Annotated in this window: 87 protein-coding genes and 3 pseudogenes (1 of these 90 running past the window's edge); 65 read left to right on the plus strand and 25 right to left on the minus strand. The window is 39.1% G+C overall.

Annotated features, from left to right (window positions below; genetic code table 11):
- The first annotated feature begins 79 nt into the window (after positions 1 to 79).
- From AAHB12_RS04810 to AAHB12_RS04820, 3 genes are read left to right on the plus strand one after another with little or no spacing between them, the layout of a single operon-like run.
- A complete protein-coding gene (locus AAHB12_RS04810) occupies positions 80 to 979 on the plus strand; it encodes an NAD(P)-dependent oxidoreductase (protein WP_342044487.1) in 900 nt (299 codons plus the stop codon).
- 48 nt (positions 980 to 1027) lie between these two features.
- Positions 1028 to 2044, plus strand: coding sequence for an aldo/keto reductase (locus AAHB12_RS04815; protein ID WP_342044488.1), 1017 nt, complete (start codon positions 1028 to 1030; stop codon positions 2042 to 2044).
- A gap of 58 nt (positions 2045 to 2102) precedes the next feature.
- A complete protein-coding gene (locus tag AAHB12_RS04820; RefSeq protein WP_342044489.1) occupies positions 2103 to 2276 on the plus strand; it encodes a hypothetical protein in 174 nt (57 codons plus the stop codon).
- Positions 2277 to 2782: 506 nt separating this feature from the next.
- Here AAHB12_RS04820 and AAHB12_RS04825 read toward each other — a convergent pair.
- Complete coding sequence (locus tag AAHB12_RS04825) at positions 2783 to 2914, minus strand: hypothetical protein (protein ID WP_342044490.1); 132 nt, start codon at positions 2912 to 2914, stop codon at positions 2783 to 2785.
- A 152-nt stretch (positions 2915 to 3066) separates the two neighbouring features.
- Between AAHB12_RS04825 and AAHB12_RS04830 the strand changes: the two genes are divergently transcribed.
- Positions 3067 to 3357 (plus strand): IS3 family transposase, encoded by a 291-nt coding sequence (locus AAHB12_RS04830; RefSeq protein ID WP_342044491.1) that lies wholly within the window; start codon positions 3067 to 3069, stop codon positions 3355 to 3357.
- Positions 3358 to 3421: 64 nt separating this feature from the next.
- Here the strand turns inward: AAHB12_RS04830 and AAHB12_RS04835 are convergent, their stop codons facing one another.
- Together AAHB12_RS04835 and AAHB12_RS04840 are read right to left on the minus strand one after the other, a co-directional pair.
- Positions 3422 to 3595, minus strand: a complete 174-nt coding sequence (locus tag AAHB12_RS04835; RefSeq protein WP_342044492.1) for a helix-turn-helix domain-containing protein — start codon at positions 3593 to 3595, stop codon at positions 3422 to 3424.
- Entirely contained in the window at positions 3564 to 3836 is a 273-nt protein-coding gene (locus AAHB12_RS04840; RefSeq protein WP_342044493.1) for a PAS domain S-box protein, read from the minus strand. Before AAHB12_RS04840 ends, AAHB12_RS04835 begins: the two co-directional genes overlap by 32 nt.
- Positions 3837 to 4223: 387 nt before the next feature.
- Here AAHB12_RS04840 and pruA (AAHB12_RS04845) point away from each other — a divergent pair, with 387 nt between their 5' ends.
- The 6 genes from pruA (AAHB12_RS04845) (at position 4224) to AAHB12_RS04870 (ending at position 12667) form a co-directional block, all read left to right on the plus strand.
- The gene (gene pruA, locus AAHB12_RS04845) at positions 4224 to 5792 is read left to right on the plus strand and encodes an L-glutamate gamma-semialdehyde dehydrogenase (RefSeq protein ID WP_342044494.1); all 1569 of its coding nucleotides are present in this window, start codon (positions 4224 to 4226) and stop codon (positions 5790 to 5792) included.
- 278 nt (positions 5793 to 6070) lie between these two features.
- Positions 6071 to 7351, plus strand: a complete 1281-nt coding sequence (locus AAHB12_RS04850) for a Glu/Leu/Phe/Val family dehydrogenase (RefSeq protein WP_342044619.1) — start codon at positions 6071 to 6073, stop codon at positions 7349 to 7351.
- Between the two features lie 507 nt (positions 7352 to 7858).
- A complete protein-coding gene (locus AAHB12_RS04855) occupies positions 7859 to 9268 on the plus strand; it encodes an amino acid permease (protein ID WP_342044495.1) in 1410 nt (469 codons plus the stop codon).
- A 36-nt stretch (positions 9269 to 9304) separates the two neighbouring features.
- Complete coding sequence (locus AAHB12_RS04860; RefSeq protein WP_165350636.1) at positions 9305 to 9466, plus strand: hypothetical protein; 162 nt, start codon at positions 9305 to 9307, stop codon at positions 9464 to 9466.
- Between the two features lie 632 nt (positions 9467 to 10098).
- Positions 10099 to 11667 carry an L-glutamate gamma-semialdehyde dehydrogenase gene (gene pruA / locus AAHB12_RS04865; protein WP_342044496.1) on the plus strand — a complete coding sequence of 523 codons (1569 nt, stop codon included), beginning with the start codon at positions 10099 to 10101 and terminating at the stop codon, positions 11665 to 11667.
- A gap of 85 nt (positions 11668 to 11752) precedes the next feature.
- Positions 11753 to 12667, plus strand: a complete 915-nt coding sequence (locus AAHB12_RS04870) for a proline dehydrogenase (protein WP_342044497.1) — start codon at positions 11753 to 11755, stop codon at positions 12665 to 12667.
- Between the two features lie 215 nt (positions 12668 to 12882).
- Here AAHB12_RS04870 and AAHB12_RS04875 read toward each other — a convergent pair whose 3' ends face one another.
- Complete coding sequence (locus tag AAHB12_RS04875) at positions 12883 to 14607, minus strand: sigma-54 interaction domain-containing protein (protein WP_342044498.1); 1725 nt, start codon at positions 14605 to 14607, stop codon at positions 12883 to 12885.
- A gap of 370 nt (positions 14608 to 14977) precedes the next feature.
- Here AAHB12_RS04875 and AAHB12_RS04880 point away from each other — a divergent pair, with 370 nt between their 5' ends.
- The 4 genes and pseudogenes from AAHB12_RS04880 to AAHB12_RS04895 form a co-directional block, all read left to right on the plus strand.
- Entirely contained in the window at positions 14978 to 16390 is a 1413-nt protein-coding gene (locus AAHB12_RS04880; protein WP_342044499.1) for a sigma-54 interaction domain-containing protein, read from the plus strand.
- A 405-nt stretch (positions 16391 to 16795) separates the two neighbouring features.
- Positions 16796 to 18100 (plus strand): aminotransferase family protein, encoded by a 1305-nt coding sequence (locus tag AAHB12_RS04885; protein ID WP_342044500.1) that lies wholly within the window; start codon positions 16796 to 16798, stop codon positions 18098 to 18100.
- A gap of 95 nt (positions 18101 to 18195) precedes the next feature.
- A complete protein-coding gene (locus tag AAHB12_RS04890) occupies positions 18196 to 18522 on the plus strand; it encodes a hypothetical protein (RefSeq protein ID WP_342044501.1) in 327 nt (108 codons plus the stop codon).
- 197 nt (positions 18523 to 18719) lie between these two features.
- A pseudogene (locus tag AAHB12_RS04895) lies at positions 18720 to 18917 on the plus strand (NAD(P)H-hydrate dehydratase); the annotation flags it as partial.
- Positions 18918 to 19781: 864 nt separating this feature from the next.
- On the opposite strand, the gene AAHB12_RS04900 reads toward AAHB12_RS04895, so the two are convergent.
- Together AAHB12_RS04900 and AAHB12_RS04905 are read right to left on the minus strand one after the other, a co-directional pair.
- Complete coding sequence (locus AAHB12_RS04900; RefSeq protein ID WP_342044502.1) at positions 19782 to 22928, minus strand: efflux RND transporter permease subunit; 3147 nt, start codon at positions 22926 to 22928, stop codon at positions 19782 to 19784.
- A 226-nt stretch (positions 22929 to 23154) separates the two neighbouring features.
- Positions 23155 to 25908 carry a bifunctional YncE family protein/alkaline phosphatase family protein gene (locus AAHB12_RS04905; protein WP_342044503.1) on the minus strand — a complete coding sequence of 918 codons (2754 nt, stop codon included), beginning with the start codon at positions 25906 to 25908 and terminating at the stop codon, positions 23155 to 23157.
- Between the two features lie 413 nt (positions 25909 to 26321).
- Between AAHB12_RS04905 and AAHB12_RS04910 the strand changes: the two genes are divergently transcribed.
- Positions 26322 to 28139 (plus strand): alkaline phosphatase family protein, encoded by a 1818-nt coding sequence (locus tag AAHB12_RS04910; protein ID WP_342044504.1) that lies wholly within the window; start codon positions 26322 to 26324, stop codon positions 28137 to 28139.
- A gap of 507 nt (positions 28140 to 28646) precedes the next feature.
- Here the strand turns inward: AAHB12_RS04910 and AAHB12_RS04915 are convergent.
- Positions 28647 to 28808 (minus strand): DUF3934 family protein, encoded by a 162-nt coding sequence (locus tag AAHB12_RS04915; protein WP_342044505.1) that lies wholly within the window; start codon positions 28806 to 28808, stop codon positions 28647 to 28649.
- A 203-nt stretch (positions 28809 to 29011) separates the two neighbouring features.
- On the opposite strand from AAHB12_RS04915, the gene AAHB12_RS04920 reads away from it, so the two are divergent.
- The 5 genes from AAHB12_RS04920 to AAHB12_RS04940 all read left to right on the plus strand — a co-directional run bounded on the left by AAHB12_RS04920 (position 29012) and on the right by AAHB12_RS04940 (position 36493).
- Entirely contained in the window at positions 29012 to 32233 is a 3222-nt protein-coding gene (locus tag AAHB12_RS04920; protein ID WP_342044506.1) for a DEAD/DEAH box helicase, read from the plus strand.
- A 222-nt stretch (positions 32234 to 32455) separates the two neighbouring features.
- Complete coding sequence (locus AAHB12_RS04925) at positions 32456 to 33901, plus strand: DEAD/DEAH box helicase (RefSeq protein ID WP_342044507.1); 1446 nt, start codon at positions 32456 to 32458, stop codon at positions 33899 to 33901.
- Between the two features lie 92 nt (positions 33902 to 33993).
- On the plus strand, positions 33994 to 34224 hold the full coding sequence (locus AAHB12_RS04930) for a hypothetical protein (protein WP_342044508.1): 231 nt from the start codon (positions 33994 to 33996) through the stop codon (positions 34222 to 34224).
- Positions 34225 to 34477: 253 nt separating this feature from the next.
- On the plus strand, positions 34478 to 35566 hold the full coding sequence (locus tag AAHB12_RS04935; RefSeq protein WP_342044509.1) for a carbohydrate kinase: 1089 nt from the start codon (positions 34478 to 34480) through the stop codon (positions 35564 to 35566).
- A gap of 3 nt (positions 35567 to 35569) precedes the next feature.
- Complete coding sequence (locus tag AAHB12_RS04940) at positions 35570 to 36493, plus strand: pseudouridine-5'-phosphate glycosidase (RefSeq protein WP_342044510.1); 924 nt, start codon at positions 35570 to 35572, stop codon at positions 36491 to 36493.
- 681 nt (positions 36494 to 37174) lie between these two features.
- Here the strand turns inward: AAHB12_RS04940 and AAHB12_RS04945 are convergent.
- Positions 37175 to 37858 (minus strand): helix-turn-helix transcriptional regulator, encoded by a 684-nt coding sequence (locus tag AAHB12_RS04945; protein WP_342044511.1) that lies wholly within the window; start codon positions 37856 to 37858, stop codon positions 37175 to 37177.
- Between the two features lie 214 nt (positions 37859 to 38072).
- Between AAHB12_RS04945 and AAHB12_RS04950 the strand changes: the two genes are divergently transcribed.
- The 13 genes from AAHB12_RS04950 to AAHB12_RS05010 all read left to right on the plus strand — a co-directional run bounded on the left by AAHB12_RS04950 (position 38073) and on the right by AAHB12_RS05010 (position 53751).
- Complete coding sequence (locus AAHB12_RS04950) at positions 38073 to 38411, plus strand: hypothetical protein (RefSeq protein WP_342044512.1); 339 nt, start codon at positions 38073 to 38075, stop codon at positions 38409 to 38411.
- Between the two features lie 33 nt (positions 38412 to 38444).
- Positions 38445 to 38906: a DUF2231 domain-containing protein gene (locus AAHB12_RS04955; protein WP_342044513.1), complete on the plus strand. Its 462-nt coding sequence runs from the start codon at positions 38445 to 38447 to the stop codon at positions 38904 to 38906.
- A gap of 556 nt (positions 38907 to 39462) precedes the next feature.
- Positions 39463 to 40245: an NUDIX hydrolase gene (locus AAHB12_RS04960; protein WP_342044514.1), complete on the plus strand. Its 783-nt coding sequence runs from the start codon at positions 39463 to 39465 to the stop codon at positions 40243 to 40245.
- Positions 40246 to 40363: 118 nt separating this feature from the next.
- Positions 40364 to 41272, plus strand: a complete 909-nt coding sequence (locus tag AAHB12_RS04965; protein ID WP_342044515.1) for a hypothetical protein — start codon at positions 40364 to 40366, stop codon at positions 41270 to 41272.
- A gap of 116 nt (positions 41273 to 41388) precedes the next feature.
- Positions 41389 to 42858, plus strand: a complete 1470-nt coding sequence (locus tag AAHB12_RS04970; protein ID WP_342044516.1) for a nicotinate phosphoribosyltransferase — start codon at positions 41389 to 41391, stop codon at positions 42856 to 42858.
- 48 nt (positions 42859 to 42906) lie between these two features.
- Entirely contained in the window at positions 42907 to 43614 is a 708-nt protein-coding gene (gene nadD, locus AAHB12_RS04975) for a nicotinate (nicotinamide) nucleotide adenylyltransferase (protein ID WP_342044517.1), read from the plus strand.
- 78 nt (positions 43615 to 43692) lie between these two features.
- The gene (gene nadE, locus AAHB12_RS04980; protein ID WP_342044518.1) at positions 43693 to 44520 is read left to right on the plus strand and encodes an ammonia-dependent NAD(+) synthetase; all 828 of its coding nucleotides are present in this window, start codon (positions 43693 to 43695) and stop codon (positions 44518 to 44520) included.
- Between the two features lie 358 nt (positions 44521 to 44878).
- Entirely contained in the window at positions 44879 to 46465 is a 1587-nt protein-coding gene (locus AAHB12_RS04985; protein ID WP_342044519.1) for a bifunctional metallophosphatase/5'-nucleotidase, read from the plus strand.
- 222 nt (positions 46466 to 46687) lie between these two features.
- Positions 46688 to 49195, plus strand: coding sequence for an OmpL47-type beta-barrel domain-containing protein (locus tag AAHB12_RS04990; RefSeq protein ID WP_446715517.1), 2508 nt, complete (start codon positions 46688 to 46690; stop codon positions 49193 to 49195).
- Positions 49196 to 49881: 686 nt separating this feature from the next.
- A complete protein-coding gene (locus AAHB12_RS04995) occupies positions 49882 to 50793 on the plus strand; it encodes a ubiquinol oxidase subunit II (protein ID WP_246040133.1) in 912 nt (303 codons plus the stop codon).
- An 18-nt stretch (positions 50794 to 50811) separates the two neighbouring features.
- Positions 50812 to 52818: a cbb3-type cytochrome c oxidase subunit I gene (locus AAHB12_RS05000; RefSeq protein ID WP_129726041.1), complete on the plus strand. Its 2007-nt coding sequence runs from the start codon at positions 50812 to 50814 to the stop codon at positions 52816 to 52818.
- A gap of 6 nt (positions 52819 to 52824) precedes the next feature.
- Positions 52825 to 53436, plus strand: coding sequence for a cytochrome (ubi)quinol oxidase subunit III (locus AAHB12_RS05005; RefSeq protein WP_129726042.1), 612 nt, complete (start codon positions 52825 to 52827; stop codon positions 53434 to 53436).
- Positions 53437 to 53751, plus strand: a complete 315-nt coding sequence (locus tag AAHB12_RS05010) for a cytochrome o ubiquinol oxidase subunit IV (protein WP_342044520.1) — start codon at positions 53437 to 53439, stop codon at positions 53749 to 53751.
- A gap of 1088 nt (positions 53752 to 54839) precedes the next feature.
- On the opposite strand, the gene AAHB12_RS05015 is transcribed toward AAHB12_RS05010, so the two are convergent.
- The 3 genes from AAHB12_RS05015 to AAHB12_RS05025 form a co-directional block, all read right to left on the minus strand.
- Entirely contained in the window at positions 54840 to 55073 is a 234-nt protein-coding gene (locus AAHB12_RS05015) for a hypothetical protein (RefSeq protein WP_129726044.1), read from the minus strand.
- 46 nt (positions 55074 to 55119) lie between these two features.
- A complete protein-coding gene (locus AAHB12_RS05020; protein WP_129726045.1) occupies positions 55120 to 55563 on the minus strand; it encodes a hypothetical protein in 444 nt (147 codons plus the stop codon).
- A gap of 1149 nt (positions 55564 to 56712) precedes the next feature.
- Positions 56713 to 57912, minus strand: a complete 1200-nt coding sequence (locus AAHB12_RS05025) for an esterase-like activity of phytase family protein (protein WP_342044521.1) — start codon at positions 57910 to 57912, stop codon at positions 56713 to 56715.
- Between the two features lie 308 nt (positions 57913 to 58220).
- Here AAHB12_RS05025 and AAHB12_RS05030 point away from each other — a divergent pair.
- From AAHB12_RS05030 to AAHB12_RS05050, 5 genes and pseudogenes are all read left to right on the plus strand, one after another.
- A pseudogene (locus tag AAHB12_RS05030) lies at positions 58221 to 58697 on the plus strand (SNF2-related protein); the annotation flags it as partial.
- Between the two features lie 192 nt (positions 58698 to 58889).
- Positions 58890 to 60434, plus strand: a complete 1545-nt coding sequence (locus AAHB12_RS05035) for a spore germination protein (RefSeq protein ID WP_342044522.1) — start codon at positions 58890 to 58892, stop codon at positions 60432 to 60434.
- Positions 60415 to 61515: a GerAB/ArcD/ProY family transporter gene (locus AAHB12_RS05040; RefSeq protein ID WP_342044523.1), complete on the plus strand. Its 1101-nt coding sequence runs from the start codon at positions 60415 to 60417 to the stop codon at positions 61513 to 61515. The genes AAHB12_RS05035 and AAHB12_RS05040 overlap by 20 nt, the downstream gene beginning before the upstream one ends.
- On the plus strand, positions 61512 to 62621 hold the full coding sequence (locus AAHB12_RS05045; RefSeq protein ID WP_342044524.1) for a Ger(x)C family spore germination protein: 1110 nt from the start codon (positions 61512 to 61514) through the stop codon (positions 62619 to 62621). The genes AAHB12_RS05040 and AAHB12_RS05045 overlap by 4 nt, the downstream gene beginning before the upstream one ends.
- Before the next feature lie 698 nt (positions 62622 to 63319).
- Positions 63320 to 63709 (plus strand): cupredoxin domain-containing protein, encoded by a 390-nt coding sequence (locus AAHB12_RS05050; RefSeq protein WP_342044525.1) that lies wholly within the window; start codon positions 63320 to 63322, stop codon positions 63707 to 63709.
- A gap of 410 nt (positions 63710 to 64119) precedes the next feature.
- Here the strand turns inward: AAHB12_RS05050 and AAHB12_RS05055 are convergent, their stop codons facing one another.
- Together AAHB12_RS05055 and AAHB12_RS05060 are read right to left on the minus strand one after the other, a co-directional pair.
- Positions 64120 to 65715 (minus strand): acetolactate synthase large subunit, encoded by a 1596-nt coding sequence (locus AAHB12_RS05055; protein ID WP_342044526.1) that lies wholly within the window; start codon positions 65713 to 65715, stop codon positions 64120 to 64122.
- A gap of 573 nt (positions 65716 to 66288) precedes the next feature.
- The gene (locus AAHB12_RS05060; RefSeq protein ID WP_342044527.1) at positions 66289 to 67704 is read right to left on the minus strand and encodes a PQQ-dependent sugar dehydrogenase; all 1416 of its coding nucleotides are present in this window, start codon (positions 67702 to 67704) and stop codon (positions 66289 to 66291) included.
- Between the two features lie 338 nt (positions 67705 to 68042).
- Between AAHB12_RS05060 and AAHB12_RS05065 the strand changes: the two genes are divergently transcribed.
- On the plus strand, positions 68043 to 68600 hold the full coding sequence (locus AAHB12_RS05065) for a thioredoxin family protein (RefSeq protein ID WP_342044528.1): 558 nt from the start codon (positions 68043 to 68045) through the stop codon (positions 68598 to 68600).
- A gap of 278 nt (positions 68601 to 68878) precedes the next feature.
- Here AAHB12_RS05065 and AAHB12_RS05070 read toward each other — a convergent pair whose 3' ends face one another.
- From AAHB12_RS05070 to AAHB12_RS05080, 3 genes are all read right to left on the minus strand, one after another.
- Positions 68879 to 70519, minus strand: coding sequence for a bifunctional metallophosphatase/5'-nucleotidase (locus AAHB12_RS05070; protein ID WP_342044529.1), 1641 nt, complete (start codon positions 70517 to 70519; stop codon positions 68879 to 68881).
- 119 nt (positions 70520 to 70638) lie between these two features.
- On the minus strand, positions 70639 to 71727 hold the full coding sequence (locus AAHB12_RS05075; RefSeq protein WP_342044530.1) for a HupE/UreJ family protein: 1089 nt from the start codon (positions 71725 to 71727) through the stop codon (positions 70639 to 70641).
- A 300-nt stretch (positions 71728 to 72027) separates the two neighbouring features.
- Entirely contained in the window at positions 72028 to 72444 is a 417-nt protein-coding gene (locus tag AAHB12_RS05080; RefSeq protein WP_342044531.1) for a DUF1284 domain-containing protein, read from the minus strand.
- A gap of 350 nt (positions 72445 to 72794) precedes the next feature.
- On the opposite strand from AAHB12_RS05080, the gene AAHB12_RS05085 reads away from it, so the two are divergent.
- The 10 genes and pseudogenes from AAHB12_RS05085 (at position 72795) to AAHB12_RS05130 (ending at position 84919) form a co-directional block, all read left to right on the plus strand.
- Positions 72795 to 73100 carry a YciI family protein gene (locus tag AAHB12_RS05085; RefSeq protein ID WP_129726057.1) on the plus strand — a complete coding sequence of 102 codons (306 nt, stop codon included), beginning with the start codon at positions 72795 to 72797 and terminating at the stop codon, positions 73098 to 73100.
- 510 nt (positions 73101 to 73610) lie between these two features.
- Positions 73611 to 74051: a hypothetical protein gene (locus tag AAHB12_RS05090; protein ID WP_342044532.1), complete on the plus strand. Its 441-nt coding sequence runs from the start codon at positions 73611 to 73613 to the stop codon at positions 74049 to 74051.
- Between the two features lie 44 nt (positions 74052 to 74095).
- The gene (locus AAHB12_RS05095) at positions 74096 to 76069 is read left to right on the plus strand and encodes a patatin-like phospholipase family protein (RefSeq protein ID WP_342044533.1); all 1974 of its coding nucleotides are present in this window, start codon (positions 74096 to 74098) and stop codon (positions 76067 to 76069) included.
- 572 nt (positions 76070 to 76641) lie between these two features.
- A complete protein-coding gene (locus AAHB12_RS05100) occupies positions 76642 to 77913 on the plus strand; it encodes a cation:dicarboxylate symporter family transporter (protein ID WP_129726060.1) in 1272 nt (423 codons plus the stop codon).
- A gap of 36 nt (positions 77914 to 77949) precedes the next feature.
- Positions 77950 to 78262, plus strand: a pseudogene (gene aspA / locus AAHB12_RS05105) (aspartate ammonia-lyase); the annotation flags it as partial.
- 318 nt (positions 78263 to 78580) lie between these two features.
- Positions 78581 to 79885 carry an ATP-binding protein gene (locus AAHB12_RS05110; RefSeq protein ID WP_342044534.1) on the plus strand — a complete coding sequence of 435 codons (1305 nt, stop codon included), beginning with the start codon at positions 78581 to 78583 and terminating at the stop codon, positions 79883 to 79885.
- Positions 79886 to 79889: 4 nt separating this feature from the next.
- A complete protein-coding gene (locus AAHB12_RS05115) occupies positions 79890 to 80819 on the plus strand; it encodes a response regulator (RefSeq protein WP_129726062.1) in 930 nt (309 codons plus the stop codon).
- Positions 80820 to 81182: 363 nt separating this feature from the next.
- Positions 81183 to 82517, plus strand: coding sequence for an NAD-dependent malic enzyme (locus tag AAHB12_RS05120; RefSeq protein WP_342044535.1), 1335 nt, complete (start codon positions 81183 to 81185; stop codon positions 82515 to 82517).
- 291 nt (positions 82518 to 82808) lie between these two features.
- Positions 82809 to 83060 (plus strand): DNA alkylation repair protein, encoded by a 252-nt coding sequence (locus AAHB12_RS05125; RefSeq protein WP_342044536.1) that lies wholly within the window; start codon positions 82809 to 82811, stop codon positions 83058 to 83060.
- Positions 83061 to 83959: 899 nt separating this feature from the next.
- Complete coding sequence (locus AAHB12_RS05130; protein ID WP_129726065.1) at positions 83960 to 84919, plus strand: aldolase catalytic domain-containing protein; 960 nt, start codon at positions 83960 to 83962, stop codon at positions 84917 to 84919.
- Between the two features lie 230 nt (positions 84920 to 85149).
- On the opposite strand, the gene AAHB12_RS05135 is transcribed toward AAHB12_RS05130, so the two are convergent.
- The 5 genes from AAHB12_RS05135 to AAHB12_RS05155 form a co-directional block, all read right to left on the minus strand.
- A complete protein-coding gene (locus AAHB12_RS05135) occupies positions 85150 to 85323 on the minus strand; it encodes a YjcZ family sporulation protein (protein WP_246040138.1) in 174 nt (57 codons plus the stop codon).
- 418 nt (positions 85324 to 85741) lie between these two features.
- Positions 85742 to 86341 carry a hypothetical protein gene (locus AAHB12_RS05140; protein WP_342044537.1) on the minus strand — a complete coding sequence of 200 codons (600 nt, stop codon included), beginning with the start codon at positions 86339 to 86341 and terminating at the stop codon, positions 85742 to 85744.
- 185 nt (positions 86342 to 86526) lie between these two features.
- Positions 86527 to 87642, minus strand: a complete 1116-nt coding sequence (locus AAHB12_RS05145; protein ID WP_342044538.1) for a GerAB/ArcD/ProY family transporter — start codon at positions 87640 to 87642, stop codon at positions 86527 to 86529.
- Between the two features lie 19 nt (positions 87643 to 87661).
- Entirely contained in the window at positions 87662 to 88903 is a 1242-nt protein-coding gene (locus AAHB12_RS05150) for a Ger(x)C family spore germination protein (protein ID WP_342044539.1), read from the minus strand.
- Positions 88875 to 90515: a spore germination protein gene (locus AAHB12_RS05155; RefSeq protein ID WP_342044540.1), complete on the minus strand. Its 1641-nt coding sequence runs from the start codon at positions 90513 to 90515 to the stop codon at positions 88875 to 88877. The genes AAHB12_RS05150 and AAHB12_RS05155 overlap by 29 nt, the downstream gene beginning before the upstream one ends.
- Positions 90516 to 90642: 127 nt before the next feature.
- On the opposite strand from AAHB12_RS05155, the gene AAHB12_RS05160 reads away from it, so the two are divergent.
- The 3 genes from AAHB12_RS05160 to AAHB12_RS05170 all read left to right on the plus strand — a co-directional run bounded on the left by AAHB12_RS05160 (position 90643) and on the right by AAHB12_RS05170 (position 94194).
- The gene (locus tag AAHB12_RS05160; protein WP_342044541.1) at positions 90643 to 90867 is read left to right on the plus strand and encodes a hypothetical protein; all 225 of its coding nucleotides are present in this window, start codon (positions 90643 to 90645) and stop codon (positions 90865 to 90867) included.
- Positions 90868 to 91350: 483 nt separating this feature from the next.
- Positions 91351 to 92265 (plus strand): 1-phosphofructokinase, encoded by a 915-nt coding sequence (pfkB, locus tag AAHB12_RS05165; protein ID WP_342044620.1) that lies wholly within the window; start codon positions 91351 to 91353, stop codon positions 92263 to 92265.
- Between the two features lie 12 nt (positions 92266 to 92277).
- Positions 92278 to 94194, plus strand: coding sequence for a PTS fructose transporter subunit IIABC (locus AAHB12_RS05170; RefSeq protein ID WP_342044542.1), 1917 nt, complete (start codon positions 92278 to 92280; stop codon positions 94192 to 94194).
- A gap of 369 nt (positions 94195 to 94563) precedes the next feature.
- Here AAHB12_RS05170 and AAHB12_RS05175 read toward each other — a convergent pair whose 3' ends face one another.
- Together AAHB12_RS05175 and AAHB12_RS05180 are read right to left on the minus strand one after the other, a co-directional pair.
- Positions 94564 to 95955 carry an amino acid permease gene (locus AAHB12_RS05175; RefSeq protein WP_342044621.1) on the minus strand — a complete coding sequence of 464 codons (1392 nt, stop codon included), beginning with the start codon at positions 95953 to 95955 and terminating at the stop codon, positions 94564 to 94566.
- Between the two features lie 368 nt (positions 95956 to 96323).
- On the minus strand, positions 96324 to 97379 hold the full coding sequence (locus AAHB12_RS05180) for an acyltransferase family protein (protein ID WP_342044543.1): 1056 nt from the start codon (positions 97377 to 97379) through the stop codon (positions 96324 to 96326).
- Positions 97380 to 97658: 279 nt separating this feature from the next.
- On the opposite strand from AAHB12_RS05180, the gene AAHB12_RS05185 reads away from it, so the two are divergent.
- The 3 genes from AAHB12_RS05185 to AAHB12_RS05195 are packed head-to-tail and all read left to right on the plus strand — an operon-like array spanning position 97659 to position 101612.
- A complete protein-coding gene (locus AAHB12_RS05185; RefSeq protein ID WP_342044544.1) occupies positions 97659 to 99251 on the plus strand; it encodes a spore germination protein in 1593 nt (530 codons plus the stop codon).
- A 17-nt stretch (positions 99252 to 99268) separates the two neighbouring features.
- Positions 99269 to 100477, plus strand: a complete 1209-nt coding sequence (locus tag AAHB12_RS05190; RefSeq protein WP_342044545.1) for a Ger(x)C family spore germination protein — start codon at positions 99269 to 99271, stop codon at positions 100475 to 100477.
- 28 nt (positions 100478 to 100505) lie between these two features.
- Positions 100506 to 101612 carry a GerAB/ArcD/ProY family transporter gene (locus AAHB12_RS05195; protein ID WP_342044546.1) on the plus strand — a complete coding sequence of 369 codons (1107 nt, stop codon included), beginning with the start codon at positions 100506 to 100508 and terminating at the stop codon, positions 101610 to 101612.
- Between the two features lie 322 nt (positions 101613 to 101934).
- Here AAHB12_RS05195 and AAHB12_RS05200 read toward each other — a convergent pair whose 3' ends face one another.
- Positions 101935 to 102798, minus strand: coding sequence for a LysR family transcriptional regulator (locus AAHB12_RS05200; protein ID WP_342044547.1), 864 nt, complete (start codon positions 102796 to 102798; stop codon positions 101935 to 101937).
- 117 nt (positions 102799 to 102915) lie between these two features.
- Between AAHB12_RS05200 and AAHB12_RS05205 the strand changes: the two genes are divergently transcribed.
- From AAHB12_RS05205 to AAHB12_RS05230, 6 genes are all read left to right on the plus strand, one after another.
- Entirely contained in the window at positions 102916 to 103884 is a 969-nt protein-coding gene (locus AAHB12_RS05205; protein ID WP_342044548.1) for a cupin domain-containing protein, read from the plus strand.
- 142 nt (positions 103885 to 104026) lie between these two features.
- Positions 104027 to 104251, plus strand: a complete 225-nt coding sequence (locus AAHB12_RS05210; protein ID WP_342044549.1) for a DUF1450 domain-containing protein — start codon at positions 104027 to 104029, stop codon at positions 104249 to 104251.
- Between the two features lie 163 nt (positions 104252 to 104414).
- A complete protein-coding gene (locus AAHB12_RS05215; RefSeq protein WP_342044622.1) occupies positions 104415 to 105545 on the plus strand; it encodes a CdaR family transcriptional regulator in 1131 nt (376 codons plus the stop codon).
- 133 nt (positions 105546 to 105678) lie between these two features.
- Entirely contained in the window at positions 105679 to 107091 is a 1413-nt protein-coding gene (gene glcD, locus AAHB12_RS05220; protein WP_342044550.1) for a glycolate oxidase subunit GlcD, read from the plus strand.
- Complete coding sequence (locus AAHB12_RS05225; RefSeq protein ID WP_342044551.1) at positions 107088 to 108422, plus strand: (Fe-S)-binding protein; 1335 nt, start codon at positions 107088 to 107090, stop codon at positions 108420 to 108422. The genes glcD and AAHB12_RS05225 overlap by 4 nt, the downstream gene beginning before the upstream one ends.
- Positions 108423 to 108531: 109 nt before the next feature.
- The gene (locus AAHB12_RS05230; protein ID WP_342044552.1) at positions 108532 to 110208 is read left to right on the plus strand and encodes an L-lactate permease; all 1677 of its coding nucleotides are present in this window, start codon (positions 108532 to 108534) and stop codon (positions 110206 to 110208) included.
- A gap of 225 nt (positions 110209 to 110433) precedes the next feature.
- Here the strand turns inward: AAHB12_RS05230 and AAHB12_RS05235 are convergent, their stop codons facing one another.
- Positions 110434 to 110706, minus strand: coding sequence for a hypothetical protein (locus AAHB12_RS05235; RefSeq protein WP_342044553.1), 273 nt, complete (start codon positions 110704 to 110706; stop codon positions 110434 to 110436).
- A gap of 283 nt (positions 110707 to 110989) precedes the next feature.
- Here AAHB12_RS05235 and rbsK point away from each other — a divergent pair, with 283 nt between their 5' ends.
- The 4 genes from rbsK to AAHB12_RS05255 all read left to right on the plus strand — a co-directional run.
- On the plus strand, positions 110990 to 111916 hold the full coding sequence (rbsK, locus tag AAHB12_RS05240; protein WP_342044554.1) for a ribokinase: 927 nt from the start codon (positions 110990 to 110992) through the stop codon (positions 111914 to 111916).
- 73 nt (positions 111917 to 111989) lie between these two features.
- Entirely contained in the window at positions 111990 to 112985 is a 996-nt protein-coding gene (locus AAHB12_RS05245) for a zinc-dependent alcohol dehydrogenase family protein (RefSeq protein WP_342044555.1), read from the plus strand.
- Between the two features lie 218 nt (positions 112986 to 113203).
- Positions 113204 to 114940, plus strand: coding sequence for an ABC transporter ATP-binding protein (locus tag AAHB12_RS05250; protein WP_342044556.1), 1737 nt, complete (start codon positions 113204 to 113206; stop codon positions 114938 to 114940).
- Positions 114924 to 115343: the 5' end (the start) of an ABC transporter ATP-binding protein gene (locus AAHB12_RS05255; protein WP_342044557.1), read on the plus strand. The gene runs 1419 nt beyond the window's last position; the window shows 420 of its 1839 coding nt (coding positions 1-420); its start codon is at positions 114924 to 114926; the stop codon falls past the right edge of the window. Before AAHB12_RS05250 ends, AAHB12_RS05255 begins: the two co-directional genes overlap by 17 nt.

Genomic DNA, 115343 nt, shown 5'->3' on the forward strand with positions numbered 1-115343 from the left:
CAGTTCATTCCTGGAGAAAGTATGTGGAAGTCCAAATGGCGAACCTGTAATGTTATACAACTTATAAGGGGGCATGTTTATGAACAAAATTGGTTTTATCGGTCTAGGTACTATGGGTCTTCCAATGGCAACTCATTTGCTAAAAAACGGTTATGAACTAACCGTTTATAATCGAACAACGCAGAAGATGAAGTCTCTCGAAGAACAAGGGGCTAGAGTTGCTAATTCCCCTAAGGATGTCACAGCTCATAGTGAGGTTGTATTCACAATGCTTACGGCAGATAGTGCTGTTGAGGAAGTTATTCTTGGTGAGGAAGGTATTATCGAAGGGGCTTCTCCAGGATTAATTGTTGTCGATAGTAGTACTATTTCTCCTGCCACAAGTAAGAAAGTGGCAGATGCCCTTTCGCAGAAGGGTGTTGAAATGTTAGATGCCCCCGTGACAGGAAGTGAACCGCAAGCTATCGAAGGGATTTTAACATTTATGGCCGGCGGCAAAATAGAAATTTTTGAAAAATGTAGGTCTTTATTTCTTACGATGGGAAAAGAAGCTTATTATATGGGCGAAAACGGAAAAGGCTCTTATGCAAAGCTGGCAAATAATACAATGGCAGCTATTAATCTTCTATCACTTTCGGAAGCGCTAACAATTTCTGTGAAAGCAGGAATTGACCCGGAACTGTTTGTGAAGGTTGTGAACGGTGGAGGGGCAAGAAGCGGAATGATCGATAATAAAGCGCCAAAAATTTTAAACCGTAATTTTGAGCCGAATTTTATGACAGACCTTATTTATAAGGATCTCGGGTTAGCTTCAGAAGTTGCAAAAGAGTTGGAAATTCCAACTCCTGTCCTTGCTATTGTAAAAGAAATACTTCAAATGGCAAGAGTGAAAGGATATGGCGCTGAAGATATGAGTGCTGTTATAAAGTGCTATGAAGAATGGGCAGGAATTGAGATTAAAAAGAAAAATCAATTTTAAAGTCAAGTTAACTAAAGAAAAAACAATATAAATTAAGGAGTGAAACTAATGGAGTTTCGCTATTTAGGAAAAACAGGTTTAAGAGTGAGTGAACTTTGTTTAGGGACAATGACTTTAGGGCGCGAAACAAGTGAACAAGACAGCTTTAAAATTTTAGACCACTTCGTTGATGAAGGCGGAAACTTTATTGATACAGCAGATGTCTATTCACGAGGCATTTCTGAGGAAATTGTCGGAAAATGGTTGCGGGATAAACAAAGGGACGATCTTGTTGTTGCAACAAAAGTACGGTTTGCTATGGGTGAGGGGCCAAATGATCTCGGATTAAGCAGAAAACATATCCTTTCCGCTGTAAAGGAAAGTCTGCGACGTCTTGGTACAGATTATATCGATCTTTATCAAGTTCATGCTTGGGACCCGCGAACATCTTTGGAGGAAACATTAAGTACGCTCAATGATTTAGTTCGGGAGGGACTTGTCCGCTATATTGGTGCAAGTAATTTTAAAGGTTGGCAGTTACAAAAGGCCATTGATATTAGCCGCCAAAACAGCTGGGAATCATTTATATGTCTTCAACCGCAATATAACCTTCTTTGTCGAGCAACGGAGTGGGAATTAATAGATGTTTGCATTAATGAAGGGTTAGGAGTCATCCCATGGAGTCCATTACGCGGAGGATGGCTAAGCGGAAAATACACACGAGATATGCTAACACCTCCCGATAATACACGTGTTGCTATTGCAGAAAAAGAAGGATGGGGTGAATCCTGGAAAAATTATAATAATGACAACACATGGAATGTGCTAGATACATTGTACGCGGTTGCGGAGGAATCACAAAAAACACCAGCTCAAGTTGCATTGAATTGGCTTTTAAATCAACCAGGTGTTACAGCTCCGATTATTGGAGCTCGTACAATGGAACAGCTTGAAGCAAATCTGGGTTCAGCAGGCTGGTCATTAACTTCTGAACAAATTGCTCGTTTGAACAGCGCAAGCAATTTATATGTAAGCTATCCATATGATCAAGATGCTATAAACCAGCGGAATAGGGGCAGAGAATAATTTTGCTAGGGGAAATTATGAGTATAACTTTTTTGATACATACGGTAGTATAGGCGTAATGGAACGAGAGGTTTCAAGGTACAATGATTGGATATACAAAGAGTACTTGGATAGACGCAATAAGATGACCTCATGGATTAAAAAACGCTGGTATGTGGAAGATGTAAATACTCTTGGAATAGAAATTGAGGAAGATATGGATATTGAGGAAATTGATATCGTTTCTGTATAAGGGAGTAATATGTTACGGCTCATAATAGCCCAATTGTGGAATCAGAGCAGCAAAATATAAATATGAGAGAAGAGTTTGGAATATCCTTTATTTTTTGCAAAACTATGGACAAGCGGTGGTATTTTTATATGCTGAATCTTGTGCTTGGGGAACGTCAGGAATCTTGGGTGATATACAGTTGTGTGTTATGTAATGTGGATATTTATTATTCCAGCAACAAAATTTCTATAGATTTTGTATGTATGGACTCTGTATTGATTTCGTATCTATGCGGAAAATTTATCGTTATTTCATATGCAGCAACTATAGAAATGGAGCAGTCCATGTGGCAAGTTCTTGTGCCACATGGATTTTTCTTATGGTCAAAATTCCGATTTTCCAGGTTGCTTTTTACCTATTAAGCAAACAGATGTTGAAAAGTTGAATAAGTAACATTGGATCGAAAATAAGGGGGGATTTAATCAAGTTAGCATAAAGAATAAGAAGCTCCCTAATAAGGAAACTTCTTATTCTTCCTCTTTTGCTACGCGTACTGTAACTACTTGGATTTTTTCAGGTAGCACAGCGGGTTCATCGTCGTTTGTTGGTGCAAAAACAAACAGAATTACAGCTAAAACTGCCGATACGATGGAATGCAAGCATATATCCCCCTTTTCGAGGCCACGCTAGTTTTTGGAAACTAACGGGTCTGGTAGGTAGGGTTCAACTGAATGCAGAAGTAAATGTTATTTTTTAAAACATTCCAAGACCTAACCAGACATTTATACAACATATGAATAGGAATAGCAGGGTGTTCTTCTACATAGCGATCAAGGATTTCGGTACATTTTTCGCTCGTATCCCCACTTTCTCCATCAACATTACACCGAGCATATCCAGAAAAGGAAAATGCTTAGATAACGCTTGTGTTGAGAGCTTCTTTGGACAATTCAAGTCAGAACTGTTTCACCTCCGTTATTTTTGTACAAAACGGGAGGTTATTTGTGCTGTTCAAAAATATATCCGATTTTACAATACAGAACAGTTTCAGGCAAAGCTAAATAACCTGACTCCGGTTGAGTACCATCGTCAGGCTGCTTAAACAGTGTAATTGAGCATAGGGCTTTTTTTCTGTGTCTACTTGACAGGGGTAAGATCAAGGAGCGTTAGCGAGTAGGTGGGGGTAGTTCAATGTACAGGGTTGCCGTGGATATACCGAGCAGCTTGGCCGCTGCACTCTTATTTCTATATGTTTTACGTAACGCTTCCTCAATCATGAAAGCTTCTTCATTTATAGACACATGTTCTTTATGCAATGTCTCGTCCTGGGCAGCCCTCATTTAAAATACGCTGTAACACGATATCCTCCACGTGAAAATATTCTCCAATCTTTCGGCCGAGAATATTTTCTCGCTTGATTCCATAAGTCCCTTCGGCAGTAGTATTCCAACAAATTACTTTCCCTTCTTGATCTCCAGCTGTCACGGCATCATTAACTGTTTCTGCTAATGTGTGAAAATAGGCAGTTATCTTTTTATTTTTAATCTGCAAGTTTTGAATCCACTCGTCTAATCTAGTCATAACAAAAATTAGACACTTTTGTTCTTTGTAATCTAGTTTTTAACTATAAAATGATTTGTTTGTTAGAAAATATAACGAAAAAATGTACAAAAAAATAGTGTGTATTATAATTTGATTAAACAGATTCACATAATTGTTTAATTTAAACGATTATTTTTACAATATTGACACTTTTGTAAACATGATTGTATAATTATTTTACAAATAAATCTGAAAATTATACCTTATTTAAATTTTCGGAAATATAGGACAAAGGAGGTTTATTGTGTATGGAGGTTTTAATGAGAAATATGTTTCAAAATTTAGGAAAGAATCAATCAGCAAATGTTTGGTTTGTAATGAAGAATCTATTAAAAAAATAATTTTATATAAAGGAGTTATATGAATATGATAACTATTAATCAAGTATCCCCATTTGTTAATGAACCTTTCACTGATTTTACAATCGACACAAACAAACAAGCCATGCAAACAGCTCTCGCAGCAGTGAAAAAAGAGCTTGGTCAACAGTACCCGCTATATATTGGCAGTAAACAGATACTTACGGAGGAGCAAATTACTTCCATTAACCCAGGGAATGTAAATGAGGTGGTCGGTTATGTGAGCAAAGCGACCCAGCCGTTAGCGGAACAAGCTATGCAGGAAGCGTTAAGAACATTTGAAACTTGGAAGAACGTTTCTCCGGCGGAACGTGCAGGGTACTTATTTAGAGCAGCTGATGTAATGCGTCAGCGTAAACATGAATTCTCTGCATTACTTGTATATGAAACAGGGAAGAATTGGGCTGAGGCAGATGCTGATACAGCTGAAGCTATTGATTTTATGGAATTTTATGCTCGAGAGATGATACGTTTGAGTGAAACTAACATTCACCATCCTCTGACTAAAATTGAAGGGGAAAATAATCAAATTACATATATTCCCCTTGGAGTAGGGATTATCATCTCACCGTTTAACTTTCCATTAGCAATTATGGCTGGAACAACAGTGGCAGCGATTGTTTCAGGAAATACAGTAATCTTAAAGCCGGCAGACTCTACACCAGTCATTGCAGCAAAGTTTGTTCAATTAATGGAAGAAGTAGGCCTTCCAGCAGGGGTGCTGAACTTTATTCCTGGAAACGGGGCAGAAATCGGCGAATACCTTGTTGAACATCCAAAAACCCGCTTTATCTCATTTACAGGCTCTCGTGAAGTTGGATGCCGAATTTATGAGCGTGCGTCAAAAGTTCAACCGGACCAAATCTGGTTAAAGCGTGTCATTGCTGAAATGGGCGGAAAAGACGGCGTTGTGGTTGATGAGACAGCGAATTTAGATGCAGCTGCAGCAGCAATAGTCGCGTCTGCCTTCGGCTTCCAAGGACAAAAGTGCTCGGCTGGTTCTAGAGCGATCATAGTCGCATCTGTTTACGATGAAGTGGTGGCAAAGGTAATAGAATTAACGAAGAAGCTACAGGTAGGACTACCTGAGAATAATGCTTCAATCGGCCCGGTTATTGATCAAAAATCACTAGATAAAATTTTAAAATACATTGAAATCGGCAAGAAAGAAGGAAAACTGCTGGTGGGCGGATCCCGAGCGGAAGGTAATGGCTTCTATATTGAGCCTACTGTTTTTGTAGATGTTGATCCAAAAGCTCGCATTATGCAAGAAGAGATATTCGGCCCTGTTCTTGCAATAGCTAAAGTAGCAAATTGGAAAACAGCTATTGAGGCTTATAATGATACGGACTATGGCTTAACTGGTGCTTACTTCTCACAAAATGAAGAACGAATTGCCTACACTTTAGAAAACATGCATTGCGGAAACCTTTATATTAATAAAAAATGTACAGGAGCATTAGTTGGAGCGCATCCATTTGGCGGTTTTAACATGTCTGGAACAGATTCCAAAGCAGGTGGATATGATTACTTACTATTATTCACTCAAGCGAAGCTAACGTCTCGAAAGATATAATAAGATGAAAAGCCCTCTTTAAATGAGGGCTTTCTATAAAAGTTATGAAATGATACCAAGATTTATAATGAGTTTACTTACAATCTATGTCGGTAGTCTTTGAATACCAAAGCCCTGCAGTAATACGGAAAGAAACTTTGAGAAATATAAGTTATTTGTTTAATGAGTAAAGGTGCATAGCACCTATTAAGTCATTCAAAGGTATAAAAAGTAGTATCGTGTAAGTTCTACAAAACTAAATTATGTGGGGGATAAATAGAGTGGGATCTATAATGAGCATGACACAATATAAAGTAAGAGAAGAAAATCAGAAAAAGAAGGAACAGTTGAATATTTTAGAAAATACGCAACAAGTGATTCGTACAGCCCTTAAAAATATGGGGTATGAACAGGAGGTATATGAGCTATTAAAGGAACCTCTTAGATTGTTGACTGTTCGGATCCCTGTCAGAATGGATGATGGCTCTGTTAAAGTATTTACAGGATACCGTGCGCAGCATAATGATGCAATTGGACCAACAAAAGGAGGGATTCGTTTCCATCCAGCTGTAACAGAGGAGGAAGTAAAAGCTCTTTCTATGTGGATGAGTATTAAATGCGGGATTACCGGTCTTCCTTATGGAGGAGGAAAGGGAGGTATTCAGTGTGATCCGAGAGAGATGTCGCTCCGGGAATTAGAGCGGTTAAGTCGCGGCTACGTTCGTGCTGTCAGTCAAATTGTTGGACCGACGAAGGATATTCCAGCTCCTGATGTATTCACGAATTCACAAATTATGGCATGGATGATGGATGAGTATAGCCGGATCCGTGAATTTGATTCCCCTGGATTTATCACAGGAAAACCACTAGTGTTAGGAGGCTCTGTTGGAAGGGAATCTTCTACTGCTAAAGGTGTGATTATAACGATGAAAGAAGCTGCAAAAGTGAAAGGATTGGAAATAAGGGGATCAAAAGTAATTATCCAAGGATTTGGAAATGCGGGCAGTTTTCTCGCGAAGTTCCTTCATGATGAGGGAGCGAAAGTTGTTGGGATTTCAGATGCGTATGGCGCGTTATATGACCCGGATGGTCTAGATATTGATTACTTATTAGATAAGCGAGATTCATTTGGAACTGTTACAAGGTTGTTTTCAAGTAGAATTACCAATCAAGAGCTATTAATACAACCATGTGATATTTTAGTGCCTGCAGCACTCGAAAACCAAATTACAGAAGAAAATGCGGCAGACATTCAGGCGCAGATTATAGTAGAGGCAGCTAATGGGCCTACAACATTAAAAGCCACCGAAATCTTGACTGAAAGAGGCGTATTAATCGTTCCGGATGTGCTGGCAAACTCCGGTGGTGTCATTGTTTCTTATTTTGAGTGGGTGCAAAATAACCAAGGCTATTACTGGACAGAAGAAGAAGTAGACAACAAACTGAAAGCCATCTTAACTGCGTCTTTTTTACAAGTGCATCAAACAGCAATTACTCAAGCAGCTGATATGAGGTTAGCGGCGTACATTGTTGGATTGAAGAAAATGGTAGAAGCTTCTAAGTATAGAGGGTGGATATAATTCTACTAAGACTAAATTTTTTAATCAGAAAATGTGAGGATATAGCCTGGGATTTGTAAACTCAATCATGTAAGGAAATTCGTTTCCAGTAAAAAGAAGTCCGCGAAGCAGGAAACTTCCATTTCACGCCGTGGGAGCAGGTAAGTGGGAGTTGTTTCATTGGCTGGATATGGAATAGAACCAAGGGCTAACAAAGGTGTACAAATTAATACATTGTATTGACAAAATTGAACAAATTTTTATACAATTTGTTTGCAATATATATTCAAAAGATTTCAAACTTGCAAAATTTAAGGGACATTAAATCTTCTATTCCGTGTTTCAATTGAGTTTATCAGCGATTTATCTAATAAGCGGATTAGACAAAGGAGGAATTTCGATAGCTTTCGGATGTGTTACTTAAAAAAATGAAAGGGTTTTCATTGTCTTTTTTCCTATGCTAAGCAAATGAAGCAGCTTTGGTTATTGTTTGATATTATGTTTTCTATAATAGAGGAGGGACAGGATATGAATCATCACCAAACGGAATTAAAGAAAGAGTTAAAAGTTCGCCATATTACCATGATTTCTCTGGGAGGAATCATTGGTGCTGGATTATTTGTAGGGAGTGGATCCTTAATAAATATGGCAGGACCGGCTTCTATCTTCTCCTATGCGCTGGCAGGACTACTTGTGGTTTTGGTCATGCGCATGCTGGGGGAAATGTCAATGATCAACCCATCTAGTGGTTCTTTTGCCACGTATGCTCGGGAAGCACTAGGTCCGTGGGCTGGATACACAATCGGCTGGCTATATTGGTTTTTCTGGGTTATTGTCATTGCCGTTGAAGCAATCGCAGGAGCGAACATTATCCAGTACTGGTTTCCTTCCTTGCCTTCTTGGTCGGCTAGTCTTGTCCTTACCTTCTTATTAACTTTGACTAACGTGTATTCTGTTAAATCGTTTGGTGAGTTCGAGTATTGGTTCTCCCTTATTAAAGTAGTAAGCATTGTTTTATTTTTAATTCTGGGAGGGGCCATTATATTCGGCTTCGTACCTGGTACAGAATCACCTGGGATTTCTAATCTTATACATAGAGGAGGATTTTTTCCAAACGGAATCAATTCTATATTGTTGGGAATCACTCTCGTTATGTTCTCGTTTATGGGGAGTGAAATTGTAGCAACTGCAGCAGGAGAAACATCACATCCTGAAAAAGCCATTACTGTTGCGACAAACAGTGTTATTTATCGAATCTTAGTTTTCTATCTAGGTTCCATTTTAGTGTTAGTTACTATTCTTCCATGGGATTCTCATACTCTACTGAAAAATCCTTTTGTTTCCGTACTTGAACTTGTGAACATACCAGCTGCGGCCCAAATCATGAATTTTATTGTTCTAACAGCCGTCCTTTCTTGCTTGAATTCCGGTCTTTACACGAGTTCCCGTATGTTGTTTGCTATGGCACAAAATGGTGATGCTCCCCGTATGTTTTTTAAGGTCAACAAGAAGGGAGTGCCGCTTTATGCTATCCTGGGATGCACTGTGATTTCGTATATTAGCGTGATATTCAATTACCTATCCCCGGATAAGATATTTCTCTTTTTGGTTAATGCTTCCGGAGGAGTAGCGCTTCTTGTTTATCTGGTGATTGCCTTCTCCCAACTCCGTATGAGGAGAAAATATGAAAAAGAAAATCCTGAAGCACTGAAAATAAGAATGTGGTTATTTCCTTACTTGACATATGCCACAATCATTGCGATCGTCAGTGTCTTTGTAGCGATGCCATTTATTGATTCAATGCGTTCACAATTCTTTTTAACCCTACTTATCGTTGTATTCGTTTTGGTTACCTACTTTGTCACTAAGAACAAACGATCAACAGATTTATTATCGGAGAAAAAGAAGCAAATGCCTCTTCAGTACAAAGCAAAGTAAAGGGCTAAAATTTATCTTTTCACAGGAGATGTTTTTATGTGGATAATCACTGTCTACTCAAAAGGAAACCACACTACCATGTTTGAATTTGACACAGAAGAAGAAGCGAGAGAAGTTTTTGAAAAACTCCAAGGTTGCAAAATTCTTACGGAAGTTGTTTGTTTTAATGATCCTTGTTTAGCTATAGCTGCTGTTTAAAAGTCATACCATATTTGTTTCCTGGAAAGATAAAATGCTTAAAAATAGTAAAATATCTAGCACGCTGTTTTAAAAAACCCTCGAATGTAATAGTATTCGAGGGTTTTTTGTGTGCACCTGGCATGGATGCAAGTCTATAGGATACAGTTCTTTAATGTATTTGAACAATATTTATGTTAGGAAGTTTAATATGAATGTTTAGAAAAATAGTAAATTGTATAGAGTTTTATTGTATGAACAAAATTGTTTATAATTTGTTTTTTGAATAAACGATTTTGTTTAAATAATATAAAATTAAACATTTTTTAAAAAATAATATACAAAAGTGTAAAGAATGTTTATAATAGATTTATAAGGAATCAGAAAATTTAACATATTTAAAATTATGTAATAATTTTAAAGGAGGCGATATTGTGGCAGTACAATATTTTCACTAAAGCAGTATTAAAAATAAAGTAAGGACTAGCACAATGTGGTAAGTGATAGACACTTGTTTATTTTAGAATCATTACTGATTATTTTTAGTAGTTTAAGAAGAAATACTAAAATCGATTTTTTAGCTAGGTCTTTATTAGTTATAAAAATATAACGGGAAACAAAAAACTATTATTTTACATAAGGGAGAGAGCCGCATGATTACAGAATACAAGAACACAATTAAACCATACAAACATGAACCGTTTACCAACTTTACACTAGAAGAAAATAAACATGCATTTGAAGAAGCTTTAATGTTAGTCCAGTCAAAATTAGGTCAAGAGTACCCGCTTGTCATCGGAGGAGAACATATTAAAACGAGTGAACAAACTATATCGATTAACCCGAGTAATAAGAAGGAAGTTATTGGTATAGTTTCCAAAGCTAATAAAGAATGGGCTGAAAAAGCGATGCAAGCTGCACTTTCTGCATTTGAAACGTGGAAAAAGCAAGATCCGGAAGAGCGGGCAAACATCTTATTTCGAGCAGCAGCTATTCTTCGCCGTCGTAAACATGAATTCTCGGGCTACCTTGTCAAAGAGGCTGGAAAACCTTGGAATGAAGCCGATGCAGATACAGCAGAAGCCATTGACTTTCTTGAATTCTATGCCCGCCAGATGATGCAATTAAAGGACGGAGTCCCTGTACAAAGCCGTGAAGGAGAAAGTAACAAGTTTACGTACATACCACTGGGTGTGGGTGTCATCATCTCACCGTTTAACTTCCCATTAGCAATTATGGCCGGAACGGTGACGGCAGCTATAGTAGCGGGGAACACTGTCCTTCTTAAACCATCTGACAATACGCCGGTAGTAGCAGCCAAGTTTGTGGAAGTCATGGAGGAAGCAGGTCTTCCTCATGGGGTACTCAACTATATTCCGGGAGAAGGCGCAGAAATAGGTGATTATCTTGTTGATCATCCGAAAACCCGCTTCATCTCCTTTACAGGCTCCCGTGAAGTCGGCTGTCGTATTTATGAACGTGCAGCAAAAGTGCACCCGGGTCAAATTTGGTTAAAGCGTGTGATTGCTGAAATGGGTGGTAAAGATACAGTAGTCGTAGATAAAGACGCGGATTTGGATTTAGCGGCCTCTTCAATTGTTTACTCTGCTTTTGGTTTCTCCGGACAAAAGTGTTCGGCTGGTTCTCGTGCAGTGGTACACCAGGATGTATATGACGAAGTGCTCGAAAAAGCAGTGGCGTTAACAAAAACTTTAACGGTTGGTAATCCAGAAGATGCAAATACCTATATGGGCCCTGTTATCAGTCAGGCTTCTTACGATAAAATCATGAAATATATTGAAATTGGTAAGGAAGAAGGCAAGTTGATGACGGGCGGAGAAGGTGATGACTCCAAAGGGTTCTTTATCCAACCAACTATCATTGCTGATGTAAAAGAAAAAGCACGTCTTATGCAGGAGGAAATCTTCGGTCCGGTTGTTGCTTTTTGTAAGGCCCGTGATTTTGACCACATGATGGAAATCGCAAACAACACGGATTATGGCTTGACAGGTGCATTACTTACTAACAATCGTGATCATATTGAGCGAGCAAAAGAAGAATTCCATGTAGGGAACCTTTATTTCAATCGCGGTTGTACAGGAGCAATCGTCGGGTATCATCCATTTGGCGGGTTTAACATGTCAGGAACGGATTCGAAGGCAGGAGGACCTGATTATCTTATTCTGCACATGCAGGCGAAAACAACGAGCGAAGCATTTTAAGAAAAAGCGGGCAACTTTAAAAAAGTTGCCCGCTGTAAAACTTTTATATAAAAAACTAAGAATATATCGTTTAGGGGGACAAGCCATGTTAGCAGAGGTTTCAAAAAATGTCTTTCTTTATGCTTCTCAAAGTAAGGGATTAAATAAGGCTGCAAAAAAATGGGGTCTTCGATTTGGGGCTTCTCAAGTTGTAGCGGGAGATACTATCGAGAGTGCCATTAAAAAAGTTCAAGAGCTAAATAAAAAAGGCTTAGTTTGTACATTGGATCATTTAGGGGAATTCGTTTCAAGTAGAGAAGAAGCGATAGAAGCAACAGAATATAACGTAAAAACGTTAGAAGCCATCGCAAAAGCAGGAGTAAATAGTAATTTATCTGTTAAAATGACCCAACTGGGGTTGGATATTGACCGTGATTTTTGTGTTAAAAATATGCGGAAAATTCTTAAGACAGCCAAAAAACATAACAACTTTGTCCGAATCGATATGGAGGATCACGCACATTGTCAAATTACATTAGATATCCTGAGAGAATTACGTCAAACATATGACAATGTAGGAACTGTGATTCAAGCCTACTTATACCGTGCTGAACAGGACGTGAAAGAATTAAAAGGAGTTTCTCTGCGTTTAGTTAAAGGAGCTTATAAGGAGTCTCCTGAAGTTGCTTATCAAGAGAAGGGAGAGGTAGATGAGAATTATATGAGAATCATTGAAGAGCATTTGCTGAGCGGAAGTTATACTGCAATTGCTTCACATGATCACCATATTATTGCCAGAGTAAAAGAATTTGTGCAAAAGCATAATATTCCACGTGACCAATTTGAATTTCAGATGTTATATGGATTTAGAACAGATATACAACTAAGTTTAGTTCAAGAAGGGTACAAAATGCGTGTTTACATTCCTTTTGGAAATGATTGGTTTGGGTACTTTATGCGCCGTTTGGCAGAAAGACCACAAAATGTAGCCTTTGCTCTTAAAGGATTCTTCTCCAAGTAAATGAAGGGGATGCAGAGTTCGGTAGATAAAGCCTTCAGTTATTGGGGGATTATCATTAGGAAGAATAAACAAAGAGACAAGTTTAGCTTACCTGCCACTTATTAGTTAGTTCGTATATTACAATTAGGTTAGCTGTACGAAAAGAGTTCAATCCGAACATGGATCGAACTCTTTTATTTTATGCTGGATCCCAAATATACCAATAATAGCTTTTGTTACTCACTATGTGAATCGAGCCTATATTCTTTAATCTTATTGTATAGTGTTGCTCTGGATATACCAAGCAACTTGGCTGCTGCACTTTTATTTCCATATGTTTTACGTAACGCTTCTTCAATCATGGAAGCTTCTTCATTTGTAGATACACGCTCCTTATATAATGGCGTGTCTTGGCTAGGGATCGCTATAGGACCAGCATGTATAGACTGACTCGAAGTAACCACCTCTCTTGGAAGGTGTTTGAGTGTAATAACATCCTCATCATTTAGCAAGATAAAGCGTTCTACTACATTTCGAAGCTCCCGGACGTTTCCTGGCCAATCATAGTTTATTAATGCAGTCATAACTGTTGGATCAATATTCGGCAGGGGCTTCTTATACTTTATGGTAAATTCCTGCATAAACTTTTGGATTAACTCTACAATATCCTCTATTCGTTCACGCAATGGAGGAATATCGATTTTGATTACAGCTAACTGGTAATAAAGGTCCTTATGAAAAGTTCCCTCTTTTACCATTGTGTCGATTACAGGCGAAGCAGAGGCGATAATACGTGTATGGGCTGTAACTAATTCTGTTCCCCCTATGCGATAAAAGGATTGGTGTTCCAAATAATTGGAAAGTTTTACTTGAATATCAAATGGCATTTGGTCAATGTCTGTAATGAACAGAGTTCCCTGACCTGCTTGTTCCAACTTACCAGACTGTCCCACTTGTTCCTCATCCGTAAAAGCTTTTCTCTGATATCCAAATAATTCTGCTTCTAACAGCCCTGGAGGGACAGAGATACAGTTCACGGATAAAAAAGGCTCATTCTTTCTCGAACTGCTGTAATGGATCGCCTGTGCCAGCATCTCTTTCCCAGATCCAGATTCGCCAGTTAAGAGGACGGGGATATCAGCATAAGTAGTTTTCTGTGCAATTTGTAACACTTGTTGAATTTCTGTACCAGTTCCAATGATAGAAGAGAAAGGATTTTCTGGGTGGACAAGCTGAGGCACCGATGAATACAATTCTTCGTTAAGCCGAACAATTCGAGTAATATCCTGCTCTGTTGCAATTCCTCCGATAATAATATTGTCTTGTATAATTGGAGAAGCGTTGATTAAAACGTGAGTATCACTATCAGGGCGGTGATATGCTTTTCGAACCGGGCGGCCCTCATTTAAAATACGATGTAACACGATATCCTCTACATGGAAGTATTCCCCGATTTTTCGGCCGAGAATATTTTCCCGCTTGATTCCATAAGTCCCTTCTGCAGGGGCGTTCCAACAAATTACTTTCCCTTCTTGATCGACAGCTGTAACAGCATCGTTAACTGTTTCTGCTAATGTGTGAAAATAGGCAGTTACCTTTTTATTTTCAATCTGTAAGTTTTGAATCCACTCGCTGGCAGTTAAAACTCCAATAATATTTTCTTTTTCTTCGTGTTTTATTAGAACCGGGCGTCTCCAATCTATGCTCAATTCAAGAATTTCTGACATTGTAAGAACTGTAGAAGGAATCCATTGCATTTCTTCAAGCCAAAGAATTACAGGCTTTGAATCCGCATCTGATAGGATAAAGTTATATTCACTATTTGTAATCGTATAGTGTCTTTCCCCTGTAATCACAGCAAATTGGTACTGTAGGATCTTGTTTTTTAGTTCTACTAAAGGAGTGTTTGGTTCAATTAAAATAAAGGAGGTTTCCAGATTGATTTGCTCAGTATTCAACATAGTAAATCCCTTCCATATATAGTAGCTACTTTTTTATAATGTATCATATCTGTATAGTATTATCTAGTTAAGTGGCAGTGAAATGAACACGTTAAACAAATGTGTCCAAATTGATATTTATATACCGATTTTTAGTAATCAAGTGTGAAATGATAGAACTCTTTCGATTTGATATTGTAAACCGAAAAATTTCTCAACTTTTGGATAGTTAAACAAAAAGTATAATTCAGAGGTAGTATAATTGGCTAAGGGATATTGCCTTTTTATTGAGAATGAAGATTCATTGCACCCAAACCGGCTTTATTATCAGCTTGAAGTGTGAGTATGATATTACCTTCAGGTGATTTCAACAGAAAGGGAAGTGGTTAACATGACAGAAGAATTAGAAATATTGAAGCTGGAACTAGAAGGAATCATAAATGCCTCAAATGATAACATTGTTGTGACAGATGGACAAGGAATCGTGTTGAGGGCAATTAGAAATTCTGAGGAGATATATGGTGAAGTTTCATCAACTTTAGTGGGAAGGTCGGTTTTCGAACTGGAAAAGGAAAATATTTTTTCTCCATCCGTGACTGCCAGGGTTTTAAAGGAGAAAAAGGAAGTTCAAGTAATGCAAAAGACGAGAACAGGGAAGGTGATAATGGCTACGGGTATTCCAATTTTTGATAAACAAAAAAATATTATTAGAGTGATTAGCTTTTCTCATAATTTAACCGAGATACAAAAGTTAAAGGAGGATTATGAACAGCTTCAGTCTAAAATGAGACGCTATGAATCAGAAATCGAAGAGCTGAGAGGAAAGGAAACAAAAATTGGGGACATAGTTATAAAGTGTAAAACAATGCAGACGGTTTGGGAGCTTGTAAATCGAGTGGCAAGAAGTGATGCAACGGTTGTTTTACTAGGAGAATCCGGAGTTGGGAAAACTGTTTTTGCCCGTGCTTTACATAATAGAGGCGAGCGGAAAAAGGAGCCTTTTATTGAAATCAATTGCGGGGCTATACCAACAAGCTTGTTTGAATCTGAACTATTTGGATATGAGCCTGGTGCTTTTACAGGAGCAAATCATAAAGGAAAAATAGGAATAATTGAATTGGCGCATAAAGGAACACTGTTTCTTGATGAAATTGGGGAGCTGCCTCTTGATATACAAGTTAAGCTTTTAAAAGTACTACAAGAAAAAAGCATAACCAAAATTGGTGGGGGAAGGAGCAAAAAAGTAGACTTCCGGTTAGTGGCAGCTACTAATCAAGACTTAGAATACATGGTGAAGCAAGGAAAGTTCCGAGAGGATCTTTTTTATAGGTTAAATGTAGTTCCAATTCATATCCCTTCTTTACGGAAGAGAAAAGAGGATATTTATCAACTTATAGAGCATTTTTTATCAAAGTTTAACCGAAAGTATCAAACAAATAAATTTTTTCATTCAGCTGCGATTGATGCATGTTTAGAATATGAATGGCCCGGGAATGTCAGAGAGCTTGAGAATCTTATCGAACGGTTAGTTGTTACTTCGGATACTAATATAATCTATCATGACAATCTTCCCTTTATACAAAAAAATCAGCAGAATAATGATACTGAAGTGGAATGGTCTTCACTAACAGTTTTTGAGGAGCGAGGATTAACGCTGCAGGATGCTTTGGAAGAGGTTGAAAAATGTTGGCTGCTACGTGCTTACCGCCAATGTAAAACAACATATGAAATGGCTGAAACTCTTGGATTAAGTCAAGCAACAGTCGTTCGTCGGTTGAAAAAGTACAATATTAATTCAAAATGAATCAATGAATTCAAAATTGAATTAATTATTGCTAGTTTAATTCAATTTTGAATTCATTTAAATAGATGTAAAGGGAGATTTGCGCTAAAAAAGTTGGCATAGAATTTGCAAGTAATATGAACGAGTAGACTTTTAGAAAGAAGGAGGAATTTTTAAGCTAAAGTTCTTTATAGATATACATGATCGTGCTTTACCTTACTTAGGAAAATAAAATGAACGAAAAAACGGACAATGTTAATTGCATGCTAGTTTTTACATATTAACTTTATTATTAGACCATTTTACCTGAGTATAATGTCAAGCAAATGAAGCGGGTCTGCAACAGCCAGTACTTTGTTTATATATCATAAAAAACTGAACAAAATACTGGCTTTCTTAATCTTAGAAAAGGAAAGGATGTTTATCATGATAAAAGATTTGGATTTGGTTCAAACATTAGCGGAATTGGATAAAAAGCATTTTCTTCATCCTACGTCTCCTATCAAACAGCAGCAGGAACAAGGACCTGCCTTTATTTTTACTGAAGGAAAAGGAGTTCATCTATATGATGTGATGGGAAAATCTGTGATTGACGGAATGTCTTCTCTTTGGAATGTCAATGTTGGTCATGGTAGAGAAGAGATCGGCAAGGTCGCAATGGAGCAAATGTCGAAATTAGCCTTCACTTCTTGTTTTGCCACATTTAGCAATGAACCAGCAATTCGATTGGCATCTAAACTTTCTCAAATAGCTCCTGGGGACTTAAGTGCTACCTTTTTCACTTCAGGAGGATCAGAGTCTAATGATACTGCTTATAAACTTGCTCGGCATTATTGGATTCTAAAAGGACAAGCTGGACGAAAAAAGATTATTTCGAGAACGAAGTCGTATCATGGAGTAGCGATGGGGGCAACGAGTGCAACAGGATTGAAGCCTTTCCGGGATTTTACGAATTCATTAGCTCCGGATTTCTGCTACGTAGAAAATTTCTCTGCTCAGTCTCTACGAGAAGTTATTGAAGCGGAGGGCCCAGAGACGGTTGCTGCGTTTATTGCAGAACCAGTTCAAGGGGCTGGAGGGGTTCATGTAGCCCCAAAAGATTACTTTAAGAAAATTAGAAATATATGTGATGAGTATGGAATCTTATTTATTACAGACGAAGTAATTACTGGGTTTGGAAGAACAGGAAAATACTTTGGGATTGAACATTATGGTGTTGCCCCAGATATGATGTGTTTTGCTAAAGGGGTTACAAGCGGATATGCTCAGTTAGGGGGCGTGATGCTCTCGGAACGAATCCACCAAGAATTAATTGAATTTTCAGAAGGTACACTCTTACACGGTTATACATACAGCGGTCATCCAATGGCTTGCGCCGTTGCTTTGAAAAACCTTGAAATCATTGAACGGGAAAATCTGATTGAAAATGCGGAGATAATGGGGCAAGAAATGCTAAAAGGATTTAAATGGCTGCAGAGTAATCGGAAAATTGTTGGTGAGGTCAGAGGGCTTGGTTTAATGGGGGGCATTGAAATTGTAAAAGAGCAAAAATTTTCAACTCCTATAGCTCCTCTTATTGTTTCAGAAGCTGCAAAACGCGGTCTTATTTGTAGGTCAGTTACGTTTGATGGTCAAGATACGCTTGTATTTGCGCCTCCATTAACAATAAGCAAAACTGAATTAGACCAAATGATTGATATCCTTCATGATTCTATTCTAGCTTTTGAGTAAACATCATCTCTAGTGCAAAGCGTTTAATAGAAACAAAGAGTCGTTCATTTATTACAAGCATTTTCAGGCTTTGCCACCCTGAAGAAACCGAAGGCATGAAATTTACTGGTTTTTATGCTATTGTCCTTTACTTTTACATCATTTTTGCTTTAGCAATGCTGCTTACTATTGCCATTTCCCACTTCCGATTGCGAAATAAAATGGAAAAGGAAAATCGTCAAGTTTTAAAAATGAAAATGTGGCTGTTTCCTTACTTAACATATGTAACAATCTTTGGAATTGTAGTTTTTCTAATTTCAATGGCTTCTATCGATTCAATGCGTTCTCAACTCGTTTTAACGATGCTGATCACGGCATTGCATAGAAAGAAGGTGTTGGCGATAGAGACAAGTTGTTCAATATTTACAGTATGCATGGCGTAGAGTGTAAACATGCTGAAATGGATAGCAAACATGAGAAGAAGTGCCCGAGACGGAACATTGTTGCCATTTTTAAAGGAAAGTCATGACGGCAGTACTCCGTTTTTTGCTTGATCATAGATGAGTCCTGTTACAGCACTGATAATGAGCAATACGGTACTGATGCATAAGGAAATGGTAATGGTAGAAATAAAAGCGGTGTTGCCATCGGTCCCGGGCTTCCTCCAGATGAACAACTAGAGCAGTATATTTCCAAGATTCTAGCTGAGGAAATTCCAGTGATTTTAGATGCAGGGGCGTTAAGCAAACGAACGTATGAAAAACGGACAGATCCTGTTATTCTGACGCCTCATCCAGGAGAATTCAGCCGTTTAACCGGCTTGCCGACGGCTAAGATTTAGGAAGTTAGGTAGATGCATTGACTTCCGGTAATTCCATGTTATGTAGGCTGAATAAGTATAGAATATATATAATTTTGATAGTATGTGAATATATTTGTTGTACATCCTGTTGTTTTATATCCATAAAAATAGTACCTCCAAAGTAGACCAAAGATTGATTTTACCACAATAGGTAAGAGCTCTTTCTTTTCTTTGTCTACTTTGTAGATACTATATCAACAGGCCGGGATACTCATTTCATTCGTGTTCTGTACGGAAGCAATCAGTCCCTATTCACTAGATCGAAACGTCCTTGTACAAGCAGCATTGAAGCTATGGGATTGGACAATTGATACAAATGTTCTTCATCTAATATATTGGGAAAGAGTACGTACACTTTTATGGACATCTTTGTATTTACAGATTTTCCGAACGAGAAAGTCTACGTTGGGCGTAGCCCGTCTTTAGACGTGGGATGAAAGTGAGGTCAAATACGGAGCACCACTGATCAACCGAAAAGTTGTGGTGCTTCAAGTATTTGAACATGTTACTATCCTTGTTTGGTTTGGAATATTTCGGTACAATCTCCCTATCGGACAACTTGTCCTTTGAAAACTGAAGATATGAGGTTCTAGCAGGAAAAACGTCTGCTAGGTAAAATCTTCAACGATCTCATTTACAAATCGGTCGTGATCACGTCCGATGCAGAACGATAAGTACATCGAGAGTCTTTTAAGGCTTGTCGAGCGAAGTGCCTGGCTATACGCCATACGTCCATCTACACCAGTGCTTTGATAGAAACTCTTTCTATACAGAAAGATAAGGTGTCGTTGAGAAGTGTAGTAGTACTCTTGAACCCCACTGCTTTAGCGGTGGGAGTTGTCAGATCGTGTTTTTGATATTGTTGTTCAAAACAGATATTTGTTCCCCTCCAATGTGTTTTGAAGAAGAACCTGTACGTGTATGATACATCCATTTATAACTAATTGGAATCATACATAAGCTAATACATGTTGAACTGATTAGCCCGCCTACAACAACAATCCCGAGAGTTTGAGAGATTACCGTATCGGCCTGGGAAGAAAAAGCTAATGGTAGTACTGTCAAAATCGTTGTGAAGGCCGTCGTTAGGATAGGACGTACTCGGGACAGCGTTCCTTGTAAAATAGCTTCTTCTACTACCAGCCCGTTTGCCAAGTTTCTCTCTATTTTATCGACAAGGACAATCCCATTTGTGACGACGATTCCTGTTAACATCATGAATCCAACTAATGCTGCAAGATCCCACTCCATACCAAAGATAAACATCCCTATTACTGATCCGATAAAGGCCAATGGAATACAAATGAGAACTGACAGAGGCGCTTTCCATCCCCGAAAAACGGCACTGACGATTAAGAGAACAAGCAAAATGGAAAAGAATAAAGCAATAGCCATCTCATAAATCATTTCATATACTTGTTGAGGTGCACCCGCGAAGGAATACTTCACGCCCTCAGGTAACGGAATATTCTCAAGGGCACTGTTGACCTGTGTAGTGACTTTTCCGATATCGCTTGAAATGATGTTCGCTGTGACCACTGCATATGGATGCCCATCTTTCTCTTGAATCACCGATGGATCTGAGTTTGGTGTTAGCATTGCAAGTTGATCCAATGAAACATTTTGCCCTTTGTTATTTATAAAAGTTTCCCTACCTAGTAAAGAGAAAATGTCTTGAGAGAGATCTTTACTACTAACATTCGTACCATGCTTTTGTAAATCAGAATGGATTACAATTGGAAACGTATCCTGGTTAATTGAGATTGTACCTGTTGACCCTTCTGCAGTATATTGCTGAATTCGATTTAAAATATCCTCTACCTGAATCCCATTCTTTTCTATCGCCTTCCGATTGAGCGTGATATGATACTGCGTGATATGGTCTTCATTATCTGCCGAACCCTGTACAGCCAGTCCTGGGACCAATTTAAGCTGGTTTACGATTGTTCGAGCCATGGACTCCAGCGTCTCACTATCCGCCCCTGTAATATTGATCTTTAATTGCGAATCATCGCCTGCTATGCTTTGATTCGTAACAGTGTAGACCGCTTTACTTGATAGAGAATTTAATTGTTTCTGCAATTCAAGCATAAAGGCATTTACATCTGTACTGTGCTTAACAGTTATAGATAAATTGGCAATGTTTGGTTGTTGAATCCATCCACCTCCTGCATCAAAAACATCATCAGATTGGGGAGTAAAAGATGAACCGAGCCCTGAAGAAAAGAAGTCCACTTTAGGATTTGTTTTTATTAAATCTTCCAATCTTTTTACTTCTGCATCGACTTCTGTTAATGAAGTATTCTGAGGCATTTCAACTTGAACCGCGATTTGGCCTGCGTTATTTGTTCTTGGTAAAAAATTAACGGGAAGAAAAGCTGCTCCCACCGAAGTAATCAAGAATAATGCAAGAAAGGCGGTAACCATTTTTTTCTTTTGTTGAAACACCCAGATGAGAATTTTATGTGCAAACGGTTCTAGCCGATCGTTGACGGCTATAGGTCTTCCTTTCCAAATCAGGTTATAAAGAACCGGCACAACAAGGATTGAAACAAATAGTGAAATGACCAGTGCAATCACGACAGACCAGGCAAATCCTGAAAAAGCTGAACTCACCATGCCGCCAATTAGTGCAATTGGGATGTAGACAGCAATAGTTGTTGCAGTAGACGCTACAATAGCAGGAATCATTTCGGAAACTGCAGCTGCTAATAGATTCATACTATTTTTTTCTTTTTCCTCATGCACTTTACGGTTCATATTATCAAGTATAACAATCGAGTCATCGACTACCCTGCCCATTGCAACAATCAGTCCAGAAACGGTAAGAATATTTAGACTTATCCCCATCGTTTTTAGTAAACCGGTGGTCGCCAATAAGCAGATTGGCAGTGAAAGAGCTATTAATAGCGTAGAACGAACTGTACGGAAAAAGAGAAATACACAAACCATCGAAAACAAGCAACCTAGCAAGCCCTCTTTTATCAGACCTTTTAAAGATGCATTGACTTGCTCACCCTGATCAAATTGAATGGAAAGTTTTATATCTTTATTTTTCAAGGCGGGAGTATCCTTGATTTTGCTCCTTATTCGGTCGGATACATCCGTAATATTGGATGAAGGGGTTTTTAAAACATCTAACAGAACGCTAGGTTTCCCGTTGGTTCTTGAAATAGTCTGCAGATTCACGATTGCGTTTGAAATGTCCGCTACATCAGAGAGCGGTACGGTTTTCCCATCTCTTGTATGAATAGGAAGCTGGAGTAGATCTTGTTGATTTAATCCCCAACCTGAAACTTGGATAGGAATAGAAATCTGGTTGTCTGATACATTTCCTTCCGCTTCAGTTGCATATTTCTCCTGAAGTGACCGTTTTATGTCGTCTACTGTTAACCCTGCTTTTTTTAGGTCTTCTGTTCGAAGGGTCACAGCATATCCGGCATTTCCACCCCCGGATACTTGTACATCCTGCACTCCTGGAACTGTTTTCAACAAATCTACAACATCTTCTTGAATAGCAGTTCGAAGCGTATTTTCAGTAATATTGTTAGAAGCACTTATCAAACTAATTCTCATCATGGGTAGAGAATGCGTACTAAGACGCGTTACCAAAGGTTTTTGAACACCAACCGGCAGCGAAATCGTTTCTAATGCTTTAGATACCTGTTCCTCCGCATGCCTCATATCATAATTCATTGGAAAATTAAGACTTATTAATGAACCGCCATTAAATGAGTTCGTCTCGACATCTTGAAGACCGTCTACCACCCGTACGGCTTGTTGGATCGGTTTTGTAATCTTTGCTTTTACTTGCTCCGCCTGGTAATTTTCCGCACGTACTGTGACCGTTAGGGTGGAGTTATTAATCTCTGGCAGGTAGTCCCGTTGAATGTGTCGTGCAGACATTCCTCCCCATACTAGTATAAGTGCGATCAAGGTTACAATGAGAACGGCACGTTTCATCATTTCATCTATCAGTCGTTTCATATTATTTTATCCGGGCAGTGATAAACCCGAAAGCGCTCCTCTCTTACTATAGTGGATACAATCTAAACTACTCCTAAAAGTATTCAGAATCCCTAAAAGATCCCAATTGTGCACAGCGCTGATACCCGGCTTAGATAGTATCTTCCATAACAAAAGCTACCCCTTATGGGTAGCTACTTGTTACGTTACCGACTGTCATTTTGCAGCAGGGCATTAGAAAGAGCTATTAGTTATTGTCAGCAGGAGATGGTGCACTGCTTTCAGGTTGCTTCTCCACTTCATCTGGTGTAAGCACCTTCTTTTCACCTGGATACGGTTTGTCAAACCCTTTTGTAGCATACCATACTGAGTGATTTAGCATATTTGCGTTGATTTCATCTGGTGATGCGTGTTTACCAGTTAATTTATCTTTATTCTTGTTGGACCATTCTGTCCACTGTTTCGAAAGTTCCTTTGCTTCTGGTGTTACCTGAGCTGTGTTGGCAAGCGCTGCGGTATTTGCATCCGGTTGTCCGTTTAATGTGTCAAGCGGGATTTGGTTTGGTTCAAATGTATATGGTGTAAGGTCTGGATGATCCGTAAAGAGCTCACTCATAGGTTCTGCCGCTGCATCGTTTTGGTTCATGGCTGGAAGACCGAGAATCTGCTCAATACTGCGAACCATGTTGATAACAGTCCAATAGTGGCTGTTAGTACTTCCTTTTTTCACCCAAGGACTAATCACATAAGCTGGCTCGCGATGACCGTCAACGTGATCTAATCCATTTTGCGCATCATCTTCAGTTACAAAAATGACAGAGTCTTTCCAGTATGGGCTGTGGGAGATTAAGTCAACAATTTTACCAACTGCCAAGTCATTGTCTGCTACCATAGCCTGTGGTGTTGGGGAGCCTGTAGCACTTCCGGCAGTATGGTCATCCATTACCCACATTGTGGTTAGTGCTGGCAGGTCATTATTTTTTACGTGTTGTTCAAATTGCTGCTTAAAAATTTCATATCGATATTGGTCAGGGATATTCGTATCAAACGTCGGGAATGTTTTATGTGTAATTGGTCCAAGGGATGGAATATCATATGTTGCTGAATAGTTGCCAATTGGAACATGAAGATCCCCTTGCTTTTGTCCAGACAGGATTAAGTAATCATTGTACCAATCTGTCCAAGTGCCAAATGGTGCTGAACCGGTAAAACCAGTCGTGTCTTCCCCAAAGTTTTCTACAGATACGCCATGTTTAATGGCTTGATCCCATAAATGGCCGGTAGGTGCATAGGCCATTGGGTCCCCAGCGCCGCCCGGATAGCTGCGGACATTAGCTGAATCTGTTTCTTTATCCTCGTAATCTGTATTCGTTCCTTGCATAACCCATTGGTGTCCACTTGCTGACTGAATACCTGAAACATAGAAATTATCCAATAACGGGTACGTTTCGGCTAGTTTATGGAAGTTCGGGGTCACAGCTCTAGGGAACTGCGTTAAGGCTGGTTCTCCATTCCCTTTTCCTAAGTCGCCAAGCACTTGGTCATACGTGCGGTTTTCTTTAATAATATAGAATACGTGTTTAATAGTAGATGGCTCACCAACTCGCTCTGGCATAGCAACAGGTTGTTTATTGTTACGCGGCGCCGCGTTAAGATTCTTTAAGCCAAACCAGTTATTGTCGGCGTAAACCTGTTTTGTCCCCTTAACAAGATCTTCAGCTGTAGGGAATGGAATCAATGAAAGAGATCCCATTTGTGCATAGGAAGAATGGCCATTTACCGTAATTCCTTGAATTGTTAGATTACGTGCTGGTCCACGGGAACCAATTCCATCCGCATTAGCCACTATGAGATTTTTATTTGCAGAATCCACCGCTATATCGACTGGAAACCAAGCAGTCGGTAAGAGACCTTGCAATTCAGGCGTTTTTTCAGGACCTTGCCAATCATATACAGCAATTGCATTATCGCGGCCGAGGCTTACCATGAGCTTATTATCTACAACCTTTACAGCATTTGGTGCAGATCCCTTTGGTGCATCAGGATATGGTTTAATATCAATCGTTTGAACTACCGTGTTTGTCTTCGTGTCAATAACTGAAACAGTATCACTGTTTGTATTGGTTACGAATATGTACTGACCTGACTGCGTCATACGTTCAGGCTGCATACCCACATCAATGGTTTTTGTAACAGTGTTGGTTGTCAGGTCAACAATGGAAACAGTTCCTGTTGAAGTTGCCCCTGTTTTAGGATCTACTACAACTTGAGTCCCGGAAGAGTCAACCGTCGTGTCTCCAGCTTTAGCTACTCTGCCGCCTTGGTTTGTAACGTATGCTGTATTTCCATCAACTAACACACCCGTTGGGGCATTTTCTACCGCAATTTTGGCAGTGAGTGTACCTGTCTGTGGATCCATAACTCCAAGACTGTTGTCACGGTTAAGGGCTACTAATAGCTGACCTTGTGGTCCCACTGCTAGATCAAGCGGGTTGATATTTCCGCCAACAGCTGCATTTGGAAGAGTATAAGTCTTTTGGATAGCTGGTTTTCCGTCCGCATCAATTGACATTACGACAACCTTACCTTTACCGCCCTTAGAGCCAGTTGCATAAAGTTGACTGCCGTCCTTAGAATAAGCCAATCCCCACATTGTAGTAAGGCCTAAATCGAAATCATTGAGCATTAATTTTCCTGTCGCAAGATCAACGACATTGATACCTTTACCGCCGTAATTATTACGACCAACTATGGTTACAGCTGTTTTTCCGTTTGGATGGACAGCAACAGAAATGGGGTTACCGCCAAATTCAATTTGCTTTCCAGCCGGTGTGATTAATTGGTTAACAGGTGTTTGAACTGAACCATCTGCTTGTTCACCAACTAAATTGCTTCCAAAACCACTTTCCTGTGCAGCATAGACACCAGCGGAACCTATCAGTACAGTACTCAAGGCAATTCCACTAAGCAGTCTTTTTTTGTTTCTGAATTTCTTTTTCAAAATTTCCCCCCCTATTTGTTGGATATGAGAGTAGGTTAGTCTTGATTTATTAACCTAGTATTATGTTAATGTAAATTATATTTTATTTGATTAAATTCATGTATATAGATTCAGTGTTTTGATTTTACTGGTTGGTAGAATAAAAGAATAAGAGACCAGTGGCATTATTAGCTTATATAGCCTTACCCATTCTAGCTTGTGTGCAAAAAACAAAAACATCATGTATGGGGATTACATCTGTTTATTTGGCTATGGAGGGAAAAACTCAAAAGGAAGCAGAAGGGGTTTGCGATTTTCATCGTCAAATAGGATTTACAAATAAATGACAAAATCATCAAGGAAACTTTACATATTGTTGATATCTTTGATTTGTTAATCTAATTAAAAGTAAATCACGTTATGGAGGAGTCAAGGTGAGAAGAGGATTTCGTAATTTTACATTATCTTTGGGGGCATTATCGATTATAGCAACACCTTTGTTTGGTACGTTACCCGTACATGCAGCAGAAGCGAAGGCATCTTCTGCAGAAACAAAAATGTCTTCTGTAGAAGCAAAGACAGCTTCACCAATCAAACATACCATAGTAATTTTTCAGGAGAATCGTACGTTTGATAACTACTTCGGTACCTATCCTTATGCACCTGGATTCAAGCCGCTTAATGGAACGCCTCAGGATGTTAGAAACTTTAAGTATGTCACAGGGAATGTGACTAGAGATGTGAATGGGGCTGTTTACAATCCTGATGTAAATGGAAATCCGATTTACCCTTGGCATGATGCGGGGAAAGCTGATATTCAAGAAACAGATGTAAATCACGGCTATAGTGCGATGATATCCATGGTGGATGGCGGAAAAATGGACAAGTTCTATCAGGTCAATCATGATAGCGGCAAAACAACCGATACGAATGACAAAGGCTTATTATCTATGTCATATTTTGATTACAACGATATTCCGGCCTATTGGCAATACGCTCAACATTATGCTTTAGCGGATAACTATTTCCAACCTGTCTATGGCCCTTCAACACCAGGTGCACTCTATTTAGTAGCGGCACAGTCGGGAAATGGCAGTGAACCGGCGAGCAACACAAACCCTAACTCTCAAATAACTGGTGATCCATCCCCTAAAAATGGTCCATTTGGAGGGGATAGCACGAACGGGCTTACATATAATCTCACCTATCCAAACATTGGGGATGAGTTGAGTGCTACGAACCAATCTTGGGCTTGGTATGCTGGAGGATGGGATGCAGCAAAGGCAGATCCTACTTCGGATGAAGCGAAGAAATATTCACCGCACCACAACCCATTCCAATACTTCCAAAACTATGAGGATGGGAAGTATAGTAACAACCTAAAGGACTACAACAAATTCGCACAGGACATTGCAAGCGGAAATCTTCCTGCCGTTAGCTTTATAAAGGCTGGATATGGGGACGATGAGCATCCTGGTACAGGAAATCAAAGCACACCGTCTGCTGAAGAATTTACAGTAGATACAATTAATGAAATCATGAATAGCCCGTACTGGAAAGATACAGCAATTATTGTCACATATGATGAAGGCGGCGGCTTCTATGACCATGTAGCTCCCAATTCTATTGCTCCGAATAAAGACGGGCTTCTAGGAAATGGACCGCGTATCCCTGCATTAGTGATATCTCCTTATGCTAAGGAGAATTATGTGAGTCACGTTCAATATGATCATTCATCTATTTTAAAGTTCTTAGAGTGGAACTATAAGTTGCCAGCGTTGAACAGTAAGGACGCTACTGCCAATAACATGTTGGACATGTTTGATTTTGATCACCCGAACTTCTTGCCTTACATGTATAACGACGGTGATTTGACTAACCAGTCTGCTAATGGAACTGCTGTAAAAGTGCGGCTAAACAATGCTCTACTAGGAGTGAGTCACGTTGGCGAAGCTCCGTTTGTTGACAGTAAGGGTAACGTTATGGTTCCGTTAGACGATTTTGCCCGTAGCGTGAATGGCTCTGTCACACAAATAAAGGAAAATCGCCTGCTCCTTCAAACAACAGAGAAACAAATTGAATGGAAAGTACAAGGAAATACGGTGTTTGTGGACGGAAAGCCAATTCATTTAGAAACAAATACTTGGAAGAGTCCGACAGGAATTACCTACATTCCTCTTCAGTCTGCAGTCGATATCCTTGGTTGGTCGATGGATACTCAAGGAGATACAGTAACGGTTACAAGCAAATAAAAAATATGCATGATTGAAAAGAGAGTGAACAACAAGACTAAAGAATCCTCATTGTGGGATTGTTGATAAATACCTATTCAAAACAAAAAGAATACAATGAACTGAACCCCAATTGTTAGGCAAAAAATCTAACTATTGGGGTGTTTTTTTTTATGTCAAAACATACTTGGATAGGCTTATATATGATTTTGCTGAAGTATGTTTTCAATCATCTCTACGATCGTCTTATTTGTCGGAACCGTTAAGTAGAGATTTTGACATAATTTCTGAAATCTGGCAGAGCTCTAATGGGTCTACCATGTAGTCACGACTAATGTGAATATTTCGTCGGGCAATCTTTTCAGTGAGTATAGAGCGGGGCAAAATCATTGCTGAGATTCCAGCACTGATTGCGCAAGTAATCAAAGTTGGAAGCAACATGGCAAGTAAGCTGCTATTACTATGAATGTTATACGTTTATTTTCCTTTTATGAAACTTATAATATTATCTTAAATCTCTATACGAATTTATTGTGATGTGCCGCCTTTATTGCTGCTAGTAGTCTTTTTGACACCTTTACTCACATAAGGTTTGGCACTCTTAGCCTTATTAGTTTTGGCCTGCCAGCGATTCCAACCCTTCTTGCCTGTTCCGCTTCCCGTTCCGCTTTTACCTTTTTCCTTAGTCATATAATCACTCCATTATAATTGTATACCTAAGTTTCTCTTGTTTATTAGTCTTTCCTATTGTATGTTACCATAAAACAATTGCAGTAACCTACACTAGATTATAATTATGTGCGAAGATTTGTCACCATGTATTTAAAATACCAATCTCATCTAAATAAGTCTTGATAACAGAAGTGAAATATCCTCGGAAAGGAGCGGGTTATTTGAAGATAAAATTAAACCAAAAAATCATTAAAGAAATGTGCGGTACAGTCTCCTTCAAAAGGGGAGACGCTTTTTATCGCGCTAATAAAGTAACATTTGAAAATTACAGTCCTGATAATTGTGAAGCAACGGTTACAGGAACGGAAGATTTCCATGTAACCATTGAAAAGAATGAGAGCGATGGCTTTCGCACGAAATGCAGCTGCCCTGCGCTAGCTTCCTTTCAAAGAGATTGTCAGCACATTGCGGCCGTGTTACTGTCGATTTATGAGCATCAGCGTCAAGGAACAATCCCTATTGGTCCAAGCGAACGTCAGTCTGGCTCTTCAACAAATCAGGCGCTTACAGAAGATTTGCTGACTCTTTTCAATGATCAGCCTATACGATCAAGCGGCCATCAGCTTCACTTTGAAAACAGACAAGTACTTGATGCAGAGTTTACGTGTAAACCCGTCACGATGGGCAAGGGACGAAATATGTTCGGAATAGAAGTTAAGATTGGTCCGGCCAATGTGCAAAATATCCGAGATTTTCTGGAGCAAGTGAAAGAAGGTAATCCCAGCTTGCTTTCTATTTCATTCACATACGACCCAAGCCTTCATTGCTTTCAAAAAGAAACGGATGCTATTATTCAGCAGCTTATCCAAGTGGTCCATGATGAAAAAGTGTATGTTGACGCACTACCGGACAATTCCAACTATACCATCAGCAATCACATGTTATTTATTCCACCATCTTCTTGGGAACGGCTTATACCTTTAATTATAAGAGCACCGTTAGTGAAGCTAGAGTACGACGGAAATACGTTTGACAGTCTGTACTTATCGGACGAACTGCTTCCTTTACAGTTTGACTTTGCAGAAGCTGAGGGTAAAGGCTATCAACTGAAGATCAAAGGGTTAAATCATCTGATGGTGCTCGATTCGTATAGGTCTGTTCTATCTGGAGGAAAATTAGTAAAGCTGAGAAGTGAGGACTGCCAACGTCTTTCAGATCTAAAACAGATGCTAGATGCGTCAGGAACGAATCAAATTCCCATTCCTCAGGAGCAAATAGATTTTTTCCTGGAAAAAGTGGTTCCAGGTTTGAAAAAACTAGGAGATGTTCAAATATCTGGAGCTATTCCTAAGAATTTGGTGAAGACATCGTTAATTGCCAAGCTATACTTGGATCGTGTGAAAGATCGTCTGCTTGCCGGACTGGAGTTTCACTATGAAAATATGGTGATTAATCCATTGGACAGCAGGGAACTCCGGGCAGTCCCCAGGCTTATAAGGGATGTGGAGAAGGAGGCTGCGATCCTTCAGCTGATGGAGGATAGCTTGTTTGCCAAGACAGATGGCGGATATTTTTTGCATAATGAAGAGTTGGAGTATGAGTTTTTGTACCATGTCGTTCCGAAGCTTCAAAAGCTTGTACAAATATATGCAACTACAGCAGTGAGAAACCGGATTGCCAAGGAGAATGCCCGTCCGCAAGTTAGGGTGAAGGTCAAAAAAGAACGGACTAATTGGCTGGAATTCAAATTTGAAATGGATGGCATTCCTGAAAAACATATACGCGAGGTTCTATTGGCTTTAGAGGAGAAACGAAAGTATTATCGTTTGCCAAACGGATCGCTACTCTCGTTGGAAACATGGGAATTTGCAGAAATTAATCGTTTTCTGAATGAAATTCCAGACCAGAATAAAGATCTGGAAAGTGGCTTGAACTTACCAATCGTCCGGGGGCTTCAGCTTCTTGATTCTGTTGATGATAGTAATACATTTAAGTTAGAGGAATCGTTTCGTCAGTTATTAGAAAACATCCGTAATCCGGGCAGTTTGGAGTTCGAAGTGCCGAAGAGTTTAGAAGTGCTATTGCGTGACTATCAAAAGCACGGCTACAAGTGGATGAAAGCACTTGCTAATTATGGCTTCGGAGGGGTTCTCGCAGATGACATGGGATTGGGTAAAACGCTGCAAAGCATTACGTTTATTCTATCAGAGCTTCCTGACATCCGCAAAAAGAAGCTCCCGGTCCTTATTGTGTGCCCATCATCTTTGACGCATAACTGGCTTAGTGAAATTACGAAATTTGCTTCGGATGTACAAGCTGTTGTCATTGATGGCAATAAAACAGGGCGGAACAAGATACAAAAGGATGTAGCGGATATGGATGTTGTCATTACCTCCTATCCATTGTTACTTAGAGACATAAAGTGGTTTGAGAAACAAGACTTTCACACGGTGTTTTTTGATGAGGCGCAGGCATTTAAAAATCCTATGACACAAACAGCACGAGCAGTGAAGAGGATAATGGCAGGTAATCGCTTCGCCCTTACTGGTACGCCAGTGGAGAATTCACTAGAGGAGCTGTGGTCAATTTTTCACGTTGTCTTTCCTGAACTATTCCTGGGGTTAAAGGAATACAGTAATCTCCCAAGGGAAACGATTGCTCGGAGGATCCGTCCATTTTTGCTTCGCAGGTTGAAAGAGGATGTACTTTCAGAGCTTCCTGATAAAATCGAGTCGATGGAATCGGTGGAGTTGCTTCCTGATCAGAAGAAGCTGTACGCTGCCTATTTAGCGAAGCTGCGAGAGGATACGTTGAAGCATCTAGACAAGGATACACTCCGAAAAAATCGTATCAAAATCTTGGCTGGTTTGACTCGGTTACGACAGGTCTGTTGTCACCCAGCCTTGTTTGTGGACGGCTATAAAGGAGGCTCCGCGAAATTCGAACAACTGATGCAGATTGTAGAGGAATCAAAGCTTTCTGGAAGAAGGGTGTTGATTTTCTCACAGTTTACGAAAATGCTTGAGCTCATAGGTAGAGAATTAGCAATTCAAGGGCTGCCTTTTTTCTACCTTGATGGACACACTCCATCAGAGGAACGAGTGGAAATCTGCAATCGATTTAATGCAGGCGAACGTGATTTATTCCTCATTTCCTTGAAAGCAGGCGGTACAGGCCTTAATCTGACGGGTGCCGATACCGTTATCCTATATGACATGTGGTGGAATCCTGCAGTCGAGGAGCAAGCAGCTGACCGTGCCCATCGCATTGGTCAGACAAATGTTGTACAGGTCATCAAGCTTGTTGCCCGTGGTACAATTGAAGAAAAAATGAATGAACTGCAAGAAAAAAAGAGGTATCTGATTAAAGAAATTATTGATTCTGAGGAGAAAGCGTCGTCTACTCTTACAGAAGAGGACATTCGGGAAATATTAATGATATGAATACTCCCGCTACTTAACACCCTTGGGGATTGTTTCGTTTCCCTAGGTGAACGGTTTGCCTCCATTCTTGGTTCAATCCAGTATGTTATTTTTAATAATTAAAAATAAAAGCCAATTTGTCCGGCATTTTAAGTATAATGAACCATAGTCAGATTTTGCATATGATATTTCTTTGTGAGAATCCTATATAAGTCGGATAATACAAAAAAGCGAGGTTAATACATGAGTGAAAGAAGTTTTGAGGATTTTAATTTAAGCGATGAAATAAGAAAAGCACTTGCTGTGTTAAAATACGAAACTCCCACAGAAGTTCAGCGTGAAGTAATACCAGTAGCAATGGAAAATCAAGATCTTGTAGTAAAATCTCAAACAGGCAGTGGTAAGACTGCATCCTTTGGTATACCTATTTGCGAAATGATTGAATGGGAGGAGAAAAAGCCACAGGCATTGATTCTTACACCAACTCGGGAGCTTGCTGCTCAAGTTCGAGAAGATATAACGAATCTTGGAAGGTTTAAACGGATTAAGGCTATGGCCGTTTATGGAAAAGAACCTTTTTCAAAACAAAAAGAAGAATTGAAACAAAGAACTCATGTAGTCGTCGGTACACCTGGACGTATGATGGACCATATCGAGAGAGGAACCCTCATTTTAGACCAAATAAAGTATCTTATTATAGATGAAGCTGATGAAATGCTTAATATGGGTTTTATCGAAGAGGTAGAAGAGATTATAAAAGAACTTCCTTCAAATAGAGTCACGATGGTATTTTCTGCTACCTTGCCTAAAGATGTTGAAAATCTCTGTCATAAATATATGAAAAATCCTATTAATATCGAGATTGCTGCTACCGGGATAACGACGGATACAATTGAACATATTTTAATCGAAGTGAAAGAAGAAGAAAAGATTTCACTGCTTAAAGACGTTACGGTCGTTGAAAATCCAGAGAGCTGTATCATTTTTTGCAGAACCAAAGAACACGTCGATACAGTGTTTAGCGAATTGGAAGAATCCAATTATTCTTGTGAAAGACTCCATGGAGGATTAGAACAAGAAGAACGGTTTGCAGTTATGGATGGTTTCAAAATGGGAAATTTCCGGTATCTTGTGGCCACCGATGTAGCTGCGAGAGGAATTGATATTGATAATGTGACACTTGTCATCAACTATGATGTTCCAATGGAAAAAGAGGGCTATGTCCACCGAACAGGAAGAACCGGGCGTGCCGGCAATAAAGGAAAAGCAATTACGTTTGCGACACGTTATGAAGAAAAATTTCTTAAAGCCATTGAAAAATACATTGGCTTTGAGATACCTACTATAGAAGCTCCTAGTCATCAGGAAGTTGCTAGAGGAACAGCTGCTTTTGAAGAGAAAATCAGTGGCCGCCGAGTCGTGAAAAATAATAAAACTGCCCGAATAAACAAAGATATCATGAAACTCCATTTCAGCGGCGGAAAAAAGAAGAAGATTCGAGCTGTAGATTTTGTTGGAACTATTACAAAAATTCCCGGAGTAACAGCAGATGATATTGGAATTATAACTATCCAGGATCATTTGTCTTATGTTGATATTCTTAATGGAAAAGGATCGCTAGTCTTACAAGCCATGGAGAAAACAACAATCAAAGGAAAGAAGCTGAAAGTTAGTAAGGCAATTAAGTAATTAAATCCTCAACCAATAGAAAATCAATAGTCTCAAAGTGTTAGTGATTTTTTTATTGGTTGAATTTTAGGATGGGGGAACCTGGGGAATTCTTGAGAGACATACCATTAGGACCTGATGTCATTGGGATTCGAGCGGAGATAGGGAAAAATAGACAGTTTCAACAACAAAATTTCTATACATTTTGGATGTATGGGTTCTGTATTGATTTGGTATGTGTGCAAAAAGCTTCTCGTTATTTTGTATTGAATAACTATGGAAACCAAGTGGTCCATGTGGCGAATGCTTACGCTGCATGGGCTTTTTCGATGGGAAAAACTTAGATTGTCAGGTTGCTTTTTACCTATTACCCGAACAGATGTTGACATGTTGAACGAGTAACATTAGATTAAGCTCAAACGACAACATAATCCGCATTTTCTTGTTTCTAACTTACTCACTTAAATTCATTTTTCTTCCCTCCAATTAACTAGTAGATGCCTCTCCCACCTCACTGAAGAAAAAACTAAGTAAGATGGAATTTTATACTGAATCTACATTAATAGCCATATAGATATAGTTATAGGAGGGAGAAAAATGGATAAAGAACAACAAATTTTAGATATTATTCGTGCAAACCCAACTATTTCACAGCTGGATCTAGCAAAAAAAGTAGGAGTTTCCAGCTCGGTTATAGCTAGCTATCTAGCTACTCTCGTTAAAAAAGGGAGAATTAAAAGAAACGCATATGGATTCTCGGATAGATCAACGATTATTTGTATTGGAGGTGCCAATATAGATCGAAAAATATATGGTAAACAAAAACTACTTTTTGGAACCTCTAATCCAGCTACATTGTCAGAATCATGCGGAGGCGTGGCACGTAACATTTCGGAAAATTTAAGCCGTTTAGGTTTTGACGTAATACTCCTTACAGGTGTAGGTGATGACAAGGAAGGACAGTGGCTAATTGAAGAAACAAAAAAGCAAGGTATAGATGTTAGTCAAGTGTGGAGCCTTGAAGGTAAACGTACAGGTACGTATACAGCCTTATTAGATTATGATGGAGAAATGGTTATCTCTTTTGCAAACATGGAAATTTATGAGGATATTACCCCAGGCATGATCGAGAAAAAATGGCGGCATATTGCATCTGCCTTTATGGTTGTATTAGATACAAATTTATCCCCTGATTGCCTTACTTATATAATTGAACGCTGTAGAAAAGAAGAAATTCCTTTGTATATTAATCTTGTTTCTTTTGAAAAGGCTAAAAGACTACCTAGTTGTCTTCAAGGAGTAGAGGCTATTTTATCAAATAAAGAAGAAGCTGAAGTGTTATCGAATATGAAAATTGAAACAGTAGAAGACTATCGATCTGCAGCTTTAAACATTCACGCTCAAGGTGTAAAACAAGTTGTTATTACACTAGGGAAAGATGGGATTTTTTATAGTGGAACGGAAGGGAACATACATATCCCATCCATTAAAACCGATGTAATTGATGTTACGGGAGCTGGCGATTCCTTTGTTGCGGGCTTTGTATTTGGTATTTTACAAAAGAATACCATGATTAAAGCATGTAAGTTAGGATTAGCAGCTGCTCATCTGACGTTGCAAACAAAAGATTCTGTTTCAACGGAACTAAATAAAAGTAAACTGTACACTCTTGTAGGGAGAGAATAATAGATGAAACATTATTTGACGTTTACGGAGGAAGTAAAACATGCGTTAGGCAATCATTTACCGGTAGTGGCACTTGAGACAACGATTATTTCGCATGGAATGCCATACCCACAAAATATACAGACGGCGAAAGAAGTAGAACAGATTATTTATCATAATGGTGCTGTTCCAGCTACAATAGGAATCATGGATGGGAAAATTAAAATTGGTTTAACAAATGAAGAGCTAGAGGAATTTGCAATAAGTAAAACAGTAGAAAAAGTAAGTCGACGTGATTTGCCATATATATTATCAACCGGAAAACTTGGAGCCACAACAGTTTCTGCTACAATGATTGGGGCAGCTCTTGCTGGCATTAAAGTGTTCTCAACAGGTGGTATTGGTGGTGTCCACCGTGAGGGGGAACAAACAATGGATATATCAGCTGATTTAACTGAGCTATCTAGAACAAATGTAGCTGTTGTCTGTACCGGCATAAAATCTATTTTGGATATAGGGCGTACGTTAGAATATCTAGAAACGCAAGGTGTACCAGTTATAGGTTATCAATGTGATAAGTTTCCATCTTTCTACTCTCGTGACAGTGGTTTTAGAGTAGATTTTCGCCTTGATGTACCAGAACAAATAGCTATGTTAATGAAGACAAAATGGGAGCTTGGTTTAAATGGCGGGATTGTAATAGCTAATCCTGTGCCTGAAGCATATGCAATGAATCATAGAGAGATTGAAAATGTTATTGTCCAAGCAATTCAAGAAGCAAAAGAAAAGGGGATTACTGGAAAACAAGTAACGCCATTTTTATTAAATTGTATTAAACAAATGACTAAAGGAAAAAGTTTAGAAACAAATATTTCATTGGTAAAGCATAATGCAGAGGTAGCAGCGAAAGTTGCTATAGCTTTAAGAAAAATTGTGGATGTGAAGTAAACTGAATTACTTTGGATTATGTTTTAAGATGGATTTTGCTAGGGCTCTGAAGATCTGAAAAAATAGGAAATATAATAATTTATAATTAGGAAATACATTTGTGGTACCTCTCTTGATATTTATAATGATTTGTAAATTGTGGAAAATGGTAGGGTGCTCAGTTAGTAGAGATGAAATTAAAGGCACTGAGATAGCAATTATATATGTATTTGGCATGTTGGTTTCTTGGTCATATATTACTTGGAAGCTTCAGGAAGGTTGTAATGCTTGATAGTAGTGGGGGTACCATAAATAGATGCGGTTTTTTATCATTTTATTGGGGATTTTCGTATGACGGGAAATTTTCCTTAACCTTCCATTTATGCTTTTAAAGCATCAATAAAAAGCTACTATATAAAAAATGGAGCCTGTTAGCTTTATATAAACTAAGGCTCCTTTTCATTATAAATAGCTAAATTAATGTCTTTATTATTTATCTAAATAATCATTTAATCAGGGACCTTTGCCAGACACCCTAACACCTTCATCATAAAGGGACTTCATTCATTTTGCACTTGTTTTTAGTTGTATCCTGTTATAGTATGAATTTCTTTATTATGAAGATGCCGATCTTTTAAAATAGTTAATAGTTTCAGTTTTATTGCTTCATCAGTAAGTATTACTTGCCTTAGGCAGACTGTATTACTTTTCTAATAAAAAGGAATATGATTCGGTGTCAATCGGTTGATTGGAAAGAATGCTGAAAACGCATCGGCCGTCACCGTTCTGAAAGGTTTCTTTCCGGACTACGCGGAGTCCGAGCAACCTTGTGAGTACGTTAACCGTTACACTGCAAAGGGCCGGTCGCTTCATTGCAACGTTTGCAAACGGACAATTCCGTTCAATCAGTAAAATTTCTTCCCCATTCTGTTCGACTTCAATAAATGAATCGTTTTCCATATAAATATCCTTTAAAGCAGCTACACGTTCATTAAGACATAATTCTCGCAGCCGAAATTCCCATTGTTGTACCCGACTTTCCGTCATGCTAGAAAGGACCTGCTTTAAAGAATCCTCTCCTAGTTGCGCTATGATTGTGTCAATCAGTTCTACAGTTAGTCTGTCGTAGCTTTTAGGAAACAGCTGCTCTCCTTCCATAGTAAGACTGTAGTTTAAAGAAGGCCGTCCGGCACCGGCAGCAGGGGTTCTTTCAGATTGCCGCTGAATATATCTATCCTGTGTAAGCTGGAGGAGGTGCTGACGAACAGCTTCTCCAGTCATCTGCAAATGTGAGGAGAGGTCCGCAACGGTTGCCGGGCCATGCTGCTTCAGATAATACAAAATATCACGTCGTGGGCCTGGGAACTGATTTGAGTTAATACTCACACCGATTACCTCCGTAAATATTGATTTTTCCAAAAATACCCTTTGTAACTACTATGCCAAAAAAAAACTAATTAAACAAGTAATTATTTGATAATTCAGAAATATAATGTATAAACCAAATTAACCAATTATAATCTTGATTAATTAAAGTTATTGTTGTATTCATTTTGAGTGAAGTGATTCCTTAAATTTGTAAATGGAGGGGATTGTAAAGATGCTGTTCTTATCTGTTATTCTGTTTGCAGTTGCTGCACTAGGTGGTCTAGTGCTGGGGATTTTAGGGTTTCGTCAGAGGGATTTGCCTATGTGGCTATCACTTATACATGGTGCCGTTGCGGCTGGCGGTCTTATTACTTTAATTCTTGGGGCCGTTCAGGGAAATGCAGGATTACTTCCGATTATTTCCTTGATTCTATTCCTTATTGCCGCGCTTGGCGGATTCGTACTGTTTTTTTACCATTTACGCCAGAAACCTCATCCTAAAGGTCTAATTGTAATTCATGCTTTAGCTGCAGTTATCGCATTTATCCTTTTACTTATTGGAATCTTGTAAGGGGGCGGTTGTTAAATGAAACAGCGTAGAAGGTTGAGGTTTTTTGGACATCCGGTACACCCCGTTGTTACGCATTTTCCAATGGCCCTATTGCCAGTGTCGTTACTTGGTGATCTGCTTGGAGTCTGGACAGATGCTTCGTTCTGGTGGAGTTTTTCGTTTTATAATCTTGCAATAGGTCTTGTTATGTCCATACCTGCGCTAATTACTGGCATGATTGACTTTCTGGCCATTCCTCAAGAGGGGACTGCCGACCGAGTCGCAATGCGCCATATGACCGTTATTATTACTGCAATAACAATGTTTATGGGGAGCCTTTTTATCCGATTTGGTGTTGAAATTCTATCTGGTTGGCGGTTAATAAGTTCCGTTTCCCTCTCATTGTTAGGGCTTATTTTTCTTCTAATCGGAGGGTGGTTTGGCGGACAACTCGTTTACCGACACGCTATCGGCAGTGAGTCAATATTTGATAAGTCAGAATCGGAGAAATTCTAATGTGAACTGGTTTTATTAAGAAAACGAGGGGTATTCAATGGAAAATCCCTCCCTTTCAATTACTTTTTTGGATCTCCGCCATTACAATAAGAAAGAAGTAGCTTAGCAAAAAGGCTACTTCTTTCTTATTGTAATGGCTTCGTAAAAGAATATTGATAATTTTCTTGTTAAACGGGGCAGGTTAGTACATATTTTTATTACGATTTTAATGTGATTTTGGTTACTTGTACCTTTAAACGGAACCCGTTTTGTACTAAATGCATCAATCTTTTATTAATGAATTTATATTTTTTTTACAAAAAAATGGATTATTTAAAAATAATCCATTACATTAATTGTAAATAGTACAATTAATTTTTTGGAAAAGGAACTTTTTAAAAAGGCAAGAATATTATGCTATAGAAAATAAGAAACGATTGCGTTCCTTTAAATTTTTAGTTATAATTACTGTAAAAAGTACAATTAACAATTAAAAAAAGGGATAAAGCAAAAGTTTTGAAAATATCTATTACAGACATAATAATGGCAATATGAGATAAAGAAGGGAATGTAGTAAATGGGAAAGTATCAAACAGAAGAAGAAGTATTAAAAAATTACGATTCAGATTCAAGAAAGTATGTAACTCCAAAAGGGTATACAGCTGATATAGCGGTTTTTACCATTGTTCCAGATGAGGACAATGATGAAAAAGTTCTTAAAATCATGCTAATTCAACGTGCATTATTAGATGCAGAAGGTGAACCTAACATTGAGGCAGGAAAATGGGCTTTGCCTGGAGGATTCGTTCAACCAAATGAATCAGCTTTTATGACTGCCAAAAGAGAATTGGAAGAAGAGACAGGCGTAAACGGTATTCATTTACAGCAATTTGGAACTTATGATGAACCAGGAAGGGATAAAAGAGGTTGGATCATTTCTAATGCTCATTACGCTATTGTTCCTGAATTTCATTTGGAGAATCGAAAAGCAGCTGATGATGCAGCAGAAGTAGAGTTGTTTACCATGGAAGAGGCTTTTGCCTTAGAACTAGCATTTGACCACCGAAAGATTATTCAGGATGCTTTAGCTGTTATAAAACGAGATATGATGCAAACGAATGTGGCAAAGGAATTTTTACCGGAAGAATTTTCGGTGTCAGAACTACAAAAGGTCTTGTTAGCCGTTTATTATCATAAAAGCATTGCTTCGGAAAACTTCTTTAAAAAGATAAAGAATCTTCCGTTCATTAAAAAAGTAGAGAATAAAGATAAGAAAACACAAAGAAATTCTAAAAGACCGGCTAATCTGTACCGATTCGTAGATGATGAAGAGTCAGAACTAGCTTCGTTATACTTTTAAACGTTTTAAATAAAATGTAAAGGTATCTAGGGATAAAAGATACCGCAATTTTTTAAAATAAATAACTGTAAAAAGTACAATTAACAATTAAACTTTATATAATAGGAGAGTGTTGAAGATGAAAACAAAGTTTGAAGAAATTGTTGATTTGCATGCAATCGGTGGTGTTAATACGAGAAAACTGAATGATTTATTAATTCTTGCTCATTCAGAGAATTTGATTCCTTCTATTGAAGATGTCGAAAAAGTGATGTTCATCGGTATCGACTTTCAAAATGATTTTATGGAACAAGGAGAATTAGCTGTTCCTAATTCCCATAAAGACATCAAGAACGTAGCAAAGTTCATTCACAACAACTTAGAGAAAATTACCACCATAGTTGTTTCTTTAGATACTCATCAACTACAGCAAATCTTTCATCCAAGTTGGTGGATTGATAAAAACGGAGAGCATCCAAAACCGTTCACCATCATAACAAAAGAAGATGTTGAGTCAGGAAAGTGGGTAGCAGTAGATAAACAAGAAGAAAGTTTACATTATATTCGTAATTTGGACAAGTTAGGTAAAAAGCAATTATGTATTTGGACTTATCATTGTATTGAAGGTACAGATGGAGCGGCTTTGGAAGGGCAATTTTCAAATATCATTCATTTCCATTCTATCGCTCGAAAGTCTGCTATTAAAAAGATGGTAAAGGGTCAAGACCCATTAAGTGAAATGTATGGGATTATTAAGCCGGAATATTCTCAACATGAATACTGCAACGATGAATTTTTAGAATCATTAAAGTTGTACGACAAAATTATTGTTGCAGGAGAGGCTAAGTCTCACTGCGTATTAGAATCTGTTAGACAGATAGTAGAATATTACGCAAATAATCGAGATATACTGGCAAGAATTTATCTATTAGATGATTGTATGAGCCCAATACCTGGTTATGAAGAAATGACAGAAAAAGCATTCAAAGAATTAAAAGACAGATACGGTGTAAATATAGTAAATTCCACGGATTTATCTTTGATTTGATTAGATAAAAGTCATTAAAACTAACATTCTATACCGGCCATGATGTTTACAGTATTAGGTTTGCATGAACACCAACTGGTATTGATATTGTATTTTAAACATTGGAGGAAATGAAAATGAATCAAAAATATATGGATGATAGTTTTGCACTACACACGGATTTATATCAAATTAACATGGCTGAAACATATTGGGAAGATAACATGCACAATAGACGTGCAGTGTTTGAATTATACTTCCGCAAACTTCCGTTTGGGAATGGGTTTGCAGTTTTTGCAGGATTAGAAAAAATTATTGAGTTTATTAAGGGGTATAGATTTACAGAAAGTGATATCGAATATTTGAGAAATGAATTAGGATACTCTGATGACTTTTTAGAGTATCTGAAAACAATACGCTTCACTGGGAAAATCAGAGCAATGAAAGAAGGAGAATTAGTTTTTGGAAATGAAGCAATCCTTCAAGTAGATGCGCCTTTGGCAGAAGGGCAATTGGTAGAAACGGCGTTTCTTAATATTGTCAATTATCAAACATTAATTGCAACAAAAGCCGCGAGAATTAAGAGGGCAGCAGGAGAGCAAACCGTTATGGAATTCGGAACAAGACGTGCGCATGAGTTTGATGCAGCAATTTGGGGTACAAGAGCTGCGTATATTGCAGGCTTTGATGCTACAAGTAATGTTAGGGCGGGTAAAAAGTTCGGTATTCCGGTTGCTGGAACACATGCCCATTCACTGGTTCAAGCATATAGAGATGAGTACAAAGCATTTCACAAATATGCTCGTAGACATAAAGATTGCACGTTTCTGGTAGATACCTATGATACATTAAAATCTGGTGTTCCAACAGCAATTAAAGTGGCGAAGGAATTAGGAAAGGATATCAATTTTAAAGGAATTCGATTAGATAGCGGAGACTTAGCTTATTTATCTAAAGAAACACGAAAAATGCTAGATAAAGCAGGATTTAAAGAAACGAAGATTGTGGCTTCTAATGATTTGGATGAATACACAATTAGTCATTTGAAAGCACAAGGAGCAAAAATTGATGTGTGGGGCGTAGGAACAAAGGTAATCACGGCATTTGACCAACCTGCTCTTGGCGCTGTGTTTAAGCTTGTAAAAATTGAAGATGATAACGGAGAGCTTATCGACACTGTGAAGATTTCTGCAAACCCCGAAAAAGTGTCTACTCCCGGTTTAAAGAAAATTTATCGCATTATCAATCTTACAAATCAACGTTCTGAAGGGGATTATATCACATTAGAGGATGAAAACCCTCAAGAAGAAGAAAAGCTGAAAATGTTTCATCCTGTTCATACGTTTATTTCAAAATTTGTTACTAACTTCGAGGCAAGAGAGTTGCACCACGATATTTTTGTGGGCGGTGAACTTGTGTATGAGTTACCGACAATTCAGGAAATGCAACAATACGTAAAAGATAATTTAAAACTTTTGTGGGATGAATATAAGCGAGATATGAATCCGGAAGAATATCCGGTTGATTTAAGCCAAAAATGCTGGGATAACAAAATGAAGCAACTCCAGGAAGTTAAAGAAAAGTTGGCAGCAAAGTTAGGTCGATAAAAATACAGAAAAGACATGGTTAATTTTATAGAAACGAGGTGCATTTTGATGGCAAATTCTCAAGAAAAAATGGTGGAGTATTATCGTTCATTAAATCCAAATAAGAATATTGAAGATTTGTTTAAGGAGGGTGTGAGAATTGGGTTCTATGGTTCTTCCTTTGACCCAATTACTCATGCTCATCTGTGGGTGGCTGCTACGGTAGCACATCGAAAGAAGTTAGATTTTGTTATCTTACTGCCTTCAATTGGAGAGGCTCGGAGAGATAAGGTTCTTCAAACGCAAGATAAGCATCGAGAAGAAATGGTTAAATTAGCGATTGTTAATAAGAAGAAATTAATTTTAGATACCTATGAAATGAATGTCCGTCCTGAAAGACAATATACCTACTACACAATGGAACATTTTAAAAAGGTGTTTCCTAAAGCTGAGTTGTTTTTTATTATGGGTGCAGACCTTTTAGTAGACATTAAAGATGGAAAATGGACGATGGATGAAGAATTGATAAAACATAATCAATTCATCGTAATGGGAAGAAAAGGTATTAACATGACGGAAACAATAGCAGAGTCTCCTCTGCTAAGGAACTATGATGATGGTCGATTTCATTTAATGGATAAAGGGATAGTCATGGAAATAAGCTCTACTTACATTCGCGAGGAGATTGCTTCTGGAGGAGAAGCTGATTCTTTGTTACCAGATGCTTGTTATGAATACATCAAAGAACATGGATTATATAAAGAAATAAAACGTTAGGGGTTATTTGAAAGTAACTACGTAAGCAAATGAATTAAACTATAAACTATTTTAATTACAATATGGAGGTAATTTATTATGAAAACATTACAACAGCAAATTATTGAGGAACTAAAAGTACAACCGGTTATTGATGTAAAAAAAGAAATTCGTAGAAGTGTGGAGGCTTTAAAAAATTATTTAAGAAAGCATCCGGCTATTAAGGTTCTTGTGTTAGGAATTTCTGGTGGACAGGATTCTACTTTAACAGCTAAAGTTGCTCAGATGGCTGTAAATGAGCTTAACGAGGAGCTAGGCGAAAAGGTATATTCTTTTATCGCTGTACGACTTCCTTATGGTGTTCAGAAGGATGAAAGTGACTGCCAAGATGCAATTCAGTTTATTCAGCCTGACGAAGTAATTACTGTGAATATCAAACCCGCTGTGGATGCTAGTGTAAATTCTTTAAAAGAAGCTGGTATTGAGTTAACGAATTTCTTAAAAGGAAATGAGAAAGCAAGGGAACGAATGAAGGTGCAATACAGCATTGCAGGTGCAAAAAACGGATTAGTATTAGGAACGGACCATTCTGCGGAAGCTTTAGTGGGATTCTTTACGAAGCACGGTGATGGAGCAGCGGACGTAGTTCCAATCTTCAGACTCAATAAGAGACAAGGAAAAATGCTGCTAAAGGAGTTGGGTTGCCCAGAACATTTATACTTGAAAACTCCAACAGCGGATTTAGAAGATGATAAGCCGCAATTACCGGACGAAGTAGCATTACAAGTCACATATGACGAAATTGATGATTACTTGGAGGGAAAAGAAGTAAAGGAGAAAAGTAAGCAGAGAATCGAAAAATTATTCTTAAATACGGAACATAAGAGAAAAGGACCAGTTACTGTTTTTGATGTACTGGGAGAATAAACTTGACAGAGGGAGATATAGTCTTCCTCTGTTTTCTTTCTACAATAAAAATAGCACACGTTTTTTCACAAATGAAAAAACGTGTGCTATGCGCTTAAATTTATTTTTTAGCACTTTGATTACCTTTGGTATTAATAAGTGTTAAATAATTCTCTTTCTTAAGTAACCGGAGATAAGGTCGATCAAGGTAACCCCCGTAAAAATGATAGTTTGGTTGTGCAAGAGAAAGTATAACAAAAAATAGTCACCTTTTTGTGAAGGTATTGTAAATGTTTTTCTAAATTTGTAATTTATTGTTATTTTTCAGACGTAAAAGATATAATAAACACTGATCCTTAGAGGAAAAGGTGGTTGAAAAATGAACAAGCTAACTGACCAGTGTGAATTGGTCATTCTAGAAACTAGTGATATTCATGGGAATGTTTACCCAATCAATTATGGGACTAGTAAGGAAATGAACTTGGGTATAGCAAAAATTGCAACCCTCATAGACCACGAGAAAAATAATGCCGATTATACACTGCTTATCGATAATGGGGACGTGATGCAAGGGACTCCATTAACTTATCATTTTGCAAAATTGCTTCCTAAGAAAAAAAATCCAATGATCAGTATTTTAAATCTCTTACAATATGATGCGGCGGTCATTGGAAACCATGAATTTAATTATGGAATGAGTTTGCTAAGAAAATCGATAAACGAATCTAGTTTCCCATGGCTTTCTGCAAATATTATCGAAGAGGAAAAACATCAGCCTGCTTTCGGTCACACATATTTCATAAAGGAATTTTCCAATGGGCTTCGAATTGCTGTATTGGGTGTAACGACACACTACATCCCAAACTGGGAGAATCCAAGTCATATCAAAGGATTAAAGTTTGAGGATGCTTTCGAAACTACGAAAAAATGGGTTAAGTACATCCAAGAAAATGAAAACTTTGATTTATTAGTGGTTTCCTATCATGGGGGTTTTGAAAGAGATCTTTCTTCAGGGGAGCCTACAGAATCATTAACTGGGGAAAATCAAGGCTATCGAATCTGTCATGAAATTGAAGGGATTGATGTATTGTTAACCGGGCATCAGCACCGGGAGATTTCTTCCAGCCTGAATGGAGTCACAGTCATTCAGCCTAGTTTTAATGGCCATGCTTTGGGAAAAGTTAAAGTTCAATTTGAACATCAAAATGGAAAGTGGCAAGTGGTAAGTAAAACGCCTGAGTTATTGAAAGTAGAAAATAAAACAACAGCCAAAAGAGAAGTCCTCCAATTAGCTGAAGAGTTTGAGAAACTAACGCAGGAATGGCTAGATCAGCCAATCGGTGAAATTGCGGGAGATATGTCAATTGCAAATGCCTTTAGTGTTAGACTCGCTGACCATCCGCTAATTGAATTCATCAATAAAGTTCAAATGGATGCAACTGGAGTGGACATATCGAACACCGCTCTATTTCACAATGAATCTCCAGGTTTTGCTAAACATATAACGATGCGAGATATTGTGTCAAATTATATTTATCCTAATACATTGAAAGTCATCCGAATTTCTGGTCAGGATATCAAAGATGCATTGGAAAAATGTGCTACCTATTTTATTTTAGATAAAAATAAACAAATTAAGGTAAATCCTACATTTGTTGAGCCGAAACCTCAACATTATAACTATGACATGTGGGAAGGAATTGAATACGAATTAAACATTTCGAAACCGGTTGGGTCCCGAGTGGAAAAACTGACTCGCAATGGCAAGCCGCTCAGTCTTCCTGAACAGTATGATGTGGTGATGAATAATTACAGGGCCGGTGGTGGAGGAGACTTTGAAATGTTCAAAGACAAACCGGTCATAACAGAAATTCAGACAGATATGACAGAGCTTCTAGCTGATTATTTTATAAAAAGAAAAACTGTGGAGGCAAGTTGTAATCATAATTGGAAAGTTATCTGGTAAATCATAAGTGAGGGAAACGATGTAAAACGTTTCCCTCACTTTTTTATATATTTTTAATAAATTTGTGTAAAAATTTGTAAAAATATATAAAATACCTATGGGAGGATTGTCGTTTATTGGTATCTTAAAAAAGCAGGGCTTACCAAGATTAAAAATAAGGAGGAACAGGATTTGAAATCTAGTGAATTACCATTTTAAAAAAAGTATTAGGAGGTTCTTCAATTGAAGAAAAGGAATCAGAGAAAAGCTTTAGGTATTATTCTAGCATTTATTGTCGTAATTTCTAATTTTATGAGTTTCATTCCCAATGCTGCATCAGCAGCAAATGCTGATGGATCCCTGACTCGTCCAGTTGGAAACTCTGATACAAAGAAATATGTAGACAAAGAAGAGTGGGCATCTGTCCCAGTTGAAAAGCGTATTTTCTTCAATACGGAAGCAGACGCTATTGCAAATGGTTATACAAAGGAAGGTCAAACGCAGACTCCAAGCACAGATCTTCCAGGTGGTACAGGCAAAAAAGCCTTATTCGACAACACCCATGGTCAAACAGCGGGAGCTGCTGACTGGGTAATCGATGGCGGATTCTCAGATTTTGCCGATGCTTTAAGAGCAGATCATTTCACTGTCGACCAATTAGAAAGAACGATTCCATTCACTTACGGTGAGCAAGCGGTAACCTTTGATAAGTTAAAGGATTATGATGTGTTCATTATTGGAGAGGCCAATATTCCATATAAAAAATCAGAACAAGAAGCAATGCTTCAATATGTACAAAATGGTGGAAGTATTTTCTTCATTGCAGATCACTATAATGCGGACCGTAACAAAAACCGTTGGGATGCGTCAGAGGTTATGAATGGTTACCGACGTGGTGCTTGGGACAACCCTGCAAAAGGAATGACAGCTGAAGAAGCAGCTTCACCTGCCATGCAAGGTGTACAAAGTTCCAACTGGTTAGCTGACAACTTTGGGATTCGTTTCCGTTACAATGCTCTTGGAGATGTGGACAATTTAACAGATGTTGTCACTTCTGACCAATCATTTGGTATTACAAAGGATGTGGCATCTGTTGCCATGCATGCCGGTTCAACACTAGCCATTGTAGATCCAACGAAAGCAAAGGGACTTGTGTACGTTCCAACAAATGTAGAGGGTTGGGGCTTCGCTGTTGACCAAGCCGTTTATAACGGGGGTGGCCGTGCAGAAGGACCATTTGCAGCGATTTCCAAAGTAGGAGCAGGAAAAGCTGCGTTTATCGGTGACTCCTCACCTGTCGAGGATTCAACACCTAAATATTTACGTGAAGAAAATGGTTCGAAGAAAACAACCTATGATGGATTTAAAGGTGAAGCAAACGATGCAACCTTCTTAGTTCAAACAGTAGAATGGTTAGCTAACCATGAAACATATACAAGTTTTAGTCAAGTTCAGGGATTACAGTTAGATCAGCCAACACAAACTCTAGCTATGGAAAACCCGGAAACTTCAACAGAACCACAAACTGAACCATGGGCGGCTCCAGCAGCTGGTTACAAATGGTATGACCCTACAACTTATGCAGCAGGTTCTTACGGTTCATCCAAAGAAGCTCCAAAACAAATTGAATACAAGCTTGTACATCAATCAACATTGCCAAACCAATCTGAATTTAAGATTCGTGTAGAGCTAAACAACCTAGATCCGAATGCTACCGTTTCCGGTTTAAAAATTGGAATGTATGTTAGTGGTGGTCAGCAAGTAGCAATGTTCCAAAATGAAGACGGTACATGGCCATCAAGCTACAACTATAGTCAACAATTTTCAGTGACAGCCGATATTTTTGGACATGCATCAAAGGAATTGACAGTAAAAATTAATCCAACGATTTCAGGCGATGCAAGTCTTCGATTAAAATTAGGTTCTGATAATGCTATAACGGAATCTGTAAAAATTGGTGCCGTTCCAGTTGAAATTTATGATGATACAGCACCAACAACAACTGTCGTAGTAGATGGTGTTTCTGGAGAAAATCACTATAACCAAAAAGATGTAAACCTTTCCTTCCAAGCAACAGACAACCCATTTGGAGTAGGGGTAGACCGAACAGAATACCGTATCAATAACGGTGAATGGACAGTTGCGTCAGGTAATGTGGTGCTTTCAGAAGATGGGAAAAATATGGTTGAATTCCGCTCTATTGACAAGTATGGTAATGGGGAAGCACCTCAATCGATTCAAGTTTGGATTGATCAAACAGCTCCTGTGATTCAAGTTTCAGGTTCTACTGACTTCTATCAAACTGATGAGAATGTAACGTTCACCGCCACAGGTACCGATACACTTAGTGGAGTTCAATCTATTAGCTTCAAACTTGATAATCAAGAATTAGCTTCCATTGAATCTATTAATCCACTTGCTTTAACAACAGGTAACCATACTTTGATGGTTAAAGCGGTTGACTACGCTGGAAATCAGGAGACAAAGACGGTTACCTTAACGTGCAAAATCGATTTAGATCACCTATCAGACTTGATTTCAATAGGTGAAACGAATGATTGGTTTGCGAATCACGGAATAGCTCAAAGTCTGCAGTCTAAGGTGGAAAACGCTCTAAAGGCAAAAGATAAGGACCAACAGCAGAAGCTTGAAAAAATTATACAGGAAGTAAACAAACAAAAAGGCAAGCAAATCGATGGAGATTTTGCTGAGCTATTACTTGATGATCTAGAGTATATCCAACTAAATTAAGTTTAGAGAAAATGATGAAACCCTCGGGTTTCATCATGCAGCAACTATACAAATGGAGCAGTCTATGTGGCAAGTGCTTGAGCCATATAGGCTTTTTATATGGAAGAAAGTTGGATTTTCTAGGTTGTGTTTTACTTATTACCCAAACAGGTGTTGACATGTTGACCGAGCAACATCGGAGTAAAAAGATGGCTAAGCAGAGGATTAGTAAAGGTGCCTGATGCTTAGCTTTTTCAATTGTGGGAGATTAGCATTAAGCAGCAACAAAGGTTAGTTTTCAGGCACGTTGCAGTCCTTGGTAACAGTAAGATAAGGGAGCAGGAAGTTTTAGTAAAATAAGGTTGTTGGTCATTGTTAAAAAAGAGATTAAGGGTTCGGCTTGGTTTTTTATGTTTGTATTATCAGGAACAAATCCAGATTTTCCCATGAATGTTTCTTCTATTGTCCCAAAATTTTTTAAAAATCTTAATCAACACATTCCCCCTCCTCAAAAAACGTACTCTATCTATGCTAATTCCAAGGTTATGTAAGGCCCACATAAAAAACCCCCTCTGGAGTATTTACATAAATTTTGTTAGCACTCCATGTTTTGGAATTATACCAAAGAAGTTGGATACTATATTAACTGGTAATCAAAAAGGTTTATGTTCAAGAACTCCATAAATAAAACGAAGGGGAATTTTGAAGTGAGAAAATGGATTCGGTATAGTAAAACTTCTATTTTGGGTTTATTGGGTGTGATGCTTTTATCTAGTTGTGACCGTAGTAAGTATATTGTACTTGATCCAAAAGGACCGGTCGCTCATGAAGAGATGCGTTTAATTATTATTTCTACCATCTTATGTGCAGTTGTTATTATTCCTGTTTTGGCAATATCTGTTTATATCGTAGTTCGTTATCGCAATAGGCCTGGAAACAATGCACCTTATGAGCCTGAATGGGATGATAGCAAAGTGCTCGAGGTGATTTGGTGGGGAATTCCTATTGTTATTGTAGCGATTCTAGGGTTTTACACAGCAAGAACAGCGATTGATGTATCAAAGCCTCCTGTAAAGGATGTTACACCTGTTGTTGTTCAAGTGACTTCATTGGATTGGAAATGGCTGTTTACGTATCCCGGCCAAAAGGTCGCCACTGTCAACTATGCGGAAATTCCCGCTGGGGTTCCCATTCAATTTGTCTTAACCGCTGATGCGCCCATGAATTCATTCTGGGTACCGCAGTTAGCAGGTCAGGAATACACCATGCCTGGCATGGCGATGGGGATGTGGCTTCAGGCCAATAAAACAGGAAATTATTATGGTTCCGGTGCTAACTTTACCGGAACAGGATTTGCACATATGAAATTTAGAGTAAGAGCGGTAAGTCAAGCTGATTTCAATAAATGGGTCGCTCGTCTCAGGAAAAACTCACCTGCTCTGACAAGGGACGGATATGAGGATTTGGTTAGACCAAATACTGTTAAAGAATTAAGCTTTTCTTCCTATCCTGAGCATTTATTTGAAGACATCGTAAATAAAAATGGTGGAACCTATTTCCATCATCAACACCATATGGGTGAGGATGTGCCAATGCAAAAAACTCATACTCATCCTTAAACAGGAGGAAACTATTTCATGAATACTTCGCATTTTTTTGTTACAGGCGATCCAATGATATATGGTGCAGACGTTTCCATTGCTTTGGCAATGGTAGCTATTATCGTCTCTCTCACCAGGCTAAAAAGATGGGGCTGGCTATGGAGAGAATGGCTTACAACAGTTGACCATAAAAAGATCGGGATTATGTATTTATTAGCTGCTTTGCTTATGCTCTTCCGCGGCGGGGTGGATGCGATACTTATGCGTATACAGCTTGCGGTTCCAAATAGTCATTTTTTAGCTTCTGATCACTATAATGAAATTTTCACCACCCATGGAACCATTATGATTTTATTTATGGCAATGCCTTTTATGTTTGCCTTGTTTAATATCGTTGTACCGTTGCAAATTGGTGCTCGTGATGTTGCCTACCCATTACTAAATGCCATTAGTTTTTGGCTGTTCTTCATTGGAGCCATGCTTTTTAATATTTCTTTCGTGATTGGCGGGTCTGCAAGTTCAGGGTGGTTATCTTACCCGCCTTTATCTGAACCAACCTTTAGCCCGGGGCCTGGTCAGAACTTCTGGATTTGGGGTGTTCAAATTTCCGGTATCGGAAGTTTGGCTACCGGAATCAATTTTGCTGTTACCATTCTAAAAATGCGTACACCATCCATGCGCTTAAAAGATATGCCTTTGTTTACATGGTCTGTTTTAGCAGCATCCATTGCCATTTTAGGGGCATTCCCTATTCTGACTGGTACATTATTCATGTTAACAGTCGATCGTTTACTTGATGGACATTTCTTCACCATGACCAATGGGGGGAATCCAATGATGTATGTCAACCTGATTTGGATGTGGGGTCATCCTGAAGTGTACATCGTTGTCTTACCTGCGTTCGGAGTATTCTCTGAAATAGTGGCAACCTTCTCTAGAAAACGAACCTTTGGATACAATTCGATGGTCTATTCCATGATTGCGATTGCCGTCGTTTCCTACTATACATGGGTTCATCATTTCTTTACAATGGGTGCCGGTATTGATGTGAATATTACATTTGCCATTTGTACAATGATTATCGCAATTCCAACTGGTGTTAAAGTTTTCAACTGGCTGTTTACGATGTATCGCGGACGTATCGAGATTTCGGAGCCATTGCTTTGGTTTTTAGCGTTTGTTCCAACCTTTGCCATTGGTGGTGCAACTGGTGTCATGCTTGCAGCAGCACCAGCAGACTATCAATACCATAATAGCTATTTCCTAATTGCCCACTTTCACCAAGTGTTAATCGGTGGTGTCGTGTTCGGCTATCTGGCGGGTATGTATTATTGGTTCCCAAAAATTTTTGGTTTTGAATTAAATTATACCCTCGGAAAATGGGGCTTTTGGTTATGGCAAATTGGTTTCTATGTTTGCTTTATGCCTCAATATGCTCTTGGGTTTATGGGTATGACACGGCGTGTTTATATTTATAATCAAACCGAGGGCTGGGATATGGGCTGGGCTCCGCTCAACTTGATTTCTTCCATTGGTGCGTTCGTAATGGGAATTGCATTCGTCATCCAAGTTTGGCAAATCCTTTACAGCATTCAACATGGTAAACGTGATGTCACAGGTGATCCTTGGGATGGTCGAACATTAGAATGGTCGATTCCTTCTCCAGCGCCGCTATACAATTTTGCCATCATCCCAGAAGTAAAAGGTCGTGACTCTTGGTGGTACAAGAAGCAAGAAATGCAACAAGAAGGATATAAACAAGAAACTCCACAATATGAACCTATTCATATGCCGAAAAATTCAGGTATCGCTTTTATCATGTCGTGCTTCTTCTTTATAGTTGGATTTGGATTTACGTTCGAATGGTATTGGATGGGCTTTGCCGGATTAATTGGTGTTGCGTTAACACTATACGCACGTTCTTTCCAATATGATACGGATTATTACATTCCAGTGGATGAAATTGAACGAACGGAAAAAGCTTTAAGGAAGCATTCCCCTGCAATTCAAAAAACATCAATGGAAGAAACATTAGGGAGGTAGTAAGTAGTGTCACAAAGTGTTTCTGCGCAAGCCTCTGGCCATGGTCATGATCATGGTCATGTAGACCAGGGGCAATTGAAAACTTTAGGGTTTTGGATTTTTCTTGTAACCGACTGTCTCTTGTTTTCTACATTTTTCGCTGCTTATGCTGTGTTACACGAACATACAGATGGCGGATTTACGGCTCATGATTTTGATGTTACTGGGTTTATCCTTGAAACCTTCATTCTTTTAATTAGTTCCTTTACGAGTGGATTAGCAGTGTTGGCCATGCACAAAGGAAAGAAAAATTCCCTGATTGGCTGGTTAATACTAACGGTTCTTTTAGGTGCTGCATTCATCGCGCTTGAAATCAATGAGTTTACAAACATGGTTCATGAAGGGGCTTCCATTTCTAGGAGTGCGTTTCTTACTTCGTTCTTCAGTCTTGTAGGACTGCACGGGGCGCACGTTTCGTTCGGTATTATGTGGATGATTGGTTTGATAATACAGCTTGCCCAAAGAGGCATTACAACAGTGACTAAAGGTAAAATCTCGATTATTAGTTTGTACTGGCACTTTTTGGACGCCGTTTGGATCTTCATCTTTACTGTTGTCTACTTAATGGGGGTGATGTAAATGGCAAATCACGAACATACTGAACATACTGGGGCCATGAAGTCATACATCATCGGTTTCATTTTATCAATTATTCTGACAATCATTCCACTTATTCTTGTATTGAATCATATGATGGCCAAAAAACTGCTGACGGTTAGTATCTTGATTGCTGCTATTTTGCAATTTGCCCTTCAGCTATTCTTCTTTATGCATATTCGTGAGGGAGACGGACCAAGATACAATGTAATGGCATTAATTTTAGGTTTGGTTTTCGCTGTAACAGTCATCCTTGGTTCCATATGGATTATGGCATTTAACTATGTGGTTCAATAGAATCTGGACGTCCCAACGAAGTAAACCCACGATGGGTCATGGAAGGTAAACACGAGGGAGTGGGGGGTCTATGGCAGTTATCCCGAAAATTAATCGGGATTCGCCATCTTTATTAAGTCGCTTGGCTCAAACCATTTCTTTGTATATAGAAGTGATGAAACCTAGAATCTTATTTATGCTAGGTTTTATTTCCCTAGGCGCTTGCCTTATACAAGAAGGGTGAATATACAAAGGCAGGCATTCCGATGATGCCGGTAATTATAGGCCCCCGTGAAACCCAAATTTAAAGTCTTATTTATATGATACTTTTATTTGTTTGTTCCATCGTCCTTTACATAAATGGGAATTTTAATACCATTTACCTTGCCAGTGCCATCATGTTTAACAGCGTTCTCTTATGTTGCACTTGAGAATGTGGCAAGAGGAGGATCATTTAGTTTTTTGGGAAAAACGGATGTTTATTTGCTCTTTTTTCTATATATTAGGGGTGTTTTCAACTCTGGTAATTGGAATTTCGTAGACGGAAAATTAAAAAACAATACGATCACTAAAAAGGAGGACAAGATGAATTACGGACTTTTTATTATTCTTGGTTTATTTGGTGTGACTTTTATTTTATCCACTATTATTTTTAAAAAATCGATGAAAGAATGAATGGTACACATTATTTCTATTCAAACGCGAACTTTACGACAATTATTGGTGGACTTTCGACATTTTTTCGTGATGTACTACCATTTTGAGGTCAAATACAACAATTTTTCATGTTATACGAAATTTGAGGCAGCTTACGACAATTCTTCACTGCTTATCTATAAACAGGGGAATAAGCCAAACTATTAAGGGCTTTGTTGAAAAATCTGACAAAGCCCTTTTTTATGCAGGAACGGATCCATGGGAATGGTACGTTCTTATTATTCAGTCATCAATTTATAATACATATATGAGGATAACCCCACTGCTGCTGCAAACAACCCCAAATAGCTAACTGTATAATAAAGACTCTCCATTTTGCGCCCCCTTCTAAAAAACAGTTTTAAGGTCTGAATCAGATTAGAAAAACAGCTCTATAGTAGCATTGAGAGAACTCATTCTTTGTACGAATAATCTCTATGTTGGATAGATCCTAGAATGGCACCGAAAATGAAGGTAAATCCTGCACCGGTAAAACATCCAAGTGCAACGTTAAAATGGAAGTTTTCATCCATTGTCCAAGGAATTCCGTCCATTGTCCATGGGTGACCCGTAAAAAGTTCATACAACATGAAAAGAACTCCCACAATGACTTCCAGTATCGTTAATTTTATAGTCCATTTTGTCATATTATTTCCTCCATTGTGCTTGGGATATATGTGTGTTAAGACTTCATTATTTGGTTGATAACACTGAAACGCCCAACATAGGTGCAATTTCTTTGAGATTATTACGATTTAACACGATCAGCTCGTGGATTTGGGATTTATCCTTTTTGGAAATTGCCTCTGTTAGCTCATCGTATTTTTCATCGATACCATTGGCAAATGTTTTACTCTTTTTGGCAATGATTGAAGGCAGGATGGCATCGTGAAATTCATCGTCAAGGTTACGAGAAAGGGTCTTTGCTGCAGCATAATCCTCTTTCGCTATAAGTTTGTCCATCAATCTAAACCCATAGAACATATCTGCGAAAGGCCTGGATAGCGATCGTTTAGCGTAAGTCATTTTGTAATCCGATTGAGCATTAAGTTCATTATTGTTTAGTGTATTTCCACAACCCGCAACACTTAATGTTAGTAGTGTTCCCATAATGGTGATCAATATTTTTTTACTCATCTTTTGGCTCCTTTTTTATAAAAGTAAGGATAAAAAATCAGGAAAACTTGACATAATAGTGATAAATCCATTGCTGTTCTATTATTCCCATTCATAAACTTTATTATCATAACTAACACAAGTTCACATTACATTTTCTTTGTTGCCCAATGATCCTGTCTGTGAATTTGGATTTCTCTTTTCGATATAGAAATGTTAAATACCAAGTCCTATACCCTTGAACTTTTGGATGCAGGGTGGCAGACAAACTTTCAATCCACCTTTCCCGGTCTTCAACTAACCTTTACGATGAAGAAAAAAGATGCGATCACCTTAGCAATCCCATCTCAAATGAAAGCGTATATTGTTATGATGAAAGTTTAACCGTCGAACTTCACCCGCTGCGCGGGTTTTCATCGTAAATCTCAAATTGTGTCAGGCTTAAATTGTCTGCATAGGTTTTATTGAAGACACGTTTTAGCTTTTCTGGTTGATATTTCTGAACGACTAATAGATTCAATTTTTCGTTTCTCCCACATTGGAGTAAATTAAAAACAGAACAAACCAGATTGGACCTATCGCTGCAATCCCTCTTACAAAGCCAATCAGAAAATCTAACATGTATTTCCATCCTCTCATTTTTGTTAGTAGACGAAGGAACGGATTTGTCGTTCCCATGCCCAAAATTCTATAGTTCTTCGATAAATAGACTCTTACTGTTCATCCATCTTTTGTGAAATGATAAAGAGAACTGACTGCAAAGGAAGAAATAGAAGGCTGCAAAACGTTGAATCCTACGAAATGAATGGCCTGGAAAATTGGATTATTAAAGCTTATGCGTCTACTAGAGGTTAAATGAAGGCGTTTGCAATGCCGAAGATTAAAACAGGCAGCTTTATACGTTTTTTAACCGAGGACATACATTAATATCGAAAACTTATCCATTAAAAAACTAAAGACAAAAAGAAACATAAATTTTTTAACACCAATTTAATTCGTTTTGGACTAGGGGAACTACAGATTTTTCAGGTTGCTCTTTACCTATTACCTAAACAGATGTTGACATGCTGAAGGAGTAACATGAGATGAAAAACTAAGGGCATTGTAGGATTCTTAAGAAGGAAGCCCTACGAGACATCCCCATAGGGCTATTATTGACCATCAAAAAAATTATTTAGGATAAACATCGAATGCAAGGAATTGTGTGACTTGGCTTGAATTAAAGTTATTGTCTGAAATGAGGACGAGGCTGTCATGACCATTCTCAAGCTTTGGTCCCCATGTCATGCCTTCAATGTTATCTAATTTTGGTAAATTAAGTGTGTTAAGATTGAGAACAAGTTCTTTTGAGACAGGTTTAAAATCTCCTGAAAGCAGTGAATCCATCTGGCTGATGTTTGAAGCCTGACGCGTATCGACTTTATAGATGCGAATGTAGTTTGAATAACTGCCATCTGCAGCTTGTACACCTGAACGCTCAAGCATTAAAAACTCATGATTGTTAATGGTGAGCATTTCAGAAACGCCGTTATCAGCGCTTTTCCCTTCTCCCGGTTTAGCCGGAATAGCGGAAACAGGGTAAGCATATTGAGCGAGGATATGGCCTTGTCGATTGTATTTTGTAATACGTGAGTAACCCCCTGCATCGACTGTTGGAATATTTCCGTCCTGGAAAAGCGGGGTTTCCATGGATGTAAAATAGAACTCTCCATTTGGCGAAAACGAACTCCCTTCAAGCGCAAGATTATTCCGAAATCCATGGTTAGCTCCGATAGTAAACTGTGCCGGGATTTGAAAGGATGAGAGATATTGCCCGTTTTGTTGTGCCTGGTGAATAAGAGGAACGAGCTCAAGATTACGATCACCTTCACTTGTGTACCAAAGGCTGTGGGTCCTAGGATCAAAGCGTATAGATTCAAAGTCAGGTACAACACCCTTTTGGTTAGTAGCATACTGGCTGCGATTAGGGTAAGGCGTTCCATCGGGTTGTTTTAATGTAGTCGCATCTATTAGATTTACAGAGTTGAAATGACTAGAGTCATAATTTAGCTGCCCGGTGTAAAAACGGGCTGGAGCTAAATCAGAACGGTCATCACTAATCATGATCCATTTTTTTGTCTGTGGATCATAATCGATACCAGAAAGCCCGCCAACAGGTGTACCATTAAAGATTACATTATTTGCAATACGTTGTTCACCAATAAAAGATAAATGACCAACGGAATGGTGTTCCACAATTGTCTTTTGGTGCTCATACTCGTTTACAGAAACCTGTGAGGGGGAAACTGTTTCTGCAGAAGCTATGCCAAGCTGGGAAATCAATAATAAATTTGCAACTGTTCCACCAGTTAAAAGTTTTGTTAACTTCATCCATCTACACCTCTTCCTCATACTTAAAATAACAACTAATCAAAACCAATGTGGATTTATCATTGCCGTTGTTATATTCAATCATAGCCTATTATAAAATAGTAGATAGCTAGTACAGAAGTTTTTTGGTAATATTTACTTAATTTTAATAAAATTTACAAACGACAGAACCGTTTAACTGATGAAATGGCTTGGTTCCACTGATTTTCGTCAGGATAATAGGTATGTGACATGATATTTGAGGGCGTAAATTTCAAAATGGCACAACCTAAAATTACTTCTGGAATTTCACTATGAAAATATGGTGATTGTGGTCAATTTTTCACGTTGTCTTTCCTGAACTATTCCTAGGGTTAAAGGAATACAGTAATCTCCCAAGGGAAACGATTGCTCGGAGGATCCGTCCATTTTTGCTTCGTAGGTTGAAAGAGGATGTACTATCAGAGCTTCCTGATAAAATCGAGTCGATAGAATCGGTGGAGTTGCTTCCTGATCAGAAGAAGCTGTACGCTGCCTATTTGGCGAAGCTACGAGAGGATACGTTGAAGCATCTAGACAAGGATACACTCCGAAAAAATCGTATTAAAATCCTGGCTGGTTTGACTCGGTTACGACAGATCTGTTGTCACCCAGCCTTGTTTGTGGACGGCTATAAAGGAGGCTCAGCGAAATTTGAACAACTGATGCAGATTGTAGAGGAATCAAAGCTTTCTGGAAGAAAGATGTTGATTTTCTCACAGTTTACGAAACTGCTTGAGCTCATAGGTAGAGATTTAGCGATTCAAAGGCTGCGGATATGTTTAATCATTTGTTTGATGAAGAGGAGAAGCGGAAGGCCGCTCACTTTGAAGATCAGCTTCTTTTTTAAAAAGCCTAAAAAGAAAAAAGTATCCAAGTGGATAGGGACATCTATAATACATAGTTATACATTTTGTGGGGAAAAGTAATGGAAACATTATGATAATGGAGCAAAAAAAATGAAACTCATTTCTCTTATTTTCAAAAGCTTCATAAAAAGGGATTTCAAAACCAAGTCTTCCAATCAGGTATCTCAATCTTTTAAAGAGGTATTCCATACAATAGATGATAATACTTCTTTCTTTAAACAAACCTTTTCTAGCTCACATGATTTAAAAATTAAGGAATTAAATGTAGGAAATAACCGTGGAATTCTTGTTTTCTTAGATACAATGGCAGACTACGAAAAGATTCAAGAGAATATTTTAAAACCTGTTATGGAAGCGGATGGCGTACTGTTCGCAGATGTACTGAAATCTACTTTTACGAAATCAGATAACCTCATCAAAGCTCAAAATGAACTTTTAAATGGGTCGTGTATTATGTTCTTTGATGGTGTCCAAGGATTTTACATACTGGAGGTTGCCATTTCAAAAGATCGGTCTATCACGGAACCTGATAATGAACAAGTGATTCAGGGATCTCATGAAGGTTTTGTTGAAAATCTTATGACAAATCTCCATTTAATTAGGAAAGCTATAAAAACTCCAAATCTAAGATTGGAGCATGTATCAGTGGGTGACCAGATTCAATCCAAAATATCCCTTGTTTATAGGAAAGACCTTGCAAATAAAGAATTAATCAAAGAATTCAAACGGAGGATTAATCGTATCTCTATAGATTATATACCCAGTTTTGGATTTCTTCAGGAATTGATTGAAGATTCAACATGGTCACCCTTTCCGCAAATTTTATATACAGAGAGAGTAGATCGTGTTGTAGGTCATTTGAATGAAGGAAGAGTGGCAGTTTTCCTCGAGGGGAAGTCTTCTTGTTTACTTATACCAGTCACGTTTTTTGCGTTCTTCCATTCGCCTGATGATTATAATTCACGCTGGATGATTGGATCGTTTATTCGTTCCTTAAGATTCTTGAGCATTCTTATTGCAATTAATTTACCTGCTGTTTACATTGCGATAATTGGTTTTCATTTCGAAGTACTGCCTGATGATTTAGTTCTCCCTGTAATAAGTTCAATTAGAAATATACCATTCCCACCTTTAATTGAAGCACTTGTTATGGAATTGACAATTGAGCTGATTCGAGAAGCGGGGGTACGGCTTCCATCAAGAATAGGACAAACCATTAGTATTGTTGGAGGGCTTGTTATTGGTGATGCGGTTGTCCGTGCAGGTCTAATTTCGAATACAATGATTGTTGTTGTTGCCATAACAGCAGTTGCAGCATACAGCATTCCTACAACTGCAATGAGCGATGCTGTTCGATTTTTACGTTTTCCCCTTATGGTTCTTGCTTCAACATTTGGATTTGTAGGGATTGTCTTTGGAACTATAATTATTTTAGCTCATTTATGCAGACTAGAATCATTTGGCACCCCGTACTTTGCACCTTGGGCTCCGTTTCGATTAAAGGACATGAAAGATACTTTTATCCGTTTACCTATCTGGAAATTCAATACACGTCCACTCGATTCAAAACCGAACACACTGGATAGACAATCTTTGGCAAGGGGGTGGAAGTTTAATGGAAAAAAGCAAAAATAAAATCACGAGCAAACAGCTTGTCTTTATGATTATCCAAGCCCAAATAGGTGTAGGGATACTATCTTTGCCACATAATGTGGCATTAGTTGCCAAACAGGATGGCTGGATTTCCACTTTAATAGCAGGGGGCATCACACAGGTGATTATCTGGGCCATGTGGGGACTTTGCAGAAGATTTCCTTCCTTATCTCTGTACCAAATACTCCCGAATATACTAGGGGGAGTCGTCGGGAAGTTATTCACTCTCAGTTATGTACTATATTTTACGGTGACAGGGAGCTTAGTTTTAGCAAGATATAGTGATATCTTAGATAAATGGATTTTACCGCGGACTCCTAATTGGATTACTATGCTTTTAATACTATTAACCTGCATTTACATCGTTAATGAGGGTTTAACGAGTATAGCAAGATTCTATGTACTTGTATCTCCAATCCTGATTATACTCATAGTGTTGATTTCGTATAGCATGAAAGATGCGAACTTCTTATATATCTTTCCAATAGGTGGTAATAGCATTCAAACGATATTTAAAGGTTCAAAAGAAGTAGCCTTCTCCATGTTAGGCTTTGAACTTTTTCTATTTATCCATCCATTTGTGCAATCTTCCGGGAAGGATAAGCTTAAAGCCATTACAACAGCAAATATTTTTGTCACATTCTATTATACCTTTCTGGTGTTTGCCAGCCTTGTCTATTTTGAAACCACTACTGATATCGCACTGACTCCAGAGCCATTATTATATATGATTAAAGCATATTCGTTTCAGGTTCTGGAAAGGACGGACTTATTTTTCTTATCACTATGGCTCATAGTCGTTGCTACTTCCATTGCGAACTGGCTATTATTATCTGCAATGGGTTTGGCCAGCCTTGTTAGAAAAAAACACTATGCCCCGTTCCTGCCAGTTGTAGCAGGAATCAATCTAGTTTTGGTTCTTTTTCTTGATCGGGAAAGGGACTTTGAAAAATTTGATCAATTTCTTGGGCCAACTCACTATATTTTTATTGTCATAATACCTGTATTTTTATTAATACTTTCACTTGTTTTGTCGAGAAAAGAAGAGGTGAATAAGGCATGAATGGTAAACTGCCTATCTTTTTACTTCTTTGTTTATTACTTGCTGGATGTTGGGACCAGCACTTGATGAAAAATGCGGTATTGGTACAGGCTCTAAGTTATGATTTATCAGATGATGATGAATTTTTATTAGGGGTCTCCATCCCCATTATCGACGAGCCCTCCGGGGGACCGCAAGCCTTGGTAAAAAGTGAAACATTTTCTGCAAAAGGTCATACACCAAGAGATAGCCGGCAAAAAATCGCCCAAGAAATATCTGGAATATTAGATACATCCAAGAATAAATTAGTCCTGTTTGGTGAACGGATGGCTGCTACCGATATTTATCCTTCATTAGATGTTCTTTGGAGAGATCCGAGAAATTCACTAGGGGCCACACTAGGGGTTGTAGAGGGAGAAGCACTTGATTTGCTTAATATAAAGCCGAAGCATGAGACAAACGTAAGCGAATATATACAAGACGCTCTAACTAGCGCAGAAGAAAACTCGATTATTCCAAATGAAACGCTCCAGACACTTGCTTCAGAGATGCTGGATCCGGGAGAAGATATTGTCCTGCCATATCTTAAAATGAACAATAAGAAAAGTGCGGTAGTGATTGGACTTGCCCTAATGAATGAAAGAAAATATTCGGGAAATCTAGCACCGGAAGATTCAACCCTCCTGCTCTTATTGAAAAACAAAAAAGGAAAATACGCACGATTTACAAAACAAGTGAGTAGCGAAAAGCAGAACAAATTAAATAATTACATTGCTTTTAATGTGCAACATATGAAAAGAAAACTAAGGGTTCAAGTAAAAAATGGAAAGGTTTCTGCTAAGCTAAATTTAGAATTAAAGGTAAACGTGGAAGAATATCCAAAAGGAGATATCCCAAAGCAAATAGAACGACTAAACAAGGTATTATCAAAAGAGCTCACAAAAGACGCGAAACGGGTTATAACAAAACTACAGCAGGGAGATTGTGATACATTTGGAATAGGGAGGAGATTGATGGCGTTTTCCCCAAAAACTTGGAAAACTCAGGATAAAAGGGATTATTTTAGAAACATAAAATTTGATACTAATGTGGATGTTGAAATCATCTCACACGGTATTGTCAAGTAACGGGGGATCTAACCCTCGCCTCCACGTACCGTTCGGTATACGGCGGTTCTATAAGAGAGACATGAGAGTTTCATAAGGAACGTACAGACTTTTCAGCCCTCGACAGTTCCAGTAGGAGTTATCGAGGGTTTTGTGGTGTAGAATGGGGCTACATGTAATTCTTCAATATTCTTCCTGGAGTTTCTCTATTGGGTCCTACCTGCTAAACCTAGATCATAGATTATCAATCTCCTCATTGGATTAGAACCAGCGACCTCCATCCTGTCAAGGTAAAGGGACGAATAGGATTATAAGAGTTGCAGTTGATTTAGTTGGTATGAAGGCTCTTTTTATCAGTTTTCATACGATTTTGTTGTTAAAGTTGATATATTTGATGCAGTTTTACCATCCAACGGTATTTCACTACCAAGTTCGCCACTAACCTTATTTTTGTAAGTGTCTTCTCAAACTGTATTTAAGCTAAATCTAGCCATTGATGTTATTTTGAAGATACTTATAGTTAACATAATAATTTTATAGTTATTTAAAAACAAGCAATATGTTAATAAAAATATAAGGAAGAGGAAGGACAAAAGTGCTAAGTATTCTTAAACGGAGAGGATAAAGGAGTTACTATTTGAAAGTACACTGGAACCCAATTTATAGTGATAATATTTAACATATTAGAAAAAAATAGTAACCAGAAAGGAGGGTTGCGAATGTCTGTGAAAAAGTTATTAACAGGATTAGTCGTTTTGCTTGCGATGATTGTAGTTGTGACAACTTCAGGCTCACTCAGCGTATTTGCTGAATCCAGTGTTGTAACACAGCCTATGGAGACGGCGAAAATGATTGAAGTCAAGTTGAATGATGATTACTTTAATCCAAAAGCCATCACTATTCCCAATGGAGGAACGACAACGTTGGTACTGAAAAACGAAGGTAGGAAGGAACACACCTTCACAGTGGAAAAGCTCGGAATTGACGCCGAAGTCCAGCCGGGAAAAGAAAAAACTATTACCGTGAAACCGGAAAAGCCCGGTACATATGAACTGATATGTCGGTACCATTTCCAGGAAGGAATGGTTGGAAAGGTAATAGTGAAATAACGAGCAGGGCCAAGGGGGCCTTGCTTTTTTACATTGTAGGAAAGTATAAGCTTCCAGATAGGTGCGAATTCGACGTAGCCGGAAATTTTAGGAATCCAGTGTAAGTACAACTACGCCTCTGTCTTCGTCCAAGAGCAGAGCTTGCCAGTCGGCGAGTTTTCTTTAATAGGCAACAGTAACTTGCGTATTTAAGTCCCAACATCATTATAAGGCTGGTATCATTGGATCAGTTTGCATCACAAAACAAAGTCCTTACTGCCGAAGGTGATACAAAGTAAATGAAGCGGATAGCTGGAGGGGAAGACTATGCTCTTATAGGACGCATAGTCCTCCTCCTAGAAAAAGCATCTATTTCTAAGTACTTAAAGGGAGCGCTCCTTATTCCAATCCAACTAAAATAGCCACTACAATCAATTTTGTATTACAACGTCAATTAAAACGATCTCCCTTGAACATTCCAGAGCCTCTTTCAGGATGCTTTCAAATTCTGCTATATGTTTCGCTCGTCTTCCTTTGATTCCAAAACTGGTTGCCAATTGGACGAAGTCCGGGTTTTGGAACGTTACTCCGTAGCTGGCTCCAAATTTTTTGTCCATCATCTGTTCTTCAATTTTTAACATACCGTCATTGAGTACAAGAATAATGAACGAGAGTCCTAAGCGCTTGGCGGTTTCGATTTCGGCAATATTCATCAACGCCCCGCCATCTCCGGTGATGCAAATGACTTTGGCATCTGGACGAGCCAATTTTGCACCAATGGAGCCTGGTAAAGCGATTCCCATCGAAGCTAGACCATTTGATATAATGAGTCCATTTGGCTGTTTTGGCTGATAGGTGCGGGCGATGGATACTTTATGAGCCCCTACATCAGAAAGGACAATCGTTTTTTCTAAAGAGAGTGCTTCAATACTATGTAGAACATGTTCAATTGTAAGTGGCAGGTCATCTGTCTCTTTTTGTTTTTCCTTGATGTGATAGGATTGTTTGATTTGTTCTCGAAGATTTCCAGATGGAACCCATGGTTTAGCTGGGATATCAAGTGTATGAAGGGCTCGAAGGGTCTGCTTTACATCCCCAACTAACTCAATTTCAACGGGATAATATTCATCCACCTCGGCTGGCAATGTGTCAATATGTAGAACTGGTATTCTTTTTTTATTCCACTCCTTTGGCAGCTTCTCTACAAAGTCAAAGCCAATGACAATCAATAAATCAGCCTCCTGTATGCTGGATACTGCTTTATCCGCTTCATTGAATCCAAATGTAAAGAAGTTAAGAGGGTGATCTTTTGGCAATACACCTTTTGCCATATAGCTATGGATAACAGGTGATTGGAGCCGTTCTATAAAGGCTTTCAGTTCATCCATAGCTCCTTGCCTTAATACTCCGTTACCAATTATTACAAAAGGTCTCTTATGTTGATCAATAAGCGCACGGGCACTTTCTAGGGCTTCCTGGATAGGGATATTTACCGGTAGAGGAGTGATCGGCAAAGGCTTACTGGTAATCATTTGTGTAGCCAAATTCTCCGGTAATACGATTGCGACGGGACCCGGCTTCTCCATGCTTGCTGTTTTAAAGGATTTTCGAATGATTTCAGGGATTGTTTGTGCGTCTTTTACTTGAATGGACCATTTTGTAACGGGCTCAAATATTTTTACAAGATCGACGAATTGGTGCGAGTCTTTATGCTGTCTTTCGAAGGGGGCTTGCCCCATTAATGCTACAACAGGGGAGTGGTCTAGATTTGAACTTGCAATACCAGTTACTAAATTGGTAGCTCCGGGCCCTAGTGTTGCTAGACATACTCCCGGCTTACCTGATAGTCGCCCGTATACATCTGCCATAAAAGCAGCTCCTTGCTCATGTCTAACATTTACAAACTGAATTTGCTTTGAGTGGGATAAGGAATGAACTAAATCAAGGGTTTCTGTACCAACTATTCCAAAAATATATTCGACTCCCTCCGCTTCTAAACATTGAACGAATACATCTGTTGCTTTCATATTGTCCTCCTTTAAGGCGATGTTTGTTAAAGCATTACATGAATAAGATAGAGCGTCATAGCTTTCTCTCCCTAAGTAGTTTGAGCCAATTCACTTATAATCAGTAAGGAAGGGAAAATATTTTTCTAGGTGCTGGGACATGCATTTTGTGTTGGTGTAAAGCTGGTAGCCATGCTGAGCCAAGTATTAAGAACTTTATCAAAACAAATGCGGATGTGGCGAAACATCTCATTGGTGGAAAAATAGGAATTATTTATAGAACCCCAGAGATGTCAGTATCGATGAAGGCGCTGTTGTCAATGTAAACGGAGCAAGGGCTTGTGCATACAGAGATGAGAAAGGATACTTACATCTTGTCGACTCCAGTTGTATTCACATGGGATTGTCCTCGTCGTGGTTCGGGGGTTTCGGTAAATGGTGATGTAAGGGAGGGGCCGGCGGAAAACCCTCTGAAGAGAATAGGGCTAGAATGACCTTTAGTGTTTAAGAGGATTGACCATCATTCGGTCAACGACTAATCAATTATTTATAAACAGTTAATCCAAAAAGACACTGAGGAAGCTCAGTGTCTTTTCATGGAGCAATTTCAAAAACAGTACCTTGGTTAAAATCAGTTACTTTCATAGAGCCATAAACCCCTAAATATAATCTGGTTTGCTCTAGATTCGTTCCTAGATTAACATAATAAGCAGATTGGGACCCAAAATCATAATCGGTTTCAATCACACTAAAATCATTTAGTTTACAATCTGTTCTTGCCCTTGTATAAGCTAAAACCCCTCTAACCGGAGTTTGAGATTCTTCCTTCCGGGCAAGATCGGTAAACAAAACGCTTCCTGTTAAAGCGGGGATTCCTTTCCCCATATATGGCTGGACTCCTGTAAGTGCCGTTCCTCCAAATTTATCGGGTCGGGGATCATTGTGGAAATAACTGGTTAAAGGCTGAATCCGTTTCACTGAAGTTTTAATTGCTTCATTATAATAAGCAATTGTTTTCTCATCCAAAGTCTGATTTGCAGAACAGCCCCTTATAATCGAAGTAGGAAAAGCACCTTCCCACCCCCGCCAACCAAAGTTAATAAATCCTTCTTGGTCAGGTTCAAATCTCATTGAAGAAGCCTGAATAAGCTGAGTAACCGGTATTGGTTTATAATGAACGAATGAAAAAATTGACTCTACCAAATCCTGTCCGACATTTCCCACATATTTAATATACTGATTATAAGACCTTTGAAATGAAATCCCTGGTATATTGCGAACCCCTTTGGCAATTACCGTAAGGGTTTCCTGAATAGGTGCGGGAAGTTCATTGAAACGTGTGACTACGGGTGGATTATAGACAGATGTATTCCTATCTACATCAATCTCAATTATTTTACCGGCTATTTCCATGTCATCCTGGCTTAAATTAAATGGATCATAGCCTGATCCGCCATCTCCGGTTGTTAAAACAAGCTTTCCTGTTTCAGGTGAAAAGTTTAAGCTATTGACACCATTATGATTAGAAAATGGTCTTCTTAAGTTAAGTAATGTCCGTCGTTTTAGAGGTTGACCATTCGATTGTAAAATCCATTCTTCAACTGTATCAATATGATCATATTGAGTTTCTCTATTTATCCACCTTCGATTTAAAGTTTCGGGGTCACACGGGTTAGGGTTAGAAGATTCAGGAAGAGCGCCTGGACCCTGTGTTCCAGCTACTGAATAATGAAGATAAAACAGACCGTTATAATAAAATTTAGGATGAAACGCTAGCCCTAGCAATCCTCGCTCATCATAACCACCACCAGAACCACCTAGTTTTATGATTTGTGGGCGAATATCTAAAAAAGTCCTAATATCCCCATTTCCTATATAAAAGATCTCTCCTACCTGGGTTGCAATAAATAATCTTTCAATTGAGTCCCCTGGAAGTATAGTTGTTTTCAAAACAGTGGGTAAATTTATCCTATTTACAATAGGGCGTAAACTAACCTTAACTTTTATCAACTAACTTTACACTCCCTCTATTGTTTTCTTTTATTCTTTAAGAAAGTATAAATTTCTAGCTAAAAGACAATTCGACGTAGTGGGAAATTTTAGGGATAAAGTATAAGTAGGACTACGCCTCTGTCTCTGTCTTCGCCCAAAAGTAGGGCTCGCCAGTCGACGAGTTTCCTTTATAAGAATATGATTAGAGCGGTTCTATTAGTACCAAATGAGGGCTGCGGAATCTAACAAGGGATTGCAGTAGGGGATATGTAAGTGGGTAGCAAGCTTGCATTTTTGCAATTCATAGCCATCAGCAGTAAGATAAAAATAAAAATGAGAATGAAAGAGGTGTCTACATGAAAACAGAACAAGATTATTTTGAAGAAGGAAAGTCAATTCAGGATTATATGAATGAGATGAGCTCATTAAAAGAAGAAAGTCTTGCTGTTTATGAGCAATTTCAACTGCCCACAGATGGGTTTGTGGAAAAATTAAAACAACATCGTCTTCATTTCTTAACTATTACAGAAGACTGGTGTGGAGATGCGATGATGATTAATCCTATTATTCGCAAATTGGCTGAAGCTGCAAATACTGAGATGCGTGTTGCATTACGAGATGCAGATACAGATTTGATTGATCGTCATTTAACCAATGGTGGACGCGCAATCCCGATTATTTTGTTATTCAATAATCAAGGACATCTGCTAGGCAAATGGGGACCCCGTGCACCTGAGGTTCAGCAAATAGTTGATGAGCTTCGTGCAACACTACCACCGAAAGAGGATCCTTCTTTTCCAGAAAAACAAAAAGAAATATTTGGTTCTTTAAGGAAAAGATATGTAGAAGATCCAACTCTTTGGTCACATGTTTACGATAGTTTTAGAGAGACCGTATTGCCTATTCTCAAGTAAATTAAAGAAGATTTTCCTTCAGAAATAATCAATATACAACTGGAATGTTCTTGCTCCCTGCACGGTCGTCTGTAATGAACATTTCCTAGGGGCTGTGAATTACCACGAACCTAAAGGGATTGTGGTTTTACGCCCACAAATATAAAAGCACCGTTCCGCATAAATAGGAACGGTGCTTTGCAACAGGATAACTTTTTATGATTGTATAACATTTTTACAGGTCATTGAATGCTCTGCTTCCAGCGGTTTAAAAATATAACAGCTCTCCTAACGTTTGGTTATTGAATTTTCTTGACCCGTTCTTCAATCAGCGAAGTAAATGGTTGCTTCAGCTGTCTTACATAATTTTCAAACACATCGATGTCAAACGGACCGTCCACTTTGTCTGTTCCTTCACGTAAAACAGTGAAATCGTCACCGCCGTTAGCTAGGTAGCTGTTTACTGTAACAGTATATTTTGCTTTAGGATCTATAGGGGTCCCGTCAGTGCGGAAGATATCAATGACCTTGTTTCCACGATCTCTAGTTCCGTCCCAGGTGTATTTCAAGCCGGAAATTTGTAGCATACGAACTCTTCCCTGCTGCTGCCATTGTTGATTCAAGAGATGTCGGATTTGATCGCCGGTCAAAGTCAATTGCACGAGATTTTCTTTAAATGGTTGAATGGTGAACAACTCTCCCCAGGTGACTTCCCCAGCTGTGATGTCTGCTCGAATTCCACTAGGGTTCATAAAAGCGAAGTCAGAATTCATGGCTGTTCGTTGAGAATCGGCAATCAGATTCCCCAAAGCGGATTCACCGTTTTTATTCCGAGTGCCGGTAATGTCGGTTACAGCCGTTCCAACGACTTTATTAACGGTAGGAGTGACTTGGGCTTCGTACTTTTTCATCATTTCCTTGATTTCCTCATCCGGTTTAATGGCGTCCTGATAGACGGTCACAATTTCAGCTTTTTTGGTTACGATATCTTTAGTTGCCGGATCAATCTCCAGGTCGACGTCGGAGAAAGCTGTTGCGTAAGAATACGCTTGAACAAGCAGCTTTCCGTCTACTTCTGTGTTAAGATATGTGTGGGTATGACCAGTGAAGATCACGTCTACTTCATCATCTATCTTTTTAGCCATATCAATGATTTCCCCGGTAGCGGCACCATTCGGGGTAGACTGACTGCCGCCATTGTGCGCAAGTACGACAATAGCTTTAACGCCTTGTTTTTTGAGTTCTGTAACCGTTTGGTTAATGGCCTGCACTTCATCTGTGAATTTCACTCCTGCTAATTCACTGGGAGGCACGATCTTGGGTGTATCGCTTAGTACAACGCCGATAAATCCAATCGGTATGCCATTAATTTTTTTAATTTCAAAGGGAGGAAGGATCGGCTTACCCGTGTTTTCGTCAATGACGTTCGCGCATATATAAGGGAATTGAGCCCCTTCAAAGTATCCTGTTTTCGGGTTGGTCCCGCCGTGGATGAGCCGCATCATTTCTGCTACTCCTCGATCGAATTCGTGATTCCCTAATGTTCCTAAATCAAAGCCCATTTTGTTCAACACTTCAATCGTCGGTTCCTCTTGCAGCAGCGAAGATACAGGTGCGCTACCGCCAACCATGTCACCTGCATGGACCAAAAGGGTATTTTTGTTTTCCTTTTTCCTTTGCTGCAGATAGGCAGCGAGATATTCCACTTTGCCTACATACCTTCCGTTAAATTTACGGGTCATTTCCAATTGTCCATGCAAATCGTTAATGCCGAGTAATTGTACTTGAATGAAACGGTTCTTATCATTCTCGGTGTATTTGGGTGCGCCTATCGTTTTAGAATTCCCGAAGGCCAAAATAAAACCCGCAGCTAATGTGGTCGTAAGAACAAAAGCAGGGACTGCTTTTTTCAGTGCGTTCCAATTCGAAGTTCCTCTCACTCAGTTCTCTCCTCCTAATCTTCTACTAGGCTACTACTTTAGCATAAGGAGGAATTGTTAAAAATGGTTAATTTTACCATTAATATTCAGTTAAATATATAATTGATTAGTGATCAATTTCAGGTGAAAACACGCATCACAAACCAATACGTTCCCGCAAGCCCTACAAGGATGGAAGCGATCTGTACAGTTTTCGGCCACCAATGAAAATTTTCCACTTTTCGCAACATAGGGTAGATGCAAACCACAATAAGCAATTGCCCCAATTCAACTCCAAGGTTGAATGTAAGCAGTGCAGTGAGTTCATGATTTTTAGGCAACCCAATCTCCTGCAGAACTCCGGCAAAACCAAATCCGTGAACCAATCCAAAGGCAAGCGTTAAAGCCCACCGATGCTGATGATCCTTCGAGAAAAGATTTTCCAGCGCCACGTAACAGATGGTGAGAGCAATCGTTGCTTCAACAAAACGGGAAGGCGGGGACACTACGTCAAAGGCTGCTAGCATGAGCGTGATGCTGTGCGCAAAAGTAAAGGAGGTGACGACGGTCACCATGCTTCGAAAATTCATTTTTACTAATAAGAGGGCAAGCAAAAACAAGATATGGTCGTACCCGGTTAAGATATGTTTGAGTCCAAGCTGAATAAACTGCCGAGCTGTGTCAAAAAATCCTGGGGCTTGCCCAAATGTCCCTGTCCACAAATTTTTATCTTTAGAAAATATATACTCGAATGATTTTCCATCTAACGATTGGAAAGTGGCTACATTCGTATGCTTGTTTTCGGACCGTTCAAAAAACAAATTATAAAGGATTGACACTGTTCCAATCTTTGCAGAATCCTTAAATAATAAATCTATCTGAATCATTGCTAGTTGGGGGACCGATTGAGCTACATGGGTCATAGGCAAAATGCGACCGTTATTTTTCACTATCAAGCCTTTTTCAATGTAGGGACGGATTACCTTACCGTAGGCGTTTTTCAATTCGTCTTGATCGACTATCTCATCATGATTGGTATCCACGCCGGGGAATTCGGTGATGGATAACGAATCGATAAGGAGGCTGATTTTTACACTATCTCCGTCCGATACGATTTTGGCAAAGCCGTAGCTTCCGGCATGTGCGAACGCTCTATAGCTATTGGAGGATAAACAGAAAAATCCCAGAAAGATGATAATCGAGATAAGCAGTAAATATATTCTTTTCAATGTGAGTCCTCCTAAGACTTACTCAATAAATGAAAAGATTAACATGTTAGTAATATGAGAAAGAGTGAACTTAGAAGAAGAGAATAATCATTCATAGGAAAAATAGGTTCTCATAGTTCGGAATTGAGTTGTTCGACAAGATCAATCTTGCTCGGGGCCTTCATTTTGCTAATTACGGCACAAGTCTTCGGCAAGCTATTTTGAGCAGCACGGAAAAAACATATGAGATTAATAGTTAATTTATTCCTATGTAGTTTGATCAAGAGCAAAACGGAATTACGAATAAAAAAGGGGAAGGGCTTATCTAAGTTTCCTTAAGCCCTTCCCTTCATGAATCTCTTGAATACCTTCCTCACAAACTCCATATGAACGCCAGGAACAAGTTTCACATACAATTTGAATATCAGAGGGGGTGACAAACTTTTGGATACACGACTCAATGTCGTTCCAACTTAAAATTTTTCCGATTTTAAGCCCCATTTTCTCTAAAATAAGGGCATCCCTTTCATAAATATTGTCGTCTTGGCAGTGGTATTTACCTGAGTTGGGGTATTTTTCACACAATTGATCGGGTCCCTTTACAAGCTGAATTAACGTTGTAGGGTTATCTCTCAAGGTTTGATGCAAATATGTCATATTTTCCACATATTCTTCGGAATAGCCCATTCCCCGATAGCCTATAAGGCAAAAAAGATGATGACCGCGCAGCTTATACATATGTCTCCCCCAGTTTACACGTTCAATTACATTTAAGAGTTAACTAAAGAATATTATTAGTTAACACGTATGATTCCTTCTAACATATCACATTTGTATAAAAAACTTAAATACCATAGCCATTGTTCCTTGTGTAACGAATAGGAGCACGATAATGGAATAGATTAAAAAAGGAGATTTATGTATAATGAACGAGTTAAACAATAGTATTTTACTGCGAACTGCATAATGTCTTAGACTAGCTTAATCGACGGTAAATATATAGCTACAATATTCAAAATGAATACAGGAAACATAATAGTGAATAAAGATTTCAAAATGGACAAATTTAGTAAAAGGAGAAGGGATATATGCAATACATAGTTACAGCTTATGACGGCACTGATGAAAAGGCAATTGACAGAAGATTAATGGCAAGGGAAGAACATTTAAAATCCGTCGAAAGAAGATTTAAAGAAGGACAGCATTTGTATGGTGCAGCGATCCTTAATGATGAAGGAAAAATGATAGGATCAATGATGATCGTAGATTATCCATCAAGAGAAGATTTGGATAATTGGCTGAAGGTTGAACCTTATGTTGTGGGGAATGTGTGGCAGAAAATAGAAATACAGCCTTGCAGAGTAGCATCCACATTTATGGAACTTTATGATTGAAGAGGTTCACTAAGGCTAAGCTTCCTGATGATGAAGAGAGGAAGAAATAGTTGTTTTGTATGGAGCTGATAACCGATTAGGATCACTATTTCTTTTTTGCGTGCAAATTTAGAAAACGGCAAATCTCTAATATGTAGAGCATATGGCGGCGCCTGAAGCCATCAAAACTCCGAGAGCAGATTTAGTACGATTTCTTGATGGGTGCGATTTGGATAACCGGCTGGACTTAGAGACAAAAATAGGAGTAAGGAAATGGCTAAGCATAGGGTCTAGTAAAGGGGACTTACGCTTAGTTTTTTCATTTTTAGGAGGGGGAATTTTCCTCCAATTATCTCTCTGATACAATAGAATCATATAAGCAGAAAGAGAGGTGCGATGGTGACCCTTTATTTAAAGTGCAGCTGGCATTGGATAGATTATAGTCTTGTATTTTTTCGGTTGTGCTGGTACATAATAAATCTTTTTATTATTATTTCCACGGCTCCTTTCAGGCCAAATGAACAATATTGGATGGTTATCTGGTTTACTGCTTCCTACATTATTCCGCAACTCTTTCATCTTCCGAATAGGATATCATCCTCTGGCTTTATTTTGTCAGAGCTTATTTTAACCGGGAGTTTATTTGTTTGGGTTACCAATTATTCAGCTTATGTAATTGATTTTATGTGGATCCCGATTTTATCGATTGCTTTTCTCTCTGCAACGCGAACACAATGGTGGGCAGCGGCAGGAATTTCAATATTGCCATTATGTATTTTTGTAATTGGCAAACCAGCCGCAGAGTTGTTCCTTCAATATATAGTGGCACTTATTTTATTTGGAACAATGGGATTAGCGTTTCGTTTTCTTTTACAAAAAAATGAAGAGCAAAAGGCTTTAGTGAAGGAATTGCATATCAAAAACCAACAGCTTAGGAGGAAAATAATTCTTTTAAGTCTCTACCTATACTAGACTCGATAGAGATACAGTACATTTTAAATATTGGAGGTGTAAACATGGGGAAAACCGCACAAGGCTGCAAGCTTGGATTGGCATTATCGGGAGGAGGCTTTCGGGCTGCGTTGTATCATATCGGGGTCCTTGCGCAGCTTGCTGACCGCAGTCTGTTAAAGAATATCGAGGTAATCTCTACAGTTTCGGGTGGATCCATTATTGGTGCTATGTATTATTTACATGTGAAGCAGCTGCTAGAAACAAAGGTAAATGAAGAAATAACAGAAGAAGACTATGTCAATATTGTAAGGCAGATAGAAGTGCGATTTAGGAAAGTGATCCAAAGTAACTTATTTGCCCGTACGTTTCAGACATTTTCTGACAACATCCGTATGCTAAGTCCAGACTACTCACGTAGTGACCGGATCGGTGAGCTGTATGACGAATATCTGTATAGACCTCTAATTCAAAGGGATAGTCTGCAGAATAAAGGGATGGTCAAAATGCATGAATTGCTCATCACTCCTAAATCTAAACGTGAGCTTCCTATGCCTTTTCAACCAGATCAACATAATAACCTTTTGCAAAATGCAAAGGTGCCTGTACTTCTGCTGAACACGACGGTACTGAATACGGGGAGCAATTGGCGTTTTGAGGCAGTACGTATGGGCGATACGCGGCCAAGCGACTATGATCAGCGGCTGCGTGAATTGGATATTGACAAAAATTCACGGCTAATGCGAGCGGATAGTTATTCTAAAATCCCTGTTGACCGCTTGCGTGAATTTGAACTTGGCTATGCTGTAGCGGCTTCGTCTGCAGTACCGGGTGTGTTCGTGCCGGTGGCGGTGAGCGGCATGTATGAGGATATGCGTATACAATTAGTGGATGGAGGTGTCTATGACAATCAAGGCGTACAGGGATTGCTGGACGCCGGGTGTACACATATGATCGTTAGTGATGCATCAGGACAAATGGATGATGAATTAGAGCCAAGCCCTCACGCGGCACAAGCTTTTAGCAGATCATTTTCCATTTTAGGAAAACGATTGCGGGAAGAGCAAATGTATCGAGTGATAGAAAAGCATGAGGAATCAAGATTGGTATATATACATTTAAGAAAAGGTCTTGCTGTCGAAGAGAAGCCCTTTGTTAATTTTAAGGAAAGTGTTGAATCTAGAAAACAAGAAGAAATGGATGGTTGCGAAAATATCGGTGAAAAGGATTTTGGCATACATCCACTGGTTCAATTGAAGCTCTCCAATTTACGTACACATTTAGATAGCTTTTCGGATGTAGAGGCATTTTCTTTAATGAACGCTGGTTACAATATGATGCAAGCAGAAATTGAACCGATGTTAGCTTATTTTAATGCGAAAGAATCACCTATTTCTAATCAAAAATGGAGCTTTCAAAATGAAACTTTGCTCAGCCAACTGGAAAAACCAAGTGATGCGTTCTTACGTATACTGAGTGTTGGCGAGAGAAAAATTGGCAAAACACTTCTTTTGAGTAAAGAGGCGTCCATTATGACCGGAATGGCAGCAATAGCTTTGTTGGTCTGGATATATTGGAGACTTGCAGCTTTACACATATCCATATTTACAATATCCTTACAGGAGCATATAGATAATATTTTACAAAGTAGTTTTTTGGGATTAGATATAAAAAAGGTACTTAATAATCTTATCCCTAATGAAAGGCTTGAGTTAGGCATTTCAAAAATTCCTAAAGAAGTGCCAGTCTCCGCCGCGGGGTTATTTGTTGGAATCATCTTGCTCCTGATTTTGATAGCAGTGGATTTCTATTATGGAAACAAAGTCATCAAGGGAGTTGCTCGTCTTCTGCAAATACATACTGAAAGGTTTAAGACAATCGTTCTTGCACTTACCAGTATCATAATTCGTCTGTATCTTTGGATTTGTACTCCGTTATTCAATCGGTACGGCACCTTGGGTAACCTTCATGAATTAATTAAGAAAGAAGAGAAGAAAGCAAAAAAGCAGAGCAGTAAAGGATATCCCATTTCTAAATAAGCTGTGGTTTTTGACTAAGGAATGATTGGATGAAAAGGACAATTCTTATCTTCTATACAATATGCTAGGGAGGAACGGGAGAGGAACCTTTTGGGTTGACCGCAAAAGTTAGACAGGAATATCAGAATGCTTTCTAGGCATGAGTCCGGTTCAATAGCGGAAGCATGCTTTTTAATTTGTTTCATTTTATAAAGATATTAAAATGAAATTATTATGAAAATTTTAATTTTAGATTTTTGTAGTTTTTTGTGTGATTGTGTAGGTCGGCTTATAGAGTAAGAGTACAGCCTGTAACAAACCGGGTTTATCAAAAACAGAAGGGGGCATTTTTATGAAAGCGGTTACGGAGATGTGGATAGGAGAACGTTATTGGTGTTTATGGTGACGTGAAAACTCACGATAGAATCGACTAGAAGTCTACTATTATATCATAATTAAATGAAATTTTAATTTTAGACTTTTTGTAGTTTTTTGTGGGATTATGTAGGTTTACTTGTAGAGTGATAACATAACTTGTAACATATTCTAACAAACAGATAAAACAGGGGTAAAAAAATAGAGGGGGAGTTTTCATGAAAAGGTTTGGTTTAGCCACACAAATTTTTATTGCACTTGTACTTGGGATTGGTGTAGGTGTCGCTTTTCATGGTAATGAAGGAGCGGTTGCCGTTATAGCACCGATTGGCGATGTTTTTATTCATCTCATTAAGATGATCGTTATCCCAATTGTTATTTCTGCATTAATCGTGTCAATAGCTGGTGTTGGTGACATTAAAAAGTTAGGGAAATTAGGCGGTAAGAGTATCCTTTATTTTGAAGTGGTTACAACAGTTGCGATTGCAATCGGATTATTGGCGGCAAACCTATTCCAACCAGGCACGGGTTTGAATATGAACAAACTTCAGGAAAGTGATATTTCCAAGTATGAAGAAACAATGAAGGCAACGGAAAATCCAAATGTAGCGGATATTATTGTTCATCTTGTTCCGAAGAATATATTTGAATCTATTGCTCAAGGTGACTTGCTTCCAGTTATTTTCTTTTCTGTTTTTTTTGGCTTAGGGATTGCAGCGGTAGGGGAAAAAGGAAAGCCAGTGCTGGCATTTTTTGAAGGTGTATTAGAGGCAATGTTTTGGGTAACAAATGTCGTTATGAAATTTGCTCCATTTGGAGTATTTGCGCTCATTGGCGTGAACGTTGCTAAGTTTGGCGCAGCTTCGTTAATTCCTCTAGGGAAATTAGTATTGGCTGTTTATGTAACAATGATTATTTTTGTAGTTGTTGTTCTTGGGGTAATTGCGAAACTGTCTGGGACAAGCGTTTTTCTTCTGATGAAGGTATTAAAAGATGAGTTGATCCTAGCATTTACAACAGCCAGCTCTGAAGCTGTTTTACCAAGAATTATGGATAAGATGGAGAAGTTTGGGTGTCCAAAATCCATTACCTCTTTTGTGATTCCAGTAGGATATACATTTAACCTAGATGGTTCATCTATTTATCAAGCTCTCGCTTCTCTTTTTGTTGCACAAATGTATGGCATTGACCTATCCATTATGCAGCAAATTACACTATTATTGGTACTAATGCTTACTTCAAAAGGAATGGCCGGTGTTCCAGGTGCGTCGTTTGTAGTTATTCTTACAACGCTTGGCGCTATGGGGCTTCCTCTAGAAGGAGTTGCTTTCATTGCCGGTATTGACCGTATTTTGGATATGATTCGAACAGCGGTAAATGTGATCGGGAATTCATTGGCGGCAATTGTGATGTCAAAATGGGAAGGTGAATTTGACAAGGAGAAAGCAAAGCATTATATAGCTTCATTTAAAGAGTCAGATGTAGCATAAGTGTATTGGATATAGGGAGGAAAATAGCATCATGACAGATCGATCAGTATGATGAATAATGCATTTCGTGCATTTACAGATTATTGTTTGATAGGGATTGAAGCAAATACAGACCATCTAAAAGAATACGTTGAAAAAAGTGTCGGTATCATTACTATTGTTAATCCTCATATTGGATATGAAGTGGCAGCCTGTATTGCAAGAGAAGCTATTTTAACAGGTAAACCAGTACGTGAATTATGCTTGCAGTATGACGTGTTAACGGAGGAAGAGTTGGACCTTATTTTTAAATCCTTACGAAATGACAAAGCCAGGCATTGCTGGTGTGATGCTTTTTGACAGGGAGTAATGTCAAAGAAGCCTTTTGAAAATGAGAAGAGCCGCATAGATATCTGGATAGATACGAATGCTATGAGTAGAAGTTGTTTTTCCGCTTTCAACATTGTATACTTTTTAAGCCTAACTTAGTTTACTTATTTGTATGGCTGCTACGCGTCTGCAGCCAAGGTGTTGGTGTCTTTATCTTATAAATAGATGGACAAAGCGGTTCTTGGAGAGACAGAAAGCTGCTCATGCAAATTGAAAACGAATCTGATAGGGGGAAGTATATACCTTTGTCAGATTCGTTGTTTAGGTTTATATGCTACAAATGTGGGAAGTGAAATACTTGCGAATCAACCAATTTTTTAAAAATGATGTATATATTTTATTATTTGCTATAGTTGCCGTTCCGTTGGCAGGAGAGTTGAAGTTTTACCCTTTTCATGATGCGTTTCGTGTTAGTCTAGGTACACCTATTTTTTTCTTTTCTTTGCTCCTATTGCGGAACTTTTCATCGGTTATAACCGGCGTTTGTACAGCAGTATCTACTTTTTTCTTTCGGGTTGGGTTAGACTGGCTGACACAAGATCATTTCGATTTTGTAGTTTCTAGCCAAATGCGCTATCCTGCTGCCCTTTATTATGTAATGTATGCGCTTCTTTTTTATATATTAAAAATGAGTCAGTTCCATCAGCGTCCTTGGATTATCGGGGTACTGGGAATTACCATTGAAATCATAGCCAGTTTAACTGAACTTGTGTTTGGGCATATGGCTGTTGGAAATTTTCTTACGCCGTCAAAGCTACTCCAAATTTTTGTAATCGCTATTTTTCGCAGCTTTTTCGTGCTTTCCTTTTTTAGTATGATGAAGTTATATGAAGGGCAATTAAGGGAGTGGCAAATTCGTCAAAAAAATCAGCAATTATTAATGCTTTTATCTAATTTATATGAAGAAGCTGTTCATTTAAAAAAAGTATTGCAAAACGCTGAAAGTATTATGAAAACATCGTACGATTTATATCGAGACTTGAATCAAGTAAGACATTATCCAGGGCTTCCTTTAGAGGAATTCAGCAAAAGGGCCTTGCGGATTGCTGGAGAAGTACATGAAATAAAAAAGGATAACCAAAGAATTTTTGCAGGGCTTTCCAAGGTGATTGTAGATGAGAAATTTGTGGATTATATGAATATATATGAGCTTGTTCCGCTTATTATCCGAACAAATGAAACATATGCCAGTTCATTAGGTAAGAAAATTGAATTTCGATATCGGATAGAGGGCGGGCATCAAGATTACCATGTGTATCTTGTTTTATCGTTAATAAATAATGTAGTGGTTAATGCGGTAGAAGCCATTAAGGATAAAGGAACAATAACCATTTGTGTAACAAAGGAAGGTCAATTTGTAAGCTTTCAAGTGGAGGATGACGGTCCCGGTGTTCCTGAAAAACAAAGAAGTTTAATCTTCAAGCCTGGATTTACTTCCAAATACGATGAAACAGGTATAGCATCAACAGGTATTGGTCTTTCGTATGTAAAAGAACTTACAGAGGAGCTGGGGGGCGTGGTTACGCTGCAAGATAGTTTGAAGCATTCCGGAGCTTCCTTCATAATAAAAATCCCAGCGTATAGCCTAGTTGAAAGAAGGTGATTCTATGCATTTTTACCTAATAGATGATGATGAAGTGCATCGTTCCATGTTGGCGCAAATAATCGAAGATGAGAATCTGGGTGATGTTGTAGGAGAAGCTGAAGATGGCTCAGTATTGGACGAAAATTTAATAGTTTTAAAGTATGTGGATATTCTCTTTATTGATTTGTTAATGCCGAATCGTGATGGAATTGAAACAATTCGCTCACTGCGTGGGAAATTTGCGGGTAAAATTATTATGATTTCACAAGTGGAATCAAAAGAATTGATTGGAGAAGCCTATTCACTTGGTGTAGAGTATTATATTACAAAGCCAATCAACCGAGTTGAAGTGCTAACGATTATCCGGAATGTCATTGAGCGAATCCACTTAGAAAAATCTATCTTTGATATTCAAAAAACATTAACAAACGTACTGAACCTTCAGCAGCCGAAGCAGGAAATAACACAAGCTTGGAAGCAAAGCAGTATTACAACAGCTGGGGAATTTCTTTTATCTGAATTAGGAATTGTTGGTGAAAGTGGAAGTAAGGATTTGCTGGATATTTTGCAATATCTAAATCAATATGAACAACATCATCCATTTGAACAGCAATTTCCACCTCTTAAAGAGATTTTCGTTCAAATCACCTTGAAAAAAATGGGGGCATCTGCATCGCAAGTTGATATTAATCGGGAGGTAAAGGCTTCTGAACAACGTGTACGAAGAGCCATTTATCAATCGTTAAATCATTTAGCGTCACTTGGTTTAGCAGATTTTTTGAATGCCAAGTTCGAAAACTATGCCTCTAAGTTCTTTGATTTTACAATTGTGCGCCAGAAGATGACAGAGTTACAGAAGAACTCCAAAGCCTCTTCTAGTACACGGGTCAATACGAAGAAATTTATTCAAATTCTCTATTTTGAATCGAAACGCCTCGTTTCCGAGGAATAACGGATACACCCATATTCATTAGAAAATAAAGCCGCTAAGAACGTATTCTTAGTGGCCTTTTTACATTGTAGGAAAGGATAAATTTCTAGCTAGGAGACCATTCGATGTAGTGAGAAATTTTAGGGATAAGGTATAAGGGCAGCTACGCCTCTGTCTTCGCCTGACAGTTCGCCAATCGGTGAGTTTTCTTTATTTTATCTGATAGAGGGCTCCACTAACGGAAGTATTATATTTTGGATCAAAATACTTTTGTTAGATTTTGTAGGGTTCTGTGGTTCTGCGTATTTCAATCCGTATATTACGAGTAGGCGACTATTTCTGAAAAAATACAATAACTGATATAAACTTGGAGGGAAGTAAATTATGACTAACAAACAACTTATTCGGACTTTGATGATCGAAACGCCTTCTATCCCTGGCAGTCTTGGGAAAGTAGCAACGATAATCGGTTTGGCCGGAGGAGATATAGGAGAAATTGAAACGATAAAGGTCGGTCCTAATTACACGATCCGTAATATTACTGTTCAAGTTGATCACGAGGGGCAAATAGAGGAACTGGAGAACTCTCTTTTCCGATTAGGAGGAGGTATTCGGCTTCACGCCATCTCAGATGAGGTCCTTCATGCACATGAAGGAGGAAAAATTCAAATGAAAAGCAAAGTAGCCCTTCAATCTCTGGCTGATTTAAGACGAGTGTATACTCCAGGTGTGGCAAATGTTTGCCGAATCATTGAACAAGAGCCGGATAAGGCAAAAATTTATACGAGTATCGGCAACTCCGTAGCCATTGTTACAGACGGGACTGCAATTCTTGGTCTTGGGGACATCGGTCCTGTTGCTGGAATGCCAGTTATGGAAGGGAAAGCTGTTCTTTTCGATCAATTAGCAGGTATTAATGGAATTCCTATTCTTCTAGACACGAAAGATCCAGAGGAAATTATACGTACGGTGAAGCATATTTCCCTTGGCTTTAGCGGTATTCTACTTGAAGATATTGGTTCTCCGCATTGTTTTGAAATTGAAGAGCGACTTAAGAAGGAGCTGCAGATTCCAGTCATGCATGATGATCAACATGGAACTGCGGTTGTTACCTTGGCTGCAGCAATTTCAGCATGTAAAAGTGCCGGGATTGACTTAAAAAAGGCGAAGGTAGGACAGATTGGCCTTGGCGCAGCAGGATTGGCAATCTCACGAATGCTTATGGCCTATGGAGTGACTAATGTATTTGGGATAGACAAGTGTCAGGATGCGAAGGCACGGTTAGAGAACTATGGTGGCCGTTCGTTCGATAGTATTGAAGCGTTAATGGGCAACTGTGATATTATTATTGCGACTACAGGTGTACCTGGACTTATTAAGCAGCAGTGGGTACGTCCGGGGCAAGTGATTCTAGCTTTATCTAATCCAAAACCAGAGATTGAGCCAGAATTAGCTTTACAAGCGGGGGCTGCTTATGCAGCGGATGGCCGCTCGGTAAACAATGTTCTTGGCTTTCCAGGCATCTTTCGTGGTGTGTTAAATGCACAAGCAAGAGACATTACCCATTCTATGCTAGTTGCTGCAGCTGAAGCCATTGCAGCATGTACAAAACCAGGAGACTTGGTTCCGCATCCATTAGATTTACATGTTCATAAAATGGTAACGGAGGCTGTGGAAAGAGTAGCTTCTCTGCATGAGGAGATAGTTGTAACTAAGTAAGAGGGTAGAGGATAAACACTGCTGCTTCCGCAGTCTTTGGAAGACAGAGTGGGCTGCAAAAGACTTTTTATATGATAAGGCCTGATCTTTTCATTAAAAACAGCAAGGGGAACAATCTTCTTGCTGTTCTTTTGCTTCCGCAATCGATCAGCAATGAACGGTAGAATGTTTCTCGTATGTGAGAGACAGAAATGCTGCTTTTAATTTCGAATACAAAAACCAATAGTTTGTATAAATCATAAGAGGATGTACAAAATATATATAAGATTAGATAACAGGAGGTAGCTTTTAATGAATAAACCATACCTTTGCCCGAATTGTAAAACAAATCGCTCAAGGTTTAATATCATTGAACAATTAGCAAAGCCAGTAAAAATGGATCCTCAATCAGGAGAAGTTATAAACGAATATACCAATGATTCGTTAGAGCCTTTCCATTTAGCGTATAGAGGTCCACAATATAAAGTTCAATGCGGTTCTTGCGGCTTAATAGAAGACGAAATAGCTTTTATAAAGCGAGCTGAACACAATCCTGGCTTTTAAAATGCTTTATACTCGTGATCTTCAGTTTTTGATTGTAGAGCCGATCAGCCTATATGATAAATATCCTCTCATACTTTGTATACGAATGCCTCTTATGAATACCGAAATTGTCCTTTTCAAATCTGCTTGCTGCGCATAGATTACACATGTATCTCTGTAGATCTATGCGCTCCTGAGTTTCTTAGCTTACAAAATTCTTTAGATAGCAGATAATCCATATAAAACGGAATCAAGTAATGATAAGAATAGCTCAGACATGCATAACTGATAGCTAAGATGCATGAGTGTTGTTAGTTTCAATTACAATACATAAATATTGTATCGGAAACAACCAACCATCATTCTATGGAGTTTGGGCCATAAAAATGCTATATGAGTCGGATTATGAATTGCTTACTGTTGTATAGATCGTGGCTTTATTTTTTTAAGGGGGTTTTGATAGTAGTTTGTAACTCCACGAAAAAAAATACTAAGTATAGATAAACGATTTCAATCATACATAGAGCATTCTTCTTGAAGGCATTCATTAAAAGTTTCATGTTGGTTTGCTCCTTTCTTCGTGTGTGATTTATAAGGCTATCATACTACTAATTTTCTGAGATGTATCATTGTTTGTCAGGATTTCTAACAAGTTTCTTCCAATTTCTTATTTTACAAAGAATGGATCCTACTGTTAGGGTATTTCTATATGACATGTATATGACAGTTTTATATGTAAACTGTTTTGAACTGGGTTGATATAATCTGTTTCCTTTGATAAACTAATCTTTTAGGAAATAGATTGAAACCTTCGGAGGCATCAGGAGCTAAGCATAGTTACGAAAATTTAGTACATAAAAGTATGAAGGTTAAAAAATAATATGATTAAAAAGCAGGATAAACAGGGGGAAGTTATTATTATGGAGCATCGTAGTAAAATTTTAGACTGTACCATTCGTGATGGCGGCTTAGTGAACAATTGGGACTTTAGCGTCGAATTTGTACAGGACTTGTACAATGGCTTAAGTGAAGCTGGTGTTGAATATATGGAAATTGGCTACAAAAATTCTGCTAGGCTTCTTAAGGCAACTGAGCCGAATCCATGGAGATTTCTTGACGATAACTTCCTGAAGGAAATTATTCCTGAGAAAAAGTTCACGAAGCTATCTGCCCTAGTTGATATTGGGCGTGTAGATTCAAACGATATTCTCCCACGCGAGCAAAGTGTGTTAGATATGATTCGAGTGGCGTGTTATATTCGTGAAGTGGATAAAGGCTTAGAGCTTGTACAAATGTTTCATGATTTAGGGTATGAGACTTCACTTAATATTATGGCTTTATCTAGCGTGCCTGAGCATCAACTGATTGAAGCGTTTGAACTAGTGAAAAAGAGTCCTGTAGATGTTGTATATATCGTTGACTCTTTTGGAAGTTTAGATCCTGCAGATATTGAGCACCAAGTGAAAAAATTCCAAGCGATGATTCCCAATAAACAGCTTGGAGTCCATACGCATAACAACATGCAGTTAGCATTTGCCAATACAATAACTGCAATCCGAAATGGGGTTACTTTCCTAGATTCGTCTGTTTATGGCATGGGACGTGCGGCGGGTAACTGTAATACAGAACTTCTCGTTAGCTACATACAAAAACCTAGCTATGAGGTGAAACCAGTTCTTGGCGTAATTGAAAAGCATATGCTAGACATGCGTCAAAAGTGGGAGTGGGGCTATATCATCCCTTACATGATTTCAGGTGTACTAAATGAGCATCCGCGTGTTGCGATGGCTTACCGTAACAGCGAAGATCGCGACAAGTTTGTAGATTTTTATGAAAAGGTAACATCACCCGAGGTTGCTGTAACTTCAGCATCAAAATAAGCTGGATTGCTGTAAGGAGCTCTTTAGGTAACGGGAGCAGGGACTTATGGGGAGTGGCAAAAGAAGCAGCTGTTTCCAAAAGATCGTTTGTATGAACGGCTTTTGGGACAGCTTTTTTGCGCCAAGATAAGAAAGTATAAGTTTTCGGGGGTGATGTCTAGCTCCCAAGGCCCAAAATGAAAGACTCCCGCATGAATCTGCAGGAGTCCTACTTATGCAGATTTACTTAGCTAGCAGGCGAATTCGCTGTGCTTACCGAAACCGCAAGTAGTGCCGATAATAATTAATAGGATGAACAACACTACGATAAGCGCAAAGAAGCTACTATAACCGTGGCAGCCATACCCGTCATATCCACCATATCCGCAGCCATCAACGAAATGACCGTACCCATAAACGGGCATGCTGTAACCATGATGAACATGGGGAATGTTTTCCATATAGGGAACGTTGCTGCCGTACGGAGCGTTATTTTCGTAAGTATGTGTATCTGGGTCTCTATACATAATAATACCGCCTCACTTTTGTTTTTGTAAGAAAGAGTACTCTGGACGAATACCATATATCATACGCCTACAAAGGAAATATGAGCGCGTCTATTCCTTCTTTGGGCAAAAAGTCTTTAGACAATTTTTTATGTCGAAAGCTGCGCTTGGAGTTTAGATGAGATCGAATTGCAAGTAGTTTATTAGCTTAGAACAGGTTGTACATAACAAGACATGTACAGCTAACGCTAAAAGACCCAATCCTGAATACTATGGACTAGGTCTCTATCATATGTATGGAAAGTGTTTTTAAATATAGGCTGCTAGTGCCTGTTTACTAGATGGAAGTTGCTCGATAGATGGGATAAGTCTCTCCATCCGTATAAGTGATAGTGCCTGTTTGTTTCATGTCAAAGCGCTGTGCCACTCGCATGCCTTGCTCAGAAATGAAAATTCCTCCAATTTCCATAACGCGAATCCCTTTTTCCTTTAAACCCTGTAAATAGTAGGGAATGTCACTTAGGAGATTTTTAGCTAATTGCGCGCGCAGAGGGTCTTTGATGTCAACCATGACGGTTGTCCAATATAGAAATACATTTCGTGGTTTCTTGTAATCCAAAACATAGTCAGCTACCTCTTTCTCATCCATTTCCCCGTGAAGAACTTTTTCATAAATTTCTTTTTCCAATGGTAAAAAAGCATAGTGTCCTTTTACAACTCCATGAATATCAAGTACTCGGATAGTGTCTTCGTTTCGAGTAAGAACCTCTTTTGCGAATTCCTCTGACACATGCCATTGTCTAGGATATAAGCGATGCTCCAATTGCAATACATCTTTCAAATCTGCTATAGTGCCTTTTCTAACTTGCATAATTCCTCCTGCCAACAAAGTGCTTAGTTTACGGTCAGATAGGCGAATCAGTGTAGCGTGAATCACCAACATCTGCCTCATCAGTTTATCATTAAATAGTATTTCTATGTTAACTAGCAACAAGTGATAAGTTTACTTAGGGATATTGACATTAGAACCCCAAGAGAGAATAAATCTTAGCAGCGAAGCCATTTGTATTTGTTTGAGAGAGTAACTTCCAACTCGAGTAAGTCCCTTTAGAGAAAGCGTAGCTAGGTAGTGGAAGATTGCAATTTCTTTTGTCTTCTAGATCTTACCGAAGCGATGACAAGCAGGGAAGTAGGAACAATTACCTGCAAGGGTAAATGCAGATACACTGTAACAATCTCTACACCCTCCTTAATATGTTCAGTATAATTACTAGCTATTGTTAAAGATAGTAGCAAGGTAACCAGTCCCAGCGGATAAATGAGTTTCCTGTAATCTTCTATGTGAAATAGCCTAGCGGTGCCAATTAATGCGCTATAAAAAAAGAGTGAAATTTTAAAGTATCCACCTAAAACAAGCGTTATCATAAAAAAAACATCCAGTCTTTCTAAAAAATTAGCCACCCTTATCTTTTGGATCGTTGCTAGCAAAGGAAACGTGGAACGATCAAATGTGTCTGGACCAAGTACAGCAACATTTACAGCCATTGTGATGGCTAAGTTTATACCACTCAACAACATAGCAAATATTACTGTTCTTTTCGCTTTTTTTGGTTTATTCAAATGCGGTAAAAGCATTAAAAAAACGACCATTTCTCCAAATGGAAAATACAGGGTGGAAGTGAAAACTTCCCTAAATACAGGTTTCCATCCTTGTTCAAGTATGGGTTTTACATTTTTTACATCAATTAGACCAGCCGCAGAAATAAGTATAAATCCTGAGATAGCGAGAAGGTAGAGCAGAACAAAAAATAATTCGCCCGTTCGCGCTATAACCTCAAATCCTTTATAAACTGCATAAGCAATTGTAACTATCATCAATGTATTAATGAATAAAGTAGGGGTTTCCATATAAGCAATTGCCCCTAGAAATTCCCCGAAATCACGAAGAACTCTAGAGGAAATGTACAAAAAATAAAGGATATAAAGCAAGGCTATTAATCGTCCTAAGATTTTCCCTAAAATCAACTCTAAATACTCTGTTAAGGGGATGTCAGGATAATACTGGTATAGTCGATAATAAATAAGAAATAAAATGATTCCTCCTATCATAGCAACTAGCACTGCAAGCCACGCATCCTGCTTAGCGCCCCCTCCAAGACCTACAACAAGAGCACTTCCAAGTTCAAAAAAGAGGACAAGGATAAACAGTTGGCGTGCGTTTATTTGTTCTTTTCCCACCCGTTTTCATCTCCCTTTCTTAATGTTTTATCTTTGTGAGAAAAGATTTATTTCGTAGGCCTGTATGGCGAATGGATGTTTTTACACTCACATCGACTGCTAACTTAGGAAAGTTCGTTTTATCCCAATTGTATTCTAAATTTTTCCATAAATCAGGATAGGAATCATGAATAATGTCACCAAATCCAAAAATATCACTTTTTTGTTGTTGTGCCATTTTTATCGCCTCTATAACTTCTTTTTCAATTTCTTTGTCCCATAATCTCTCCATTTTTTCAATTTCATTTGGATCTTTTAAATCAATGGGGACATCTGTTTCTCCCACCCTCCCTTCTACTTTAAGATAAACAGAAATGAAGGGCTTTCCTCTCTTTATATTTGCTTTTATATTTGTTTTTTCACGCATCGCTTCAATAGCAATTGCTTTCTTTTTATCTTGCCAGTCAATGTTAATACTAGAACCCTTAACTTTGCCTTGAATCCATAAAACTCCACGTGCGGTTTCTCTAGAAATCCAATGTATCAATTTTCCATTTCTAATAATACCCATACTATCTGCAACTAGGAGGGCCCCAGGCTTAGATGCTTGTAAACTTTCTTGCTTATCTGCAAGCCGCTTATTTCCGATTACGGAGAATCCGCTAATGATTGGTTCTTTTCCTGTAGATACAAGTGCGCCGATAACCCCATCAATATCAACACTCATATTCTCACCTAAGGACTTCTCCGTGTTCTCTAGAACTTTGATTAAACGTGTTGCTGGGATTTTATCTACAGGGGTAAGGGTTTTTATCATGTTTTCTGCTGTTGTGCCTTTTGCAATCACTACAGTCGCCGTATCCCTAAATTCAGCATCCCTTTCAAAAGCATCTAATATGTCATAAATGCCTTTCTCTCTAGCCAACTCCTCTCCAATGACGAGTAAATTGGTGTGAGCATAATATAATTCTCGGGACATGCCGAGAGTATTCCTGCGGCTGGCTTCAATGATGTTTTGTCCTGTTGCGCTAAAAATAGCAACGGGAGGGCCAGAACCGCTGCCTCCCCCTGATTGTTGAATACTAGCGAAATTTCCTGGATTGACAACTTGTAAAGTAAGACGATATTCATTTTTAGCTTTCGCTTTATCAATGCCTACCCCTGTCACAAATGCAAGATCTGTCATTTCCTTTCTGCTCCAGCATCCGCCGAGGAAAGTAATGCTTAGCAATAGTATCAATAAAAACAGCCATTTATGTCTCATTGCGCTCCCCTTTTTCATTACGTTGCTTTTTAGGCGGTTCTGGCTTTTGATGTTCTCCTTGGCGATCTACATTATGTTGGGCTATAAACTTCGGCCTTCTTTTTGCTGCCCATAAAGGTACACGAAATAGGGAATCCCCAAGATCATCTAAAGCGGAGGGTGCCAATGGATACATATAAGGAACACCGAATGAACGAATACTGCAAAGATGAATGGCTAAAATAATTAACCCTAATATGATACCGTAAAAGCCAAATGTAGCAGCAATTACCATAAGTGCAAAACGGATTAAACGCGCAGAAATAGCAATGGCAATCGTAGGTGTCGCAAAACTAGCAATCGCAGTAATGGATACCACTATTACCATTGCTGGTGAAATAAGACCTGCTTGAACAGCAGCCTGTCCAATTACTAGAGCACCAACAATTGATATGGTGGTTCCAATTGCCCTTGGCATCCTGATCCCTGCCTCACGCAAAATTTCAAACGTTACTTCCATTATCAAAGCCTCAACAAAGGCTGGGAATGGTGCAGCTTCCCTTTGGGCAGCAATTGCAAATGCTAGTTGGGTAGGAATCATTTCTTGATGAAAAGTTGTAGCCGCAATATAGGTTGATGGGGCAATAAGTGAAATCAAAAAAATAAGAACTCTTAATGAACGCAATGCGGTGCTAATGTCAAACCGTTCGTAGTAATCCTCAGGGGATTGAAAAAACTGTATGAATAAAGCAGGGAGAATTAACACAAACGGTGTTTGATCAACCAATATCGCAATTTTTCCTTCAAGCAGATTGGCAGCGACAACATCGGGCCTTTCGGTATGATACAAGGTAGGGAATGTTGTAAACGTCTGGTCTTCAATTAATTGCTCGATATAACCAGATTCGAGAATGCTATCTGTATTAATTCTTTTTAATCTCTGTCTAACCTCTTCAACGATTTCATCATTAGCAATACCTTTTATATACATAATTCCCACATCTGTACGGGTAACTTCACCGATTTTCATCGGCTCAAGCCATAAATTTAAACTTTTAATACGGCGTCTGATAAGGGATGTATTTGTTTGGATTGACTCAGTAAAGCCATCTTTCGGTCCCCTAATGACAGGCTGTGTTTGAGGTTCTTGAATAGATCTTTGTTCTCCTCCTCTAGTATTTCCGCTTAGGGCTTGGGCATAACCATCAATCAAAATAATAGTTTCGCCTGATGCTAATGAATCAAATAGTTCATTTACAGCAGCAATAATTTTTATTCCATTAAGTGCAATAACTTTATTCTCAATTAACTGAGGTAAGTTTTGGTCTAAGAGACTATTTTGAATAGTCAAATCTGTTAGTAGCGTTTCAACTACAAACTCATCTATTATCTTATTGTCTACCAGTCCGTCAATGTAGATAACGGCTGCTTTTAACGGGCGATTTAAATCCATTGTAAGTTCGCGGATAACAATGTCTGAACTGTTCCCCGTCTTATCTTTGATCATTTCGATATTTGAATTCAAATTATGCTTTAAAGAGTACGTAGTATTAGAATTGCCTACTTCATTATTATGCCGCTGATGTAGCTCATTTTGTTCTTGTTTATGTTTTCTGCCTTTCCCTATGTATTTTTCATACCGAGATAGCATGGGGATGACCGCCTTTTTTATTTTGTATTCTTTTACATATATTAGTTATTTATGCACTTGTACTACATATATGAGAAAACGAGGAGAATAGTAAGACTACCCCAGTAATAATTAGGAGGAGCAATTAATGAAGTTAATAGGTGTAACAGCTTTCATTGCTTGTTTATTATTTGCCTTGTCTACATCCATAGATATATTACTTGGTTTTAGTATTCATGCTGCATTAGTAAACCAATTGGACATGATTCAAAACATGGGGACTCCGGAATGGATTCTTCTCCTTATTCTTCTAGCCCTACCGGTGATATTTGCTATAAAAACTTGGTATATAAAAGAAACGAAAGATAGCTAATTAATGCTTTATAAAACATATCTATCTGATTGATTTTGAAAGTTTTTGGTTGTTTTTGAAAGAAAATATTGTTTTTTGTGGTCTTTCACGATAAAATTACCTCTAATCGGAATTGTTTTCGTTGCGGCGAAAGTATAGGGTTTTGTTCCTGCAAACAGGCAATGTTGAAGAGGAGATGCTCGAAATACGTAGGTTTTATAAAGGAAAGTCAGAAAAGCGCATTGAGAGTGATCGGGCGTTTGTAGAGTGGATTACTAACGGAAGCTTATAGGGATTTTTTAATGCCACAACTAAAAATCGTCCAAAAACAGTCAAGAGATATTGTTCAATAGGTAACAAAATGAATAGCAAAAAGAAGTGCATATGTTTTGGTACCACAAGCACAACATCTAAAATCTTTTACTATAGCAAGATTCTTAGGATTCAAGCATGGTGAGGATAGGTGGAAACTATATTAAAAATTAAAGTAAAGGTTGTGAAATGATGATTTATACTTGCACATTAAATCCGTCTATTGATTACATTGTACACGTAAATAATTTCCAGCTTGGCGATCTAAACCGAATCTCATTTGAAGACAAGTATCCAGGTGGGAAGGGTATTAATGTTTCTCGTGTGTTAAAGCGTGCGGGAGTTGAAAGTGAGGCACTTGGGTTCGTTGGCGGATTTACTGGTACATATGTAGAGGATTTTCTGAAAACAGAAGGGATTGCGACAAATTTCATCCGTGTAAATAACGATTCCCGTATCAATATTAAGCTGAAAACTGAATCAGAGACAGAACTTAACGGTCAAGGCCCTGAGATCACAGAAAAGCAACTCAATGAGCTTGTTTCACAAGTTGAAGGCTTGCAGGATGGGGATGTTCTTGTCTTGGCTGGAAGTATTCCAAGTTCATTACCAAGCGATTTGTATGCAACATTTTTGAAGTTAGTAAAAGAGAAAGGAGTCAAGGTAGTTGTTGATATGAGCGGAAAAGCTCTTCTTGATGTTGTGAAACAAGGACCGTTTTTCATTAAACCAAACCATCATGAATTAGGTGAGATGTTTGATGTTACAATCGAGACACCAGAAGAGGCAATTCCTTATGGTCAAAAACTGCTTGATCTTGGCGCTGAGTATGTAGCTATTTCAATGGCAGGCCAAGGTGCACTTCTTATTACGAAAGATGGCGTCTATCAAGCTTCTGTACCAAAAGGAACTGTGAAAAATTCAGTAGGCGCGGGTGATTCGCTTGTTGCTGGATTTCTTAGTGCGTATGTACAGGGACGTGATGTAGTTGAGGCATTTCGGGTAGGAGTTGCTTCTGGGAGTGCAACGGCATTCTCACTTGAACTATGTACACAGGAGGAAGTAGAACGCCTTATATCAGAAGTGGAAATTAAAAAAGTAGGATAGGAGGACATTGACGTGAAGATTACTGAACTATTAAAGAAGGATACGATTATTCTAGATTTGCAAAGCTCGTCAAAAGCAGATGTAATTGATGAGCTTGTGACAAAGTTAAATGAAGCAGGGCGCTTAGAAAGCCGCGAAGGTTTTAAAGAAGCAATTTTAAAGCGTGAATCACAAAGTACAACAGGAATTGGTGAAGGGATTGCAATTCCACATGCGAAAACAAGTGCTGTTAAAACGCCGGCTATTGCATTTGGTCGCTCTATTAGCGGAATTGACTATGAATCTCTTGATGGCCAACCAGCTCATTTATTTTTTATGATTGCGGCAAGTGAAGGTGCGAATAATGCCCATCTTGAAACACTTTCGCGTTTATCAATGCTCTTAATGGATACAGATTTCCGTAAGATGCTTCTTGCAGCCGAGAACATTGATGATATCGTCAAGATCATTGATGAAAAAGAAAGCGAGGGCGAGGAAGCAGAGGAGGAAGTAATTGACGAGGGCAACAGTGAATTTGTCCTTGCTGTTACAGCTTGTCCGACTGGAATTGCCCATACGTATATGGCAGCGGATAGCTTAAAAGCAAAAGCGAAAGAAATGAATGTAAATTTGAAAGTTGAAACCAATGGTTCAAGCGGTGTGAAAAACAAGCTGACAGCCGATGATATTGAGAGAGCAACAGCTATTATTGTTGCAGCCGATAAGCAAGTAGAAATGGCGCGTTTTAAAGGAAAGCATGTAATTCAAGTGCCAGTTGCGCAAGGCATTCGCCGTCCGCAAGAGCTAATTGAACAAGCCTTGCGGCAGGATGCACCTATTTACCAAGGTGAGTCGAATGCGCAAACGGACCAATCAGCAGAGGGTGGTACAAAGGAAAGACGTGGCTTTTATAAGCATTTAATGAGCGGTGTCTCTAATATGCTACCATTTGTGGTAGGGGGCGGAATTTTAATCGCCATCTCCTTTCTCTTTGGCATCCATGCATCCAATCCGAACGATCCTTCTTATAACCCGATTGCGGCAGCATTCATGAAAATTGGCAGCACGAATGCATTTGCATTAATGATTCCGGTATTAGCAGGATTTATCGCGATGAGTATTGCGGATCGCCCTGGTTTTGTTGCCGGTATGGTTGGCGGTCTTATGGCTTCAACAGGAGGCGCAGGATTCCTAGGAGGATTGATTGCCGGTTTCCTTGGCGGTTATATTGTGCTTGGCCTGAAGAGAGTTTTCCGTGGTCTTCCGCAATCATTAGATGGCATTAAACCTGTGCTCTTATATCCGTTATTTGGTGTACTGCTTACAGGCCTTATTATGATGTATATCGTGATTGAACCGATGAAATTTATTAATGACGCATTAACAACTTGGCTGGCTAGCTTAGGAACAGGAAATATGCTGCTTCTTGGGATCGTTCTTGGCGGTATGATGTCAATTGATATGGGTGGTCCGATTAATAAAGCGGCTCTTACATTCGGTATTGCTATGATTGATGCGGGGAACTACGCTCCTCATGCAGCTATTATGGCCGGTGGTATGGTGCCGCCGCTTGGAATGGCCCTTGCTACTACATTCTTCCGAAGCAAATTTACAAAGGATGAACGTGAATCTGGTAAAACATGCTATATTATGGGGGCATCATTTATTACAGAAGGTGCGATTCCGTTTGCGGCAGCTGATCCAGCTCGTGTGATTCCAGCATGTGTAATTGGTTCCGCAACAGCGGGAGCATTGTCAATGGCCTTTAAAATCGCATTACCTGCGCCTCATGGAGGGCTGTTCTTACTTCCGGTTGTTATCGGGAACCCATTGCTTTATTTGGTAGCAATTCTATCTGGTGCTATCGTTACAGCCCTTATCGTTGGATTGCTAAAACCGAAAAAACAAATTGAAAACAATCAACAGTATCCACAAGCAAAGTCTGCTTAAGGAAATATGTCTAGTCATTGTTAAAGCATTTGGTTTAAATGGTTAATTGAATACATTGTTGAAGGACGTTTGCTAGTGATAGTGAACGTCCTTTTTTACACTTTAAGAAAGTATAAATTTCTAGCTGGAAGACAATTCGACGTAGTTAGAAATTTTAGGAACAAAGTATAAGTAGGGCTACGCCTCTGTCTTCGCCCAAGAACAGGGCTCGCCAATCGGCGAGTTTTCTTTAACTTAAAATAAAAACTAAGTATGAACCGTGCAAACATATATATGCTGGTTTACTTTAAAAGGAAAAATAATAAAGGCATTTACATCGTAATCATATCTCAAATGTAAATACCTTTATTTATTAAGGATTTTTAAAAATTACCCTTTTGCTAGTTTACTCTTTCTTCTGCCATATAATAGATAGATTACAAATCCTGCAATCATCCAAACTCCAAAACGAATCCATGTAATTGCAGGCAAACTTATAATAAGATAGATTGAAAAGCCGACTCCAATGAGTGGGATCAGTGGAACAAACGGTGTTCTAAATCTTCTTTCAAGATTAGGACGTTTTTTCCGCAGTACTATGATGGATGAACAAATAAGGATGAAGGCCGCTAACGTGCCAATGTTAACTAGTTCAGCTACTTCATGAATCGGAGTAAAGCCTGAGACTAGTGCAGTAATTCCCCCAATAATTAAGGTTGGACGATAAGGTGTTTGATAAGAAGGATGTAATTTTGCAAACCACTTCGGCAGCAAGCCATCCCGGCTCATAGAGAACCAGATGCGCGAGCCGGCTAGCATAAAGGAAAATAATACAGATAGAATTCCTGCAATAGCAGCACCTGAAATAATTAGGGCAATCCATTTCAAGCCAACATGACTAAATGCTTTTGCTACTGGTGCCGCATTGTTAAGTGTGTGATAAGGAGCCATCCCCGTAATGACAAGAGACATGCCGATATAAAGACATAGGGCAGCCGCTAATGATAGGATTACTGCTCTAGGCAAGTCGCGTTGCGGATTTTTGGCTTCTTCGGCTGCTGTAGTTAAGGTGTCGTAACCAAAAACAGCGAAAAATACTAAGGCGGCTCCGCCCATTACACCGTGAAAGCCAAAGGGCATAAACGGATGCCAGTTTGCCGAGTGAATATGAAAACTTCCCACTACGATCACAACTAGAATAATACTTAGTTTAATCACAACCATCAGGTTATTGAATTTAGCGCCCCATTTTATGCCGAATGTAAGTAATCCAGCAATAGCTAGACTGACTATTAACGCGATGAGATCCACCTTATGACCAGAACCCGTTCCAGGAGCACCCTGCGCCCATGCTGGAAGAGAAATGCCAAGCTGTTGCAGAATTTCCTGCATGTAGCCTGACCATCCAATTGCTACTACTGCAACGACCAATGTGTACTCCAGTAATAAATCCCAGCCGATTAGCCAAGCTGTTGCTTCCCCCAATACAGCATAACTGTAGGTGTAAGCACTGCCCGCCACTGGTATTAAACCAGCAAATTCCGCATAGCATAATGCGGCTGCCGCACTAGCAAGCCCTGCAATAATAAATGATAAAAGAACTGCCGGTCCGGCATGTTCAGCTGCTGCGACCCCTGTTAATACAAAAATTCCTACACCAATGATTCCGCCTAAGCCAATTGCGGTAAGATGCCATAATCCCAAAACCCGTTGCAGCCCTGTGTTCTGGACACTTTCTTGCTGCAGTTGCTCAATAGACTTTTTTCTTAGAAAAGGATTCATCATTTTCCTCCTTATTCTTTTTTGAAAAAAATTTTGTTTACACTTGAAGAAAGTATAAATTTCTAGCTGGAAGACAATTCGACGTAGCGAGAAATTTTAGGAATACAGTATAAGTGCAACTCCGCCTCTGTCTTCGCCCAAGAGCGGGGCTCGCTAGCCGGCGAGTTTTCTTTATCAGAAAAAGGTGATTAGTATCCAAAACTATGTTGATTCAAAAAAGCATATGCCATAGCAACTAAATGCTAATAGTATTGTAAAAATGATGTAAACTAACAAGCATGTTATTTATGCATAAGTAATGTATATATTAAAACACCGTTCCAAAGATGAACGGTGTTTTAATATGCTTTGGATAATAAAAATACATTTTATTCTATATGCAGTTTTTTTGAAGGTCTATATGGAATGTGTAACGGATTTGATAAAAACGTTCCAATCTCGTATTTCTTTTCCATAATAAACGTAGAAATTAGGAGGGGAATGCTCACTCCGGCAACGATATAGATTATATTCCCATAGTCCATAAATTGAAGAAGGATTTTGTTAACCCCGATGTGCATATACATAATAGTTAAACCTCTATGGTTAATAAAGGAAAGGACTGACAGAACTTTTGCAGAGGTAATTAGTTGGAATATTCCGCAATATGAAATTATCATAATAAAAGGAATCAACAAATCAAGGGCATAATAGTCATAGTTTAGATACTTCATACTTAAATGATAGTCTAATAAACCAAGTTCTTGCAGCGCAATACACCCAACTGTTAGCAGAATACAAATGCCGGTAAGCAAAGCAGGAATTCGCTTTAGGTATGTTTTCGTATAGTACCCTATACTGTAATAACAGAGGGCTAATAGTGACACATCTAGATTCCAAGGCACATACATGTGGAGGGAAGGCTCTGAGCCGCTCAATGTATTCACATGCCATCCTTCAATATGAGAAATGACATAGAGAAAGAAAATACATAATAAATGAGTTTTTGTTTTTTTGAAGACGAGGAACATGAGTTGAAATAAAACTTGTGTGAAAAAGAGACAAGTAATAAACCAAAACACACCATAGTACCCCGTAATAAATCTTCCGCCAAACAGTAGCCCCCCTATGTCTTTCATATACCACTGCCAAGAAAGGTTGCCATGCAGGATTTCTCCTAAGTAGCGAACCGCTGTGAATAGTCCTAAATAGATCGCATACGGAACAAGGAGACTATACGCCCGTTTTTTTACATAAGCTCCTAGTTGTGACCATTGCTCGATGGATTTTGACACATAGCCGCTAAATAGAAAGAAAGCAGGCATATGAAACCAATAAATATACGTTATTAAATCATTATGATTATAAGCATGACCTGCAACAACTAGAATCATCCCAAATCCTTTTGCCGCATCAAGCCAGACTTCGCGCTTTGCGCTTATCATGTTTTCACCCCTTATTTACTATGCTGGTATTTATTTTATAAGGAAATCGACAGGATACCCCAGTGTTATAAGCTTTTAAACATTTAGTAAGGAGAAAGACACATTTTTAAATATGCGTTAATTCTTTTTTCATATAAAAGCCACTAACTGTATCTCTTGCGTGCTTTCAATTTTCTCATACGAGTATGAAAATATAGAGAAAATATTTAATGAATAACCTAAATATGTAAAACGGATAATAGGGTATATAAAAATGGTGGATAGGAGTATTCAAATGGTATGAAATTTCTGCGAAGTAAAAATAAACATTCAGAGGCAGAGCAAAGAAATGAATCGATATCTGATGCAGAAACTTGTCCGCTTGAGGCTAATTTGGAAACGATGCTTTATAAAATGAAACAGGAACTTGGTGATAGTCCGGATCTTGTTACTCGGTCGTTTGAGATTGGGAGCACTCCAAGCATTCCCGTTAGAGTTGTTTATATAAGCGGCTTAGCGGATGAGCAAGCTATTAATGAATATATTATACGAGCGTTAATGGTAGATACGGCAGAAAGCAAATTAGAAATAGATTGTAACCATGTCTTCGACCTTATCTTAAATAATGCTTTAACAATTGGCGATGTAGCCGTCTTAACAGACTGGAACGAACTCATTTTTTCCATTTTATCAGGCGATACAATCATTTTGATAGAAGGCCATGCTAAAGCTATAGCAAGCAGCACAAAAGGCGGTCAGTGGAGAGCGATTACAGAATCTACTACACAAGTCAATATTCGAGGACCTAAGGACAGCTTTAATGAATCCATCGCAACCAATATCGCTCTTGTTCGCAGACATCTTAAAAGTCCAAACCTGCGATTAGAAACAATGAGAATTGGAAATGTTTCGCAGACTAATGTAGCAATTATGTATCTAAAAGGGATTGTTAGTGATGAGCTTCTGCAAGATGTTCGACAGAGGCTAACAGATATTAAGATTGATGCTGTTCTTGAATCAGGATATCTTGAAGAGTTTATTCAAGATAAAACCTTTACTCCTTTTCCAACTATATACAATACAGAACGACCCGATGTAGTTTCAGGTAACTTATTGGAAGGAAGAATAGCTGTATTAGTAGACGGTACTCCGTTTACTCTCATTGTACCAACTATTTTTTCTCAGTTCTTTCAAGCATCGGAAGATTATTATCAGCGATACGATATCGTCGTATTAATGAGACTAATCAGATATACAAGCTTTTTTATCTTATTGCTCGGACCATCTTTTTATATTGCAGTTACGACCTATCATCCAGAAATGCTTCCAACTGCTCTTCTTATTAATATTATGGCGCAACGGGAAGGCGTTCCTTTTCCTGCTTTTATTGAGGCTGTGATCATGGAAGCTACCTTTGAGGTATTGCGTGAAGCTGGTATTCGTATGCCTCGGGCGGTCGGACAAGCTGTTTCGATTGTAGGAGCGATTGTATTAGGACAAGCCGCTGTGGAAGCAGGGGTTGTCACTGGATTAATGGTAATCGTCGTAGCTATAACAGGGATTGCGAGTTTCGCCATACCGGCATACAACTTGACCATTGCCGCGAGAATGATTCGTTTTCCTTTAATGATTATATCAGCCGTACTTGGTTTTTATGGAATGACGTTAGCGCTGATTTTATTAGTTGCTCATATGAATAGTTTACGTTCTTTCGGTATTCCCTATCTGGCCCCCTTCACACCTTTTTCTTTGAAAGGTCAAAAGGATACCGTTATTCGTGCTCCTTTCAAGTCTTATGTAACACAATCTCGTGTGATTGATCAAACAAATGCAGAGAATACACAAACACAAACTGATGAACTCAAATCGTCGGCTAGTGAATCGAGGAAATAAAGCAAAGGGGAATGCAGATGAAACGTACGGTTTTCAGTCTGTTCTGCTTATTATGTGTATGTACAGTATTCCTTACAGGCTGCTGGGACCAGCGTGAGTTAAATAAAATAGCTCTTGTAATGGCCCTAGGGTTAGATAAAGCAAAAGGAAAAGAGGAATATCGCGTCTCGTATCAAGTTGTGAATCCAACAGAAATTTCGGGGAAAACAGGGACGGGAAGGACAACACCTGTTACAGTTTACAGCAATTCCGGTTCTACGATATTCGAAGCACTCCGCAATGCGGCAGAGGTAACACCTCGACAGTTAATGATTTCGCATATAAACATTATTGTAATCGGGGAAGAGTTAGCAAAAGAAGGTGTACACGGTATGTTAGATTTTTTTGAAAGAGATGATGAAGGCCGTTTAACGTCGAATTTGCTTATAGCCAAAAATACTGAGGCGGAAGAAGTCCTTAAAACACTTACACCTATAGAAAGAGTCCCAGCAATTGCAATAGAAGGAAAGCTCGAAACAATGGTCAAAAAATTGTCTAAAGGCTACAGTGTTGAAATGGATGAGGTGATACGGGGAGCATTAAGAAAAGGGGGCGGGCCTGTTATTAGTGGAGTTGAACTAATTGGAAATACTAAATCAGGATCAAAGGCATCAGCTATAAAAATAACGACACCAGCCGCAGTCATAAGAATTAGTGGTCTAGCTATGTTTAAACAAGGCAAGCTAGTTGGATGGTTGAATGGTGAAACAGCACGAGGCACTACAGTGATTAATAATAAGTTGAGAGGTTCTGCTGTCACTATTGGCTGTAAACAGAAGAAAAGGGGACTTAGTATTGAAGTTCGGCGTTCAAAAACTAAAATTAGGACCAGTGTTCGAAATCATATTCCTACTATTCATCTATTTATCAAGCAAGAGGGCAGTATCGGACAAATATTTTGTGCCATTGACCTAAAAAAATCTAAAGAAATTAGAAAGCTAGAAAAAAAATGGGCGCAAGAAATGAAAAAAGAAGTACAGGAAGCAATAGCGCAAGCACAAAAAAAACAAACGGATGTTTTTGGCTTTGGAGAAGCATTGGAACGAACAAATAAACATGAATGGATAAAAATGGAAAAGGACTGGGGTAACCTATTTGCAAAATCCAAAGTGGAAGTTCATGTTGAAACAAGAATTAGACGCCCTGGGATGAGATCTATCCCATATCTTTTCAGTGAAACGAAATAGATAAAAGCGAAATGGAGATATGCAACCTATGGAAAAAGCAAAAATTAGTGCCGGGGAGTTTTTTTCTCTCATTGTTTTGTTTAACTTCGGTACGGCTCTTGTCGTTAGTTTAGGACTGCAGGCTAAGAAAGATGCTTGGCTCGCCATTCTTTTTGGAGCAGCAGGCGGGTTCATTTTTTTTTGGATATACCGTTCTCTTTTTCGGATATATCCACAGCAACCACTTATCAGCTATATTCAAACTATTTTGGGGAAATATATAGGCTGGCCATTAAGTTTACTGTATATCCTTTTTTTTATCTATGGTGCAGCTAGAGATGTGAGAGATGGAGGGGAAATTCTTACAAGCGCCATATTGGACCAAACACCATTGCTAATTATTAACCTCTCGATAATTGTCACAATCGCATATGTTCTTAATAAGGGAATTGAAGTATTAGTAAGAACAGCTCAAATTTATTTGGTAATGGTCATAGGTTTAGGGCTTATAAGCAACCTTCTCCTCATGTATGCTGGGGTTATTCAGATTAATAACCTGTTACCGATCCTTCGTGATGGATGGAAGCCTGTTTTGACAACATTTTATAGTCAAACATTATCCTTCCCTTTTGGAGAAATGGTTTGCTTTACAATGCTATTTCCATTGTTACAGAACCACAAACAAGGGGTGAAAATGGGATTTTGGGCAGTAGTTTTTAGCGGTTTGGCATTAAGTTATACAATCGCACTTGATATAGCGGTACTCGGCTTTGACATTGCCGGTCGCGCATCATTTCCGTTGTTAACAATGATTAGTAAAATAAATATCGGGGAATTTATACAACATCTAGATTTAATTGTTATTTTAACGTTAATTATTTGCAATTTTTTCAAAATCGCAGTTTTTTATTATGCGGCTGTTATGGGGACAACCGCTTTACTTAACCTTCAAGATTATCGGAAAATGGTAGCCCCCATTGGAATTATCATTCTCTATTCCTCTAATATGATCGCATTTGATTTTTCAGGACATCTAGAGGAGGGGAATTTCTCACTCAAAACCATATTTCCTCTTTTTGGAGAAATAATCCCCGCAATTCTTCTGCTTATAGCTGTGATTCGAAAAAAGTTTAGTCAACGATTACGAAATACTTAATGAAATTTCTTTTTCAAAAATACAATCATAGGCTTTAAAAACAATAATGAAATTATAATTAAAGAAGTGGATAATTCAATATTGTCCATCAACCAAAATGGGTTATTTAGGTTCTGCAAACATTGGGATATTGAATAACCTAACAATAAATCCATAGCAACAGCAAACCCTATGCTCAATACGAGAAGAAAAATAAATATGAAGAATGATTTCATAAAAATGAAACCTCCTGTTTGTGACAAGCTTTCTTATTAGTATAGCTTATTGAGAAAGTTTTCATTATTTTGGTCGGCAGGAACGCTATGTAAAAACTGCTAGGTGTTTATCTCATTTCCTTTGCGATCTCAATAAAGGCTTTGACCAAAGGCGACTGATTGTTCCGGCGCCAGGAGACACCCATGGAAGCACTGGGCAATTGATTATTAAGATCCAAGTATACAACATGCTGGGTATGTAAATTCATGGCTGACTGGGGAACGACCGCAATTCCCAAACCGGCAGCAACTAAACCGATTACAGTTTGGAACTCAAGTGCCTCCTGCTGGATAATCGGATTACATAGCGCTAGAATTTCATTATAAAGACCCGCCCACGTTTTTCGGGATAACATGACAAATGGATAAAGATTCAGATCGGAAAGAGCAATGTTTTCTTTTTCCGTTAATGGATGCTGTTTTGGGACTGCCAACATACAAGGAGAAATGGAGACGATCTCGGTACATAATGCATCGCTATGCACCGGTGGTCGTAAAACGCCTATATCGATTTCTTCTTCTCGCAATGCTTGGATTTGTGCGGGTGTGGCCATTTCAAAAAGATGTACTTGGACATCCGGGTACAAACTGCGAAATTCTCGCAGAACAGCAGGAAGAATATCGTAGGTAGCTGATCCAACAAAACCAACCTTCAATGTTCCGATTTCCCCGTGATGAGTACGCTGCGCATTTTCGATAGCACGATGAAGCTGATCGAATATTTTGCAAACTTCATCAAAAAACACCTTGCCTGCATCTGTTAATTCGACATGACGATTATTTCGATAAAAAAGCGGAATACCTAAGTCTTTTTCTAAGTTTTGAATTTGTAAACTCAAGGGCGGCTGGGTAATGCGTAGACGCTCTGCCGCACGGCTGAAATTTAATTCTTCAGCTACAGCAAGAAAATATTGCAGTTGTCGAAGTTCCATATTATCACCTGTCATTCAGTTATATGTAAAATATATCATAGTAATTTAAATTATATATTTCACAACTATCCTCCAGCAAGTTAAGATAGTATCATCAAGGTAATAGGAGGGTTATACATGTCTAACAATGTTCAATCAGGAAAGCTATTTGTTGGAACTGTAAACGAAAACTGGACTGGGGATGCTCGTTTCTATGAATATACTACTGCAGCGGACCCGATTGGAAGCGGTATCATAAGTCCGATTCCAGCTAAAGAGTTTGGAGCAGAATTATATAATTCAGGGGAAACTCGCATTGTAACATTAGATCTTTCCAACGAACTGAGAACAGATTATCCAGCAACAAGTCCATCGCTTCTTGCCCATTTTATTCGGATTAATGCGGAAGATTCGATTCATACACAGCCAAATGCAACGAGTGAATTATATTACATTATCTCCGGCAGGGGCAGCACGGAGGTAAATGGCGAAACGATTCACTGGAAGAAGGGAGATTTCTTAACGCTTCCATCTGGATCGGTTAGCCGTCACACCGCGATGGAGGATACAACAATCTACCATATTCTCGATACGCCGCTTCTTAACTATTTAGGAGTTCAAGCGACAGAGGCGCGCTTTAAGCCGACCCTTTTTACAGCTGAACAAGCAAAGGCGAAATTAGATGAGGTAGCTAATGCGCCGGATGCTCATTTGAAGAATCGCATCTCTATCCTATTAAACAACCAAAAGTTCGATCAAACGTTAACGATTACGCATGTATTATGGGCGATGTTTGGTATCGTTCCTGTGGGGTCTAACCAGGCTCCTCACAGCCATAAATCGGTAGCTCTTGACTTTGTTGCTTACGCGGCACCTGGTACGTATACGTTAGTTGGAGATAAAGTAGATCCGGTCACGCAGCAAATTATTGATCCGATTCGCATTGATTGGGTAACAGGAAAAGCTTTCGTTACACCTCCGGGATTGTGGCATTCTCATCATAATGAATCCGGGGAGCCGGCATTTATTATTCCGATTCAAGATGCAGGTCTGCAAACATATCTTCGTACATTGGATATTCAATTTACACATTACGATCAAGAATAAAGATAGCGAGCCCCAAAAGGAGAAAACTATTTTCTGTTGGGCGGTCAAAATAGGAAAATGGACCATTCAAGGAACCTGCATATAAGCAAAGGTTTCTGTGATGGTCCATTTCATATTTTTATTTAAGAAAGGAAAAGGGCGAATGAGAGTGGCTAAGTTTTGCGAGCGAAATATTCAATTCACTGAGGCTGATAAAGCCATAGAGATTCTTCGACAGAATTATAAAGATGATGTTGCTGTTAGTGTTGTCGATTGCTTCAGACGCTGTTTGAAATGCAGGGTGCAGCCGTTTTGTCGGATTCAGCTTACAACAATTGAAGCAAATGATGCGGAAGCCTTGGTGAAACAAATACTGCAAACAGTTTGAAGGGAAACCTCCTATAACTCAGTGTAACAATAGAGGATTTGTTCCGGTAAAAGCAGTGCCAACACGACAAAAAGCCAAGCTTTGTATGATTTTGAACCATTTCGAAATGAGTTATGAGGTATATTCTTTGAAAGCAAAACTATTAGGGGAGGGGAGTTGCTTGTTGTTATCTATTTCTCTTGCAAAAAAAATTATTGATGAAGTACACAAGCTATTTGATGAAGAACTTATCATGATTGGGATAGATGGAATTATTATGGCTAGTACAGATGCTGAGCGGATTGGTACGTATCATGAGGGGGCTGCAATCAGTATAAAAGAAAAACGAAGAGTTGTTATTACAAAAGAGGACGAACAGCATCTACAAGGAGTGAAGGCTGGAATAAACGTGCCGGTCTTTTTCTTGAATAATGTAATTGGCGTTATCGGAATTACTGGGGAACCAGAGCGTGTTTTGCCGTATGTAGAATTACTTCGGAAAATGACTGAGCTCCTTGTTCAAGAAAGTTATTATTCTGAACAAATGCAGTGGCAGTCAAGAATGCTAGAAGCATTTGTTTTTGATTGGTTGCAAGCAAGGGAGTGGTCCCCAGCGTTTGTAGAGCGGGCTAAAATTCTTAACATTGATTTACATGTGAAGCGACAGCTTATATTAGTTCAAGCGACAGAGCAGCAAGATTTTTTCTTTAAGGACATTTGGCAATTAAAGCATGTGTGGAATGACCCCGCTGATCAAGATGTTTTAATTCATTGGGGCAATGACCGTCTGCTTATTATCCGTTACGTTCATCAAAAACGGGAAGGGGAGACGATAGCGCAAAAAGTGAAGCAATTCAAAGCTTTTATGGAGGAAAAATGGAAAACACCAGTTGCTGTCGGGATTGGACAAGTTGTTGAAAGCAATGAGCTAACAAAGGGTTATGAACAAGCAGAACGAGCTTTATCTGTTGCATTGAAACAAAATAGCATCGTTTTCGAAGAGAATCTTCGTCTAGATATATGTTTAGAAGAGATTAGTCTTCCTACCCGTAAAGAATTTACAAAACGGATTCTCCAAACCGTTTTAACAGATGAGGAGCTGCTTGAAACGTTTTATACTTTTTTTGAGCAAAACATGTCACTAAAATTAACTGCGTCGTTGCTCCATATTCATATTAATACGCTGCATTATCGCATAAAGAAGCTAGAGGAATTGACAGGGTTGAATTTAAAACAGTTTTCTGATGTCGTAAGCTTGTATTTGGCTCTTCGTTTTTTGGATTATAAACCAAAAAATAGTGATAAAAAAGCTTGAATTTTGGATGTTTATACATAGAAAGGGCTTTCTTAATCCTTTATGATGAGATACATAGAGAAACGAAGAGGGATAAATAAATATCCAAGTTTGCCTCTCTTTATATACCATATGAGTAAAGGTGTGAGCATACATGATTACAACTCATGTGAAAACAAAATTAATCGAAATTGTTGGCATGGAAAACTATGATGATTCAGAGGCTGGTCGGCTTGTGTATTCATACGATGCTACCCCTCAATTTCAGTCGCTTCCCGATGGGGTGATTTCTCCTTATAATGCAAAACAAGTTTCTGATATTGTAAAAGTTTGCAATGAGCATAACATCCCAATCATCCCTCGTGGTTCTGGTACAAATCTTTGTGCAGGCACTTGCCCGACTGAAGGTGGACTTGTTTTGCTGTTTCGACATATGAATCGCATTTTGGAAATTGACGAGGAAAATTTGACGGTTACGGTTCAGCCGGGTGTGATTACACTTGACATGATTAACGAGGTCGAAGCAAAAGGCTTGTTCTATCCGCCAGATCCAAGCTCCATGAAAATTTCAACGATTGGCGGGAATATTAACGAAAATTCCGGCGGTCTGCGCGGCTTAAAATATGGTGTTACCCGCGATTATGTGATTGCACTTGAAATCGTCCTAGCTAACGGTGACATCATCCGTACAGGCGGTAAGTTAGCAAAGGATGTAGCCGGTTATGATTTAACCCGGTTATTCGTTGGCTCTGAAGGGACCTTGGGAATTATCACAGAAGCAACACTAAAATTGATCCCTATGCCTGAAACAAAGAAAACCATGCTCGCGTTATATCAGGATATTGATGCAGCAGCTCGTTCCGTTTCAAAGATTATTGCGAATAAGATTATCCCGACAACGCTTGAATTTTTGGATCAACCAACGCTTCAGGTTGTAGAGGATTTTGCCAAAATCGGGCTTCCGACAAATGTACAGGCTGTTCTTTTAATTGAACAAGATGGTCCTGAGCAGGTGGTCGAGCGTGATATGCAACGGATTGCAGAGCTTTGCATGTTGGAACAGGCTGTATCTGTTGAAGTTGCACAGTCTGAAGAACATGCAATGGCCCTTCGCACAGCACGCCGCGCAGCTTTGTCAGCGCTTGCACGCTTGAAGCCGACAACAATTTTGGAAGATGCAACCGTTCCCCGTTCTGAAATTGCGAAGATGGTACGCTCGATAAACGAGATTGCCGCAAAATACGATGTGAATATTTGCACATTCGGTCATGCGGGTGATGGAAATCTTCATCCAACATGTCCAACAGATTCACGTAACCATGATGAAATTGAACGTGTAGAAAAAGCATTTGCTGAAATATTTGAAAAAGCTGTTGAGCTTGGCGGTACGATTACAGGTGAACACGGCGTTGGCGTGATGAAGGCCCCTTATCTTGAGCTAAAGCTCGGCGAACAGGGAATCGCAGCAATGAGATCGATAAAAGCTGCGTTTGATCCGAATAACATTATGAATCCTGGTAAAGTGTTTGCTAAGGAATCTCGGAAAAGGGTGGTAATAACCAAATGACAACTTTGAAGGAACGCGACATCATTCAGCAACAATTTAAGGAACGAATGGACGAAGACGAGCTTCTTAATTGTATGCGCTGCGGATTCTGCTTGCCGTCTTGCCCGACGTATATTGAGTCAGGCTTCAAAGAGTCTCATTCTCCCCGCGGTCGTATCGCTCTTATGAAGGCAGTCGTAGATGGCATAATTGAACCGAGTGAAGATGTAGAACGTACGTTGGAACTTTGCCTTGGCTGCCGTGCTTGTGAGCCTGTTTGTCCATCGGGCGTAAAATATGGACATTTATTAGAAGAAGCACGCGATATTATCAAACAAAGTAAAAAGCATTCATTGCCTGTACGTGCAGTACGCAAAGCAGTGTTTCAAGAGCTTTTTCCTTATCAAAACCGAATGCGTACTGTAACAGGTCTTCTTGGTGTATATCAACGATCAGGCTTGCAAACTATTGTCCGGAAAACAGGGTTATTACAGCTTCTTCCTGATAACTTGGCTACGATGGAAAAAGTACTGCCAAAGGTGCCGACGATGAAGGAAATGACCAATCGTCCCACTCATTTGGAGGCGAAGGGAGTATTGAAAAAACGAGTTGCTTTTTTCTCAGGCTGTTTAATGGATACGATGTTCCTAGAGACAAACAATGCGACAATGAAGCTGTTGCAAATGGCGGGCTGTGAAGTTGTTATTCCTCAAAACCAAGCATGCTGCGGGGCTTTGCACGGTCATAGCGGCGAAAAGGATGGTGCGAAGGAATTAGCCAAACGAAATATTAAAGCGTTTGAGGAATTACATATAGACTACATCATTACAAATGCGGGCGGTTGCGGAGCCTTTTTAATTGACTACGATCACCTGCTAAAGGATGATCCTGAATGGAAGGGCCGTGCAAAAGCGTTTGTGGCTAAGTTGAAAGATATTTCGACGGTGCTTGTGGAACTTAAATTCTATCAATCTCCGCTGCGCTTGCCAGCACAAGTACTCACATATCAAGATTCTTGTCATTTACGCAATGTAATGGGGGTATCCGGTGATCCGCGTTTTCTTCTGAAGGCAATTGACGGGACAGAATTCCATGAAACGAAAGATTCAGATCGTTGCTGCGGCTCAGCTGGTATTTATAACATTGTAGAATCAGAAATGTCGATGCAAATTCTCGATCACAAGATGGAGAATGTAAAAGCGAGTCATGCTACTACGATTGTTACTGCGAATCCAGGCTGTTTATTGCAAATAAAGCTCGGGATTGAGCGTGAAGGTTTATCGGATAAGCTACGTGCAGTACATATTGTAGATTTGCTCTTAGAAGCTGCAGAGTATGCCCAAAAGATATAGTCCATGCTGCTGCTTCATTTATTCAAATTATATTGAAAGCGGTTTCTTTTTTGGTCAAGAATTAGTATGCATTGTTTAGTAGTTTAAACATAAAAAAGGGGTGTTGTGTATGGCATGGCAACAAAATTTTACACCTATTGGGGATAGCTTAGTACTATCTTCCCTAGTAGCTCTAATTCCTATTTTATACTTCTTCTGGGCATTGGCCATTAAACGTATGAAGGGATATGTAGCTGGAGTTACAACATTGCTTGTTGCGTTGGCTGTTGCAATCTTTGCATATAAGATGCCGGCGGGCATCGCTATTATGTCAGCAAGCCAGGGTGCTGTTTATGGACTTTTGCCAATCGGCTGGATTATCATCACTTCTGTATTTCTTTATAAGTTAACAGTAAAAACAGGACAATTTGATATCATTCGTAACTCTGTATTATCTATTACAGAAGACCGCCGCTTACAAGCCCTTTTAGTAGCTTTTTCATTTGGTGCGTTTCTTGAAGGGGCAGCGGGCTTCGGTGCGCCGGTTGCGATTTCAGCAGCATTGCTAGTAGGGCTTGGGTTTAACCCTTTATACGCAGCAGGTCTATGCTTATTAGCTAATACAGCTCCGGTAGCCTTTGGCGCAATCGGTATTCCAATTACAGCGATGGAAGGCCCGACAGGCATTCCAGCAATGGAAATTTCAAAAATGGTTGGCCGTCAATTGCCGTTCATCTCTGTATTTATTCCATTATATCTAGTCGTTATTATGGCTGGCTTTAAGAAAGCAATGGAAGTAATGCCCGCTATTTTGGTTTCAGGTGTATCATTCGCACTCGTCCAATATTTAAGCTCCAATTTTTTAGGGGCTGAACTTCCAGATATTCTATCTGCATTAGCATCCTTATTTGCTTTAGCAATTTTCTTGAAATTCTGGAAGCCAAAGACGATTTTTCGTTTTAAAGCGGAAGCTGAAGTTGCTGCTACAACGGCCCATGTTCACACAACACATACAGCAGGTGAAGTATTTAAAGCTTGGTCTCCATTTTTAATCTTAACAGCATTTATTTCCCTATGGGGCATTCCGCAGGTGAAAGCAGCTTTAACAGGTCATTACGAAGGAACAACAAGTATTTTGAAAGCGGTTAACTCGATTGGAAGCAGTTTAACCTTCATGCCTACCGTTCCTAGTTTACATAATCTAATTTTAAACGGAACGGGCGATCCAATCGCCGCTGTTTACAAGCTAGAAGTATTGGGAGCTGCAGGTACCGCTATTCTTTTAGCAGCGTTTGTAACAAAGTTTATCGTGAAAATCTCTTGGAAGGAATGGGGGGCAGCGTTTGGGGAAACATGCAGCGAGCTAAAATTACCAATCTTAACAATCATGGCAGTAGTAGGGTTTGCCTATGTAACAAATTCCTCAGGGATGAGTACAACGCTAGGAATGCTGTTAGCGAAGACAGGCGCATTATTCCCATTCTTCTCTCCTGTATTAGGTTGGTTGGGTGTATTCATTACAGGTTCTGATACATCAGCAAACTTATTATTTGGAAATCTGCAAAAAATCACAGCGATGTCAGTGGGCATGGATCCGCTTCTTGCCCTTGCGGCGAACTCTTCAGGTGGTGTAACAGGGAAAATGATTTCACCTCAATCAATCGCTGTTGCTTGCGCGGCTGTAGGATTAGCTGGTAAAGAATCTGACTTATTCCGTTTTACAATTAAACATAGTCTGTTCCTCATACTAATTGTGTGTATTCTAACATTCTTGCAATCTAATGTATTGTCGTGGATGATTCCGTAAACCTTATTTATATAGAGGATCAAATGTTTTGCCCTGTTCATCCAAGATATATCGTTTAGTTGGGCTGGCGGTGGACACTACGTTCTAACTGAGGAGTTGTCTTGGCCGCTCTCCAGAATGATGTAAGTGTGAATATATGAAAAGGTACCGTTTCCTCAACGGTACCCTTTCATATATGTTTTATAAATAAGTACAAAGAAATTCGGTAAGAAAACGTCGACTTTATTATTTTACTTCTTCCCAATAATACTGAATAGCCTCTTTTCGAATTACTTCCGGGCAATCAACTTCATCGCCCCAATTATCATAATTATTTGTTCCATTCACATGTTGGATGTCAACACTATAATATTTAGCTTGATATTTGAAAATGATGACCAACATTTCAGAATATCCTGCATCATCATTTCCAAGTTCTTGAACAAATTCTAGACCATAACTTTCATGGTTTCTGCGTTCGGCAACAGAGTCCAGTATTACATTTTTGGGAAACTTCATCTTTCTCGCTCCTTTATTTTTATAAGCGTATTTTACTACTTAAAAGAGGAAAAATAAACAGATTTCATGTAGAATAAATTGCCAAATTAATAAAAGTTTTAGAGATGTTGTCTAGCCACATGATTTACATGATTCTGTGTATAAATTCTTTTCTCAATCGCGTTATTTTAACGATTTGCTGAATATGCAAGAATCTATATCCGATATGGAATCTAGTTGGTACAATGTGGATGTGCCAGATAAGGAAGTAGAGCTGGGAGAGATTCATAGGGAGGAAAGCTAGATGAGTAAGCCGAAGCTGGTTGTGGTTGGTAGTTTAAATATGGATATTGTAGTTGAAACGGAGCGTTATCCACTAGTGGGTGAAACGCTAATGGGCGATAAGGTGAGCTTTATTCCCGGTGGTAAGGGGGGCAATCAGGCAACTGCCGGAGCACGTTTGGGAGCGGAGACAGCAATAATCGGAGCAGTCGGCGACGATCCATTTGGCGGACAATTGCTTAACAGTCTGCAGGAGAACGGGGTGGATGTGTCAGGTGTGAAACAGGTCGCTGGTATGTCGACCGGCATTGCTTCCATTTATGTCTCTGAAGGCGATAATAGCATAGTGGTTGTACCAGGGGCGAATTACAGGGTGGAGCCAGCTGATATTGACCGTCATGAAGATAAGCTAAGACAGGCGGATGTTGTACTGCTGCAGTTGGAAATTCCCGTTGAGACGGTTCTTTACGTTGCCCGGAAAGCCAAGTCGCTTGGTAAAACGGTTGTGCTCAATCCAGCACCTGCGCAGCCGTTGCCAAGGGAATTGTTTGAGTACATTGATTATTTGACACCCAACCGAACAGAGCTTTCTCGCTATACCCGTATGGACACCGATGACCAATCACTGGAAAAGGCTATGCAATGTATGCGAGAAACGGGTGCTGCCCATGTGATCACAACGTTAGGTGCAGAAGGCTCTGCGTATTTAACGGAGGAGGGGACGATGCAGCTAAAGCGAGGGTACAAGGTACCAACCGTGGATACGACGGGGGCTGGAGATTGTTATAATGCCGGACTAGCGTGTGCAATTGCAGATGGAAGAAGTTTGGATGAAGCGATTGAGTTTGCCTCGCTTGCTTCCGCCCTTGCCGTTACGAAATTTGGAGCGCAGGCGGGGATGCCAACGGAAGCGGAAGTGATAAGGTTTAAGGAAGAACAAAACGGTTAACAGATTCATCTGTATTTGTTTTGATGTTTACGAAAGAAAAAATACAGTATTTCAAGAAAGAGGGATTGACTGAATGAAAGCGCAAATAATTCGTTCCTTTGGGACACCATCCGTATTTCAGCTAGAAGAAATTGCAAAGCCGGAGATAGTACCTGGCTATGTATTAATCCAGGTCAAGGCAACGAGCGTAAATCCAATTGATCTGAAAATTCGCAGCGGCGCTGTTTCAGGAATTGCTCCAGCTTTCCCGGCTATATTGCACGGAGATGTGGCAGGAATTGTCGAAGAGGTGGGCGAGGGGGTTACTGGATTTAAACCCGGCGATGAAGTGTTTGGTTGTGCAGGAGGCTTTAAAGGAACGGGGGGCGCCCTTGCAGAATATATGCTTGCAGATGCCAGGCTGATTGCTCATAAACCAAAAAATATAACGATGGAAGAGGCTGCTGCTTTGCCGCTTGTTGCAATCACAGCCTGGGAAGCATTATTTGATCGAGGACAAATCAAGGCTGGACAAAATGTTCTCATTCACGCGGCTACTGGCGGTGTAGGACATGTAGCCATCCAGTTTGCTAAATGGGCAGGCGCCAACGTTTTTACAACAGCTTCCTCGCAGGAAAAGCTGGAAGCCGCTAAGCGTTTAGGAGCTGATGTGGGGATCAATTACCGCGAAGAATCTGTTCAGGATTACGTTCAAACATATACAAATGGAAAAGGATTTGAAGTTGTGTTTGATACGGTGGGCGGTGAAAATCTGGATCGCTCATTTGAGGCTGCCGCAATGAACGGAACGGTACTTGCTGTTGCTGCGCGTTCAACTCATGATTTGTCTCCTTTACACGCAAAAGGACTTTCTTTACATGTTACCTTTATGTTGTTAAAGATCATAAACGAAGAGCATCGTAAACATCACGGAGAGATTTTAAAAAAACTCGCTCGGATCGTAGAAGAAGGAGCTCTTCGTCCGCTTATTGACCCTAATCGATTTACATTTGACGATGTTGGCAAAGCTCATCAGTTTTTGGAGTCCCAGCAGGCGATAGGAAAAATAGTATTACAAAATGCTTGGTGATTGTATATATCTTTCGCTAGGTTAATGGAGATTTTTCGGGTGAAATTTGGGGTTGCTTCGGCGGCCCCTTTTTCTACTGTAAATATAAATTTTTAGCTAGAAGTGATTCGACGTAGTTAGAAATTTTAGGGAGAAAATAAATCAAATCAGATGACATTTTACTAGGTTAAGCGTATCGTTGAAGGAGAGGTACAGGTTGTTATGGATGGAGGGAAGCTATGGAGTTTTTTAAGAAATATAAAAAAAAGTATGGGAAAATGTTTAGCCTTGCCCTCGTCTTTTTAACATTTGAGGCGCTTTGTGATTTGATGCAGCCAACGATTATGGCGAGAATTATTGATGTAGGTGTAGCAAATCGGGATTTGGGATATGTGCTTAGGCAAGGAGGGCTCATGCTGTTAATTACGCTGTTTGGGGCATTGTCAGCTTCGACACGCAATGTGATTTCAAGCAGCGTCTCCCAAAACTTCGGAACGGAGCTGCGCTCGGATTTGTTTCGGCGTATTCAAGGCTTGTCATTTACAAATGTTAACCGCTTTGATCGAGCCTCGCTTGTTACGAGGCTGACCAATGATGTGACACAGGTGCAAGTATTTGTAAATGGACTGATGCGTATTTTTGTAAAGGCGCCATTGTTATGCATCGGCGGCCTCATTATGGCAACGCGGCTCAATCCCTCCCTAGCGATTGTCCTTGTTGTTGTTGTGCCAATAGTTGCTTTGTTAATTGCACTGAACTTAAAGCTGGGTTTTTCCTTTTTTACGAGGGTGCAGCATGCGCTTGACCGTGTAAATCGAGCCATGCGTGAATATTTGTCCGGTGTGCGCGTTGTGAAAGCGTTTCATCGTTTTGATTATGAAGTGAATAAATTTGAAGAGGTTAATGAAGAGCTGCAGGCAGCCTCTGTTTCTGCGGGACGGCTTATGGCCGGATTTAGTCCGGGCGTCATGCTGGTTGTGAATGTCGGTATTGTTGCTGTACTCTGGTTTGGCGGTATGCAGGTAAGCAGAGGCGAAACACAAGCTGGAGAAGTCCTCGCCTTTACGAACTATATGACGCAGATTGCTTTCTCGCTTATGCTGATTTCTCTTGTGTTCAATATGTTTGTACGAGCAAAGGCATCTATTTCGCGTATTAGCGAAGTATTTACACAGGATGATGCCATGAAGTGGAATGAGGGGACGCTTTCTCCTTCTGCAAGGGGAAGGATTGATTTTGAGCATGTGTTTTTTGCTTATGAAGGAACTGCAACGGTGCTGCATGATATTACGTTTACATGCATGCCTGGCGAAATGGTTGGGATTATCGGTTCGACAGGGTCGGGCAAAAGCAGTCTTGTCGGAATGATTCCCCGTTTTTATGATGCGGATGCCGGTGCTGTGAGGGTCAGCGGTGTAGATGTACGGGAATTAAACCCACAGAAGTTACGGGAGACCATTGCGATTGTGCCGCAAAAAACGATGCTATTTACCGGAACAGTGCTCGAAAACATTCGCTGGGGCAAAGAGAATGCAACGATGGAGGAGATAGAGCGTGCTGCAAAGGCGGCACAGGCGCATGACTTTATTACAGCTTCACCTGAAGGCTATGAAACATGGATTGGCCAGGGCGGTGTTAATTTTTCCGGTGGACAAAAGCAGCGCCTTTCGATTGCCCGTGCTCTCGTAAAAGAGCCGGATATTTTAATTTTAGATGACAGTACAAGCGCACTTGATGCGGCAACAGAGATGTATATGAGGGAATCTCTTAGGAAATATGCGAATGACTTAACATGCTTGATCATTACGCAGCGTATTTCCTCTGTTATGGATGCTGATAAAATCATTGTCCTAGATGAAGGCAGGATAGCTGGCATTGGCACACATGATGAGTTGCTGGCATCGTCCGTTGTATATCAGGAAATCTTCCGTTCGCAGACGGGAAAGGAGGAAGAGCAGTATGGCACAGCGAGATGAGCAAGGAAAGCTTCCACCTGTTATGATGGGTCGTCCGGGTCATCATGGAAGAAGACCAGTTGTAAAGCCGAAAAGCTTTTCCAAAGCGATAAAGCGGCTTTGGTCATATTTTGGCCGTGAGCGCAGGCTGCTGCTTGTTATTTTCCTATTTATTCTTGTTGATTCGGCGGTTATGCTGTCGGTGCCATTTTTACTCGGAAAATCGATTGATGCGATGAGCGTGGGTACGGTAAATTTCCAGCTATTGGAGATTACTGTGCTAGTGCTTTTTGCGTCCTATGCTGTAGACGGCGTCCTAACATTTCTGCAGGGCTGGCTCATGGCTGGCGTCTCGCAGCGCATTGTGAAGCAGCTGCGCAGGAGTTTATTTGAAAAGCTGCAAAGGCTCCCTATTTCCTTTTTC

Source organism: Bacillus sp. OTU530 (genome assembly GCF_038440375.1).

Excerpts from the sequence above, each read along its gene's own strand:
- AAHB12_RS04810 (WP_342044487.1), top strand. The coding sequence starts at position 80 with ATGAACAAAATTGGTTTTATCGGTCTAGGTACTATGGGTCTTCCAATG.
- AAHB12_RS04815 (WP_342044488.1), top strand. The coding sequence starts at position 1,028 with ATGGAGTTTCGCTATTTAGGAAAAACAGGTTTAAGAGTGAGTGAACTT.
- AAHB12_RS04820 (WP_342044489.1), top strand. The coding sequence starts at position 2,103 with ATGGAACGAGAGGTTTCAAGGTACAATGATTGGATATACAAAGAGTAC.
- AAHB12_RS04835 (WP_342044492.1), bottom strand. The coding sequence starts at position 3,595 with ATGAGGGCTGCCCAGGACGAGACATTGCATAAAGAACATGTGTCTATA.
- AAHB12_RS04840 (WP_342044493.1), bottom strand. The coding sequence starts at position 3,836 with ATGACTAGATTAGACGAGTGGATTCAAAACTTGCAGATTAAAAATAAA.
- pruA (WP_342044494.1), top strand. The coding sequence starts at position 4,224 with ATGATAACTATTAATCAAGTATCCCCATTTGTTAATGAACCTTTCACT.
- AAHB12_RS04850 (WP_342044619.1), top strand. The coding sequence starts at position 6,071 with ATGACACAATATAAAGTAAGAGAAGAAAATCAGAAAAAGAAGGAACAG.
- AAHB12_RS04855 (WP_342044495.1), top strand. The coding sequence starts at position 7,859 with ATGAATCATCACCAAACGGAATTAAAGAAAGAGTTAAAAGTTCGCCAT.
- AAHB12_RS04860 (WP_165350636.1), top strand. The coding sequence starts at position 9,305 with ATGTGGATAATCACTGTCTACTCAAAAGGAAACCACACTACCATGTTT.
- pruA (WP_342044496.1), top strand. The coding sequence starts at position 10,099 with ATGATTACAGAATACAAGAACACAATTAAACCATACAAACATGAACCG.
- AAHB12_RS04870 (WP_342044497.1), top strand. The coding sequence starts at position 11,753 with ATGTTAGCAGAGGTTTCAAAAAATGTCTTTCTTTATGCTTCTCAAAGT.
- AAHB12_RS04875 (WP_342044498.1), bottom strand. The coding sequence starts at position 14,607 with ATGTTGAATACTGAGCAAATCAATCTGGAAACCTCCTTTATTTTAATT.
- AAHB12_RS04880 (WP_342044499.1), top strand. The coding sequence starts at position 14,978 with ATGACAGAAGAATTAGAAATATTGAAGCTGGAACTAGAAGGAATCATA.
- AAHB12_RS04885 (WP_342044500.1), top strand. The coding sequence starts at position 16,796 with ATGATAAAAGATTTGGATTTGGTTCAAACATTAGCGGAATTGGATAAA.
- AAHB12_RS04890 (WP_342044501.1), top strand. The coding sequence starts at position 18,196 with ATGAAATTTACTGGTTTTTATGCTATTGTCCTTTACTTTTACATCATT.
- AAHB12_RS04900 (WP_342044502.1), bottom strand. The coding sequence starts at position 22,928 with ATGAAACGACTGATAGATGAAATGATGAAACGTGCCGTTCTCATTGTA.
- AAHB12_RS04915 (WP_342044505.1), bottom strand. The coding sequence starts at position 28,808 with ATGACTAAGGAAAAAGGTAAAAGCGGAACGGGAAGCGGAACAGGCAAG.
- AAHB12_RS04925 (WP_342044507.1), top strand. The coding sequence starts at position 32,456 with ATGAGTGAAAGAAGTTTTGAGGATTTTAATTTAAGCGATGAAATAAGA.
- AAHB12_RS04935 (WP_342044509.1), top strand. The coding sequence starts at position 34,478 with ATGGATAAAGAACAACAAATTTTAGATATTATTCGTGCAAACCCAACT.
- AAHB12_RS04940 (WP_342044510.1), top strand. The coding sequence starts at position 35,570 with ATGAAACATTATTTGACGTTTACGGAGGAAGTAAAACATGCGTTAGGC.
- AAHB12_RS04950 (WP_342044512.1), top strand. The coding sequence starts at position 38,073 with ATGCTGTTCTTATCTGTTATTCTGTTTGCAGTTGCTGCACTAGGTGGT.
- AAHB12_RS04960 (WP_342044514.1), top strand. The coding sequence starts at position 39,463 with ATGGGAAAGTATCAAACAGAAGAAGAAGTATTAAAAAATTACGATTCA.
- AAHB12_RS04965 (WP_342044515.1), top strand. The coding sequence starts at position 40,364 with ATGAAAACAAAGTTTGAAGAAATTGTTGATTTGCATGCAATCGGTGGT.
- AAHB12_RS04970 (WP_342044516.1), top strand. The coding sequence starts at position 41,389 with ATGAATCAAAAATATATGGATGATAGTTTTGCACTACACACGGATTTA.
- nadD (WP_342044517.1), top strand. The coding sequence starts at position 42,907 with ATGGCAAATTCTCAAGAAAAAATGGTGGAGTATTATCGTTCATTAAAT.
- nadE (WP_342044518.1), top strand. The coding sequence starts at position 43,693 with ATGAAAACATTACAACAGCAAATTATTGAGGAACTAAAAGTACAACCG.
- AAHB12_RS04985 (WP_342044519.1), top strand. The coding sequence starts at position 44,879 with ATGAACAAGCTAACTGACCAGTGTGAATTGGTCATTCTAGAAACTAGT.
- AAHB12_RS05000 (WP_129726041.1), top strand. The coding sequence starts at position 50,812 with ATGAATACTTCGCATTTTTTTGTTACAGGCGATCCAATGATATATGGT.
- AAHB12_RS05010 (WP_342044520.1), top strand. The coding sequence starts at position 53,437 with ATGGCAAATCACGAACATACTGAACATACTGGGGCCATGAAGTCATAC.
- AAHB12_RS05015 (WP_129726044.1), bottom strand. The coding sequence starts at position 55,073 with ATGACAAAATGGACTATAAAATTAACGATACTGGAAGTCATTGTGGGA.
- AAHB12_RS05020 (WP_129726045.1), bottom strand. The coding sequence starts at position 55,563 with ATGAGTAAAAAAATATTGATCACCATTATGGGAACACTACTAACATTA.
- AAHB12_RS05025 (WP_342044521.1), bottom strand. The coding sequence starts at position 57,912 with ATGAAGTTAACAAAACTTTTAACTGGTGGAACAGTTGCAAATTTATTA.
- AAHB12_RS05035 (WP_342044522.1), top strand. The coding sequence starts at position 58,890 with ATGAAACTCATTTCTCTTATTTTCAAAAGCTTCATAAAAAGGGATTTC.
- AAHB12_RS05040 (WP_342044523.1), top strand. The coding sequence starts at position 60,415 with ATGGAAAAAAGCAAAAATAAAATCACGAGCAAACAGCTTGTCTTTATG.
- AAHB12_RS05045 (WP_342044524.1), top strand. The coding sequence starts at position 61,512 with ATGAATGGTAAACTGCCTATCTTTTTACTTCTTTGTTTATTACTTGCT.
- AAHB12_RS05050 (WP_342044525.1), top strand. The coding sequence starts at position 63,320 with ATGTCTGTGAAAAAGTTATTAACAGGATTAGTCGTTTTGCTTGCGATG.
- AAHB12_RS05055 (WP_342044526.1), bottom strand. The coding sequence starts at position 65,715 with ATGAAAGCAACAGATGTATTCGTTCAATGTTTAGAAGCGGAGGGAGTC.
- AAHB12_RS05065 (WP_342044528.1), top strand. The coding sequence starts at position 68,043 with ATGAAAACAGAACAAGATTATTTTGAAGAAGGAAAGTCAATTCAGGAT.
- AAHB12_RS05080 (WP_342044531.1), bottom strand. The coding sequence starts at position 72,444 with ATGTATAAGCTGCGCGGTCATCATCTTTTTTGCCTTATAGGCTATCGG.
- AAHB12_RS05085 (WP_129726057.1), top strand. The coding sequence starts at position 72,795 with ATGCAATACATAGTTACAGCTTATGACGGCACTGATGAAAAGGCAATT.
- AAHB12_RS05090 (WP_342044532.1), top strand. The coding sequence starts at position 73,611 with ATGGTTATCTGGTTTACTGCTTCCTACATTATTCCGCAACTCTTTCAT.
- AAHB12_RS05095 (WP_342044533.1), top strand. The coding sequence starts at position 74,096 with ATGGGGAAAACCGCACAAGGCTGCAAGCTTGGATTGGCATTATCGGGA.
- AAHB12_RS05100 (WP_129726060.1), top strand. The coding sequence starts at position 76,642 with ATGAAAAGGTTTGGTTTAGCCACACAAATTTTTATTGCACTTGTACTT.
- AAHB12_RS05115 (WP_129726062.1), top strand. The coding sequence starts at position 79,890 with ATGCATTTTTACCTAATAGATGATGATGAAGTGCATCGTTCCATGTTG.
- AAHB12_RS05120 (WP_342044535.1), top strand. The coding sequence starts at position 81,183 with ATGACTAACAAACAACTTATTCGGACTTTGATGATCGAAACGCCTTCT.
- AAHB12_RS05125 (WP_342044536.1), top strand. The coding sequence starts at position 82,809 with ATGAATAAACCATACCTTTGCCCGAATTGTAAAACAAATCGCTCAAGG.
- AAHB12_RS05130 (WP_129726065.1), top strand. The coding sequence starts at position 83,960 with ATGGAGCATCGTAGTAAAATTTTAGACTGTACCATTCGTGATGGCGGC.
- AAHB12_RS05135 (WP_246040138.1), bottom strand. The coding sequence starts at position 85,323 with ATGCCCGTTTATGGGTACGGTCATTTCGTTGATGGCTGCGGATATGGT.
- AAHB12_RS05150 (WP_342044539.1), bottom strand. The coding sequence starts at position 88,903 with ATGAAAAAGGGGAGCGCAATGAGACATAAATGGCTGTTTTTATTGATA.
- AAHB12_RS05155 (WP_342044540.1), bottom strand. The coding sequence starts at position 90,515 with ATGCTATCTCGGTATGAAAAATACATAGGGAAAGGCAGAAAACATAAA.
- AAHB12_RS05160 (WP_342044541.1), top strand. The coding sequence starts at position 90,643 with ATGAAGTTAATAGGTGTAACAGCTTTCATTGCTTGTTTATTATTTGCC.
- pfkB (WP_342044620.1), top strand. The coding sequence starts at position 91,351 with ATGATTTATACTTGCACATTAAATCCGTCTATTGATTACATTGTACAC.
- AAHB12_RS05175 (WP_342044621.1), bottom strand. The coding sequence starts at position 95,955 with ATGAATCCTTTTCTAAGAAAAAAGTCTATTGAGCAACTGCAGCAAGAA.
- AAHB12_RS05180 (WP_342044543.1), bottom strand. The coding sequence starts at position 97,379 with ATGATAAGCGCAAAGCGCGAAGTCTGGCTTGATGCGGCAAAAGGATTT.
- AAHB12_RS05185 (WP_342044544.1), top strand. The coding sequence starts at position 97,659 with ATGAAATTTCTGCGAAGTAAAAATAAACATTCAGAGGCAGAGCAAAGA.
- AAHB12_RS05190 (WP_342044545.1), top strand. The coding sequence starts at position 99,269 with ATGAAACGTACGGTTTTCAGTCTGTTCTGCTTATTATGTGTATGTACA.
- AAHB12_RS05195 (WP_342044546.1), top strand. The coding sequence starts at position 100,506 with ATGGAAAAAGCAAAAATTAGTGCCGGGGAGTTTTTTTCTCTCATTGTT.
- AAHB12_RS05200 (WP_342044547.1), bottom strand. The coding sequence starts at position 102,798 with ATGGAACTTCGACAACTGCAATATTTTCTTGCTGTAGCTGAAGAATTA.
- AAHB12_RS05205 (WP_342044548.1), top strand. The coding sequence starts at position 102,916 with ATGTCTAACAATGTTCAATCAGGAAAGCTATTTGTTGGAACTGTAAAC.
- AAHB12_RS05210 (WP_342044549.1), top strand. The coding sequence starts at position 104,027 with ATGAGAGTGGCTAAGTTTTGCGAGCGAAATATTCAATTCACTGAGGCT.
- glcD (WP_342044550.1), top strand. The coding sequence starts at position 105,679 with ATGATTACAACTCATGTGAAAACAAAATTAATCGAAATTGTTGGCATG.
- AAHB12_RS05225 (WP_342044551.1), top strand. The coding sequence starts at position 107,088 with ATGACAACTTTGAAGGAACGCGACATCATTCAGCAACAATTTAAGGAA.
- AAHB12_RS05230 (WP_342044552.1), top strand. The coding sequence starts at position 108,532 with ATGGCATGGCAACAAAATTTTACACCTATTGGGGATAGCTTAGTACTA.
- AAHB12_RS05235 (WP_342044553.1), bottom strand. The coding sequence starts at position 110,706 with ATGAAGTTTCCCAAAAATGTAATACTGGACTCTGTTGCCGAACGCAGA.
- rbsK (WP_342044554.1), top strand. The coding sequence starts at position 110,990 with ATGAGTAAGCCGAAGCTGGTTGTGGTTGGTAGTTTAAATATGGATATT.
- AAHB12_RS05245 (WP_342044555.1), top strand. The coding sequence starts at position 111,990 with ATGAAAGCGCAAATAATTCGTTCCTTTGGGACACCATCCGTATTTCAG.
- AAHB12_RS05250 (WP_342044556.1), top strand. The coding sequence starts at position 113,204 with ATGGAGTTTTTTAAGAAATATAAAAAAAAGTATGGGAAAATGTTTAGC.